Source organism: Burkholderia crassaminum (assembly GCF_964265005.1).
Classification (GTDB): domain Bacteria; phylum Pseudomonadota; class Gammaproteobacteria; order Burkholderiales; family Burkholderiaceae; genus Burkholderia.
In genome coordinates this window covers 626,820-741,151 of sequence record NZ_OZ183800.1, presented here as the reverse complement: position 1 = coordinate 741,151, position 114,332 = coordinate 626,820, and the positions used below count along the sequence as shown (strand labels likewise).

Annotated in this window: 105 protein-coding genes and 2 pseudogenes (2 of these 107 cut by a window edge); 33 read left to right on the top strand and 74 right to left on the bottom strand. The window is 64.2% G+C overall.

The genetic code is table 11. From position 1 onward, the window contains the following. Together ACPTTF_RS20435 and ACPTTF_RS20430 are read left to right on the top strand one after the other, a co-directional pair. A protein-coding gene (locus ACPTTF_RS20435; protein ID WP_423369850.1) for a helix-turn-helix domain-containing protein crosses the window boundary here: on the top strand, positions 1-713 show its 3' portion. Its footprint begins 145 nt before the window's first position; only the last 713 of its 858 coding nucleotides appear in the window; its start codon lies off the left edge, out of view; it ends in the stop codon at positions 711-713. Positions 714-757: 44 nt separating this feature from the next. After that, positions 758-1,165: a DUF2000 family protein gene (locus tag ACPTTF_RS20430; RefSeq protein ID WP_423367961.1), complete on the top strand. Its 408-nt coding sequence runs from the start codon at positions 758-760 to the stop codon at positions 1,163-1,165. A gap of 40 nt (positions 1,166-1,205) precedes the next feature. Here the strand turns inward: ACPTTF_RS20430 and ACPTTF_RS20425 are convergent, their stop codons facing one another. Together ACPTTF_RS20425 and ACPTTF_RS20420 are read right to left on the bottom strand one after the other, a co-directional pair. After that, positions 1,206-1,652 carry a DNA-binding protein gene (locus tag ACPTTF_RS20425; protein ID WP_166961610.1) on the bottom strand — a complete coding sequence of 149 codons (447 nt, stop codon included), beginning with the start codon at positions 1,650-1,652 and terminating at the stop codon, positions 1,206-1,208. Next, entirely contained in the window at positions 1,624-2,223 is a 600-nt protein-coding gene (locus ACPTTF_RS20420) for a nucleotidyltransferase domain-containing protein (RefSeq protein ID WP_423367960.1), read from the bottom strand. The genes ACPTTF_RS20425 and ACPTTF_RS20420 overlap by 29 nt, the downstream gene beginning before the upstream one ends. A gap of 93 nt (positions 2,224-2,316) precedes the next feature. Between ACPTTF_RS20420 and ACPTTF_RS20415 the strand changes: the two genes are divergently transcribed. Further along, entirely contained in the window at positions 2,317-2,523 is a 207-nt protein-coding gene (locus ACPTTF_RS20415; RefSeq protein ID WP_423367959.1) for a DUF2000 family protein, read from the top strand. A gap of 27 nt (positions 2,524-2,550) precedes the next feature. Here the strand turns inward: ACPTTF_RS20415 and ACPTTF_RS20410 are convergent, their stop codons facing one another. The 7 genes and pseudogenes from ACPTTF_RS20410 to ACPTTF_RS20380 all read right to left on the bottom strand — a co-directional run bounded on the left by ACPTTF_RS20410 (position 2,551) and on the right by ACPTTF_RS20380 (position 6,145). Continuing rightward, on the bottom strand, positions 2,551-2,901 hold the full coding sequence (locus ACPTTF_RS20410; protein ID WP_059698361.1) for a VOC family protein: 351 nt from the start codon (positions 2,899-2,901) through the stop codon (positions 2,551-2,553). Between the two features lie 65 nt (positions 2,902-2,966). Next, complete coding sequence (locus ACPTTF_RS20405) at positions 2,967-3,890, bottom strand: DMT family transporter (RefSeq protein WP_423367958.1); 924 nt, start codon at positions 3,888-3,890, stop codon at positions 2,967-2,969. Between the two features lie 13 nt (positions 3,891-3,903). After that, positions 3,904-4,365, bottom strand: a pseudogene (locus ACPTTF_RS20400) (2OG-Fe(II) oxygenase); the annotation flags it as partial. Between the two features lie 73 nt (positions 4,366-4,438). Further along, on the bottom strand, positions 4,439-4,615 hold the full coding sequence (locus tag ACPTTF_RS20395; protein WP_423367957.1) for a hypothetical protein: 177 nt from the start codon (positions 4,613-4,615) through the stop codon (positions 4,439-4,441). Positions 4,616-4,726: 111 nt separating this feature from the next. Then, positions 4,727-5,734: an AraC family transcriptional regulator gene (locus ACPTTF_RS20390; protein ID WP_423367956.1), complete on the bottom strand. Its 1,008-nt coding sequence runs from the start codon at positions 5,732-5,734 to the stop codon at positions 4,727-4,729. Positions 5,735-5,750: 16 nt separating this feature from the next. After that, positions 5,751-5,996, bottom strand: a pseudogene (locus ACPTTF_RS20385) (GNAT family N-acetyltransferase); the annotation flags it as partial. Beyond that, the gene (locus ACPTTF_RS20380) at positions 5,903-6,145 is read right to left on the bottom strand and encodes a hypothetical protein (RefSeq protein WP_423367955.1); all 243 of its coding nucleotides are present in this window, start codon (positions 6,143-6,145) and stop codon (positions 5,903-5,905) included. The pseudogene ACPTTF_RS20385 and the gene ACPTTF_RS20380, both read right to left, overlap by 94 nt. Before the next feature lie 132 nt (positions 6,146-6,277). On the opposite strand from ACPTTF_RS20380, the gene ACPTTF_RS20375 reads away from it, so the two are divergent. Further along, positions 6,278-7,132, top strand: coding sequence for a LysR substrate-binding domain-containing protein (locus ACPTTF_RS20375; RefSeq protein ID WP_423367954.1), 855 nt, complete (start codon positions 6,278-6,280; stop codon positions 7,130-7,132). Between the two features lie 81 nt (positions 7,133-7,213). Here ACPTTF_RS20375 and ACPTTF_RS20370 read toward each other — a convergent pair whose 3' ends face one another. From ACPTTF_RS20370 to ACPTTF_RS20345, 6 genes are all read right to left on the bottom strand, one after another. Further along, positions 7,214-7,915, bottom strand: a complete 702-nt coding sequence (locus ACPTTF_RS20370) for an ABC transporter ATP-binding protein (protein WP_423367953.1) — start codon at positions 7,913-7,915, stop codon at positions 7,214-7,216. After that, positions 7,915-8,688, bottom strand: a complete 774-nt coding sequence (gene livG, locus ACPTTF_RS20365; RefSeq protein WP_166961589.1) for a high-affinity branched-chain amino acid ABC transporter ATP-binding protein LivG — start codon at positions 8,686-8,688, stop codon at positions 7,915-7,917. The genes ACPTTF_RS20370 and livG overlap by 1 nt, the downstream gene beginning before the upstream one ends. Further along, positions 8,685-9,956, bottom strand: coding sequence for a high-affinity branched-chain amino acid ABC transporter permease LivM (locus ACPTTF_RS20360; RefSeq protein WP_166961586.1), 1,272 nt, complete (start codon positions 9,954-9,956; stop codon positions 8,685-8,687). Before ACPTTF_RS20360 ends, livG begins: the two co-directional genes overlap by 4 nt. Before the next feature lie 11 nt (positions 9,957-9,967). Continuing rightward, entirely contained in the window at positions 9,968-10,894 is a 927-nt protein-coding gene (livH, locus tag ACPTTF_RS20355; RefSeq protein WP_069748923.1) for a high-affinity branched-chain amino acid ABC transporter permease LivH, read from the bottom strand. A gap of 184 nt (positions 10,895-11,078) precedes the next feature. Next, entirely contained in the window at positions 11,079-12,197 is a 1,119-nt protein-coding gene (locus tag ACPTTF_RS20350; protein WP_166961583.1) for a branched-chain amino acid ABC transporter substrate-binding protein, read from the bottom strand. Between the two features lie 536 nt (positions 12,198-12,733). Beyond that, positions 12,734-12,982 (bottom strand): hypothetical protein, encoded by a 249-nt coding sequence (locus tag ACPTTF_RS20345; protein WP_423367952.1) that lies wholly within the window; start codon positions 12,980-12,982, stop codon positions 12,734-12,736. Between the two features lie 26 nt (positions 12,983-13,008). On the opposite strand from ACPTTF_RS20345, the gene ACPTTF_RS20340 reads away from it, so the two are divergent. Next, complete coding sequence (locus ACPTTF_RS20340; RefSeq protein WP_423367951.1) at positions 13,009-13,632, top strand: hypothetical protein; 624 nt, start codon at positions 13,009-13,011, stop codon at positions 13,630-13,632. Positions 13,633-13,717: 85 nt separating this feature from the next. Here the strand turns inward: ACPTTF_RS20340 and ACPTTF_RS20335 are convergent, their stop codons facing one another. From ACPTTF_RS20335 to ACPTTF_RS20325, 3 genes are all read right to left on the bottom strand, one after another. Beyond that, entirely contained in the window at positions 13,718-13,939 is a 222-nt protein-coding gene (locus ACPTTF_RS20335) for a hypothetical protein (RefSeq protein WP_059525368.1), read from the bottom strand. Positions 13,940-14,561: 622 nt separating this feature from the next. Next, entirely contained in the window at positions 14,562-14,993 is a 432-nt protein-coding gene (locus tag ACPTTF_RS20330) for a hypothetical protein (protein ID WP_423367950.1), read from the bottom strand. Between the two features lie 140 nt (positions 14,994-15,133). Then, complete coding sequence (locus ACPTTF_RS20325) at positions 15,134-15,661, bottom strand: SMI1/KNR4 family protein (protein WP_423367948.1); 528 nt, start codon at positions 15,659-15,661, stop codon at positions 15,134-15,136. Positions 15,662-15,882: 221 nt separating this feature from the next. Here ACPTTF_RS20325 and ACPTTF_RS20320 point away from each other — a divergent pair, with 221 nt between their 5' ends. Next, positions 15,883-16,074: a hypothetical protein gene (locus tag ACPTTF_RS20320; RefSeq protein WP_423367947.1), complete on the top strand. Its 192-nt coding sequence runs from the start codon at positions 15,883-15,885 to the stop codon at positions 16,072-16,074. Between the two features lie 220 nt (positions 16,075-16,294). Here the strand turns inward: ACPTTF_RS20320 and ACPTTF_RS20315 are convergent, their stop codons facing one another. From ACPTTF_RS20315 to ACPTTF_RS20265, 11 genes are all read right to left on the bottom strand, one after another. After that, positions 16,295-16,804 carry an SMI1/KNR4 family protein gene (locus ACPTTF_RS20315; protein WP_423367946.1) on the bottom strand — a complete coding sequence of 170 codons (510 nt, stop codon included), beginning with the start codon at positions 16,802-16,804 and terminating at the stop codon, positions 16,295-16,297. A 244-nt stretch (positions 16,805-17,048) separates the two neighbouring features. Further along, entirely contained in the window at positions 17,049-17,522 is a 474-nt protein-coding gene (gene comJ, locus ACPTTF_RS20310) for a competence protein ComJ (protein WP_423367945.1), read from the bottom strand. 96 nt (positions 17,523-17,618) lie between these two features. Continuing rightward, entirely contained in the window at positions 17,619-17,888 is a 270-nt protein-coding gene (locus ACPTTF_RS20305) for a hypothetical protein (protein WP_423367944.1), read from the bottom strand. 260 nt (positions 17,889-18,148) lie between these two features. Continuing rightward, positions 18,149-18,784 carry a hypothetical protein gene (locus tag ACPTTF_RS20300; RefSeq protein ID WP_423367943.1) on the bottom strand — a complete coding sequence of 212 codons (636 nt, stop codon included), beginning with the start codon at positions 18,782-18,784 and terminating at the stop codon, positions 18,149-18,151. A 7-nt stretch (positions 18,785-18,791) separates the two neighbouring features. Further along, the gene (locus ACPTTF_RS20295) at positions 18,792-23,105 is read right to left on the bottom strand and encodes an RHS repeat-associated core domain-containing protein (RefSeq protein ID WP_423367942.1); all 4,314 of its coding nucleotides are present in this window, start codon (positions 23,103-23,105) and stop codon (positions 18,792-18,794) included. Next, positions 23,102-23,560: a DcrB-related protein gene (locus tag ACPTTF_RS20290; RefSeq protein ID WP_423367940.1), complete on the bottom strand. Its 459-nt coding sequence runs from the start codon at positions 23,558-23,560 to the stop codon at positions 23,102-23,104. The genes ACPTTF_RS20295 and ACPTTF_RS20290 overlap by 4 nt, the downstream gene beginning before the upstream one ends. Positions 23,561-23,577: 17 nt before the next feature. Further along, positions 23,578-25,716, bottom strand: coding sequence for a type VI secretion system Vgr family protein (locus ACPTTF_RS20285; RefSeq protein WP_423367939.1), 2,139 nt, complete (start codon positions 25,714-25,716; stop codon positions 23,578-23,580). A 21-nt stretch (positions 25,717-25,737) separates the two neighbouring features. Beyond that, a complete protein-coding gene (locus ACPTTF_RS20280; RefSeq protein ID WP_423367937.1) occupies positions 25,738-26,202 on the bottom strand; it encodes a hypothetical protein in 465 nt (154 codons plus the stop codon). Between the two features lie 33 nt (positions 26,203-26,235). Next, positions 26,236-26,745, bottom strand: coding sequence for an OmpA family protein (locus ACPTTF_RS20275; RefSeq protein WP_423367936.1), 510 nt, complete (start codon positions 26,743-26,745; stop codon positions 26,236-26,238). 85 nt (positions 26,746-26,830) lie between these two features. Then, the gene (locus ACPTTF_RS20270; RefSeq protein WP_423367934.1) at positions 26,831-28,099 is read right to left on the bottom strand and encodes a diguanylate cyclase domain-containing protein; all 1,269 of its coding nucleotides are present in this window, start codon (positions 28,097-28,099) and stop codon (positions 26,831-26,833) included. Beyond that, positions 28,096-28,809, bottom strand: coding sequence for a YfiR family protein (locus ACPTTF_RS20265; protein WP_423367933.1), 714 nt, complete (start codon positions 28,807-28,809; stop codon positions 28,096-28,098). The genes ACPTTF_RS20270 and ACPTTF_RS20265 overlap by 4 nt, the downstream gene beginning before the upstream one ends. Before the next feature lie 482 nt (positions 28,810-29,291). Between ACPTTF_RS20265 and ACPTTF_RS20260 the strand changes: the two genes are divergently transcribed. After that, positions 29,292-30,695, top strand: coding sequence for a hypothetical protein (locus ACPTTF_RS20260; protein WP_423367932.1), 1,404 nt, complete (start codon positions 29,292-29,294; stop codon positions 30,693-30,695). Positions 30,696-30,837: 142 nt separating this feature from the next. Next, a complete protein-coding gene (locus tag ACPTTF_RS20255) occupies positions 30,838-32,079 on the top strand; it encodes an NAD(P)/FAD-dependent oxidoreductase (RefSeq protein ID WP_423367930.1) in 1,242 nt (413 codons plus the stop codon). 23 nt (positions 32,080-32,102) lie between these two features. Here ACPTTF_RS20255 and ACPTTF_RS20250 read toward each other — a convergent pair whose 3' ends face one another. The 9 genes from ACPTTF_RS20250 to ACPTTF_RS20210 all read right to left on the bottom strand — a co-directional run bounded on the left by ACPTTF_RS20250 (position 32,103) and on the right by ACPTTF_RS20210 (position 41,348). Beyond that, complete coding sequence (locus tag ACPTTF_RS20250) at positions 32,103-32,870, bottom strand: FadR/GntR family transcriptional regulator (RefSeq protein ID WP_423367929.1); 768 nt, start codon at positions 32,868-32,870, stop codon at positions 32,103-32,105. A gap of 68 nt (positions 32,871-32,938) precedes the next feature. Next, a complete protein-coding gene (locus tag ACPTTF_RS20245; RefSeq protein ID WP_423367928.1) occupies positions 32,939-33,829 on the bottom strand; it encodes an amidohydrolase family protein in 891 nt (296 codons plus the stop codon). A gap of 77 nt (positions 33,830-33,906) precedes the next feature. Continuing rightward, on the bottom strand, positions 33,907-34,848 hold the full coding sequence (locus ACPTTF_RS20240) for a substrate-binding domain-containing protein (protein ID WP_166961511.1): 942 nt from the start codon (positions 34,846-34,848) through the stop codon (positions 33,907-33,909). Positions 34,849-34,945: 97 nt separating this feature from the next. Next, positions 34,946-35,983 carry an ABC transporter permease gene (locus ACPTTF_RS20235; RefSeq protein ID WP_423367927.1) on the bottom strand — a complete coding sequence of 346 codons (1,038 nt, stop codon included), beginning with the start codon at positions 35,981-35,983 and terminating at the stop codon, positions 34,946-34,948. A 27-nt stretch (positions 35,984-36,010) separates the two neighbouring features. Next, positions 36,011-37,549: a sugar ABC transporter ATP-binding protein gene (locus tag ACPTTF_RS20230; protein WP_423367925.1), complete on the bottom strand. Its 1,539-nt coding sequence runs from the start codon at positions 37,547-37,549 to the stop codon at positions 36,011-36,013. Between the two features lie 12 nt (positions 37,550-37,561). Then, positions 37,562-38,338 (bottom strand): SDR family oxidoreductase, encoded by a 777-nt coding sequence (locus tag ACPTTF_RS20225; RefSeq protein ID WP_423367924.1) that lies wholly within the window; start codon positions 38,336-38,338, stop codon positions 37,562-37,564. Positions 38,339-38,398: 60 nt separating this feature from the next. Further along, the gene (locus ACPTTF_RS20220) at positions 38,399-39,676 is read right to left on the bottom strand and encodes an L-fuconate dehydratase (RefSeq protein ID WP_423367923.1); all 1,278 of its coding nucleotides are present in this window, start codon (positions 39,674-39,676) and stop codon (positions 38,399-38,401) included. 23 nt (positions 39,677-39,699) lie between these two features. Then, the gene (locus ACPTTF_RS20215; RefSeq protein ID WP_423367922.1) at positions 39,700-40,542 is read right to left on the bottom strand and encodes an ureidoglycolate lyase; all 843 of its coding nucleotides are present in this window, start codon (positions 40,540-40,542) and stop codon (positions 39,700-39,702) included. Between the two features lie 41 nt (positions 40,543-40,583). After that, the gene (locus tag ACPTTF_RS20210) at positions 40,584-41,348 is read right to left on the bottom strand and encodes an SDR family oxidoreductase (protein ID WP_423367921.1); all 765 of its coding nucleotides are present in this window, start codon (positions 41,346-41,348) and stop codon (positions 40,584-40,586) included. A 664-nt stretch (positions 41,349-42,012) separates the two neighbouring features. Here ACPTTF_RS20210 and ACPTTF_RS20205 point away from each other — a divergent pair. The 4 genes from ACPTTF_RS20205 to ACPTTF_RS20190 all read left to right on the top strand — a co-directional run bounded on the left by ACPTTF_RS20205 (position 42,013) and on the right by ACPTTF_RS20190 (position 46,610). Continuing rightward, positions 42,013-42,303: a DUF3331 domain-containing protein gene (locus ACPTTF_RS20205; RefSeq protein ID WP_043180367.1), complete on the top strand. Its 291-nt coding sequence runs from the start codon at positions 42,013-42,015 to the stop codon at positions 42,301-42,303. Between the two features lie 167 nt (positions 42,304-42,470). Then, the gene (locus ACPTTF_RS20200) at positions 42,471-43,457 is read left to right on the top strand and encodes an oxidoreductase (protein ID WP_423367920.1); all 987 of its coding nucleotides are present in this window, start codon (positions 42,471-42,473) and stop codon (positions 43,455-43,457) included. A 214-nt stretch (positions 43,458-43,671) separates the two neighbouring features. After that, entirely contained in the window at positions 43,672-43,971 is a 300-nt protein-coding gene (locus tag ACPTTF_RS20195; RefSeq protein WP_166961487.1) for a DUF4148 domain-containing protein, read from the top strand. Between the two features lie 686 nt (positions 43,972-44,657). Then, positions 44,658-46,610, top strand: a complete 1,953-nt coding sequence (locus ACPTTF_RS20190; protein ID WP_423367919.1) for an acyltransferase family protein — start codon at positions 44,658-44,660, stop codon at positions 46,608-46,610. Positions 46,611-46,669: 59 nt separating this feature from the next. On the opposite strand, the gene ACPTTF_RS20185 is transcribed toward ACPTTF_RS20190, so the two are convergent. The 6 genes from ACPTTF_RS20185 to ACPTTF_RS20160 form a co-directional block, all read right to left on the bottom strand. Further along, entirely contained in the window at positions 46,670-47,851 is a 1,182-nt protein-coding gene (locus tag ACPTTF_RS20185; protein WP_423367918.1) for a TauD/TfdA family dioxygenase, read from the bottom strand. 22 nt (positions 47,852-47,873) lie between these two features. Beyond that, the gene (locus ACPTTF_RS20180) at positions 47,874-48,830 is read right to left on the bottom strand and encodes an alpha/beta hydrolase (RefSeq protein ID WP_423367917.1); all 957 of its coding nucleotides are present in this window, start codon (positions 48,828-48,830) and stop codon (positions 47,874-47,876) included. A gap of 34 nt (positions 48,831-48,864) precedes the next feature. After that, positions 48,865-49,353: a thioesterase family protein gene (locus ACPTTF_RS20175; protein WP_423367916.1), complete on the bottom strand. Its 489-nt coding sequence runs from the start codon at positions 49,351-49,353 to the stop codon at positions 48,865-48,867. 13 nt (positions 49,354-49,366) lie between these two features. After that, entirely contained in the window at positions 49,367-50,332 is a 966-nt protein-coding gene (locus ACPTTF_RS20170; RefSeq protein WP_423367915.1) for an L-carnitine dehydrogenase, read from the bottom strand. An 88-nt stretch (positions 50,333-50,420) separates the two neighbouring features. Then, positions 50,421-51,350 (bottom strand): 3-keto-5-aminohexanoate cleavage protein, encoded by a 930-nt coding sequence (locus tag ACPTTF_RS20165; RefSeq protein WP_059525285.1) that lies wholly within the window; start codon positions 51,348-51,350, stop codon positions 50,421-50,423. A 79-nt stretch (positions 51,351-51,429) separates the two neighbouring features. Beyond that, positions 51,430-52,383 carry a choline ABC transporter substrate-binding protein gene (locus ACPTTF_RS20160; protein ID WP_423367914.1) on the bottom strand — a complete coding sequence of 318 codons (954 nt, stop codon included), beginning with the start codon at positions 52,381-52,383 and terminating at the stop codon, positions 51,430-51,432. Positions 52,384-52,992: 609 nt separating this feature from the next. On the opposite strand from ACPTTF_RS20160, the gene ACPTTF_RS20155 reads away from it, so the two are divergent. Continuing rightward, positions 52,993-54,576, top strand: a complete 1,584-nt coding sequence (locus tag ACPTTF_RS20155) for an isocitrate lyase (protein WP_423367913.1) — start codon at positions 52,993-52,995, stop codon at positions 54,574-54,576. Positions 54,577-54,662: 86 nt separating this feature from the next. Here the strand turns inward: ACPTTF_RS20155 and ACPTTF_RS20150 are convergent, their stop codons facing one another. Then, on the bottom strand, positions 54,663-55,562 hold the full coding sequence (locus ACPTTF_RS20150; RefSeq protein ID WP_423367912.1) for a LysR family transcriptional regulator: 900 nt from the start codon (positions 55,560-55,562) through the stop codon (positions 54,663-54,665). 121 nt (positions 55,563-55,683) lie between these two features. Here ACPTTF_RS20150 and ACPTTF_RS20145 point away from each other — a divergent pair, with 121 nt between their 5' ends. Further along, positions 55,684-56,127 carry a DMT family transporter gene (locus ACPTTF_RS20145; protein WP_423367911.1) on the top strand — a complete coding sequence of 148 codons (444 nt, stop codon included), beginning with the start codon at positions 55,684-55,686 and terminating at the stop codon, positions 56,125-56,127. A 259-nt stretch (positions 56,128-56,386) separates the two neighbouring features. Here the strand turns inward: ACPTTF_RS20145 and ACPTTF_RS20140 are convergent, their stop codons facing one another. The 7 genes from ACPTTF_RS20140 to ACPTTF_RS20110 are packed head-to-tail and all read right to left on the bottom strand — an operon-like array spanning position 56,387 to position 61,883. After that, a complete protein-coding gene (locus ACPTTF_RS20140) occupies positions 56,387-57,892 on the bottom strand; it encodes an aldehyde dehydrogenase family protein (RefSeq protein ID WP_423367910.1) in 1,506 nt (501 codons plus the stop codon). Between the two features lie 33 nt (positions 57,893-57,925). Next, entirely contained in the window at positions 57,926-58,426 is a 501-nt protein-coding gene (locus ACPTTF_RS20135; RefSeq protein ID WP_423367909.1) for a c-type cytochrome, read from the bottom strand. 41 nt (positions 58,427-58,467) lie between these two features. Further along, a complete protein-coding gene (locus tag ACPTTF_RS20130) occupies positions 58,468-58,968 on the bottom strand; it encodes a c-type cytochrome (RefSeq protein ID WP_166961454.1) in 501 nt (166 codons plus the stop codon). Beyond that, positions 58,965-59,501, bottom strand: coding sequence for a methylamine dehydrogenase light chain (locus tag ACPTTF_RS20125; protein WP_423367908.1), 537 nt, complete (start codon positions 59,499-59,501; stop codon positions 58,965-58,967). Before ACPTTF_RS20125 ends, ACPTTF_RS20130 begins: the two co-directional genes overlap by 4 nt. Positions 59,502-59,540: 39 nt before the next feature. Then, positions 59,541-60,167 (bottom strand): methylamine dehydrogenase accessory protein MauD, encoded by a 627-nt coding sequence (gene mauD, locus ACPTTF_RS20120; protein WP_423367907.1) that lies wholly within the window; start codon positions 60,165-60,167, stop codon positions 59,541-59,543. Beyond that, entirely contained in the window at positions 60,164-60,718 is a 555-nt protein-coding gene (locus tag ACPTTF_RS20115; RefSeq protein WP_423367906.1) for a MauE/DoxX family redox-associated membrane protein, read from the bottom strand. The genes mauD and ACPTTF_RS20115 overlap by 4 nt, the downstream gene beginning before the upstream one ends. A gap of 7 nt (positions 60,719-60,725) precedes the next feature. Continuing rightward, positions 60,726-61,883, bottom strand: coding sequence for an amine dehydrogenase large subunit (locus tag ACPTTF_RS20110; RefSeq protein ID WP_423367905.1), 1,158 nt, complete (start codon positions 61,881-61,883; stop codon positions 60,726-60,728). Positions 61,884-62,127: 244 nt separating this feature from the next. Here ACPTTF_RS20110 and ACPTTF_RS20105 point away from each other — a divergent pair, with 244 nt between their 5' ends. The 4 genes from ACPTTF_RS20105 (at position 62,128) to ACPTTF_RS20090 (ending at position 67,720) form a co-directional block, all read left to right on the top strand. Next, positions 62,128-63,090: a helix-turn-helix domain-containing protein gene (locus ACPTTF_RS20105; protein ID WP_166961443.1), complete on the top strand. Its 963-nt coding sequence runs from the start codon at positions 62,128-62,130 to the stop codon at positions 63,088-63,090. Between the two features lie 127 nt (positions 63,091-63,217). Continuing rightward, on the top strand, positions 63,218-64,162 hold the full coding sequence (locus ACPTTF_RS20100; RefSeq protein WP_166962216.1) for a GlxA family transcriptional regulator: 945 nt from the start codon (positions 63,218-63,220) through the stop codon (positions 64,160-64,162). A 512-nt stretch (positions 64,163-64,674) separates the two neighbouring features. Further along, positions 64,675-66,387 (top strand): peptidase, encoded by a 1,713-nt coding sequence (locus ACPTTF_RS20095; RefSeq protein ID WP_423367904.1) that lies wholly within the window; start codon positions 64,675-64,677, stop codon positions 66,385-66,387. A gap of 79 nt (positions 66,388-66,466) precedes the next feature. Then, the gene (locus ACPTTF_RS20090) at positions 66,467-67,720 is read left to right on the top strand and encodes a M20/M25/M40 family metallo-hydrolase (RefSeq protein WP_423367903.1); all 1,254 of its coding nucleotides are present in this window, start codon (positions 66,467-66,469) and stop codon (positions 67,718-67,720) included. A 52-nt stretch (positions 67,721-67,772) separates the two neighbouring features. Here ACPTTF_RS20090 and ACPTTF_RS20085 read toward each other — a convergent pair whose 3' ends face one another. Next, positions 67,773-68,576: a GNAT family N-acetyltransferase gene (locus tag ACPTTF_RS20085; RefSeq protein WP_423391173.1), complete on the bottom strand. Its 804-nt coding sequence runs from the start codon at positions 68,574-68,576 to the stop codon at positions 67,773-67,775. A 20-nt stretch (positions 68,577-68,596) separates the two neighbouring features. On the opposite strand from ACPTTF_RS20085, the gene ACPTTF_RS20080 reads away from it, so the two are divergent. The 4 genes from ACPTTF_RS20080 (at position 68,597) to ACPTTF_RS20065 (ending at position 72,370) form a co-directional block, all read left to right on the top strand. Beyond that, positions 68,597-68,956 (top strand): YbjQ family protein, encoded by a 360-nt coding sequence (locus tag ACPTTF_RS20080; protein WP_423367901.1) that lies wholly within the window; start codon positions 68,597-68,599, stop codon positions 68,954-68,956. A gap of 917 nt (positions 68,957-69,873) precedes the next feature. Further along, positions 69,874-70,683, top strand: coding sequence for a 2OG-Fe(II) oxygenase family protein (locus ACPTTF_RS20075; RefSeq protein WP_423367900.1), 810 nt, complete (start codon positions 69,874-69,876; stop codon positions 70,681-70,683). A 36-nt stretch (positions 70,684-70,719) separates the two neighbouring features. Further along, positions 70,720-71,346 (top strand): DUF47 domain-containing protein, encoded by a 627-nt coding sequence (locus ACPTTF_RS20070; RefSeq protein WP_166961425.1) that lies wholly within the window; start codon positions 70,720-70,722, stop codon positions 71,344-71,346. A gap of 13 nt (positions 71,347-71,359) precedes the next feature. Further along, a complete protein-coding gene (locus ACPTTF_RS20065; RefSeq protein ID WP_423367899.1) occupies positions 71,360-72,370 on the top strand; it encodes an inorganic phosphate transporter in 1,011 nt (336 codons plus the stop codon). 18 nt (positions 72,371-72,388) lie between these two features. Here ACPTTF_RS20065 and cysS read toward each other — a convergent pair whose 3' ends face one another. The 4 genes from cysS to betC form a co-directional block, all read right to left on the bottom strand. Then, complete coding sequence (gene cysS / locus ACPTTF_RS20060; RefSeq protein WP_423367898.1) at positions 72,389-73,801, bottom strand: cysteine--tRNA ligase; 1,413 nt, start codon at positions 73,799-73,801, stop codon at positions 72,389-72,391. 384 nt (positions 73,802-74,185) lie between these two features. Further along, complete coding sequence (locus tag ACPTTF_RS20055) at positions 74,186-75,325, bottom strand: porin (protein WP_423367897.1); 1,140 nt, start codon at positions 75,323-75,325, stop codon at positions 74,186-74,188. 258 nt (positions 75,326-75,583) lie between these two features. Further along, complete coding sequence (gene choX / locus ACPTTF_RS20050) at positions 75,584-76,549, bottom strand: choline ABC transporter substrate-binding protein (protein WP_423367896.1); 966 nt, start codon at positions 76,547-76,549, stop codon at positions 75,584-75,586. Between the two features lie 45 nt (positions 76,550-76,594). Then, positions 76,595-78,130 (bottom strand): choline-sulfatase, encoded by a 1,536-nt coding sequence (betC, locus tag ACPTTF_RS20045; protein WP_423367895.1) that lies wholly within the window; start codon positions 78,128-78,130, stop codon positions 76,595-76,597. Between the two features lie 262 nt (positions 78,131-78,392). Between betC and ACPTTF_RS20040 the strand changes: the two genes are divergently transcribed. Both ACPTTF_RS20040 and purU read left to right on the top strand, forming a co-directional pair. After that, entirely contained in the window at positions 78,393-79,298 is a 906-nt protein-coding gene (locus ACPTTF_RS20040; protein ID WP_166965239.1) for a choline sulfate utilization transcriptional regulator, read from the top strand. Positions 79,299-79,565: 267 nt separating this feature from the next. Beyond that, positions 79,566-80,450 (top strand): formyltetrahydrofolate deformylase, encoded by an 885-nt coding sequence (gene purU, locus ACPTTF_RS20035; protein ID WP_166965241.1) that lies wholly within the window; start codon positions 79,566-79,568, stop codon positions 80,448-80,450. Positions 80,451-80,471: 21 nt separating this feature from the next. Here the strand turns inward: purU and ACPTTF_RS20030 are convergent, their stop codons facing one another. The 13 genes from ACPTTF_RS20030 to ACPTTF_RS19970 form a co-directional block, all read right to left on the bottom strand. Further along, on the bottom strand, positions 80,472-81,464 hold the full coding sequence (locus ACPTTF_RS20030; protein ID WP_423367894.1) for a DMT family transporter: 993 nt from the start codon (positions 81,462-81,464) through the stop codon (positions 80,472-80,474). 166 nt (positions 81,465-81,630) lie between these two features. Then, positions 81,631-82,248, bottom strand: coding sequence for a TetR/AcrR family transcriptional regulator (locus ACPTTF_RS20025; protein ID WP_423367893.1), 618 nt, complete (start codon positions 82,246-82,248; stop codon positions 81,631-81,633). Between the two features lie 207 nt (positions 82,249-82,455). Then, complete coding sequence (locus ACPTTF_RS20020; protein WP_423367892.1) at positions 82,456-84,111, bottom strand: APC family permease; 1,656 nt, start codon at positions 84,109-84,111, stop codon at positions 82,456-82,458. A gap of 225 nt (positions 84,112-84,336) precedes the next feature. Then, the gene (locus ACPTTF_RS20015) at positions 84,337-85,200 is read right to left on the bottom strand and encodes a glycine betaine ABC transporter substrate-binding protein (protein WP_423367891.1); all 864 of its coding nucleotides are present in this window, start codon (positions 85,198-85,200) and stop codon (positions 84,337-84,339) included. Positions 85,201-85,333: 133 nt separating this feature from the next. Beyond that, on the bottom strand, positions 85,334-86,482 hold the full coding sequence (locus ACPTTF_RS20010) for an FAD-binding oxidoreductase (protein ID WP_423367890.1): 1,149 nt from the start codon (positions 86,480-86,482) through the stop codon (positions 85,334-85,336). Positions 86,483-86,529: 47 nt separating this feature from the next. Further along, entirely contained in the window at positions 86,530-87,771 is a 1,242-nt protein-coding gene (locus ACPTTF_RS20005) for an aromatic ring-hydroxylating oxygenase subunit alpha (protein ID WP_166965253.1), read from the bottom strand. Between the two features lie 52 nt (positions 87,772-87,823). Beyond that, entirely contained in the window at positions 87,824-88,609 is a 786-nt protein-coding gene (locus ACPTTF_RS20000) for an electron transfer flavoprotein subunit beta/FixA family protein (RefSeq protein ID WP_423367889.1), read from the bottom strand. Then, complete coding sequence (locus ACPTTF_RS19995; RefSeq protein WP_423367888.1) at positions 88,606-89,775, bottom strand: electron transfer flavoprotein subunit alpha/FixB family protein; 1,170 nt, start codon at positions 89,773-89,775, stop codon at positions 88,606-88,608. The genes ACPTTF_RS20000 and ACPTTF_RS19995 overlap by 4 nt, the downstream gene beginning before the upstream one ends. 4 nt (positions 89,776-89,779) lie before the next feature. Further along, positions 89,780-91,705: a (Fe-S)-binding protein gene (locus ACPTTF_RS19990; RefSeq protein WP_423367887.1), complete on the bottom strand. Its 1,926-nt coding sequence runs from the start codon at positions 91,703-91,705 to the stop codon at positions 89,780-89,782. Between the two features lie 3 nt (positions 91,706-91,708). Beyond that, on the bottom strand, positions 91,709-93,772 hold the full coding sequence (locus ACPTTF_RS19985) for an NADH:flavin oxidoreductase (protein WP_166965261.1): 2,064 nt from the start codon (positions 93,770-93,772) through the stop codon (positions 91,709-91,711). Between the two features lie 68 nt (positions 93,773-93,840). Continuing rightward, the gene (locus ACPTTF_RS19980) at positions 93,841-94,374 is read right to left on the bottom strand and encodes a DUF5943 domain-containing protein (RefSeq protein WP_423367886.1); all 534 of its coding nucleotides are present in this window, start codon (positions 94,372-94,374) and stop codon (positions 93,841-93,843) included. 140 nt (positions 94,375-94,514) lie between these two features. Beyond that, positions 94,515-95,486: a dipeptidase gene (locus ACPTTF_RS19975; RefSeq protein ID WP_175043022.1), complete on the bottom strand. Its 972-nt coding sequence runs from the start codon at positions 95,484-95,486 to the stop codon at positions 94,515-94,517. Between the two features lie 31 nt (positions 95,487-95,517). Beyond that, entirely contained in the window at positions 95,518-96,792 is a 1,275-nt protein-coding gene (locus ACPTTF_RS19970) for a serine hydroxymethyltransferase (RefSeq protein WP_059239231.1), read from the bottom strand. A 445-nt stretch (positions 96,793-97,237) separates the two neighbouring features. On the opposite strand from ACPTTF_RS19970, the gene ACPTTF_RS19965 reads away from it, so the two are divergent. Continuing rightward, positions 97,238-98,263, top strand: a complete 1,026-nt coding sequence (locus ACPTTF_RS19965; RefSeq protein ID WP_423367885.1) for a GlxA family transcriptional regulator — start codon at positions 97,238-97,240, stop codon at positions 98,261-98,263. 57 nt (positions 98,264-98,320) lie between these two features. Here the strand turns inward: ACPTTF_RS19965 and ACPTTF_RS19960 are convergent, their stop codons facing one another. Beyond that, entirely contained in the window at positions 98,321-99,733 is a 1,413-nt protein-coding gene (locus tag ACPTTF_RS19960) for a discoidin domain-containing protein (RefSeq protein ID WP_423367884.1), read from the bottom strand. Between the two features lie 267 nt (positions 99,734-100,000). Between ACPTTF_RS19960 and ACPTTF_RS19955 the strand changes: the two genes are divergently transcribed. Together ACPTTF_RS19955 and ACPTTF_RS19950 are read left to right on the top strand one after the other, a co-directional pair. Continuing rightward, complete coding sequence (locus ACPTTF_RS19955) at positions 100,001-101,422, top strand: PLP-dependent aminotransferase family protein (RefSeq protein ID WP_166965267.1); 1,422 nt, start codon at positions 100,001-100,003, stop codon at positions 101,420-101,422. A 265-nt stretch (positions 101,423-101,687) separates the two neighbouring features. Further along, the gene (locus ACPTTF_RS19950) at positions 101,688-102,461 is read left to right on the top strand and encodes a hypothetical protein (protein ID WP_423367883.1); all 774 of its coding nucleotides are present in this window, start codon (positions 101,688-101,690) and stop codon (positions 102,459-102,461) included. 337 nt (positions 102,462-102,798) lie between these two features. Here the strand turns inward: ACPTTF_RS19950 and fdhA are convergent, their stop codons facing one another. Beyond that, positions 102,799-103,995: a formaldehyde dehydrogenase, glutathione-independent gene (fdhA, locus tag ACPTTF_RS19945; RefSeq protein WP_060323241.1), complete on the bottom strand. Its 1,197-nt coding sequence runs from the start codon at positions 103,993-103,995 to the stop codon at positions 102,799-102,801. 851 nt (positions 103,996-104,846) lie between these two features. Here fdhA and ACPTTF_RS19940 point away from each other — a divergent pair. From ACPTTF_RS19940 to ACPTTF_RS19915, 6 genes are all read left to right on the top strand, one after another. Beyond that, positions 104,847-105,020 (top strand): hypothetical protein, encoded by a 174-nt coding sequence (locus ACPTTF_RS19940; protein WP_423367882.1) that lies wholly within the window; start codon positions 104,847-104,849, stop codon positions 105,018-105,020. Positions 105,021-105,102: 82 nt separating this feature from the next. Then, complete coding sequence (locus ACPTTF_RS19935; protein WP_423367881.1) at positions 105,103-106,446, top strand: radical SAM protein; 1,344 nt, start codon at positions 105,103-105,105, stop codon at positions 106,444-106,446. A 104-nt stretch (positions 106,447-106,550) separates the two neighbouring features. Next, positions 106,551-107,678, top strand: a complete 1,128-nt coding sequence (locus tag ACPTTF_RS19930) for a hypothetical protein (RefSeq protein WP_423367880.1) — start codon at positions 106,551-106,553, stop codon at positions 107,676-107,678. A 25-nt stretch (positions 107,679-107,703) separates the two neighbouring features. Beyond that, positions 107,704-108,969, top strand: a complete 1,266-nt coding sequence (locus ACPTTF_RS19925) for an HlyD family secretion protein (protein WP_423367879.1) — start codon at positions 107,704-107,706, stop codon at positions 108,967-108,969. Between the two features lie 15 nt (positions 108,970-108,984). Continuing rightward, on the top strand, positions 108,985-111,159 hold the full coding sequence (locus ACPTTF_RS19920) for a peptidase domain-containing ABC transporter (protein ID WP_423367878.1): 2,175 nt from the start codon (positions 108,985-108,987) through the stop codon (positions 111,157-111,159). Beyond that, the gene (locus ACPTTF_RS19915; protein ID WP_423367877.1) at positions 111,156-112,598 is read left to right on the top strand and encodes a TolC family protein; all 1,443 of its coding nucleotides are present in this window, start codon (positions 111,156-111,158) and stop codon (positions 112,596-112,598) included. The genes ACPTTF_RS19920 and ACPTTF_RS19915 overlap by 4 nt, the downstream gene beginning before the upstream one ends. A 64-nt stretch (positions 112,599-112,662) precedes the next feature. Here ACPTTF_RS19915 and ACPTTF_RS19910 read toward each other — a convergent pair whose 3' ends face one another. Both ACPTTF_RS19910 and ACPTTF_RS19905 read right to left on the bottom strand, forming a co-directional pair. Beyond that, positions 112,663-113,853, bottom strand: a complete 1,191-nt coding sequence (locus ACPTTF_RS19910; RefSeq protein WP_423367876.1) for an efflux RND transporter periplasmic adaptor subunit — start codon at positions 113,851-113,853, stop codon at positions 112,663-112,665. Then, positions 113,853-114,332, bottom strand: partial view of an efflux transporter outer membrane subunit gene (locus ACPTTF_RS19905; RefSeq protein WP_423367875.1) — the 3' portion only. It continues 1,404 nt past the right edge of the window; 480 of the gene's 1,884 nt are visible here — the last part of the coding sequence; its start codon lies off the right edge, out of view — the gene reads right to left on this strand; the stop codon is at positions 113,853-113,855. Before ACPTTF_RS19905 ends, ACPTTF_RS19910 begins: the two co-directional genes overlap by 1 nt.

The window sequence follows — 114,332 nt, the reverse complement described above, 5'->3', positions numbered from 1 at the left end:
TCACCGAACAGGGCGTGCAGCAATTCCAGTGCCACCGGTCGGTGCATACGAGCGTGCCGGGCCGCGCGATCCTGATCGAGCCGGGCGCGCTGCACGACGGCCACGCGCCCGAAGCCGGCGGCTTCACGTACGGAATGCTGTACCTGCCGCAGGCATGGGTCGAGCGCGCCGCACGCCGGCTGGATCTGCCGGGCCTCGGCGGCGTCGAAGCCGCGTTCGGCCATACGCTCGTCGACGATCGCGGCCTCGTCGACACGATCCGGCACGCGTTCGTCGCGCTCCACGGCAACGAGGGCAAGCTCGCACGCGACCAGGCACTCGACCGCCTGCTGACGCGGCTCGGCGGCGAGTTGCGCGCCCCGCCCGCGACGCACGGCAATGCCGTCGCGCCCGCGATTGCCCGCGCACGCGATCTGCTGCATGCGCGTATGAGCGACGATATCGGCCTCGACGCACTCGTTGATCTCACCGGGATCGACCGGTTCCGGCTGACGCGGCTGTTCCAGCGTGCGTTCGGCACGTCGCCGCACGCGTACCTGGTGCGCTTGCGGCTGCGTGCCGCGCGCCGCCTGCTGGCCGCCGGCCGCACGCCCGCGCAGGTCGCGGCCGACGTCGGCTTCGCCGACCAGAGCCACCTCGGCCGCTGGTTTCGCCGCGCATACCGGATCACGCCAGCCGCATACCGGCAAATGTGCACAAACGTTCCAGACTGATCGCACGCGGGATTCGATCATGTGCGCTTCAACGAGGAGCAAGCATGTTCGATACGAAGGTGGCGCTGATCGTGCGCGACGATCTCGCAGCGTGGCAGAAACTCAACGTGGTCGCGTTTCTCGCGACGGGCGTCGCGGCTGAAGCGCCCGAAGCGCTCGGCGAGCCTTACGAGGATGCGGCGGGGCGCCGCTACGGCCGCATGCTGGGCCAGCCCATGCTGGTGTTCGCATCCGACCTCGACGGCCTGCGGGCCGCGCACCGGCAGGCGCTGTCACGCGAACTCACGATCGTGCCCTACGTGCACGCGATGTTTTCGACCGGGCACGACGCGGCCAACCGTGAAGTGTTTCGCGCCGGCGATGCGGAGAATCTCGACTTCGTCGGGCTCGCGTTACGCGGGCCGAAGAAGGCGGTCGACAAAGCTGTGAAGGGGCTGGCGTTGCATGCGTGACGCACCGGTGTTTCGAGTCGGCGATTCGACACGGTAACGGCTACTGCGCGCCCAACAACTCCGGCTTGTTCGCGCCCATCCACGCCTTTACGTCAATCAGGAGCGCCGCCGCACTATCGAAACACTCCCGAACCGCAGACGCGTGAACCACATCCCCGGAGTAATCGGACAGATTGCGCTGCTTGCGCAGCGCGTCCAGTACGATCATGCGCTCGACCGGCAACCCGATTGTCTGTGGAAGCGTCTGGATCGCCGTCTGGTGGTGCCCCGGCCGACTCGTCAGGGTGCGAAAGCCGTTCGCGTGCAGCGCCAGCATGGCAAGTTGCATGACCGCCTTGTATGCCGCATCAAAGCGGTTTTCGTTGCTCAATGCCGCGATTTGCGCATCCGCCAGATTTCGTTCCGCCGCGGCCAGCAGGCGCGTCACTTGTTCTCGGTCCGGCTGGACCGCATCGAGACTAACGCCGAGCAAGTTCTGCAAGGTCATGGTCGCTACCCATCAAGAAAATCTTGGGTTTTCCAAGCACGTCCCGCAAAAATGCGTCCTGCCCGGCGACGCCATCACGAAACTCGTCCGGCGACAGCACCTTCGGATTGATGTCCCGCCCCAATGTAGCCTGTGCGTCGTAAAGCAGCCGAACCACCGTCGCAAAGCCAACCGAGCCGATCACCATCACGTCGATATCACTGTCCGCCGTCTCGTGGCCGCGCGCGACGGAACCGAACACGAACGCCACACTGATTTCCTCGGCGCAAGGCAACAGCGCTTCGGACAGCACGTCCGCCATACCCGACGTCTTTCGCATGATCGAAGCCAGTTCCTCGTAGATCGGACAACTTCGATTGGCGCGATAGAGCACCTGATTACCTTGCCGATCCCGGCTCAGGATGCCGGCTTCGGCCAGCTTGCTCAGCTCCTTGTGCAGCGTGCCGGGCGTCGTGCCCGTCAAACGGGCGATTTCGCGGACGTGCAACGCCTGATCGGGCCGCAACAAGAGCAGGCCCAGCGCGCGGCGCCGATAGTCGCTAAACAGGGTCGAGGCAATGGATCGTAGCATGATTGGCTACGATTGTAGCTCAATTGGCTACAAGGCATAGTCCGAGTCGCCAACTTTGTATCGATTCGGCCCGATTATCCGGATGTAGCCAATTTGACTACGATCGAAGCAGACTTGGCTACATCCATACTGCGATCAGCACGCAGCCCGCCACGTCAAAGCGCTACCGGGCACGACGCGGCCAACAGCAACGTCTTTCGTACCGGCGATGCGGAGAATCCCGACCTCGTCGGCCCGGCGATGCATGGGCCGAAAAAGGCGGTGGAAAAGGCAGCAAAGGAACTGGCGTTGCATACCTAAACGCCACAGCCGGCCCCGCCTGCCGGATCACCGATGCGCGAGCACGTTGACGAGCTTGCCGAACGGATCGCGCACGTAAAACCGCCGCACGCCCCAAGGCTCGTCGGCCGGGCCGTATTCGACGGGAATCCCGGCGGCATGCACGCGTGCAAGCGCTTCATCGACGTCGTCGACCTCGATCGACAGATCGGGCGTCGGCGTACCCGCCCCGCCCTGGGACGCAAAGCTGATCTGCACGTCCATCTGCTCGGCATTACCGTAGGTCGCGATCCAGCCGTGGTCCATCAACAAGTCGAGGCCGAAGATACGTTGGTAGAAGCGCTTTGCGTCGTCGACTGATCGTGTGTCGATATTGGCGACGATCCGTTTGACTTTCATCGGTTTCCTTCGCAGGTCGGACAGTACCGCGACGCTACACCGGAATCCCGCGCGCAACCAGCGCATCAGCGCCCGGCCGCCTCCATCTCCGCGCGCCGGGCCCGGGTGGCCCGCTCGCCCGGCTTGCTGGCCAGCCACACGCCGATCGCGACGACGACGATGCCGAGATAAGTCGACACCGCGATGCTGTCGCCGAACATCCACGCGGCCCAGGTCAGCGTCACCGGCGGTTCGAGATACACAAGCGTCGCCACGCGTGTCGCGGGCATGCGCTTGAGCAATGCCCACAACGTCAGGTAAGCCATGAAGGTCGAGAACACCGTCAGCCACACGACGGACACCCAGACATTCGGCTGGGTCGGCACGTGCAGGCTGCCGGTGGCGACCCCGCACACTGCGAACAGGATCAGGCTCACGCAGCCCTGTACGAACAGCGGCAGGAACAGCCCGTCCTCGTTGCTGCGCGCGGCCGTCAGCGCGCGGCGCCGCTGATAGATCGTCGCGATCGACAGCCCCAGCGCGGACACCAGCGGCAGCAGGTACATGACGAGCCCGACCGACCCGGCCGGCAGCGCATATTGCCCGCCGATCACGATCCCGACGCCGACAAACCCGACGATGAGCCCGGCCCACTGGCGCGCCCCGCTGCGCTCGCTGCCTTCCAGCGCCGTCATCGCGGCCGTAATGAGCGGCTGCAACGCGGCGACAATCGCGGCGATGCCGGGCGGCAGGCCGTGCTGAATCGCGACGTATACGAAGGCCAGATAGAGAAACTGCGACAGAAAGCCGATCACCGCGTGATAACGGAGCTTCTCCCACGTCAGGCGCCCGAGCTGCCGGTTGAGGACGATCGCCAGGCAGAGCGTGACGAGCAGGAACCGCCAGAACAACAGGTTGAACGCACCGGCCGTCTCCGCGCCGAGCTTGGCGCCGATGAAACCGGAACTCCATGACAACACGAAAACGAGCTGGAGCAGGAATAGCTGCATGGGGCGACGGCTCTCAGAAGGTTGCCGGGGACAGGCGCTGATCTTCCAGATCCTCCGGGCGAATCGGTTCGAGCCCGAGGCGCCGGTACTGCAGTTCGGCGTCGTCCCTGAGCGCACGCTGCAGCGCCAGCCAGTTGACGATCGTGCGCGGGATGCCGTCGTCCGACGCGAGATGCCAGAACCCGTTGTCATCCTCCCGCGTGTACGGGCAATGAAGCGACAGCACCAGCGACATGCGGCGCCCCGACTCGACCGGTTCGACACCATGGAACAGCTTGCTGCCGTAGATGAGCAGCGCGTCGCCCGCGTTGTCCAGATTCGCGGTCTTCACATGCCGGCGTTCGCGATCGTGGCGATCGAACGTCTCCGCAGTCGATTCGTAGAACAGAAAGTTTCCGCCCTCGTAATCGGATCGATCCGACAGCACGATGTTCAGCACGAAACTGGTGCCGTCGGTATGCCACATGCCCAGCTGTTCCTATCGGCGCGTATCTGTCGAAAGATGCCCGCGCATCTCGAACCGCATTGCAGATGCTTGGGTGTGGCTGTCAGCGGCTGAACGACTCCATGAACCCCGAGGCGTTCGCCGCGCAAGAGCGCAGCGTGCCCGAGATTTCCGGGTTTATCGTCGAGATTTGCAGAACGCATCCGCGCCTGACGCGACGCGTCTCCGCAATCAATGCGTGGTCGAAATATGCGGGCGACGGCGAACCGACCTTCGACATGAAGTCGCCGGCCGGACAACGGCAATTGCGCGTAGCGCCGGTGCCGGCAGGCGAGCGCATGCCGGCACCGTACCGTCCGCCCACCGCCCACCGCGTTGAACGCGAGCCGGTTCATTTCGACCAGCGCTTCATCGCCCGGCTGAACGCGGAGGTATTCTTGTACCCCAGTCTCGCGGCTATCTCCTTCACCGTGTATTCCTTTTCCGACAGATATCGCGACGTCAGGTCCTGGCGGACGATATCGTACAAGGCACTGAACGACGTGCCCATTTCCTGAAGCTTTCGCTGCAGGCTCCGCATCGAAATGCCGAGTTTCTGAGACAGTTCCGCGACATCCTGGCACGTGGGGTCCTCATACATCAGGCCGAGCAACCGCCCGATGAGGTCTGAGGGAACCCAGTGCGCCAGTTCGAATTCACGCTTGGAGCACGCTGTTTTCGCCGTTTCGAGTTCGAGTGGATGGGCGAGCGGAAGCGGGATTTCCAGCGTCAATGCACTCAATTCGAGGTAGTTCTCGTCGGCGTCGAACTCGATCGGGCAGTCGAAATATTCCGAGTAAGACTCTGCGTGTGGCGGCTCGGGATAGACAAACCCGATTTTCGAGAAATCGGGATTGCATCCGATCAGGTCGCGTATCTGCCGGCGTACCGCCGTAAATACCATGTCGGTATTGACGACGAGCAGATCGGTGCGATAGGTATAGCCGCCCACCGTGATTCTCGCGGTCTCGCCCGCCGTGGTCACCCGTATCCTGAAATAGCTGATACCGAGCAGCGGGTGCTCGAAGCCCAGGCGCAGCGCGGCGCCCAACGTTGGGCTCACCAGCATCGCGTGGCCACGCAGGCCGTACGACGTCACCGGGATCGCATGGCCGATATGCAGTCCGATCGCGCTGTTGCCGGTCGCCTCGAGCGCATTCGCAAACAGAACCATTTCCTGTGCATGCGTCACCATCGCGCCGGGTCGTTCGATGTCTGACGGAGAAATGCCGGTGCCTTTCAGCAGGACGTCGACCGAAACGCCCATGCGCTTCATCAAGTCGAGCGTGATGAAGATGGTGTGCAGTGGCGCTGGACATTGTGCAGCAGTGCGGCGAATTGCGTCGGCTACCGGCTTCATTCGATCCCTTGGATTTCTAGTTCCCCAGCAAATTCGTAAACACGACCTGACACCCGTACTCGTCCAGATCGCCACGCTTCCAGCCCAGACGCTGGTAAAAGCCATCGGCGCGCGAGCCGGGACCGGTCACGAGCGTGACCTGATTCACGCCCTTGTCCTTCATCCACGTCAGCGCACGGGCAAGCAGCTCGCGGCCGATGCCCGCGCCATGGAAGGGCGGTGCCACGAACAAGGCGGAGATGAATGGCTTTTCAGCGAAAACACCTCGCGCCCTGCGTCCTTCCTCCTCGCGTCATCGTCGCTGCGCTTGAGCGTCGAATATTTTTCGTGATTCTCGACCGTCCATACCGACTCGGCCTTCAACTTTTTGTCCCGCACCAATGCATCTACAACGAAATCATTGATCGACATGAATCATTCCCCGGATAGGTGCGACGCCCGACCGGCTGCCTGCCGTTGTCTGCCTGTTGACCGAGAATATGGGGTGCCCAATAATTCCGTCAATCGACATTACCTGAATCACTGATTCGGAAAAACCAAATCATGCCGCGCACCCTGGACGTCGACCTGCTGCGAACCTTCCACGCCGTCGCGAAGCTCGGCCGCTTCAAGGATGCGGCCGCTCATGTGAATCGCAGCCCGTCGTCGGTCACGGCGCAGATTCAAAAGCTCGAGGAAATGGTCGCGCAGCGCCTGTTTACGCGAAACAACCAGGCCGTCGAACTCACGCAGTTCGGCCACAAGCTGCTGAGCGATACCACCGAGTTTCTGTTGAGCCACGACCGGCTCGTCGAATCGCTGTCGCCGCAGATGCTGACCGGCAAGTTGCGGCTCGGCATCCCCGATTCGTACGCCGCGCACTTCATGGCGGAATTCCTGCCGCGCTTCGCCGCCGATCGGCCGTTGCTCGAACTGACGGTCGAAGCGCGCTCCAGCGAAGAGCTGCAATCGCTGTTCGCCCGCGGCCAACTGGACATCACGATCGCTGTCGTGCCGAAAACGCCGCAGCACGGCGAGCTGCTCAGCAAGACGCATCCGGTATGGGTGGCCGCGCGGACCTTCAAGTTCAATCCCGACGCGCCGCTGCCGATCGCCGTGCAATTGCAGGGCTGCCCGTACCGCGACACCGCGCTGAACGCGCTGAAGAAGGCGAAGATCCCGCACCGGATGCTGCTCGAGAGCGCCAGCTCGCCGGCGGTCGAGGCGTGTATCGCCAACGGCCTCGCGGTCGGCCTCATCGAACACGATCGCGTATCCGGCAACCTGACGAGCCACGTCGCCGGGATCGTGCTGCCCGATCTCCCGCCGCACCTGATCACCATCCTGACCGACGGCAGCAATCGCGCCGCGCTGCATCTGCGCGACGTACTGAAAAGCACATTCAGGATCGGTCTGTGAAGACAAGGCCGGAACCGGCCTTGCATGAGAAAGCGAAGATAAAAACGCCGCCGGCCCGTTGCAGGCCGGCGGCTTTCGGCATCAACCGCCGAGGTACGCCTGCTTGATCCGGTCGTTCGCGAGCAGGTTCGCGCCCGTATCGGCGAGCACCACGCGCCCCGTTTCGAGCACGTAGCCGCGATCGGCCACACCGAGCGCCTTGTTCGCGTTCTGCTCGACCAGGAACACCGTGACGCCTTCTTCGCGGATCGTGCGAATGATGTCGAAGATCTGCGCGATCACGAGCGGCGCGAGGCCGAGCGTCGGCTCGTCGAGCAGCAGCAAACGCGGCTTGCTCATCAGCGCGCGGCCGATCGCCAGCATCTGCTGTTCGCCACCCGACATCGTGCCGGCGCGCTGCGTCGCACGTTCCTTCAGGCGCGGAAACAGCTTGAACACGTGCTCGACGCCTTCGTCGATCTCATGACGGCTCGCGAAAAAGCCGCCCATCTTCAGGTTCTCGAGCACCGTCAGGCTCGGGAACACGCGCCGCCCTTCCGGCGAGATCGCCATCCCCTGCCGCATGATCTGGTGCGTCGACATCGCGGTGATGTCCTTGCCCTCGAACAGCACGCGGCCCGACGAGGCGCGCGGCGTGCCGCACACGGTCATCATCAGCGTCGTCTTGCCGGCGCCGTTGCTGCCGATCAGCGTGACGATCTCGCCCTTGTTCACCTCGATCGACACGCCCGCGAGCGCCTCGACCGCGCCGTAGTGCGTATGGACCTGTTCCAGCTTCAGCATCACTCTTCCCCCAGATACGCCTTGATCACGCGCGGGTCGTTGCGCACCGCTTCCGGCGTGCCGATCACGATCGGCCGGCCATGCTCCATCACGAGGATGCGGTCGGACACGCCCATCACGAGGCTCATGTCGTGTTCGATCAGCAGCACCGATACGCCGAACTCGCGGCGCAGCTTGTCGATCAGGTGCTGCAGCTCGACCTTCTCCTGCGGGTTGAGGCCGGCCGCCGGCTCGTCGAGCATCAGCAGACGCGGCTCGGTGATCATGCAGCGCGCGATTTCCAAACGCCGCTGGTGCCCGTACGACAGCGTGCCCGCCGGCCGGTTGGCGACCGACGTCAGCCCCATCCGGTCGAGCCACACCGCCGCGCGCTCGAGCGCTTCCTGCTCGGCACGGCGATACGCGGGCGTCGAGAAGAGGCCCGGCAGCAACCCCGCCTTCACCTTGCGGTGCTGCGCGACCAGCAGGTTCTCGACGACCGTCAGCGACTTGAACAGGCGGATGTTCTGGAACGTCCGCACGAGGCCCTTCAACGCGATCTTGTGGCTCGGCAGCCCGCCGATCGCGTGGCCGTCGAGCACGACGTCGCCGCCGGTCGGCTTGTAGAAGCCGCCGACGCAGTTGAACACCGTGGTCTTGCCCGCGCCGTTCGGCCCGATGATCGCGAACACTTCATCGCGGCGCACGTCGAAATCGATCCCGTCCACCGCGAGCAACCCGCCGAAGCGCATCTGCAGCCCGGCGACCTTCAACAGTTCTGCATTCGCACTCATTGGGGGAGCTCCACGTGGGGACGGCTCGCGGGCAACAGGCCCTGCGGACGCCACATCATCATCAACACCATCACCAGACCGAAGATCAGCATCCGGTACTCGGCGAAGCCGCGCGCGACTTCCGGCAGCACGGTCAGCAGGATCGCCGCGAGAATCACGCCGAGCTGCGAGCCCATCCCGCCGAGCACGACGATCGCGAGGATCAGCGCCGATTCGATGAAGGTGAACGATTCAGGATTCACGAGGCCCTGGCGCGCCGCGAAGAACGCGCCGCCGATGCCCGCGAACGCCGCGCCGAGCGTGAACGCCGACAGCTTGATGCGCGTCGGGTTCAGGCCCAGCGAACGGCACGCGATCTCGTCGTCGCGCAGCGCTTCCCACGCACGGCCCATCGGCATGCGGATCAGGCGGCTCGTGACGAACAGCGTGAAGCCGACCAGCACGAGCGCGAGCAGGTACAGGAAGATCACCACGTGGTCGCCGCTGTATTCCAGCCCGATCAGCTCGTGGAACGTCTTCGCCCCTTCGACGCTCGCGCTGCGCGCCATCTCGTAGCCGAACACGGTCGGCTTCGGGATGCCCGAGATGCCGTCCGGGCCGCCCGTGAGGCTCGTCAGGTTGTTCGCGAGCAGGCGGATGATTTCGCCGAAGCCGAGCGTGACGATCGCGAGATAGTCGCCGCGCAGCCGCAGCACCGGGAAGCCGAGCAGGAAGCCGAACGTCGCGGCCGCGATCGCGGCGAGCGGCAGGCATTCCCAGAACGACAGCCCGAAGTACTGGTTCAGCATCGCGTACGTATAGCCGCCGACCGCGTAGAACCCGACATAGCCGAGATCCAGCAGCCCCGCGAAACCGACCACGATGTTCAGCCCGAGGCCGAGGATCACGTAGATCAGCGCGAGCGTCGCGATGTCTACCGCGCCGCGCGAGCCGAAGAACGGCCACACGAGCCCGACCGCGAGCAGCACCCATACGATCACGCGCTGCTGCTGCGCGCCCATCGCGGGCATCGCCGGCAGCTTCACCGCCGATTTCGCGCGCACGAGCCACGGCTTGAACAGCTGGAACAGGAACACGGCCGCGACCGCGATCCACACCGGCCGCCAGTGCGGCGTGAGCACGACCTGATAGCCGTCGAGCTGCAGCTGCAGGCCGAGCACGGGGATCGTGAGAATCGCCGTCAGGAACGCGGCGGCCACGGCATTTTTCAGCGCCTGGCCGATCGAAGCGTCGGCGGCCGGGCGGCGAACGGAAATGACTGTACTCATCTGCGTCTCCCTCAAACCTTTTCGATGTCCGACTTGCCGAGCAGGCCGGTCGGGCGGAAGAGCAGGATCAGCACGAGCAGGCCGAACGCGACGACGTCCTTGTACTCGGCCGGCATGTAGCCTGCGGCGAAGGTTTCCGCGAGGCCGAGCAGCACACCGCCGAGCATCGCGCCCGGGATGCTGCCGATCCCGCCGAGCACCGCGGCGGTGAACGCCTTGATGCCCGCGACGAAGCCGATATACGGGTTCAGCTTGCCGATCGTCAGCCCGATCAGCACGCCGCCGACGGCCGCCAGCATCGCGCCGAGCACGAACGTGAACGAGATCACGCGGTTCGTGTCGATGCCGAGCAGGTTCGCCATCTTCATGTCCTCGGCGCATGCGCGGCACGCACGGCCCATCCGCGAATGCCCGATGAACAGCGTGAGCGCGATCATCAGCACGACCGTCACGCAGACGATCATCAGCCGCGAATACGGGATGGTCACGTCGAAGTCGCCGCCGAGATGGATGTCGAACGCGCCGGAGATCAGCACCGGCACGGACACGTCGCGCGCGCCCTGGCCGATCTGCACGTAGTTCTGCAGGAAGATCGACATGCCGATCGCGGAGATCAGCGGCACGAGGCGCGGGCCGCCGCGCAGCGGCCGATACGCGACGCGCTCGACCGCGAAGCCGTACAGCCCGGTGACGATCACCGACACGATCAGCGCGGCGCCGAGCACGAGCGGCAGCGGATAACCGGCGGAGATGCCGATGGCCGTGAGGGTCACGAGGCCCACGTACGCGCCGATCATGTAGATCTCGCCGTGGGCGAAGTTGATCATGCCGATGATGCCGTAGACCATCGAATAGCCGATGGCGATCAACGCATAGATCGCACCCAGCGTCAGGCCGTTGACCAGCTGCTGGGCGAATTGAGGAAAGAAGTCAGTCATGTGCGGGAAGCTCCCGTTGGCGCTGTGTCACGTACCGCGCCGGATCACGGCATTCGGCCGCGCGCAACGCACGGTGTCGTCTCGGGCCGCCTGCCGGCCGCGCACTGGGGACATGCGCGACGCGAATGCACACCCGCCCCGTCCGGGTCTCGGACAGGGCGGATGCGTGGGCGGGTACTCCGTATTACTTGGCGGCGGTCTTCGTCGCGTCCTTGTGCCACGTGTAGACGACGAACTTGAACGCCTTCAGGTCGCCCTGGGCGTCATACGCGACCTTGCCGATCGGCGTGTCGAACGTCGTCTTGTGCATGTACGCGGCGACCTTGGTCGGGTCGGTCGACTTCGCGCCGGCGATCGCGTCGGCGATGATCTTCACCGCGGCGTACGACGGCATCTGGAACGGGCCGTTCGGATCGCGCTTCTTGTCCGCGAATGCCTTCACGAGCGCCGCGTTGGCCGGATCGGCCGAGAAGTCGGCCGGCAGCGTGACGAGCATGCCTTCCGAGGCCGGGCCGGCGATCGCCGTCACGTCCTTGTTGCCCACGCCTTCAGGCCCCATGAACGTGGCCTTCACGCCCTGCTCGCGCGCCTGGCGCAGCAGCAGGCCCATTTCCGGGTGGTAGCCGCCGAAGTAGACGAAATCGACGCCTTGCGACTTCAGCTTCGTGATGATCGCCGAGTAGTCCGAATCGCCGGCGTTGATGCCTTCGAACAGCACGACCGGGATCTTCGCGGCTTCGAGATCCTTCTTCACCGACGACGCGATGCCCTGGCCGTACGACTGCTTGTCGTGCAGCACCGCGACCTTCTTCGGCTTCACGTTGTTGATGATGAAGTGTGCGGCAGCCGGGCCTTGCTGGTCGTCACGGCCGATCGTGCGGAAGATGAAGTGACGCTTCTTGCCTTCCGTCAGCTGCGGCGCGGTGGCCGACGGCGTGACCATCACGATGCCTTCGTTCTCGTAGATGTCGGAGGCCGGGATCGTCGAACCCGAGCACACGTGGCCGATCACGTACTTGATCTTCTGGCTGACGATCTTGTTGGCGACGGCGACGGCCTGCTTCGGTTCGCATGCGTCGTCCATCATTACGACTTCGAACTTGTTGCCGCCCGCACCGCCTGCTGCGTTGACCTGCTCGATCGCGGTCAGCGCGCCGGCCTTCACCATGTCGCCGTATTGGGCGACCGAGCCGCTCATCGGACCAGCGATGGCGATCTTCACGGTTTCCGCTTGCGCGGTAGCGGCGCCGGCGGCGAACAGCACGGCGGCGACGGAAATGGACGTAAGACGGGACAGCGTCATCTGGGAGCTCCTCGATGTTGTTTAGTCATACGGGCAAAGGCGGCATGACTTGCGCAATCGAACAGCACCCGGGGCGAGGACATGGGACACGCCCGAGACACATAGAAGACGGAACTCCGGCGGAATGTTGCGTAGCGGGGCCCGGCTCTTGCAGTCCCCGAAGGGGACGTCTGGTTCGGAAAGACATCGTGATGCGTCTTGCATTGCGCAAGCGTTTCGCCTGCCCCGCTTGCCAAACCGCTTGATCGGAGGGATGGTCCGACAGCCGTTGGCAAGGCAGTCGAAATTATATGGGCGTTTTTAAATCGTCTGTCAAAAATGCCGGTCGACTGAGGGAAAACACGTAGGGATGGTGTGACAGTCGGTAGCAATGACGGCGCAACCTTGGGGGAGCTGGGGTGCTTGCCGGGAGTGCAATCTGGTTGCTATTGGTGGGGGGTTTTTGGTGCTGTGCCTTGTCGGGGTTGGGATTGGGTGATAGGCGATCTTGCGTGGCCTGTGGCGGGTCGGCAAAGGGTCGCATCGCCGCTCTTCAATCAGCTGATGATTGATTTGGTGGGCACCATTGCAGTGCGTTGAGTGGAGTCGCTCAAGCCTTCTGTTCGCCGACGATTTTCGTCACTCGGAAAGGTGATCGTTATTAATATGAAATAATACGGATTCGCCTCTGCAATCCAGCCAGCCTTCCTGTGAGTCGCTTTCGCCGCGCTTCGCAGTCGCTTCAGGGTCAGTTCAACGCCCGCTCGTCGCCCAGCCGCCAGCCAGTGATCTGCCGTTTTTTTCATTGCACATCACCTGATTGGGATCGCTGATGAATCATCCGTTTCGCTTTTCTTCCGCCGCCGCGATCGCGTGCGCGCTTTCTGTTTCCACCGCCGATGCGGCTGGCCGCGATACGCTGACCGATCGGTCGGCTGGCGCCAATGTCTTTCGTTCCGAACGGCGCGCTGCCGTTCGCGATGATGGGCACACGGCACGCTTGAACCGCCGCCGCATGCAGTACGCCGCGCCCGTGGAGCGCAGTCCTTTCGATACGCCGGATACGCGGCCGTTGCGTGTGTCAGGCGATGCGCTTGTGGCACCGCCGCCTTCGTTGGAACACGAACCCGAATTGGTATTGCCCGCGAACCGCGTCGCGCTCGGCGCGGGCGGGAGCGATAGTTTTGGCCGCGCGGTGCCCGGTTATGAGCAACGCGAGCAGAACTGGAATGAGTACCTGCGGGCTAACGGCTCGCGGCCGGCGGGTAGTGGCGGATCGTATGCGGCGCAGCGACCGTACGATGCGCCGCGCGGTCCGCATGGTGCGCCGAATCCGTTCGATCCGTCCGTGCCGCAGCCGGAGACGCGGACGTTCTATGACAATGGAGCGGGCACACATTGTACGGCTACCGGCGGTGCGGGGACGTCGCGGTCGTCCTGCAATATCGCCTGGTGATGTGCTCGGGCGGCCGGCTGAGGCTGCCCTACCCGGCGCGCTGCGCGAGTTCGCGCAGCGCGGCCGCATCTTGCGGCGTTGCCTTTTACAACTGCGTGATGATCAGCCTGCCGGGCTCGATCAGGATCTGTGCCTTGCGGCCCGGTACGAAACACGCATCGGTGACCAGCCACATTCCACCAATCTTCATGTACGGAAAGAACTTTTCCGGCCTGGGTTCCATCCTTTTCGGGGAACCCCACATTTCCTGGATCGTGACGAAACGTTCCGTCTTCGGTGGTCGTGCTTTATGATTCGGCTTAGCCATGGGCAACTCCTGTTCAGTTGGCTGTGGTTAGCGGGTCGTGAGTGTTGGTAGCACTTGCGGCCCGCGCTTGTTTACTGCCGCGATTTTGATAGTTCGGATTCCTCCTTTGTTGGTGGTTCGATGGAAATAAGGCTTCGACATGTGGATCAGGACGTGTGACATATCCATCCGCGCGCGCGATCATCAGCGCGCTGGACATTGCCTATTAGACAGCGTTCGTTGCTTTAGCACACGTTAGCCGTTGGTTATAGGCGCATTGAGGTCAATGCTCACGCCCATTGCGAAAGTTGATGGCGAATGTCGATCTGCCGCAGTTAGCGCTTGATCAGAACTTGACGATTCGAAACAGTTTGAGTGAATCGGGCGAACTGTATGAGTTCATCTCGATACAGATGCGACTGCTACGCACTAACCGAATGCCATCACGCAAGAAATCCTTCCCAGCATCTTCGCAACGCTCGCGCCCGGACTCCTTTGCAGTCAGCCACAGCACTAGGCCGCTACGATTTCGGTCCAATTGATTCATGGAACGCCACCACAGCATTTCTCCCGCCTCAATTCATTCGGATTTCAAGACAATCACACATCGCCGAAATCCTTACCCCCACCAACCTACGCATACTCAAATATCAAAAAACCATTCAATGAATTCATTAAAACCACCCCACTGAGGCCTGAGATCACCATCCTTGAATTTTTTCAAATCATCCCCCAAACCAAGATCCAGAACCTCACCCGTTTCCTTGTTGTAGAAATATCCTCGCCCGCCAGAGAACGAATCCAACGGGATATATGATTCCGGCATCCCAAGAACCTCGCGAGTCATCCTCAATCTGCCATCATAATCAGAATTATTTAAAAACCAGCAGATTTGATATATTTCACCATTTTTTGATATGAATGTCGGCCCATCCTCGACGTGCAAATAAAACTGTGAAAAATCCGATGATATGTCAAGCCCCACCCTTAAAAGAGCATTTCTATAATCCGGCTCAACATCACCAAACCACCAATTCCTATTTTGACAAAAAATAATAATTTCATCTGATAGCATATACGTCTCCCGCACCAGCCTCATGGCATCTCACAGGAAATATTTTCACGCGCCCGACCAGATGGCCTTAAAAATTTGATGCAGCCCGTTCCCTTTACCGCCTGCCCGCATCGCTCAGGTATGTGAGATTCATCATCAAATCACAACTTACGTCGGCGCGGCACGATATTATTTACAAAATCGGAGAACGTTGGTGCGATGTCAATGATTTCATCTACGTTCTCCTCCGACTCCCATAGCACATACTTTACCTCGCCCGTCGCCACATTGATCCAGAAATCATTGTCCCCAGCATCTCCGGCGAATGGAAAATGCCTCCGACAAAAAATATCTCGCGCCGTGGAATACCTAGCCCTCAACTTGCGAACCTTCTCCGCCGAGCGAAGATTAATCTTACGCTCATCGAAATATTTCTCGCCAACATAATAAAAACTCTCAATTTCCACCGAATCCAAATCGTCATCAGCTAGAGCAAAAAACACATCCCGATAGAAATACGCACCGCCATTAAAATATCCGCCGTTGTTTTTTACGTAAAATTCCACAAAGTCATTAATTCCATTAAAATCAACACCGGACAACACCTCCCTCATCAACGCCGTTGATACAGAAGGGCCCCGATCACAAAAATCAAATCCCTCGCAACGAAATAAATCCTCAAGCAACACTGATCACCCCCGACATCCTCTATTCATTTCAAAACTGAAGATCTACTTTAACGGCGTGAGGAATCAAAACCAAAATAGCGGCAAACGCCGTTCCAGTCGCCATCGAAATCGATGGTCGGACAGCTGCCTATCTCCGCCCCTCCTCTCCATGTCATGTGAATTATCGAGTAACGCCCAGACTCTTCAATGTGAGCACATAGAACGTCGTCGTTACCAGTGGCATGAGCTATCACCTTCAGCTTGTACCCATGAAATGGGTGGGCTGGGTGAAGCTCGATTTCAAGTTCCGCCTGCACTCGCGCATGGTCACAATCACATTCCGAGTGGGGATGCGCAAATTCGCACCAATCCTCGGGCAACGTCAAGTCGTCCTGCTTTCCCATAAAGCCAACTCCCAACCAATGCTCAACTGACGGAGACAATGTACGGTACACACAATACGCAATTTCACTTCCTGGCTTCGCGGCGAAGCGCTCGTAGAGTTTCGGCTATCGCCCTGACACGCTGCAAACCCTCTCAGATCGACTTGGCACCCGACTCATAGCACCCTCATTTTGACCATAAATCAAAAAAACAAAACTGATCGAATTCGCCGATTAAATTGATTATGCTTATCATTTCCGCAAAATCCAATCAATCCTCCGGCCACTCATCCGAATCCAAACCAGGATCCCGACTCAACTGGCTCATGAACGATATAAATGAGCTCGCCACCACGGTCTGCAATGCAACGTGATTATCCTTTACACTGAATTCAGGATCAAAAGCATCTGCCGCATAAAAAACAACGCTTCCATCGTCCATGTCGATACAAAAGAAATTTCCACCCGGGTCATGGGCAAATGGAAGCAAATTGGCAGGAATTACTCCCCGGCTGAACATCAGTCTATAGTGGCCAATGAGCAATGAATCCGCCGCCTCGAAAGCCGGAGTATTGTATTTGATTGAATAAAACCCTACCACCTCGAGAGACTCACTTTCACCTTCAATTTTTAATAATGCATTAACAGGACTTCCCCCATTGCGTGCCAGGTACTGCATTCGGAATGCCACCGGCAATGTGCACCCCAAATCCTTTTCCGCATTTTCAAAATCAATAACACTGATATTTTCGGCACAGTTCACAAATTCCTCAATCGCCATCGATCCACTCCTTAAAACGGAATCTGCTGGTTTTATACCATTTATCAACCGCTTCTCCTCAGCAGCGACCCGGTCGCACCGGCATCGAATAGAAGGTGCTTCCCAATCTCCCGGCCCAATCAGGTTCTGAGGTAAACGAGAAGCTCGACTGGTACGCCATCCATTGGCAAATCGAAACGTTCCACAAAATTCCCGAGTCCAGATGTAAGAAAGAGGACTCGAAACTGCACACCGACGAACGGCTTCAGCTGCCGAACTTCCCCGCTATGAGCGGTTTATCTTTCGCGCCACCCCAAATATCATTTCGCAGATACATCGCTTGCCGATGTACCGTTCCTGAAACAAACGTGAATTTGTAGAAAACCTCTTCTCCTTCACAAACCTCGTAATAGACGTCGTAGGCGTTAAGTGGAAGGTCCAACGTAATCTTGAATTTCTCGGTCGCCGAGGCGATTTCGAGTGAACTGCGATCCTCGATACGAAAAGGCGCCACGAAGCATCTTGCGCCCGGATCGTCCATCTCGAACTTGTCCGCCACCTGCAAGTACATCTTTCCACCGAAGGCATCGTCTGGAAGCGGATCAAAAATGAGGTAGTCAGTATGCAGCACCGCCCCCTGATCGACGTTTCCGGCTCCCCATTGACTTAACCCTTCATCGTACGGCCTAGACCGAACCAATATTTGGCTATGGGAAATCAGTAGGTCAACCGACCGCATGCTCGCTCCTTGAGTATTCGATGGATACTCTCTAAAAGTTCCATTTCGAGTTGCATGGAATTTCAACACGCCTTCGTCGCCGCCTTCAAACACAACCTACTGATTGCCGGTGGCAGCATTCCAGGCGCGCTCAAAATCTTCCTGCTTAATTTCGTCTTCTAACGAGATATCAAGCTCACTTCTCGTTCCATCAAAAAGCAAAAATCCTATATCAGGATTCCAATCGTGCACGGATGAAGATGTGCATGCAGCCCCGTTATCAGGATGGCTAATTTGACGCGTCGCCACACCATCGATAAATTCCGTAAAAATCTCTCCGGAGCCGCACGGAAACTCTGTCTTGGAGTGAAAATACTCTTTTTTCATGAGCAACCCGATCCGCTTCTTTTTACGCGGTTTAAATTATCAAGCGGCGCCTTCCCTTCAACCAGGCAAATTCTAAGGTCGGCCTACATGCGACTGACAGGATGAGCACGATTCATTTAGTTTCACTCCACCCAAGGAGATGTCTCAGTGAGTATCTTCAGCACCTTCATCTCGAAATTGCCTACCGGGGGAGCGGGGTGACAAATTACCGCACAAAAACCTCTGTTTTGCCACCCAAGTTGCCTCAATCACCTATCGCATTAAGGTTCCGGGTAAACGGAAATCTTCCTTTGATCACGAATCTCAAAAATCTTCACATCGCTTCCGCCTCCCTCAACCGAAAGTACTCGATCGGGAAAACGGCCCTCCGGCCACTTGACTGTTATTTCAACAATATCTCCGGCAGCGCCATATGAATAGATCGTTTCAGTATACTCAAGATTTCTTTTTTCGATCTGAAACACTTCAGAAACCCTGCCATTTACATAATTCAATCGCACGACGCGAGTTATCTGGGAGTCAGGATTTTCCCTAAATGTATTTCCATAAACGTACCGAGTTGCAGCGTTTTCCGAGTATTCGTAAAAATCATCGGAACGCATCCAATCCTGGTTCCCGGGTGGCCCCCCCAATTTCCCGTACGCAACCATATGTATTACTCGCCCTTGATCATCGTACGAATAACAATACCGTCGGGGACCAGGCTCCGATTTACTTTTCAACATACGTCCAGGCTTCACTCCAAGTATCTCAGTACGATAGGGCTCGAGAGAAAACGGGGCACCAACGCCAGTTCCCCACCCTTCTGATTTAGCACCCTCTTTCGCCTGCTGCAAAAACTTTGAATAAGCTCCATCACTTTCATGCAGCAGCTTAACAAGACCATCCTTATTCATTTCTCACCTATCTTTTCCTGGGGAATGTCTTCCCACCCTCAAGGTCGGTTCTGATTTTATCCAACCCAGCGTGAAAATCGGGAACCGTATTTGCCTTATCTAAATTATCAAAAACGTATTGTTTGTATGCGTTGCTATGAACGCCTTCCCCGGAATGGGCGGTCGATAAATCGCCGGTCAGACGAGAGCTAGTGTTTTTAGGCAACCAAGCGCCATTTTCACCCGCATTAATTGGAATCCCGAGATTATCCATTTTGGTTCGTAACGCTACCATTCTCGGATCAGTCGAGTTCGACATTACGATATGGTGCGCCCGGTAGTCAGCGCTAGGTCTACTTCCGAGATTCTGTGCAAGTTCCTTCGCGTCACTGGAGCACGATAGACCCCATGGATCAATCCAGCTTATTGGGTTCGGTGCGTATTGATAGAGGTTAATGCCTCCCACCAACCTGATCGGATCCGGATTGATGAAGCGCCCGATGTCCGGATCGTAGAACCGGAAAGTGTTGTAGTGCAGCCCAGTCTCGCGATCCAGATACTGCCCTTGGAAACGTAGATTCTGCGGCCGCGGCACATCAGTTCGCACTGGCATCGCCGCTTGCCCACCGCCCCACTCCGGTGTTGGCCACTGCGGTGCCCGCGCGATCCATTCTTCCTGCACCGTGTTGCCCCACACCTTGTAGCGAGCCTGCCAGACCAGTTCGCCATCGGCGTCGGTCAGTTCCTCCGGCAACCCCGATACGTCATTATGGAAATAATAGACAGCGTCCCGCGCATCGGCATCGTTCGCCGCCGGTGCGCGGTGGTCAATGCGTGCGAGTGGCGCATCGCTGTCCGGTTCGTACAGGTAAGTCAGCGCCTCTTCACCATTCCGGTCGTGGTACGTCTCCTGCACGAGCCTCATGCCGTCCCATAGGAAGTCCGTGCTCGCGTAACTGCCATTGAGCTTACGGATTCGGCGACCGAACGCGTCGTATTCGAAATGCGTGGTCGACACTCCGAGACGGTCCTTCGTCACGACTGTCTTCAACTGATGCCAATCGTCGTACTCGAGGGTCAGCTCTTTGGCGGGTCCGTGACCGCTTAGCTTGCGAACAAGCCGCCCGTACGTGTCGTACTCGAAGCGCTTATCCTCGAACATCCTGAGCCTGTTGTGCTCAACATAGCCACCTGGGTGATCGCTCGATACCAGGTTCGCTGCCGCATCCCAGTGGAACACTTCCGACGGCAACCCCGGACCAATCGACTGCTCGATTCGGCCTGTCGGATCGTAGCGATAGCTGATCGTGCCGTAGCGCTGGTCGCGCTTCTGGACAACATCTCCAGCCGCATCGTACCGCCACTGCTTGGCGAGCAGCGCTTCCACCGTGGCACCGCGTTGCGCGGCGAATCGTGTACGGCGGCCGACCGCGTCATACCCAAACCGGCCGGTCAGCCCGCCCTGTGTGCGCAACACCTCGCGATGCAAATCGTCGCGCTCGATGTCGGTGATCGCCGTGTCGCCAACACGGATCTGGTGAACGTGACCCGAACCGTATTGCAACCAGTCGATCGAGCGCTCGCCCGATATTGTCGTACCGACACGGTTGCCGAGTTCGTCGTACGTGTGCGCTAGCCAACCGGTCGGCGTGTATTCCTCGAGCACCTCGCCGCGCGCGCCGTTCTTCAGGTTGACTCGATTCTTCAGCGACAGGCCACTCGCGGTATGTGTATACAGCTCACCGGACGTGATTCGACTCGCCTTGTCGTACAGGTATTCGCAACGTTCGCGCCCGGATGCCTTGGCCGTCAGCCGCCCGAGCGCGTCGCGCTCGTACGTTGTCTGGAGTGTGCCCTCACGCAGCGCAATGCCCAGTCCGCACGTATCGTACCTATATGCGCGGACGCTACCATCCAACCCAGCCTCTTCAACCAGCAGGTCACGACAGTCATAGCGGAAGCGATAGGTCTCCCGATTCTCGTTGGTCAAACTCGCGAGCCGGAACACATCGTCGTAGCCAAATCGCACGACGCGGCCGGCTGCGTCAGTACGTGACAACAACAGTCCACGCGCATTGACCTCGTAGCGCGTGCTGCGCTGGTTCGGGTCAACGACCTCGACGAGACGCCCAGCCGCATCGTAACGGAACATCTGACGGGCATCGTCGGCCCTCACTAGCACCGTGACACGCCCCATCGCATCCGTTTCATAGACGGTGGACTGGCCCATCGCGTCGGTCACGCGCGCAAGCGTACCTCGCGCATCGTATGCAAACCGCGTGACCTTGCCTGAACAATCCGTGTACGAGGTCAACTGCGCACGGCCATTCCATTCGAGAAACTTGTAACCGCCCCGCGCATCGCGGATCGTATGCACCAACCCGCGCTCATCCCGGTAATACTCGGTCGCGAAGCCCGCCGGATCGCGCGTCATCGTCAGATTGCCGCGATCGTCGTAGCGGTAGATCCAGCGCGAATTGGCCGGATCGGTTTCCGCGACAGGCAGATCGTAGTGCCCGTTCCACTCGGTACGCTCAACCTGGCCGAGCGCGTCGATGCGCTGCGTCTGCCGCCCGCGCTCGTCATATTCGAAGCGGGTCGTATTCCCTGCCGGGTCGGTCGTACTGACCAACTGCCGCATCGCGTTCCATTCGAGCTGCCACACGTGGCCTTCAGCATCCGTATGACTCGTCGGCTGCTGATCCTCGTTCCACGTCCACTGCGTCACGCGACCGATCTGGTCGGTAATTGTCACCGTGCGCCTGGCGAGGTCCGCATTGAACGTGTACGCTTCGCCGTCGTTGGTCCAGTGGCGCACGACACGCGCGTTGCGACCAACGCCATCCCACGCATAAAAACACTGCAAGCCGCCGCGCAACGTGTGCTGAACCATCAATCCACGCTCGTACGCAAAGCGCCGCGCGGTGTGGCCGCTGCGGTCCGTAACAGCAACCAGCTCGCCAACATCGTTGTACGCGTAACGCACCAGCGTATCGGGTTGCTCACCGTCCACACCACGGGTCAGCTCGATCGCGGCAATGCGTCGAGCGTGCGATTTATCGTAGACGAGCGTCAGCATGCGACCAGCGCTGTCATGCAGTCGTGCAGGCCGCACAACCTCACCGGCCGCTTCCTGCTCCACCTCGATCCAGTTACCGTTGCGATCCTCGAGACGCCACAGCTTGAGCGCCTCGCTGTCCGCATCGCTACGAGCACGACCGAAATCGCGATACACACCATCGACCGTTTCGACCACATAGTGGCCACCCGCGGTGCAGATCAGGTAAATGCCTTCGGGAACGCTGAAGTGACTCTCACCCGGCGGCACGGCGGGAAACACGATGTCGCGCCCCTGCTCATCCCAATACGTGATCGACGTAACCGCGCCATGCTCACGCGCCACCCGCAGCTCAACGCTGATCGGCACGCTCCATCCCGTCCCGAACAGGCTGTCGGCACGATCATCGAGGCTGCTATAGAAACGTTGCCACACGATCGGCAGCGGCCCGGGCAACGCAAAATCGGTGTCGTCCGTGCCGTCGAGAACCTTGCTGCCGGTAATGACGTTGACCGGATGCCCTGCCGACGGCTTCGCCAGACTACCCAGCCAGGTACCGAACGCACTCGCCGCAAAATTCACCGCAAGACACGGCACCTTGCTCTTCAGAAACTGCCCCCAACTCATCTTCCCGCGCCCGCAAACCGCGAGCGCAATACCGAGCGCCGCCCCCAGCCACCCGAGCCGGGTAGCCGACTTCACGTCCCGCACCCGCTGCGTCCCGCCGCCGATAAAAACGTTATCCGAACCCTCGGCAATCGTCCCGTCGCAAGTCGTCTTGTCCCCGACCCGCGCAGCCGGTTGATCGTTGATATAAACGCTCCCGGACCCATCGGCAATCATCTGCGGCCCGGGATGATCGGTACACGCAACGGTATCGAGATCGCCCGGCTTCGCCGCCCGCGCCGCCGGCTCGTTGTTGACGTAAACGTTCCCCGATCCGCTCGCGATCTTGCCTTTGATCACGGGCGGCACCATCGAATTGGCCAGTGCCTTCGCGCCGTCGTCGATGGCGTCGTTCATGCCGCTAGCTTCCATCAGCGCGCCCGAGCCAACGGCCACGCCAACACCGATCGCGATGACAAGCGGCGTTGCCAACCCGGCTGTGCCGATCTCGAGCAATGCCAGGCCGGCGAACACCAGCCCCTCCATGGCCTCCGCCACCAACATGCCGACGACGGCGCCGCCGACCACCGACCCGACCGTGCCGACAAGCTCACCCAATAACGACGTGTGCTGGATCGGATCTTTGAAGCGAGCGGCCGCGAAGTTCTCCGCGCTCACGACGCGTCACCCGGCCCGAGCAGGGTCGGTCGCGCCGCGCGCGGCTGGAAACTGGCCAGCATGCGGTCGGCGATCGCCTGCTGCTCGTCGGTCAGCGGCGCCGCGCTGGTCAACGTCATCACCAGCACGCGGCCTGCGTCGTCCGACGGAAACATGGTCTGCATCTGATGCCAGAGCCGGCCGTCCCGCTCGTGCGTGGAGTCGATCTGGACGCCCGCGCGCCCGGCGACGGTCACGGGCCGGCGCGCCTTCTCGGTGAGCATCCTGGCATCGCGCGACGCCACATCCCATTCGCGCGCGACGAACGCGTCGAGATTCTCCCCGTCGCGCAACCGCCCGCGGGCGATCACGAGATTGAGGCCGCCGGGGCCGGCGTTCATCACGAGAATGTTGACCGTACGGTCGAGCGCCGCGTCCGGCAGTTCGAAGGTGCCTTCGTGGATTGCGTAGTGCATGGCTGGTTTCGTTCGTATTATTTGTTGAGATCGATGCGCTGGCCGTTGACCATCACGCCGTCGTCGGTCATCAGGATCACGGAGCCCTTGTGCTCGAGGCGAATGCCTTCCGGCGCAAGCGAAATCGAGCTGTCCATCACCTTCAGCAGGATGCCGCGCTCGGCGATGTGCACCTGCGTGCCGCCGCCCCCGTCCTTGGCCGGCGTCATCACCTCGACGGTGGTTGCGGTCGTACTGCGCTTCTCGGAAATCGTCTCGGTCAGGTTGCCCTGCGGAATCTGCTTCTCTTCGCTGCCTGTGGCCACCAGCACGGTACGCATCGGCCCCAGCACCTTGTGCGTCTCGTTGTGCTCGACGACGGTGTTCATGTCCTTCTGCGCGTGCATGAAGAATTCCTGCATGCCGTTCGTGTCGGTCATGCGGATCTCGTTCGACCCCTGCCCCTTGTGCGTCTGGCTCTTGATCCCCATCGTCTGGCCGGCCGCACCGTGATACGGGTTGCCTTGCTCGCCGTTGAACACGCGGCCGACGATCACCGGGTTGTCCGGATCGCCCTGGTTGAACGCGACGAGCACTTCCTGCTTGATCCGCGGAATCGCGGCCGCGCCCCAGCCGTCGCCCGCCCACGGTTGCGACACGCGCACCCACATCGAATCGGATCCGTCCTTCTTGCCGCGCCGGTCCCAAGGAAAGTGCACCTTCACCGCGCTGCCGTTGGTATAGATTTCCTCGCCCTTCGGCCCGACGACGATCGCCGACTGCGTGCCATGAATCACCGGCTTCGGCGTACCGCGCGTCGCGCGATACGGAACCTTCTTCGGCAACAGCGCGAAGCTGTTGCGGTACGGCAGCTTCGCGCTGTGCTGCGTGTAGTCGTTCACCGCCTCGTGACGCACCTGCAGGATCACGTATTCCTGGTTGTTCTCGAGCACCGGGTGATTCGCCACGGTGACGGCGCCCGCCGTGGTCATGCGCCACGCGTAGCCGCCGCCGGTATAGCGGTGGGCCTGCGCCTCCTCGGCCTCCATCGCGAAACGGGCGTAGCGGTTGCCGTCGTCGCCGTGGTCGTACAGCGACTGGTGCTCGAACCGCTCGGTCGCGTCGAGCCGCGCGTGCTTGAGGTTCTGCGGCCCGGCCTCCACCAGCATCAGCGGCGACGACGGGTTCTGGTGGTTGAAGTCGCGGAACGTGACCTTGCCGACGCCAAAGCGCCGGCCTTCGTGCAGCTGGTCGATACCGCTGTCCTCACTCGCCTCGGTGGCCGCGAACGGCACGGTGGCGAGCCCGTCGATCGGGCGGAACAGCAGGTTCGAATCGCCGATCACCAGAAGGTGCTTGTCCTTCTCGTAGCGGTGCGTCCACACGAGCCCCTCCTGCTCCATCAACCGCGCGCAGAAGTTGTAGTAGCTCTCCTGGTACATCACGACATACTCGAGCGGCTTCTGGCTCGTCCGGATATCGAACACGAAGTCGGAAAACCCGTGCTCCTGGAAAATCTCGGTGAGGATGTCCTGCGCGGTCTTGTTCTGGAAGATCCGGCAGTCGGTCGAGCGCGTCAGGAACCAGAACCACGGCACCGCCGTCAGGTGATACTGCGTGACGTTGCCGGGATTGCCGGCCCGGTCGAACGACGCGACGTAGCCGTCGAAGTAACGGTCATTGTCGGCGGCACCCGATGCGACGACGCGCTCGAGCGTCGAGAGGCGCGCCTGCTGGTCGAACCGGATCTTGACCTGCTGGCCGATCAGGTCCTCGGGGCGCAGGTCGTGGCGATGGGACAGCAGGTCGAGGTGGATCTCGGGCAACCGGTTCACGTACTCGTCGACGACGGCAGCGCTGACCAGCAGCACGTCCGGGCCGAGCGGCGTATCGAGCGTCACGTAGCGGTTGAGCTGGGTGAGGCGCGCGGGGTTGGCGGCGCCGTTGATCGCCTCGGCGATCGCGCCGGGCGTCTTGTCCATCAGCGAGAAGCCGGTCTGCGCGAGCTGCATCGCGCGCTGGACGGTGTCGACGTGCCCGGCCAGGCCCGCGAGCGGCCCGAGGCTGCCGGCGACACTCGACGCAACCGGGCCAGCCAGGCCGCCGAGCGCGCTCAAAGAGCCCAGCCCGCCGCCGCCCAAACCATTGGGAATACCCCCGTTCGGAGCGAAACTCATTCTTGTTCCTTGCGTATGATCTCAGGTTCCGTAGGCCGGCGGGCCGGCCCCAAAGCCCCGATAATGTAGGACAAATTCCGACAGCGCGAAAGTCACTCGCAAACGTTTCCATTCGAGCCCTGAAAACCGGGAACCCAGGCTGGCAGCGGGATTCCGGGGCAGGATCGCCCTCGGCAAACAAATGGCGAGGAAGTATTCAAAGAGCCGGCGGAGCGATTTCGTCCGGGCAAGTGACAGCACCGGCTCGAATGCGTCGAACGACACCATCCGGTCGTCGAAGACTGCTTCACCCGGTAATGCGCCACGTCGACATGACAAGGGCATGACGATCGGCTGCTTGCGCCGGGCGAACACCCGGAAGTCCGCGGCACGCGCCGCACCGCCTATGGCGCCGCGGCCGGAAACATCAGATCGGTACGGCAAACGTGTTCCGTTGCGTCTCCTTCCGATTGCATCGATCGGCGCGCGCCCATGCGCGATGCGCATCGGCGCCGGCCGCTGCCCCGCAGAAACGAGACCTCACCGCGGCGACACCACGATCGCCGCCCGCCGGTTCTGCGCGCGGCCCGCCGGTGTCCGGTTGTCACCCACCGGGTCGAGCTTCCCTTTCCCGACGACCGCGATGCGCTTCGCATCCAGCCCGAGATCGACGAGCTCGATCGCTACCACCTCGGCACGCCGCCGCGACAACTCGACGTCGTAGTCGTCCACGCCCTCTTCGTCCGAGTAGCCATAGACCCGCACCCCGTTGATCCCGGCCGAGTAGAGCGTGCGTCCGATCCGCTCGACGATCCGCCGCACATCGGGCTTGAGGTTGTAGCGGTCGAAATCGAACAGGATCGGTCCGGTCGAGCCGAATTCGAAACCCTGTTCGGTTTCCTGGAAACCGGCGGACTTGAGCGCCGTGACCTGCGTCTGCGTCAGCCCGCGATGAAGCGGCGGTGTCTTGCAGCCGCCCAGCAGCAGGCACAGCAGCAGCGCGCTCCAGACGCACGTCCGCCCGATGCCCACAGGAAACGAGTGGTTCATTTCGCATCCCCTTCGAGTGCGCCCGCGCCGGGCGCGCTTGTTGTCATCCGCGGCTGCGGCCTCGCCCGCAGCGCGAAACAATCGATCAAACCGGTCCCGCAACGCTTTCGGCCAGCTGCCACGAGCCTGGCCGGGCGCGCTTGGCCCGGTACATCGCTGCATCCGCCGCGCGCAGCAAACCGCTCGCGTCCGATGCGTGGTCGGGATACAGCGCAACGCCGGCACTCATCATGGTGGCCACCATGCGGCCGTCGGACAGCTCGATCGACGGCGCCATGCCGGACAATATCTCGTCGGCGATCCGGAACACGCTGCCCGCTTCGCGCACCGTCGCCAGCATCACCGCAAATTCGTCACCGCCGAGGCGCGCGACCAGATCGGTCTCGCGCACCTGCGTGCGCAGCCGCGACGCGATGCCGACCAGCACCGCGTCGCCGGCATCGTGGCCGAGACAATCGTTGATCTCCTTGAAGCGGTCGCAGTCCAGATACAGGATCGCGACCCGCTGGCCCGTCCCGTCGGCATCGACGAGCGCACGCGCGAGACGCGACTCGAACTGCACGCGATTGGGCAGCCCCGTGAGCGCATCGTGCGTCGCCTTGTGTTCGAGCGACGCGTTTTCGTCGCGCAGCGTGTTCTGCCAGTCTTCGAATTCGTCGAGCAGCGCGTTGAAGTCGTCACCGAGCTCGTTCAGTTCCGCGATCGCCGCCGGCTCGACGCGCCGTGCGAATACCCGTTCGCGCCGCACCGCATGCGCGACGCCGGCGAGCGCGCGCAACGGCGCGACGATGTTGCGCAGCAGGCGCTTCGAGCTCACATACGCGCCGAACACGCTGACGGCCAGGCAGCCGAGAATGCCGCCGATGCCGCCGAGCAGGAACCCGAAGAACTGGTGTCCGCGGCCGCGCACGACGACCTGCCCGACGACGATGCCGTCGTGCACGACCGGCACCGACACGGGCCCGGGCAGCGCGAGGTCGGCAACGACGCGCTCGAGCCGCGCGATCCCGTTTCCGGCAGGCAGCTGCCACGTCGCGAACGGCTGGCCCTTGCTGTCGGTCACCACGACCTGCGCGACGTCTTCCTCGCTCGCGATCATGCCGATCGCCTCGCTCGCCGCGACGCGATCGCCGAACACGAGCGCCGCCTCGACCGTATAACCGAGCGAGCGGGCCAGCAGGTTCAGGTTGTTGCCCGCATACGCACGCAACGCGATCACGGCGACCACGATCAACGACACGGCGGCCATCGCGACGGCGACGAACGCGAGGCGCAGGTGCGCACGGCGCAGCACGCTTTGCAGCGTGGGGCGCGACATGCGCGAAGGGGGCACGTGGAGCAAGGGCCGCATCATGGTGCCCCCGGCCGTCGCGCGAGATTGAGCACGTTCGGATGCACGCGCACGCCGCTGCGCGCCACCGCGTCGAGATTGATGTCGAACGACACGCGATCGCCATCGACATTGAGACAGAACATGCCGCCCGCGGTGCAGGACGGATCGTGTTCCGCGATCGTCAGGACCGGATGGCCGGCCAGTGCGGTTCTCACGCGCGTTCTCTCGTCGTTGTTCAAGGTCCCGAGATACACGACGTCGCACGCGATGCCGAGCGACGGATCGTCGAAGCGGACACGCTGCACGTCGAGCAGCGTCGAGCCCGCCTGCAGCGTATCGGTCAGGCCGCGCGCGTAGTCGGGCCGGCCCGTGACGCACAGGTGCAGGCGAACGGGCGTGGTCGGCCAGCGCGTGAAGCTGACGATGCCGAGCACGACCTGACGCACGGCGGAGTCGTGTGACGAAACGGCGGAATCGGGAGACGCCGAGGGATCGGCAGGGTTGGCGGCGGCGACGATACGCGTGGTGTCGACGGGATCGTCCGCGTCGGCGGGTACCCCCGCGAGCACGGCCGGCGCCGCACCCAGAACGCAAACGATTGCGAGCAACGCGTGGCGCAGCGAAGCGGTACGGCCGGGCCGGCCCGTCTTCCGCGCGGCAATCGCCGCCGCGCACATTGGCGTCGTTGCCGTCGCAAAACCGGCAGCCGCCGCGCACACTTTCGCATCCATGATGGCAACATCCGCTGGCGTTGCTCCGGCGCTGCCTCCCGCCTCCCTCCGTGCGCGAGCAGGCACCGTATCACGCGCACGATTGCTTCATCTTAGGTAAAAATCCGCGTGATCCACCAGTGGGAAACACCCGCTGGGAAGCGCGAAAAAGCAGGCTGAATCCAGTTTGCTCGCGACGCTGCGTGTGCATCCGATCATCGCCTCCGATTCAGCGTCGATACCGAAGTATTGATCGGCGGATTGGCGCGCCGGTTGCATCGTGGTCTGCCTGGGTAGGATTGGATTGGCCGCAACGGGATCGCAGTCGGCGTGCCGTTGGCAATAGCATCGCAACCACTCGACGCACACGACCGAGCATTCCCTTGAACGCGGACCGTCGCATCCGGTGAAGCGACCACTGCCGAGAAATCCGCTCGCGTAGAATGGCCGGCACCCACGATTCTTCCGACGAAACTGCACGCCATTTCGTCTCGCTGATTCCGATGAACCTGATCGCCAAGATTTTCGGAGCACGGCCACCGTCCACGGCGCCCGCGCATACGGTCTACTTGCCGCAAGGCCAACCGATGCCGCTCGCCGCCGCGCTGCAAATGGTCGCGTCGAGCCGCGACGTCACGCTGCTCGCGCAGGCGATCGGTCATTACTCGGGCTATGTTCGCGAAGCGGGGATCGCCCGCGCGGTCGAGCTTGGCGACAGCGCCCTGCTCGAACCGATTGCCGCACGCATCAACGACTGGGTGCCCGAAGTCCGGCGCGCCGCGACGAACGCACTCGTCACACTGCTCGCGACCGTGCCGCCCGCGTACTTCGCCGCCCTGCTTCCCTCGTTGCGCCAGCTCACGTCGGCCACGCGCGAAGATCACGGCCCATGGCTGCACGCATTCGAACAGCGGCTGGTGCAGGCAGGCGGCGTCGATACGATCGTCGACGCGATGCACGCCCCGGACTTCCGGCTCCGGCGCATCGCCTGCCTCGTCGCATTCGACCATCGGATCCTGCCGGCTGCCGAACTGGTCACGCACGGCCTGACCTCCGGCGACATCGTGCTCGCGCGGCGGGCGGCCACGATGCTCGACGACGTACCGGCAAGCGATCGCCTGCGCTGTATCGATCTCGCGGCCGACTCTCCATTCGGCCCGGTTCGCCACGCGGCGCTCGTTCACATGATCGACGAAGGCATCGACGACGGCACCGAGCAATTCCTGTGGCGGGCAACGCTCGATCCGCAAGGCAGCGTGCGCGCTACTGCGGCCCGGTTGCTCGCCGAACTCGGCCGAGATGTCGCGGACCGCTGCGTTGCGCTGCTCGATGCAGGCACGTTGCCTGCCACTCGGGTTCGCGCGGCGTTGTCGTTGCTCGCCGAACTGCGTGCGCCTGCCGCAATAGCAACGATGGAGCGGTTCTCGACGGATGTCCGCAGCCCCGTCCGCGCGCACGCACTCGTGCTGCTGGCACGGCTGTCGCCATCCATCCGGGACGAGGTTGCCGCACGCGCATTGCTGGACCCCGCCCGCAGGATTCGCAAAACCGCAGTGCGCCTGTGCGAGCAAGGCGCATTCGTCTCGCTCGCGCAGATCGAACAGGTGCTCGAGCGGCACGGCGATCGCCATGCCGCACGTGCGATCTGCTCACGGGATCAGTGGGACAGTCTCGTGTGCATCGTGCTGATTGCCGCGCGCAATGAGCAACCGGACGTTCCGGACGACGCGCTGACGCGCGACGTGCAAACATGGCTGCGCAATCCCGTCGCGATGTGGACGCGCCCCGGCGCAGCACAGCGCGCGATGCTCGACACGCCGGAAGCCACACGCCTGCTGGCGACAGTTGCACGCGATCATCGCGACGAACTGCGCAGCCGGCTTCTGGAACACGGCATCGAGATCTGATGCGTGAACGGCTGGCAACTGACAGCCCGCAACACGCCCCGCGCCGTCGCGAGTATGCTTGCAGTTCGAACGACTTCCCATTCGGGCGAAGCAACAGCCACGATCTCGCGCTGGCCCGGCTAACCGTCACTCACCACCCCAGATGGACTTCGACGTCATCGTTCTCGGCGCCGGCATCGTCGGCGTCTCCGTCGCGCTGCACCTGCAGGATCGCGGCCGCAAGGTCGCCCTCGTCGATCGCGGCGCGCCCGGCGAAGGCACGAGCTTCGGAAACGCAGGGCTGATCGAGCGCTCGTCGGTCGAGCCGTATCCGTTCCCGCGCAGCCCGTTCACGCTGATGCGTTACGCGCTGAACCGCTCGACCGATCTCTACTGGCACAGTGCGTCGCTGCCCGCGTTCGCGCCGTGGCTCGCGCGTTTCTGGTGGGAATCGGCGCCGCTGCGCCACGCGGCGGCTTCGCGCGACATGCTGCCGCTGATCGAGCGCTGCCTCGTCGAACACGACGCGCTGATCGCGCGGGCCGGTGCCGGCGAACTGATTCGCGCGAACGGCTGGCTGGAAGCGTTCCGCACGCCCGCCGCGTTCGAACGCGGCGTGGCCGAGGCCGGGCTCACCGCGCGCCGCCACGGGCTCGGCATCACGCCGCTCGATGCCGCCGCGCTGCTCGCGCACGAACCGAGCCTCGCCCCCGGCTTCTGCGGCGCGCTGCACTGGCTCGATCCGAAAAGCGTCGTCGATCCGGCCGCGCTCGTCAAAGCGTATGCGCATCTGTTCGTGCAAGGCGGCGGCACGCTGCTGACCGGCGACGCCGCGAGCCTCGACGCGCTGTCGCCCGGCTGGCAGGTGAACACACAGGACGGCCCGGCCGCCGCGCCGGCTGTCGTCGTCGCGCTCGGCCCATGGTCCGACACGGTGTTCGGCAAGTTCGGCTACAACATTCCGCTGCGCGAGAAGCGCGGTTATCACATGCACTACGCGCCGTCCGCGCGCGGCGTGCCGTCGGCGCCGATCGTCGATCGCGAATACGGTTACGTGATCGCACCGATGAAGCGCGGGCTGCGGCTGACGACCGGCGTCGAGATCGCGCGCCGCCGCGTGCCGCCGACCGGCGTGCAGCTCGAACGGGCAGAACGCGTCGCGCGCCCCATGTTCGGTTTCGGCGAGCGGCTCGACCCGCAGCCGTGGCTCGGCTTCCGGCCGTGCACACCCGACATGCGCCCGGTGATCGGCCCCGCGCCCGCGCATCGTGGGCTGTGGTTCGCCTTCGGGCACAACCATCACGGGCTGACGCTCGGCCCCGTCACAGGCCGCCTGCTGGCCGAGATGATGACGGGCGAAGCGCCGTTCACCGATCCGGCGCCGTATCGCGCGGATCGCTTCTGACCAGGCAACGCATCAAGGCGCGCTCAGTCGAGCGCGCGGCCGAAGATGCGGATCACTTCGTCGAGATGCTCGGCCATCGCGCGGCGCGCGGCCTCCGGGTCGCGTGCGCGGATCGCATCGAGGATCGCGCGGTGTTCCAGTTCCGAGCGGTGCGGCATGTCGTTCGGCATGTACAGCGACTGCAGCCGCTGGAACATCAGGTCGTACTTGTGCGCGAGCAACTGCTTGATCATCAGCGCATACGCGGCGTTGTCGCTCGCTTCCGCGATGCGGATATGAAACAGCCGGTCGCCCGGATGGGTGAGCGAGCCACTGCGATTGTCTTCCTGGTTGCGCAGGAACGCCGCGTGGATGCCTTCGATCTGCTCGTCCGAGCCGTGCTTCGCGGCAAGCGCCGCGGCTTCCGGCTCGATCAGCCGACGCGCCTGCAACAGCGCGAACGGCGGGATTTCGGTATCGAGATCGAGCGCGATGCCGAGTTCGGGATCGATCTCGATGACCGTGAACGGCGTGGCCTTTTCTGCAAGGACAGGCGTGGGTTCGGGTGCGGCGGCCGTTTCGGGGTGGCGCACCTTCACGCCGTCGCCGACGCGCACGCTGACGAGCCCGCTCACTTCGAGCGCGATCAGCGCCTCGCGCACCGACGTGCGCGACACGCCGAACCGTTCGGCGAGTTCACGCTCGGGCGGCAGATAGCTGCCCGGCGGAAAATCGCCGGACTCGATCATCGCACTGAGCTTGTCGGCGATCTGCTGGTACAGGCGGCGGTTCTGGATCGGCTGGATGGACATACGTTGATGCTGGTAATCGGTTGCATTGCGGACGGCCCGGCGAAACGCACGGGCCGTTCGCGCCTATTTTATATGCCGCGCTTCACGTCGCCCGGCACCGCATAACACCGCGCGGCCGTGCCGCCCCACAGCGCGTTGCGCTCGGCCGCCGACAGCCGCGATTCGGCCCAGCGCTCGACGATCGATGCGACTTCGTCATATGACGCGGCCAGCAGGCACACGGGCCAGTCCGATCCGAACATCAGCCGCTGCGGGCCGAACGCGTCGAGCGCCGCGTCGAGACACTGCTCGATATGCCGGACGTCCTTCCCGCGCAGGCCGCGCTTCCAGTCCGCCTCGGTCACGAGCCCCGACAGCTTGCACGCAACATGCGCCAGCGCGCCCAGCTCGTGCAACGCGGCGCGCCAGCGCGCGAGCGCCGATTCGTCGCGCTCGAATTCGGCCAGCGCGGGCTTGCCGACGTGATCGAGCACGAGCCAGTGCGCGTCGTGCCGTGCGCAGAACGCCTGCACGTCCGGCAACTGGCGCTCGAACACGAGCACGTCATACACGTAACCGTTCGCCTGCAGCCACGCGACGCCGCGGTTGAAGCCGGGATCGGCGACGAACGCGCCGGCGTCGGCCTCGTCCTGCACCTGGTGACGAAAGCCGCGCAGCTTCGGGCTGCGCCATTCGGCGACCCGCTCGGCGAGCTGCGGCGCACCGAGATCCTCCCAGCCGACCACCGCCGCGATGTGCGCATCGTCACGGGCAAGATCGAGCAGGAACGCAGTCTCGTCGCGCCCGGCGCGCGCCTGCACCGCGATCGATGCGCCGAGCGCCTGCGCATGCATCAGCGGCCACAACGCGTCGGGCAGGTAGTCGCGCGCGAGCACGTCCATGCCGGCGCCGATCCACGGATAGTCGGCCGCGCGATAACGCCAGAAGTGCTGATGGGAATCGATACGCACTGCGCCCATGGTGTCCTCGTGTTCCGCTTCCGCCAACCGCCCGCGCCGCCGCACACGCCGCGCGCAGCGGCGCTGCGCCACGGCGGTCAGTCGTACAACACGGCCGCGATCTTCGGATCGTCGATATTGGTCTTGTCGTACCAATAGAAACCGGTATCGATGACCTTCGGCAGCTTCTCGCCCTTGATCGCCTTCACGGCCGCCTCGACCGTCTTGTAGCCGATGCCGATCGGGTTCTGCGTGATCGCGCCGGCCATCAGCCCGCTGCGGATCGCGTCCTTCTGCTGCTTGCCCGAATCGTAGCCGACGATCACGACCTTGCGCTTCATTTCTCTCACGCCGTTGACCACGCCGATCGCCGAGCCTTCGTTGGTGCCGAACAGCCCCTTGAGCTTCGGATACGCCTGCAGGATCGACTTCGTCACCTCTGTCGACTTCAGCTGATCGCCTTCGCCGTACTGCACGGTCACGACCTGCACCTTCGGGTGCGCCGCTTTCATCCGTTCGAGAAAACCGTCGCGGCGGTCGATGCCGGTGCGGCTCGTCTGGTCGTGCGCAACCACGGCCACTTCACCTTCGTCGCCGATCAGCGCAGCGAGCTTGTCGGCGGCGAGCGATGCGGCCGCCTTGTTGTTGGTCGCGGCCGTCGTCACCGGGATGTCGCTGTCGACGCCCGAGTCGAACGCGATCACGGGGATCTTCTCGGCCTGCGCCTTCTTCAGCAGCGGCAGCGCGGCCTTGCTGTCGAGCGCCGCGAAGCCGAGCGCGGCCGGCTTCTTCGCGATCGCGGCGGACAGCATGTCGATCTGCTTGTCGACCATCGCCTCGGTTTCGGGGCCTTCGAACGTCACCTTCACCTTGTAGTCCTTCGCGGCCTGCATCGCGCCCGATTTCACGGCCTGCCAGAACTGATGCTGGAAGCCCTTCGAGATCAGCGGGATATAGGTTTCCTGCGCGTGCGCGCCGGCCGTGACGCCGACGGCGAACGTCAGCCCGACAATCGCGTTCAACACCTTGCTCCTGATCACTTCGCGTCTCCTTTTTTCGTATCGACTAAAACGACTGGAACGTCTGGAACGCCGGCCGGAACCGGCGGTGAAGCACATGCGTACGCGGATACCCGCGTCAGCGGCGCCGCCGGCGCAGGATGTCGACGTAGACGGCCAGGATGATGATCACGCCCGTCACGACCGTCTGCCATTCCTGCGCGACCGACATGATGCGCAGGCCGTTCGTCAGCACGCTCATGATGAACGCGCCGATGATGGTGCCGACGATGCTTCCCGCGCCGCCCGACAGCGACGTGCCTCCGATCACGACGGCCGCGATCGCATCGAGCTCGTAGCCCTGCCCGAGCGCGGGCTGCGCGGAATTCAGCCGCGATGCGATCAGCAGCCCGGCGATCCCGCACACCGCGCCGCTGAACGTATAGACCGCGATCTTCCACGCGTCGACGTTCACGCCGGACAGCCGCAGCGCTTCCTCGTTGCTGCCGAGCGCGAACGTGTAGCGGCCGAAGATCGTGCGGTTCAGCACGATCGACGCACCGATCGCGACGAGGAACAGGATCAGCACCGCGTTCGGGATCGGCAGCGCGGGAATCAGGTTGCCGATCAGCGAATCCTGCGCGATCGACGTGAAGCCCGGCGTGTCGTTGAAGTAGATCGGCCGCGTGCCCGAGATCACGAGCGACAGCCCCTTGAGCAGCATCATCATGCCGAGCGTCGCGATGAACGGCGGCACCTTCATCTTTGCGATCACGAAGCCCGACACGCAGCCCGACAGCGCGCCGAAGCACAGCGCGGCCAGGATCCCGAGCGGCAGCGGCATCCCCCATTTCGTGAGCACGACGCCGGCCATCACCGCGCAGAACGTCATCAGCGTGCCGACCGACAGGTCGATGCCCGACGTGATGATCACGTACGTACACGCGACCGCCAGCACGCCGTTCACGGCGGTGGCCTGCAGGATCGTGACGAGGTTGTCGACTTCGAGGAAGTTCGGCGACGCGATGCTGAAGAACACGATCAGCAGCACGAGGCTCGCGAACGCGAGCAGCTTCTGCCGCGCGGCCGGGTTGAAGAAGCGCGACTTCAGGCTCGACGCGCCGGCCGGCGTATCGCCGGAAGCGAGGGGCGGAACGGGATGCGTATCGTTGGACATGATCGGATCAGCGTCTGTATCGGGAAATCAGGACAACACGGTCGACTCGCGCTGCGTCGCGAGCTGCATGATCTTTTCCTGCGTGGCGTCGGCCGCGCGCAATTCGCCGGTGACGCGCCCTTCGCACATCACGAGAATCCGGTGGCTCATGCGCAGCACTTCGGGCAGTTCCGACGAGATCATCACGATCGCCTTGCCGTCGGCCGCGAGCGCATCGAGCAGCTTGTAGATCTCGCTTTTCGCGCCGACGTCGATGCCGCGCGTCGGCTCGTCGAAGAACAGGATGTCGCAGTCGCGCAGCAACCACTTCGCGATCACGATCTTCTGCTGGTTGCCGCCCGACAAGAGGCGCGCCGGCTGCGCAACCGACGGCGTGCGGATCGCGAGCTGCCGCACGTAGCCCTGCGCGGTGTCGCGCATCGCGCGCGCATCGAGGAACACGCCGCGCCGAATGAAGCGGCGCATGCTCGACAGTGCGATGTTGTTCTGCACATCCATCCCGACCGCGAGCCCGAAGTGCTTGCGATCCTCGGACAGGTAGCCGATGCCGTGCTTCACCGCGTCGGCCGGCGTGCGGATCGTCACGGTCCTGCCATGCACGCGGATCTCGCCCGCATCGACCGGGTCCGCGCCGAACACCGCGCGCGCGACCTCGGTGCGTCCCGCGCCCATCAGCCCCGCGAAGCCGAGTATCTCGCCGCGCCGCAGCGTGAAGCCGACATCGCGGATCGCGCGGCCGCGCGACAGCCCGCGCACTTCGAGCGCGACGTCGTTCGCGGACGTATCGGGCGGCGTGCGGGATTCCGTCGCGAGCTGGCGGCCGACCATCATCGAAATGATCGTATCCATCGACGTGCCGGCCATCGGCACGGTCGCGACGTACTTGCCGTCGCGCATCACGGTCACGCGATCGGCGATCTGGCGCAGCTCGTCCATCTTGTGCGAGATGTAGACGATGCCGACGCCATGCTTGCGCAGGTCGCCGATGATGCGGAACAGCTCGGCGATCTCCGCGTTGTTGAGCGCGGCGGTCGGCTCATCCATGATCAGCACGCGCGAGTCGAACGACAGCGCCTTCGCGATCTCGACCATCTGCTGCTTCGCGACCGTGAGCCGGCCGACCGGCGTGCGCGGGTCGAGATCGAGCCGCATCCGCGCGAAGATCGCGGCCGCGTCGCGATTGAGTGTCTCTTCGTCGACGAACACGCCGAAGCGGCCCCGCGGCTCGCGGCCGATGAAGATGTTCTGCGCGACACTCAGGTGGTTCATCAGGTTCAGCTCCTGATGGATGATGCCGATCCCGAGCGCCTGCGCGGCGCGCGGATCGGCGATCTCCACCGCGCGGCCGTCCATCCGGATTTCGCCGTCGTCGCGCGGGTAGACGCCAGCCAGGATCTTCATCAGCGTCGACTTGCCGGCGCCGTTTTCGCCCATCAGCGCATGCACTTCGCCAGCACGCAGGTCGAAACGGCAATCGTCGAGCGCCTGCACGCCCGGAAAGCGCTTGCCGATGCCGGTCATTGCAATCAGCGGCGGCGCGGCATTCAGGTTCGGTTCCGGTTGCATGAATCGCTGCCCTTAGCTGATCGCACGGTCGAGATGCGTATAGCCGCCGTCGACGAACAGCCACTGACCCGTCGTATGCGACGCGCGTGCCGACAGCAGGAAGACGGCCGTGTCGGCAATTTCGTCGGCCGTCGTGAAGCGCTTGCCGAGCGGCACCTTGTCGGCGATCGCGGCGAGCCTCGTAGCGGGATCGTCGAAGCTGTCGAGCCATTTCCGGTAAAGCGGCGTCATGACCTCTGCGGGAATCACCGCATTCACACGCACGCCGTCGTCGCGCAACGCGACGGCCCATTCGCGCGTCAATGCGAGCTGCGCGCCCTTCGATGCGCAATAGCCGCTCGTGTTGCCCTGCCCGGTCACGGCCGTCTTCGACGAGACGTTGACGATCGCGCCGCGCGTCGCCTTCAGGTGCGGCACGCAGTAGTGCGCCATCACGTAGTAGTGGATCAGGTTGCGTTCGAGCGACGCGACGAACGCATCGCGACCGGCATCGAGCCCGATGCTGTCGTTGACGCCCGCGTTGTTGACGAGGCCGTCGAGACGACCGAAGCGCGCGACGGTCTGCGCAACCGCATCGCGGCACTGTGCATCGTCCTGCAACTCGACGGACACGCACGTGGCCTGCGACTGTTTCTGCACGAGTGCGCGCCAGAATGCATCGTCGGGCGCGTGGCGCGCGAACACCACCGGAATCGCGCCTTCTTCGGCCAGCCGCATCGAGATCGCGGCACCGATGCCCGATGCGCCGCCGGTCACGATCACGACCTTGTGTTGCAGATTCAAATCCACTTCGCGTCTCCGTCGTTCATGTTGTCGGCGCGCACGCCGCGCGTCGCGCGCGGCCGTGCTTCAGCCTCGGAACCGGTATTGCTCCAGCGATTCGGGCTTCATCTCGATCGAGAAGCCGGGCGCCGTCGGCGGCATGTACGCCGCGCCGCGCACGACGCACGGTTCGACGAAATGCTCGTGCAGGTGATCGACGTATTCGGTCACGCGCCCTTCCATCGTGCCGGAAATGCAGACGTAATCGATCATCGACAAATGCTGCACGTACTCGCACAACCCGACGCCGCCCGCATGCGGGCATACGGGCAGCCCGTACTTCGCGGCCATCAGCATCACCGCGAGAATCTCGTTCACGCCGCCGAGGCGGCACGCATCGATCTGCACGACGTCGATCGCGCCGCGCGCGATGAACTGCTTGAACAGTACGCGGTTCTGGCACATCTCGCCGGTCGCGACCTGCACGGGCGCGATCGCGTCGCGGATCTTGCGATGCCCTTCGACATCGTCGGGGCTCGTCGGCTCCTCGATGAACCACGGCCGCGCGAACGCCAGCTCGCGCACCCAGTCGATCGCCTCGTCCACTTCCCACACCTGGTTCGCGTCGATCATCAGCTTGCGGTCCGGGCCGATCACTTCGCGCGCGATCGTCACGCGACGGATATCGTCTTCCAGGTTCGCGCCGACTTTCAGCTTCACGTGCTCGAACCCGGCTTCGACGGCCTCGCGGCACAGCCGCCGCAGCTTGTCGTCGCTGTAGCCGAGCCAGCCGGCCGACGTCGTATAGCACGGGTAGCCGTCGCGCTCCAGCGTCGCGATCCGTTCGGCCTTGCCGGGCGCCTGCCGGCGCAGCAGGTCGAGCGCTTCGTCCGGGCTCAGGCAGTCGGTCAGGTAGCGGAAGTCGATCGCGCGCACCAGTTCTTCGGGGCTCAGGTCGGCAACGAGCCGCCATAACGGCTTGCGTTCGGCTTTCGCCCACAGATCCCATACCGCGTTGACGACGGCCCCCGTCGCCAGATGAATCGCCCCCTTGTCGGGGCCGATCCAGCGCAGCTGGCTGTCCGACGTCACGTGCCGCCAGAAGCGGCCCATGTCCGCGCGAATCCAGTCGAGGTCGAGGCCGACGACGAGGTGACGCATCGCGTCGATCGCCGCGCAGCAGATCTCGTTGCCGCGCCCGATGGTGAACGTGAGCCCGTGACCTTCGAGCCCGTCGCGGTCGGTTTCGAGCACGACGTACGCGGCCGAATAATCGGGGTCCGGGTTCATCGCATCGGAGCCGTCGAGCTGGCGTGAGGTCGGGAAGCGCACGTCGAGGACGCGCATCGATCGAATGATAGGCATGACGAATCGTCCGCGAAAGGAAATCAGGCCTGCACGGTGCGCTGGCGTTGCTCGCCGAGTCCGTCGATGCCGAGCGTGATCACCTGCCCGGCGCGCAGATAGACAGGCGGCTTCTGCCCGAGGCCGACACCCGGCGGCGTGCCGGTCGAGATCACGTCGCCCGGCTGCAGGCTCATGAAACGGCTCAGGTAGCTGATCAGGTGCGGCACACGGAACACCATCGTCGCGGTCGTGCCGTTCTGGTAGCGATGGCCGTCGACGTCGAGCCACAGCCGCAGCGCATGCGGATCGGGCACTTCATCGGCCGTCACGAGCCACGGGCCGAGCGGCCCGAACGTGTCGTTGCCCTTGCCCTTGTCCCACGTGCCGCCGCGTTCGAGCTGGAATTCCCGCTCCGACACGTCGTTCACGACGCAGTAGCCCGCCACGTGCGACAGCGCATCGGCTTCCGCGATATAACGACCGCCCTGGCCGATCACCACGCCGAGCTCGACCTCCCAGTCGGTCTTCTCCGAGCCGCGCGGAATCTCGACGTCGTCGTTCGGCCCCGAGATCGCGCTCGTCCACTTGCCGAACACGACGGGCTCCTTCGGCACGTCCATCCCCGATTCGGCCGCGTGGTCGGAATAGTTGAGCCCGATGCAGATGAACTTGCCGACGCGGCCGACGCACGCGCCGAGCCGCGGCGAGCCTTCGACCAGCGGCAGCGACGACGGTGGAATGTCGCGCAACCGCGCGAGCGAGGCTGGTGCCAGCACATCGCCGGCGATATCGGCGATCACGCCCGACAGGTCGCGAATGTGGCCCTGCGCATCGAGCAGGCCCGGCTTTTCATGGTGCTTGTCGCCAAATCTCAGCAGTTTCATGTCGTCTTGAACGGAAACGGAAAGTGGAGGGAAAGGCGCGGTCAGTTTGACCAGCCGCCGTCGATGAGGTGGATCGCGCCGGTCGTGAACGACGCTTCGTCGGACGCGAGGTACAGCGCGAGCGCGGCCACTTCGTCCGCGCTGCCGATGCGGCCGATCGGCTGGCGCGCGACGAACGCCTGGCGCACCTCGTCGGTCGACACGTGGCGCATGCGCGCCTGGTCCTCGATCCGCTGCTCCAGCGACGGCGATTCGATCGTGCCCGGGCAGATCGCGTTGCAGCGAATGCCGCGCTCGACGAAATCGGCGGCCACCGCCTTGGTCAGGCCGATCACGGCCGCCTTGGTCGTGCCGTAAACGAAGCGGTTCGGCACGCCCTTCACGCTCGATGCGGCCGACGCCATGTTGATGATCGACGCGCCGCCCGCCTCGAGCATCGCGGGCAGCAGCGCGCGAATCAGCCGGTACATCGACGTGACGTTCAGGTTCAGCGAGAACGCCCATGCTTCATCGTCGCAATCGAGGATCGAACCGTGGTGGACATAACCCGCGCAGTTGAACAGCACGTCGAACGCGCGCCCGTTCGCGGCTAGCGCCGCGACGTCCTGCGCATCGGTGACGTCGAGCCGCCGCGTGGCCAGCCGGCTACCCGCGCGTTCGGCGTCAGCCTCGAGCCGCACGAGCGCGGTTTCGTTGATGTCGGTCGCCAGCACGTCGGCGCCCTCGCTCGCGAACCGCAGCGCGGTCGCGCGGCCGATGCCCTGCCCGGCCGCCGTCACCAGCGCGCGTTTGCCCTGCAATCTCATGAGCACGTCTCCCGAAAAAGCCGGCCACCCGTCGGCCGATTGGCACAAAGGACCAAAGGTCCAACCAATCATAGGAAGTGATTTCTCGTTTGTCACGAAATCGGGATTCAGTATTTACCCGGGCAGGGAAATCGGGCTGGCGGAGAAAATTCCGGTGCTCGATGGGCGCTGGACGCATGCCCGCGGTCCGCGCAAACCCAATACTGGCGGGCCTCCCGGCCGGTTTGGTGCATTCGCCCGACGCGGCTTCCACGCCAAACTGACGAAAAAGTCATGTTCGCGTCAGGGTCTCAACGGGATGGGCGCGCCATCATGGCGTCGCCGGACCGCGCTTTTCAACCATCGCCTCCCCGCCCGCGTTCGATCCCTGCGGGCACCTCCGTCCCCCGGCGATGGGCTCCGTGACTGGGCGAGCAGACACGGCGCGCGGGCCGATTTCCCGCCCCGGACTTCGTGTCCGGGGCGTTTTTGTCTGTGGATTCCAAGAAAGTAAGCATGGATTGTTTCTAAATCGGCAAAAGGTAATTTGAGCCAGACAGGATGTTTTTTCCGGTCACAGACGCTTACATTTAGCGCACCACTCATGGAAACCGCTACGGATTCGCCATCGGGTAGTGACATCCACTGCCACGGCCGAACCGCACGAGCTTTAGGAAACGGCAAAATGAAGGCCTCCAAATCCCTGCCTGCGCTCGATCCCGCCGACGTCCACGTCGAAATCCTCGAACGTTCCGATACGCTGCTCGTCGTCCGCTGGGTCGAACCCGGTCGCTGTCACTACGGTGAGCAGCGCTGGCGCCGCCGCTTCGCGCAACGCACCGGCACCTGCGCGCTGTCGCGCCAGGTCATCCAGCGCGGCGACGAAGTGTTCCGCCCGGCCGAACGCCCCGCGCCCGCGAACGCGGCCGCGATGATCTCCGCCGCCGAAGTGCTCGCGCTGGCCGGCGGCAGGTAAATCCTGCCGGCCACACGTCACGGCACGCGGCGCCACACGCTGCGCCGGCCCTAGAAGCGCCGGTCTAATTCCCCCGCTTGTCTGCCGCGCCCGCGCACACTATCGTTACACCACTCAATGTAATGATTACGTGCCGCGGCCGGTCGGTCGCGCCGATGGAGGCAGACATGCACGCATGGAGCGCGCGCCACGTCCCGGCGCAGGGTGGCAAGGTCGCGGTTGTGACCGGCGCCAACAGCGGGCTCGGCTGGCAGCTCGCGGAAACGCTGGCTGCGAAAGGCGCGACGGTCGTGATGGGCTGCCGCGACGCGGCCCGCGCCGCGCAGGCGGCCGACGCGATTCGCCGGCTCCACCCCGATGCCCGCGTCGAAGTCGACGCGCTCGACCTCGCCGATCTCGCGTCGATCGCACGCTTCGCGGCCGATGTGGCCGAACGCCATGGCCGCGTCGACATCCTCTGCAACAACGCCGGCGTGATGTTCCTGCCGCTGCGCCATACGCACGACGGCTTCGAGATGCAGTTCGGCACCAACCACCTCGGCCATTTCGCGCTGACCGGCCAACTGCTGCCCGCGCTGCGCGCCGCGCGGCGTGCGCGGGTCGTGACGATGTCGAGCGGCTTCAACCGCGGCGGCCGGATCCGCGTCGACGACCTGCGCGCCGAGCACCGCTACAACCGTTATCTCGCCTATTGCGACAGCAAGCTCGCGAACCTCGTGTTCGCGATCGAACTGCAGCGCCGTTTCGAGCGCGCGGCGTTCGCCGGGATCAGCGTGGCCGCGCACCCGGGCTACGCGGCGACCAACCTGCAGTTCGCCGGCCCGGCGATGGACAGCTCGCCCGCCCGTGCCGCGCTGATGCGCGCCGCGAACCGTTATCTCGCGCAGCCGGCCGATCAGGGGGCGCTGCCCGCGATTCATGCGGCGACCGCGCCGGATCTCGCAGGCGGCGCGTATATCGGGCCGTCAGGCTGGTTCGAATCGCGCGGGCTGCCGGCGCCCGCGAGCGTGCCACGGGCGGCCCGCGACGTGGCATCGGCAGCGTTGCTGTGGGAGGCATCGGAAGCCGCGACGGGCGTGCGCTTCCTCAGCTCGGGCGCGCCGGCCGGACGCACGCCGGGCCGGCCGTTCGACACGGCGGCCGAGGTGCGCTGAAACGCGTGTCGCCCTCCGCAATATTCTTCATGCTTGTTGCATTAACCGACAAGAAAGCCGGTTGAAAGCCAAAGTCGACGCGCTACTGTTACCGCCCAGGAAACAATCTATCGTCAAAATCAGCGTTTACCCTGAACCTTCCGATGACTAAGATTTGATCAATCGCTTAAGACATGGTGTCGAGAGCGAACTCAATAAAACACCGGAGGTCATCATGAAATCGCTTATTTCCGCAGTCGTTGCCGCTGCCGCCCTGTCCGCTTCGTTTGGCGCATTCGCCCAAAGCACCGTGACCCGCGCACAAGTGAAGAACGAACTGGTTCAGCTCGAAAAGGCCGGCTACAAGCCGGGCCTGTCGAGCCCGTACTACCCGAACGACATCCAGAGCGCCGAAGCGCGTGTTCATGGTGCCGACACCAGCGGCTACGGCGCGCAACCGGCTCCGCTCGTCCACTCGGGCGCCCCGGCTGCAGCGTCGTCGAACGCTCGCGACTCGATCTTCTTCGGCCAATAAGCCGATGCGCCCTCGGCGGGCGCCGCGCGTCGCGCGATGAAGAAACATCAGGACGAGCCCCTTTGCGGGCTCGTCCTTTTTTATGAAACCCATACCTCCGCCGCCCGGCAGCGGGTGGCTTCGCCCGGGCGCTGTGCGTCCGGGCGCTTTTTCGTCCACGTGACCGAGCGGTGCGCACGAAGGCGGCAACAACGCCGAAGCGAATCCAGGTCACCCTGCCCCCGGCCGCAACCGAAGACTGTCCAACGACGTACCCCGCGTCTGTATTGCCCCCGTCTCGTCAACCACGGATGTCGCTTCGTCGGGAGACAGGTCGGCTCGCACGGCACCTGACAGCAATCAAATCGACGTGTTGAGTTTCGCCTGCGCTCCCGGATCGCCCGGGGACAAGCAGTTGGAACCGATAAAAAAACAAGCGCTGCTGCCCGCCGAGCCCTCTCGCCAGCCAACACACAACGTACGGCAATTTTCCGCTCAAGTTTTCGGCGCTGCTGCCGATAGGTAGTGAGTCATTTCTGCGGCTTATGTCGACTGGGAGATCGCGTTCAATCAAGTGATCGTCGACTTCGCGGGGTGAAACCGCAGGATTTGGATACGACGGGGTGCATCGCCGAAGAGCGAGCGAATTTCGACAAGTCCGACTTTCCCGTGCCAGGGCAGATCGGATCAAAACAACAACGACCAATATGGATTTGTTACGGGGTGGCGTCGGCAGCGAACCGACGCCAGAGACGCATTACGCGTCCAAAAGCAATTCGCTTGCGCGGAACGGAGGGGCCGGCTATCGCCCCGACATCGACGGGCTTCGCGCGGTTTCCGTTCTCGCCGTTCTCCTGTTCCACGCATTTCCCGCGCTGTTACCTGGCGGATTCGTCGGCGTCGACGTGTTCTTCGTCATATCGGGCTACGTCATCACGAAACACGCGTTGCGCGAGATCGATGCCGGCACATTCCGTTTTTCCGGGTTCTACGCGCGAAGGATTCGGCGCATCTTCCCCGCACTGCTGCTCGTTCTCGTTGGGCTGTACGCATTCGGCTGGCAGACAATGCTGCCGGAAGAGTTCGCGCAACTCGGCAAGCACATCGCCGGCGGAGCCACTTCCGTCGCGAATTTGGTCCTTTGGCGCGAGGCCGGTTATTTCGACGTGTCCGCCGAGCAGAAACCGCTCCTTCATCTGTGGTCGCTCGGTGTCGAGGAGCAGTTCTATCTCGTATGGCCGATTCTGCTGGTCGCAGCGTGGCGCCTGAGATCGTCACCCTTCTGGCCGATTGCGATCGTTGGCCTCGGCTCGTTCCTGATGAGCGTGCTCACGCTGCCGCACGATCCGGTCGGCGCATTCTATTCGCCGCTGACGCGTGCGTGGGAGCCCATGCTCGGGGCATTCCTCGCCGTCAGGCACCACGTTGCCGGCGAACGGATGCCGTCGGCCGGCTCGGCCAACGCGAAAGCCGGCGTCGGCATCGCCTTGCTCGCCGCGTCCTTCGTCTTCGTCGATCAATCCCTGCCATTTCCAGGCTGGCTGGCGCTGGGCCCGACCGTTGCAGCGTACCTGTTGATCGATGCCGGTTCCGGCGCGCCGTTCGCGCAGAGGACACTCGGCAGCCGGCCGCTGGTGATGATCGGCCTCATCAGCTATCCGCTCTACTTGTTTCACTGGCCATTACTGTCGGCGCTCCGGATCTCAAGCAGCGGCACCGCGCCTGCGTCGTGGCGTGCATTGGCGTTGCTGGCCTGCTTCCCGCTGGCGTTTCTGACGTATCGGTACATCGAGACACCGATCAGAACATCGCGCCGCCCGAGCGTGATTGTCGCGACGCTGATCGTCCTGATGGCGGGATGCGCGTTTGCGGGCTACAACGACTATTCGCGAGGCGGACTGGAGTTCCGCATGTCGCGGATGGTCGGCGCCTTTGCCGATGGCGTCGATTTTGACCGAGATCGGATCTGGCGTCGCGGCCAATGCTATCTCGAGGGTGACGATCGAGGATTCAGCCCGACTTGCGTGGATGGCGGATCAGGGCCGGTCGTCATGCTTTGGGGCGACTCGCGTGCTGCGGCGCTGTCTCCGGGGCTCCGCAGCGCGAGCGCCGAGCGGGGCATTCGATTTGCGCAATTGAGTACGTCGGGCTGTCCGCCGCTGGTCGGGCGCGGCGATCGGCGATGCGTGGAATCGAACGCCCGCGCGCTGGAGCTTGTGCATACGGTAAAGCCGGCGACCGTTCTGCTGACGGCGAACTGGAGTACCGACCGGCTGCAGGCACTTCCCGCTACGATCAACGCCTTGCGGGCCGCCGGCATCAAGCGGATCGTGCTGATCGGCCAGGTCGCCACGTGGCAAAGCTCGCTGCCCAAGTTGTACTGGCTTTACTGGCGGGAGCATCACGAGACGCTGCCGTCGCGAACGAGCTTCGGGCTCGATCCGGCGTCGCAACGCTACGATCGAGAAGGCGCGGCAGTCGCGAAGCAACTCGGAATCGAGTATGTCTCGGCTTTCGATGCGATGTGTGATGCACGCGGATGCATCACGCGAAGCGGCAGCGGCCGAGGCAGCATCGTCACGTTCGACGACTCGCACCTGACACCGGCGGGTGCCGTTGCAGTGTCCGGCCGCATCGCGCCGGACGTGTTCGGGAAATAGGTATCGTCACGCAGTTTACCGATACCTGTCGGGAGCCGCGTGCCGGCGGAACATGACGGCTACCTCACCGAGCGCGACAACACCCGCCACCGCGACAGCAATTCGTCGCGATCGACGTAGCAGCCCTGCAGGTGCCGGCGGCCGGTAGACGGATCGAATTCGGTGCGTGCATGCAGCACGCGCCGGTTGTCGAACGCCCACATGTCGCCCGCCCGCAGCCGGCGCTGCACACGAAGGCGCGGCTCGCGCGCAAGCGTGAGGAACCGCCGGTACGCACGATAGACGGCCGCGACCGAGCCGGCCGGTGCATCGAGCGGCCCGCGCAGAAAGTTCGCGACACGCACCTCGGTAACATTGCCGCGCGCATCGAGCCCGATCACCGGCGCCGAGCAGCGGTAGTCGCTGTTCGCACTCTTGTTCCAGAACTCGAACGGCGTCGACGCGAGTTGTTCAAAATCGGCCGGGTGCTCGCGCCGCAGCGCATCCGCCAGCGCGAAGCCGTCGAGGAATACGCTGTCGCCGCCGGTCGCGTCGTTCGCGAGGCAGTGCAGGAACTGCACGCCCGGCTGCAACTCGCGGGTCGGAAGATCGGTATGCGGCGGCAGGTTCAGCGACGTATACGCATTACTGTCCGGGCGCGGCTTCGATTCGACGTCGAACAGCACGCCGAAATTGCTCTCGCGGATCAGGCCGATGCGCCGCGCGATCTCGTCGACGCTGCCGCGCTCGGTCGGTACGCCTTCGACGAGCGTCAGCCCCGTGCGCTGCAACGCAGCGAGCCACGCGAACAATGCGCCGTCGTCCTCCATCACGTCGCGCCACGCGAATACGCCGATCGCCGTTGCATCGTCGCCGGCCCATACGTGCCGCCCGTGCGCGGCCAGACGCTCAGCGCGCGACGCGTCGTCGTATGCATGCGCGCGCAACCAGCCCGGCGACCACGCGCTGCGATGTCCGTCGTTCCACTCGACATGCAGCGCGCCGTCGGCGTCGACGTGCGCCGTGCGCGCGGCGAGATCCTCGCGCGCATCGGCGATCTCGAACACCTGTTCACGCGTGACGGCATGCACGCATGCGGAGCACGCGCAGTTGTCGCGCAGCCAGTCGAAATGAAACGGCGATCGTCGCGTGTCGCTCCACTCGACGTCCACCGCTCCATTGCCGATCGTCGCCGCCGCGATGGCCACGTCGGCCGAAAACGTCCGCCAGTCCTCGATACGGTGTTGCACTGCTGCCTGCATCGTTGCCTCCCGGAAACGCCCGCTACGCGTGTGGTGCGAGCAGAAACCCGCCGACCGTCCGGTGCATCCGCGCCGCCTGCGGGCTCGTTCCGAGCGCGCGCCAGCAGCCGTGCACCAGCCCCTCTCCCATCCAGTAGTGCGCGGCTCCGCCGGCCGCGCGAATCCGTTCGACGTACACGCGCGCATCGTCGCGCAGCGGATCGTGTTCCGCGCCGATCGCGAGGACGGGCGGCAGGCCGTCGAAACGCGCAGCCGCAAGCGGCACCGACGCACGCAACAGCGGATTGCCGTCTCCCAGCGCTTCGGACAAGCCACCGTCCCAGTACAGTGCGCGATAGCGATGGACGTCGTCGAGCGTCAGCATCGGCGCGTGCGCTTCCGTTTCGCGCGCGGGCGATTGCGGTTCGAACCCGAGCATCGGATAGACAAGCGCGATGCCGTCGACACCGCCTTCGCCCGCATCGCGCAACGCGGTGGCCACGGCCGCCGCGAGCATGCCGCCCGCGCTGTCGCCCGCGAGCGTCAGCGGATGCACGCACGGCCCGAACGGCCAGCGCGCATCGCGCGCGGCGCGCGTGACGGCCAGGCAATCTTCAAGCGCGGCCGGCGCACGATGCTCGGGCGCCAGCCGGTAGTCCGCCGCGATCACGTCGAGCCCCGTATCGGCCGCCAGTTGCGCGGTGATCAGCGCATGACTGTCGAGCGAGCCGACGACGAAGCCGCCGCCATGAAAGAACAGCACCGTGCCGCGCGGCGTACCCTGCGCGGACGTGTAGCGCCGCAGCGCGATCGCGCGGCCGTCGGGCGCATGCCAGACGGCGTCCTGCCGCACGATGCCGGGCGGCAGCGTGGCCGGCGTCCACTCGGCCGCGAAGCGGTCGTAGAGGCGGCGTTGCTCGGCGGGCGAGCGTGCAGCCGCGTCGGCCGGATACCACGCGTCGACGGCTGCGACGAATGCCACGATTTCCGGTTCGAGCATCGTGTGCGCTCCGTGGTTTGAAGGTTCGCGCCTGCTAGCGACGCGGCGGCAGGCCGATCACGCGGCCCGCATACGCAGGCGCCGCACAATCGCGCTGCAATGCATGCAACCCGGCCACGCGTGCGGCGACGTCATCGTCGAACGGCGCCGATTTCGCGCCGTCGCGCGTATCGACGTGCAGCAGCATCTGCTCGCTCGCCGATACCGCATCGTCATGCCCGTCGGCGAACAGCTCGAGATACAGGTGCAGCCGCTTCGCGTCATGCGCCAGCACGCGCGCGTCGACACGCACCTGCGTGCCTTCCTTGATCTCGTGCAGATAGTTCACATGCGCTTCGAGCGTGTAGACCGAGCGGCCCCGCTCGCGACGCGCGGCGTCGTCGAGGCCGATGCGATCCAGCAGCGCATCGGTCGCGAAGCTGAAGATCAGCAGGTAGAACGCATCGCGCAAGTGGCCGTTGTAGTCGACCCATTCGGGCCGCACCACGTCGCGGTATATCGTCAGCGGGGTATCGCCGGTCATCGCCTTCAGTCCTTTAGTCCTCGAATCGCATCCCGTGCCGCGCCTTCACCGCGGCGATCGACTTCAGCACCTCGGTGATGCACTCGTCGCGATAGCGCTCGAGTTCCTTGATGCTGCGCGTGCCCTGCTGTTCGGTCGTGCCTTCGACGACGCTGTCGATCAATGCATCGGTCAACGTGGGCGCGACCAGCTTCGTCCACGGCAGTTCGAGTGCAGGGCCGAACTGCTGCATGAAGTGTCGCATGCCCGCGTCGCCACCGGCCAGCGTGTAGGTCAGGAACGTGCCCATGAACGACCAGCGGATGCCCGCGCCGAAGCGGATCGCATCGTCGATCTCACCGGTCGTCGCGACGCCTTCGTTGACGAGGTGCAGCGCCTCGCGCCACAACGCTTCGAGCAGGCGATCGGCGATGAAGCCCGGCACCTCCTTTCGCACGTGCAGCGGCCGCATGCCGAGCTTGCGATAGATCTCCATCGCGCCTTCGACCGCTTCCGGCGACGTGCGCGCGCCGCCGAGCACCTCGACGAGCGGCAGCAGGTAGACGGGATTGAACGGATGACCGACCACGCAGCGCTCCGGATGCGTCGCGCGTGCATAGAAGTCGGTCGGCAGCAGCCCGGAAGTCGACGACGCGATGATCGCGTCGGGTTTCGCCGCGCGGCTGATCTGCTCGTGCAGTTCGAGCTTCAGCGCCTCGCGCTCGGGCGCGCTTTCCTGGATGAAATCGGCATCGGCGACGCACGCTTCGATCGTCGCCACGAATCGCAGCCGCGCGGGATCGGCGCCCGGCGCGAGGCCGACGCGTTCGAGCGCGGGCCACGCGTTCGCGACGTTCGCGCGCAGTCGCACTTCCGCGCCCGGCGCGGGGTCCCATACGACCACGTCGAGACCGTGCGCGAGCGCGCGGGAAATCCATCCGCTGCCGATCACGCCGGTGCCGATGGCGGCGAACGTCTTGATGTCGGTCTTCACAGCCATGTCAACGCATCCTTCAATTCAGGGGAAATCGATGGGCGGCGACGCCTGTGCGTGCCGCCCCGTCATATCGGTCGGTCAGTGCAACCGCTCACGCGAACTCGGCAACCGCACGGCGTTCGAGCGGACGCTCGCCACGTGCGGGCAAGCCGAGCTTGCGTCGGCCTTCGGCCGGCGTCAGCACGCGGCCGCCGAGCCGTTCGACGATCTCTCTCGCGCGCTCGACGAGCGTGCCGTTGGTCGCGTGCACGCCGCGATCGAGCCAGATGTTGTCTTCGAGGCCGACGCGCACGTGGCCGCCGAGCAGCATCGCCTGCGCGACCATCGGCATCTGCATGCGGCCGATCCCGAAGCCGGCCCAGTGCGCACCCGGCGGCAGGTTGTCGACCATCGCCTTCATCGTGCCCGTATCGGCCGGTGCGCCCCACGGAATGCCGAGGCACAGCTGGAACAGCGGCGGATCGTCGAGCAACCCTTCCTTCAGCAGCTGCTTCGCGAACCACAGATGGCCCGTGTCGAAGATTTCCAGCTCCGGCTTCACGCCGAGTTCCTGGATACGCTTCGCGCCGGCACGCAACTGCGCGGGCGTCGACACGTAGATGTAGTCGCCGTCGCCGAAATTCAGCGTGCCGCAGTCGAGCGTACAGATTTCAGGCAGCAGTTCCTCGACGTGCGCGAGGCGCGTGAGGCCGCCGACCAGGTCGGTGCCTTTGCCGAAACGCATCGGGTCCTCGCCCGGGCCGATCTCGAGATCGCCGCCCATGCCGGCCGTCAGGTTGATGATCACGTCGACGTCGGCCGAGCGGATGCGGTCGACCACTTCGCGGTACAGGTTCGGGTCGCGGCTGCCGCGCCCCGTCTGCGGATCGCGCACGTGGCAGTGTGCAACCGTCGCGCCGGCCTTCGCGGCCTCGATCGCGGCGGCCGCGATCTCCTTCGGCGTGACCGGAATCGCCGGATGCTTGCCGACCGTATCGCCCGCGCCGGTGACGGCGCAGGTGATGATGACTTCATGGTTCATGCTGGTTGCCTCGCTTGAATCAGGTTGTGTCGCAATGCGGATGTTTCGTCGGGGCGCGCCGCGTGTGGCGCGCAAGCCGTCACAGGCCGAGATACGCCTTCACGGCCGGCAGCCCGTCCTTGCCGTCGAACGTCTTGACGCCCGCGAGCCACGGATCGAGCACTTGCGGGTTCTTCTTCAGGTACGCCTTCGCGGCGTCGGCCGGCTTCGTCTTGTTCATCACCGACTGCATCAGCTGGTTCTCGAGCTGGGTCGAGAAGCGCAGGTTCGTGACGAGCTTGCCCGCGTTCGGGCAGCGCACGATGAAGTCGGGCGCGGTCAGCGTGTAGACGCGCGCTTCGCCGTAATTCGGCCCGAACGACGCGTCGCCGCCGGACAGGTAGTTCATGCTCAGCTGGATGTTCATCGGATGCGGTTCCCAGCCGAGGAACACGACCCACTTCTTCTCGCGGACCGCGCGCTCGACCGTCACCAGCATCCCGGCCTCGCTCGATTCGACGAGCTTGAAGCCGCCGAGCCCGTACTGGTTCGTGTCGATCATCTTCTGGATCGTCGCGTTCGCGCTGCTGCCCGGCTCGATCCCGTAGATCTTGCCGTCGAGTTCCGCGCGGTGCTTCGCGATGTCCTCGAAGGTCTTCAGGCCGGCCTGGTATTCGTAGCTCGGCACCGCGAGCGTCGCCTTCGCGCCCGACAGGTTCGGCGTTTCGACGACGTTGATCGACTTGCTGTCGAGGAACGGCTGGAGCTGCTTTTGCTGCACGGGCCACCAGTAGCCGAGCGACACGTCGAGCTGCTTGCTCTTCAGGCCGGCGAACGAGATCGGCACCGACGCGATCGTCGTGGTCGGCTTGTAGCCGAGCGCCTCGAACACGGTCGACGCGAGCGCCGTGGTCGACGTGATGTCGGTCCAGCCGATATCCGCGAAACGCACGGTGCGGCAGGTCGCGGCATCCGTTTCGGCCAATGCCGCATGCGTGAACGCGCCGGTCGCCAGCACGGCCGCGGCAAGCGCGGCGATCTTCGTCGACTTCATGGTTCGGTTCCTCCCGGGGGGACTCGCGGCAGCCGGTGCGCGGGGTGTGCCCGGCCTGCATCGTGGGAGTAAAAGTAACGAGCCATATTGGCCGCGAGAAGACCGGCGGCGACCTGTTCTTGACTATTTGCGACTATGAGTGGAAACCACTAGGTTTCTTGAGAGGCTTGTTGGGCGGGGTTCTTGCGCGTATTCCGGGCGAATTCGGCTTGTCCGCATGCGGCGCGATTCTGTGGAGTCTGCCGGGACGAAGCGGAGCGCCGGTGCGGCTTCGGGCCCGGGGCGCTCGCACCGCACCGACGAACGGGTGTCATGGGCACGTGTGAAGCTGGCCGTGCCTCCAGCAGCCGAAAGAGCGTTTCGTATTGCGGAATCTACGTCGAACTCCCGCGCCGTCGCGTTTTCGCCGCTTGAAAACTTGTTTTGCATCGCAAAAACAGCAACGTAACTCATTGAAAAACAAGAAAAAATAATGTCTTATGTCTTATATAAGACATCGACAAAAGCCCGACGGGCGGCGTTACTATTTGTCCATGCCGTTCGCTGCGACAGACGTAGCGGGCACGCTCAACCAGTTACTCAAACGCGCTTTGCTCCCAGGAGATTGACATGGCCCAGTATCAAGACGACATCAAGGCAGTTGCCGGTTTGAAGGAAAACCACGGCAGCGCGTGGAATGCGATCAGCCCCGAGTACGCCGCCCGCATGCGTGCCCAGAACAAGTTCAAGACGGGCCTGGACATCGCCAAGTACACCGCCAGGATCATGCGTGCCGACATGGCCGCCTACGACGCCGACCCGTCCAAGTACACGCAGTCGCTGGGTTGCTGGCACGGCTTCATCGGCCAGCAGAAGATGATCTCGATCAAGAAGCACTTCAACAGCACCGAACGCCGCTACCTGTACCTGTCCGGCTGGATGGTCGCCGCGCTGCGCTCCGAGTTCGGCCCGCTGCCGGACCAGTCGATGCACGAAAAGACCTCGGTCAGCGCGCTGATTCGCGAGCTGTACACGTTCCTGCGCCAGGCCGACGCCCGTGAACTGGGCGGCCTGTTCCGCGAGCTCGATGCCGCCAAGGACGCTGCTGCGAAGGCAGCGATCCAGGACAAGATCGACAACCACGTCACGCACGTCGTGCCGATCATCGCCGACATCGACGCCGGCTTCGGCAACGCGGAAGCGACGTACCTGCTGGCCAAGCAGTTCATCGAAGCGGGCGCATGCTGTATCCAGATCGAAAACCAGGTGTCCGACGAGAAGCAGTGCGGCCACCAGGACGGCAAGGTCACCGTGCCGCACGAGGACTTCCTGGCCAAGATCCGCGCGATCCGCTACGCGTTCCTGGAACTGGGCGTGGACGACGGCATCATCGTCGCCCGTACCGACTCGCTGGGCGCCGGCCTGACCAAGCAGATCGCCGTGACGGCGACGCCGGGCGACCTGGGCGACCAGTACAACGCGTTCCTCGATTGCGAAGAACTGTCGGCCGACCAGCTGGGCAACGGTGACGTGGTGATCAAGCGCGACGGCAAGCTGCTGCGTCCGAAGCGCCTGCCGAGCAACCTGTTCCAGTTCCGCGCCGGCACGGGCGAAGCGCGCTGCGTGCTCGACTGCATCACGTCGCTGCAAAACGGCGCCGACCTGCTGTGGATCGAAACCGAAAAACCGCATATCGCGCAGATCGGCGGCATGGTCAGCGAGATCCGCAAGGTCATCCCGAACGCGAAGCTGGTGTACAACAACAGCCCGTCGTTCAACTGGACGCTGAACTTCCGTCAGCAGGCGTACGACGCGCTGAAGGCAGCAGGCAAGGACGTGTCGGCATACGACCGTGCGCAGCTGATGAGCGTGGAATACGACGAGACGGAACTGGCCGCGCTGGCCGACGAGAAGATCCGCACGTTCCAGGCTGATGCATCGCGCGAAGCAGGTATCTTCCACCACCTGATCACGCTGCCGACGTACCACACCGCCGCACTGTCGACCGACAACCTGGCCAAGGAATACTTCGGCGACCAGGGCATGCTGGGCTACGTGGCCGGCGTGCAGCGCAAGGAAATCCGTCAGGGCATCGCCTGCGTGAAGCACCAGAACATGTCCGGCTCGGACATCGGCGACGACCACAAGGAATACTTCAGCGGCGACGCAGCGCTGAAGGCGGCAGGCAAGGACAACACGATGAACCAGTTCTGATCATCGTCATACCCGAAGCACGACGCCAACCCGTTTCGACGGGTTGGCGTTTTTTTTATCCGGCGGGATGACTCGCGCGGTGCCTGTCAGGCATTGTCCCGTGCGCTTCCCGCTGCGATCACCCGCACGAACGCGTCCGCCAGCACCGTCGGCTCGATCGGCAACACCAGCGCGCAAACCGATTTTGCGTCTTCATCCGAAATCGGCACGAAGACGACCCCGTCGATACCGAGGCTCGCCATCCGTTCCGGCACGATCGCAATACCCTGCCCGGCCGCGACGAGATTCAGCATCGACGTCTTCGGCGACACGATCCGGGCGGTAGCGGGCACGAATCCCCGCTTCAGGCAAAGATCGATCACGACGCGCGCCAGCCCGCCCCGCTCCCGATGCACGGCCGATACGAACGGCTCGTGCCGCAGCCGCGAGATCGCCGTACGCCTGGCGGGCGCCAGCGGATGATCGGCCGGCACCGCCACGCACAAACGCTCGGCCGCGAGCTCGACGAAGCGAACGCGCGGATCGCGGCGCAGCACCGGCACACGAACGATCCCGATATCGGCGTTGCCGTTCGCGATCTCCAGGACCTGATCCTCGGACGAGGCGCGGTCGAGATCGATCCGCGCGCCCGGACACGCGCTCATGAAGCGCTCGAGCACCGGCATCAGGCTGCCGACGGGAACGGTACTCGAATGCAGGAGCCGCAATACGCCCGCTTCACCGCGCGACAACCGTGCGCCCTCCTCGGCCGCAGCGGTCAGGGTCGCCGGAATCGACGCCACGCGATCGCGATAGATCGCGCCGGCCGGCGTGAGCCGCACGCCCCTCGGCTCCCGGTCGAACAGCAGGAACCCCAGCTCGTCTTCCAGTTGACCGATCTGCCGGCTGAGCGCCGACTGCGCGACGTGGAGCGCGCTCGCGGCCGGCGTGAAGCCGCCGAGATCGGCCACGGTCAGGAAATACTGGATTTGCCTCAGGGATGGCATGCTGAAACGAGATGGATACGCGCCAGATTTGATATTTGCGTTATACCGTCGCGCTTCCCAGAATGGAAGCCTGCCGTGCCGGAACCGCCGTCACGGCAACCTCGCCGGAGCATCCCTCTTCGTGACTACTCTCCTGTCGTATCTGCTCACCGTCGCCGCCGGCATCAGCGTGGCGTTGCAACAGGTGCTCAACGCCAACCTCCGTGCGCAACTCGGCTCGCCGTGGTGGGCCGGGTCGGTCAGCTACCTCGTCGGCCTGGCCGCGATGCTCGCCGTCGCGCTGCTAGCCCCGCATCCGCGCCTGAGCGGCAATGTCGCCAGCGTCGGGTCGTGGTTCAGCTGGACCGGCGGGTTCTTCGGCGCGGTGTTCATCGCCATCGCGATCCTGATGGTGCCGCGACTGGGTGCCGCGACGACGCTCGCGCTGATCGTCGTCGGGCAGATGACCGGTGCGCTCGTGTTCGACCACTTCGGTGTGCTCGGCATCCAGCAACATTCGGCCAGCCCGATCCGCATGGCCGGTGCGGCGTGCCTCATTCTCGGGGTGGTGCTGGTTCGCGCGTGATGCGTTCGTAGTGTTTGCGGCGGCCGCGCGTGCGATCTGAGGTTGTGCGCCATCGCCAGTTGCCGACGGCCGGCCTTGCGCACCGCCCGGCGCCGCATCGAGCGGAGGATGCAGGTCGGGCACGCCGACGCTGAACGAGAACGGCGCGTGGTTGCAGCTCGCCGTCAGCGCTCAGCCGCGTTGCCTCGCCCCGAATGTGCCGACCCGCGGCATGCGTGCGCGGCCGACGTAGCGGCAACGCACGCACCCGCCGCCACGCTCATGCGTAGTTCATCATCACCGACTTGCTTTCCGTGTACTGGTCGATCACCGCGCGACCGAGTTCGCGACCGAAACCCGACTGCTTCATCCCGCCAAACGGCATCGCGTTGTCGAGCAGCGAGTGGCAGTTGACCCACACCGTGCCGGCCGCGATACGCGGGATCAGCTTGTGAATCGCGGCAAGGTCGTTCGACCAGATGCTCGCGCCGAGGCCGTACGGCGTGTCGTTGGCGAGCTGCACGGCCGTGTCGACGTCGTCGAACGGCATCGCGACGAGCACCGGCCCGAAGATCTCCTCACGCACGACGCGCATCGCCTGCGTCGTATCGACCAACACGGTAGGCTCGACGAAGAAACCGGGGCCGTCGATCGCGCGGCCGCCAGCGGCAGCGCGCGCCCCCTCTCCGAACCCCGAGTCGATATAGCCGCACACGCGCTCGCGCTGCTTTGCCGACACGAGCGGGCCGATCTGCGTCGACGGGTCCATCCCCGGGCCGATCTTCAGGCCCGCGGCGATCTTCGCGACGCGCTCGATCACGTCGTCGAATACCTTCGCGTGGATGTACGCGCGCGACCCGGCCGTGCACACCTGCCCCTGGTTGAAGAAGATCGCGTTCGCCACACCCAGTGCGGCCTTGTCGGGATCGACGTCGGGCAGCACGATCACCGGCGACTTGCCGCCGAGCTCGAGCGACATCCGCGTCATGTTGTCGAGCGCCGCGTGGCCGATCGTCTTGCCCGTCTGCGTCGAGCCCGTGAACGCGATCTTGTCGATGCGCGGGTCGCGAGACAGCGCGGCGCCGGCCGTGTGACCGTAGCCGGTGACGATATTGACGACGCCGTCCGGGAAACCGGCCGCCTGGATCAGTTCGCCCAGTCGCAACGCACTCAGCGGCGTATCTTCCGCGGGTTTCAACACCACGGTGCACCCCGTGGCCAGCGCGGGCGCAAGCTTCCAGGCCGCCATCAGCAGCGGGAAATTCCACGGAATGATCGCGCCGACCACGCCGACGGGCTCCTTGCGCGTGTAGGTGAAGATCTCGCTGTCCGGCATGTATGGCATGCCCGCTTCGATCACGCTGCCTTCGATCTTCGTCGCCCAGCCGGCCATGTAGCGGAAGCACTGCGCTGCCATCGCGACATCGAGCCCCTGCGCCACCATCACGGGCTTGCCGTTGTCGAGCGATTCGATTTCGGCCAGCTCGCGTGCATTCGCTTCGATCAGGTCGGCGAGGGCGAGCAGCAGACGCTCGCGGTCGGTGGTCTTCGCGGTGCGCCATGGCCCCGCGTCGAATGCGCGCCGCGCGGCGGCAACGGCCTGCTGCACGTCGTGCTCGGCCGCTTCGGGCACACGCGCGAGCACGGTGCCGTCGGCCGGATTCACGACGTCGAGTTGGCGGCCCGACGCGGCGTCGCTCCACTCGGCGCCGATCAGCATCTTCTTCGGCTTCGCGAGAAACGCGCGCGTTGCGTCGAGCAACGGAAAGGTTTCGTTCGTCTCCATGTCCACGTTTCCTTGGTTCGTTGAATGAGTCGATCAGTAGCGATCCGTGACGCCGTCGATCCCGCGCGCCTGCAACGCGCGGACCAGCCCGGCGCGCACGGTCGCGACGTCGGCAAAAGCAGGACGGCGGTGCGCGGCGACTTCGGCGGCCGTATAAGGCTTGAAGTCGCGCGGCAGCGCATCGCGGTTCATCGTCGTGAGTACCCAGTTGAGCACGTCGGCCAGATCCTGGTCAGACAGCGCCGAGTTCGACGCACCGGGCACGCGCATCACGTACTCGCGCCCGGCTGGCAGATGCGTGAAATAGCCGAGCGAATTCGCGAGCGGCGGCACCTTGCCGGGAATGCCGCCGCCCGTCGCCGTGTGGCAGCCCATGCAGTTGAGCACCCAGTGCTGCCGCGCGAGCGACGCGTCGGCCGTGCCTTCGGCATGCGCGGGCGTCGCAGCCACGCACGCCGCCGCGCCCGCCGCCAGCAACAGCGACGACAGGCGGCGCGACAGGCCGCCGAGCCAGGACGACGACGCGCACCGCATGCCCCGCGCGGACGCGCAGGCGCGGGTCGCGCAGGCCCCGTTCACAGGCCGAGCCCCTTGATCACCACCGCGCGTTGTGCATGCACGGCCGTGCCGTCCATCTCCTTCGCGCGCGCCGCGCGGATATCGGCCGCCGTGAACGGCTTCGCATCGCCGTGCTGCGCGTTGAGATCGAACACGACGTAGTTGAGCACGTGCGCGATGTCGTCGTCGCTCGCGCTCGCGAATGACGGCATCTTGAAGTTATAACTCTTGTCGTGCACCGTGATCTCGCCGAACATCCCGTGCAGCAGCGTCGCGACCAGTTGCGCACGCCCCGGCTCGGCCGCCGCGTACTTGCCCGGATACTCGGTCAGCGGCGGCGCGAGGCCGTCCTGCCCTTTTCCGCCCGCCTGGTGGCACACCGCGCACTGCGCGTCGAACAGGCTCTTGCCGGCCGGGTAATGCACGGCTTCCTGCGCGCCGGCGGCGCCCGCCAGCGCGAAGGCTGCCACGGCCGTCATGCACGCGATTCCAATCCTTCCTGCCTGCTTCACTTTCATTGCTTCGCTGCTCCCAACAGAACCGAAACCGAACAGTGGTAATTCGAATTGCCGTTCGCCATGCACCAGTTGATGTCGTTGTTCAACGACAGCTTGTACAACGGCTTCTCGCGCTCGTTGCGGTTGCAGAAGCACTTGCCGCATGACGTCTTGCCGCAGCAATCGTTGTACGACACGATGTAGTCCGAACCGTCGTGTGGATTGCGGCAGGTGCCGATCCACGTGATCGGCGAAGGCGTGGTGCCCGGCGGGCAACTGCTCGACGTGCCGCCGCAGCAACTGCACAGCCAGCCATCGATCGCACAGTATTTCCAGTAGTCGCAGCTCATCGGGTCGTCGCTCGCCCCCGAGGTGGCGGCACCGGATGCGCCCGATGCCGCATCGGCCGCATAGGCGGTGCGATCGACGGGCAGCAGCGGCAGCATCGCCGATCCCACCAGCACCTTGCCGAGCTTCGCCATCGCGCTGCGCCGCGAACTGTGCTGCGCGACGCCGCGCGCCGACCGCTCGAACCATGAATCAAACAGGCCCATGTCGTTGTTCTCCCTTGACGTTGAAAGACGGTCGGCCGGTCATGCGTGCTGCGCGTGCGCATCGTGGCTGTGATCGCCGTGCACGAACTGCTGCAGCGATGCGACGCCGCGCTCCTTCGCTTCGAACAGGCTCTCGAGATGCTCGCGCGTATTGACGAGCCCCTTCGCACGCACCGTGCCGGTTTCGTCGAGCAGCACCGCGTACGGCAGCTTGCCGATCTGGTACGCGAGGCCGAGCTCCTGCGACAGCACGTACGGGAAGCGCCCGAGGTCGTGCTTGCGCGCGAAGCGCGTGTGTTCGTCGATATCGCCGTCGCTCGCGAGCACGATGTTCACCGGCGTCGCTTCGCTCGCCTGCAGCGAAGGCAGCAGCGGCAGCAGCTTCTTGCAGACGGGGCACGTCGGCGACAGGAAGAACAGCAGCGTCGCCTTGCCCGATGCATCGATGCCGCCGACCTTCACCTGCGAGCCGCGAATGTCGGTCAGTTCGAACGCCGGCGCGATCGCGCCGACCGCCGGCCCCTTGTCGATCATCAGCGCGCCGGCCGGCATGATGCGTTCGTACAGGATGCCGATCTGGCGCACCAGCGCGAGGCAGATCGCGCCGAGCGCGAGGACGGCCACCCACAGCAGGGCGGTGGAAACGGTGAGAGCGGTTTGCATCATGAATTCCTCAGGTGGGAAAGGCGCGGTACGTTGGCGAGCAGCACGTCGACGGTGAGCAGCGCGCAGACGATCAGCAGCACGGAGAAGAACAGCGTCAGGTAGTCGAACCACACGACGGCACGCGTGCCCGGCTCGACGAGTGCGGTCGCGGCCAGCACGGCGAGCAGCAGCGCGCGACCGACGTGCAGCCAGCCGATGCCGCGCGGTGCGTCCGTGCGCGCCGCCGCGAAGCCGGAACAACCGCAGTCGATGTCGGTGTGGCCGCGCAGGAGATTGATCGCAATCGCGGCGGCGAAGGCCATGAGCAACGCGATCAGGCCGATCGCGCCGGCCGTGCGCGTATCGGGAAACAGCAGTGCCGCAGCGCCGACGGCTTCCGCGAGCGGAATCGCGAACGCGACGGGCGCGGTCAGCGCGTCGGGCAGCAGCCGGTAGCCGGCGAGCGCCTGGCCGAACGCGGCGGGGCGGCGCATCTTCGCGAAGGCGCCGAGCAGCACGACGACGGCAGCGCCGGCCTGCGCACTGGTGGCAAGTACGGGATCGAGCGTCATCGCGGCCTCACGGGTTGACGAGCAGCGACGACGTATTGCCGATCTGCTTCTCGACGTTCTGCAGCTTGCCCGTGCGCGCATCCATCACGACGAGGTCGGACGTCGCCGTCAGCCCGTAGAACAGCGGCTTGTCGTCCTCGCTGACCTGGATCGACACGAGCGGATCGACCTTCTGCTGCGCGAGATCCCAGCGCGCGACACGCTGCTTCGATTTCAGGTCGAACACCCACACCTGCGTGCCGGGATCCTTGTGCGAGCCGTCGCCGCCCTTGTGCATCAGCACGTAGTAGCGGTTCTGCCGTGCCTGCACGGCTGTCTGCTGCATGCCGCCCGGGCGCCAGCCTTCGGCGCGCTCGGCGTCCGACAGCAGCGGCCACGACTTGCCGAACACGGGCTTGTCGCCGCTGAAATCCGCGCCGCGCACGTTGCCGCCGTACGTCGTGAACAGATAGTCGCCCTTGTAGCGCGACGCGTTCACGAACGCCGGATCCTTGTCGACGTCGATGAACGCATCCGACATCACGCGCTTCGTTTCCTTGCCGTTCGCATCGAGCGTGACCGTCAGCGCCTTGCCGCTTTCGCACAGTGCCGTGAAGCGGTCATTGCCCGACGGATACGCGAGCACGCAGGCCGCCGTGTCGATCTCCGACAGCACCTTCTTCGAGACCGCGTCGATCACCGTGACCGATGCGGCCGGCGTGATGTTCGCGACGTACAGCCGCTTGCCGTCCGCGCTGAACGCGGTGTTGTACGGCGACGGCACGTGCTGCGCATGCTTCGCCGGAATCGCGATTTCGCCGGCATGATCGAGTGTCGTGTTGTCGGTCATCTCGACGACGTCGGTGCGCGTGCCGTGCGAGCCGCGCGAGAAGTACGTCGTCGCGACGAAGCTCGTCTTGTGGTCCGGCGAAATCGCGAGGCCCGGGCCGAAGCCGCCGTCGATCTGGCCGAGCAGCTTCCTCGCATCGGCGTCGTACACGTAGATGCGTCCGTCGGTCATCGACGGCATCGAGATGTCGACGATATAGACCTCGTGCGGATGCCACGGCGGCATCTTCTGCACGACCAGTTCCTCCGGCTTTTCCGTCGCGTTCGCGCTGCCGACCCATGCCGCCGCGAACGCCAGCGTCGCCGCGAGCACCGCGGTTCGTCGCCTTGTCCTCATGTCGCCTCCAGTTGGGGATTCACGTAATGTGGGGCGACTGTAGTTCGACAATAAATCCGGTCAGCACCCGGACCGGCACCGCGTGCGTGCCGATTCGGGATATTGGAAAACCGCCTGAAAGGCGCGTCGCCCAGAGGCTTCCGACCCTCTGACAAATGCGCCCGGAATAGCGCTCCCCCTTATTGCGCCGACCGCGCGGTCGGTTTAATCTTGCGCGGTCCTGATCGACACACCTGGAGGCGCTGTGTTCGTGTTTCACGAGAGGTTCGACAACGCGGACCGGCATGCCGAGGCGCTGCGCGGCTGGAACCAGCGCTACGACCAGATCGGCTCCGGCACGTATCGCAGCGCGGTCAAGCATGCGGTGCTGGACGGCGTGCAGCTGTTCCAGGAAGCCGCCAACGTCCGGATCATCCAGCGCGGAAAATTGCCGCACGACCATACGGTGTTCGGCATGCCGCTCACCGGCTCGGGTGCATTCGCATTCGGTGGTGCGCGCATCGAACGCGGCACGATGGTGATCGCGCGCGGCGGCGCCCCGTTCGAGCTGCATTCGCCCGACGACATGTCGCTGATCGGTGTCGTCGCCAATGGCGAACTGATGCAGCAGGTCGAGGATGCGGCCGATGTCCACCTCGACGAAGCCACGTTGCGGCGCGGTGTCGTCGACATGCCCACCGCCGTGCTGATGCGCGCGAGCTTGCAGATCGCCACGCAACTCGAACGTGTCCTGTCGGCACCCGATCCATTCCACGACGCTCGCGCGCAGCGCGAACTGCGCGGCGAGATCGGCAACGTGCTCGTCGATCTCCTCACGTACCGGATTCCCGAACCGTCGAACCGTCTCACGCACGCCTGCCGCGCCGACATCGTGCGCCGCGTGCACGACTACGTGATCGGCCATCCCGAAGCACCGGTCGACGTGCTGAGCCTGTGCGCACAATTACGCGTGAGCCGGCGCACGATGCAGAACAGTTTCCAGTCGGTCGTACAGACCAGCCCGCTGCATTACGTGCGCTCGCTGCGCCTGTCGCAAGTGCGGCGGATGCTGCTCGATACGCGGCACGCCGACCTGCCGATCAGCGACGCGGCCGCGCGCTGGGGCTTCATCCATCTCGGGCATTTCGCGAACGCCTACAAGGCGCAATTCGGCGAGTTGCCGTCGACCACCGCGCGCCGTTCCGCGCGCGGCGCAAAAACGCGCTGAAGCCGCGCAAAACCCGCGATAATCTCCCGCTGACCGTTCGGCGCGCGCGAGCCGGCCGCGGCACATGCCCGTGCGCGCGACGCCCCGTGCGACGCGCGACGACCACCGGATTCCATCCCCTGCCCCGATGCCCGAGGATTTCCACTTCCTGCTGCTGCCCGGCTTCTCCGCGCTCGGCTTCATGTCCGCGGTCGAACCGCTGCGCGTCGCGAACCGCTTTCGCACGGAGCTCTATCGCTGGCACGTGATCAGCGCCGACGGCGCGCCCGTCGCCGCGAGCAACGGCATTCCGGTCGCCGCCGAAGCCGCGTGCGCGGATGTCGACAAGGTCGACACGGTGTTCGTCGTCGCCGGCTTCGATCCGCTCGTGTGCTACACGCGCGCGATCGGCGACTGGCTGCGTCGCCAGCACCGTCATGGTGCAACGCTCGGCGGCATCGACACGGGCAGCTTCGTGCTCGCGGAAGCCGGGCTGTTCGACGCGTCGCAGCCGCTCACGCTGCACTGGGAAGCGCTTGCCGCGTTCCGTGAACGCTATCCCGGCCTGAACGCGACGCAGGAGCTGTTCGAGATCGACGACCGGCGCATCACGTGTGCGGGCGGCACCGCGTCGATCGACATGATGCTCGACCTGATCGGACGGCGGCACGGCGCCGATCTCGCGGCGGCAATCTCCGAGCAGTTCGTCGTCAGCCGGATCCGGCAGCGCTCGGACAGCCAGCGGCTCGAGATCGCCGCGCGCTACGGCGTGCACAACCGCAAGCTGATCCAGGTGATCGGCACGATGCAGCGGCACATGGAAAACCCGCTCGGCTCCGATGCGCTCGCGCAGGAAGTCTCGATCACGCGGCGCCAGCTCGAACGGCTGTTCAGCGCGACGCTGAACGACACGCCGACGCATTTCTACCTGAACCTGCGGCTCGATCGGGCGCGTGAACTGCTGCAGCAGACCGACATGAGCATCACGTCAGTATGCGTCGCATGCGGGTTCGAATCGCCGTCGCATTTCTCGCGCACGTATCGCGCGCGATTCGGTCTCAGCCCGCGCAGCGACCGGCGCGCGACGCGCTGATCATCGCGGTTTACACGCACAATACGACGCGGTATTACGCGTTCCGGCAGCGGTTCCCACCGTTCGCTGAACAATGCCGACGATTAATCGACGAACCGAAGCGGTCATCGAAAATAAATTGGAATGTCGTTGAAAATATTCTGTAACATACCTCGAAATTAGATAGGCAGCCTAACGAGATGCACACGTCGGCTCGACGCATGTCTGGCCACGCAGGCTGCCAACCGATATCGATTCGATCCGAGGGGTATGACATGACGATGCTCGATTCGCCGTCGCCGCACCTGCCTGCCGTTCGCTTCTTCGCGCGCTCCTCCCCCTGCTTTTCACCCTGCTTCTCCCCCTCTATTCCCGCCTGTTTCTTTTCGACCTGACATTTAGGGTTCCTTAGTCAGTCGACACCCCCAACACCGCTTCGCCGCACCGGCTCCATCGAGCCGGCGCGCGGGCCGTGTCGTGCCTGCACGCCACGAGCGCGCGGGCGTGTCCAACCGTTGAGATGAGGATCACGTATGCAGACATCACGCAAAGCACTACCGCTCGCCCTGGGTCTCGCGCTCGGTTTCGGCATCGTCGGCGGCACCGCGGCCGATACGAAAGTCTCGAATCCGCAAGCAACGAGCCTGCGCGAAAGCCTGACACGCGGCGTCGCGCCGCCGGCCGCCAAGGCCGATACGGCCGCCGGGCAATTCCGCGCGGACGGCGTCGCCGTCACGCTGTACAACCCCGCGTATCGCGCGAAGAAGGCCGCCACCACGCCCGCCGCCAGCGCGCGCGACTTCGTCGCGTCGCAGGCCACGCAGCTCGGGCTCGACGCGAGCGCACTCGCAAGCCTCGTCGTCACGTCGGAGCGCAGCGACGCCGACTTCACCGTCGTGCGCCTGCAGCAGCAGGCGGCCGGATTGCCTGTGTACGGCAGCGATATCGCGGTGACGGTCGCGAAGGACGGCCGCATCCTGTACGTCGCGAGCAACACGATCAACGGCGTGGTCGCGAAGTCGAGCAAGGCGCAGGCCGTCGACCAGCAGCAGGCACTCGACCGTGCGCGCGCGTATCTCGGCGTGAGCGGCTTCACGAACCTGGATGCGCAGCTCGTCGCGTTCGTCGACAAGACCGGCACGCATGCCGCGTGGAAAGTGCGCGGCCGCCCGAACGACGGCCCGAAAGGCGACTGGGAACTGCTGATCGACTCGGGCAGCGGCGAAGTGCTGCGCGCCGAGGACAAGGCGTTCTACGCGACCGACGGCACGGGCTTCGTATTCCGGCCCGACCCGCTGTCGCCGACCAAAAGCAGCTACGGCAGCACGGGCTACAAGGACAACAACGACGCCGATTCGTCGCAACTGACCGCCGCGCGCGTGCGCGTGACGCTGAAGGATCTCGCGCAGTCGGGCGGGCGTTATTCGCTGTCGGGCCCGTATGCGGTATGCGTCGATTTCGATGCGCCGCTCGACAAGGCGTGCCCCGTGCAGTCGACGCCCGCGTTCGAGTTCACGCGCGGCAACCTGTATTTCGAGGCCGTGAACGCGTACTACCACATCGACACGTTCCTGCGTTACGTGAACCAGACGCTCGGCATCAAGGCGCTGCCGTACCAGTACACCGGCGGCGTGCAGTACGACCCGCACGGCGAATCGGGCGACGACAACTCGTCGTACTCGTCGAGCAGCGGCCGGCTGACCTTCGGACAAGGCGGCGTCGACGACGCGGAGGATGCGGACGTCGTGATCCACGAGCTCGGCCACGGCATCCACGACTGGGTGACGAACGGCGGCCTGTCTCAGCAGGAAGGGTTGTCGGAAGGCACCGGCGACTATCTCGCCGCCGCGTACAGCCGTGACTTCAACCAGTGGAGCCCGTCGGATGCGCAGTACCACTGGGTCTACAACTGGGATGGCCACAACGAGTTCTGGGGCGGCCGCGTGACCAACTGGAACGTCGGGCGCACCTATGCGCAGGCACGCGGCGCGGAGATCCATACGGCCGGCCAGTACTGGGCCTCGTGCAACCTCGTCGCGCGCGACGCGATCGGTGCGCAGGCGATGGACAAGGCGTTCCTGAAGGGCTTGTCGATGACCAACAGCTCGACCAACCAGAAGGCCGCCGCACAGGCCGTGCTGACGGCCGCGTCCGCGCTCGGCTACAGCAACGCGCAGCTCACCGCGATCGGCAATGCGTACAACCAGAGTTGCACGTACGGCGTGACCGTACCGAAGAAGTCGTAATTCCGCAGCAGGCGGGGGCGTACCGCACGACCTGCGGCACGCCCTCTTCCTCGACATCGCCATCCTCACGAGATCGAACATGCCTACTCTGACACTCACCCGCCTGAGCGCCGCGCTGGGCGGCATGCTGCTGACCGCCGCTGCACACGCGACGCCGGTGTGGATCACACTCGGCGACGCGGCGTTCCGCCAGTTGCAGCGGATCGACGCAAGCGCCACCGCGCAATACAGTACGACGCTCGACGCCGGCAAGACGGCCGATGGCGCCTCGCGCCGCGAAACCGTCCACGTCGTCGAGATCGACGATTCACGGCTCGGCGAGCTGGCCCACGCCGTCCACCATACGCGCGGCCACGGGCCCGGCTATGTCGTGCACGACTCGTTCGACGAAGCGCGCCAGACACTGCAACCGTTGCCGCCGACGCTCGCGAAGCAGGCCGCCGCTTCCACGTACAAGGTCTCGAACGCGCCGCAGATCGGCACGTGGATCCAGCAACTGCAGGCCAGCAACATCGTCGGCACGATCACGTCGCTGTCCGGCTTCACGAATCGCTACTACACGACGTCGCACGGCGTCGCCGCGTCGGACTGGCTCGCGTTGCAATGGAAGCAGCTGGCGGGTTCGCGCGCCGACATAACCGTCGAGCAGTTTGCGCACACGGGCTTTCCGCAGAAATCCGTGATCCTGACGATCCGCGGCAGCGATCCGGCGGCGGGCACCATCGTGCTGGGCGGCCACCTCGATTCGACGGTCGGCCGCACGACGGAGAACACGCGCTCGCCCGGCGCGGACGACGACGCATCGGGTATCGCGAGCCTCACCGAAGCGCTGCGCGTGCTGCTGGCGAACAATTACCGGCCGAAGCGGACGATCAAGTTCGTCGGGTATGCGGCCGAGGAAGCCGGCCTGCTCGGCTCGAAAGCGATCGCGAAGCAGTTCCGTGCGCAGAATGCGAACGTGGTCGGCGTGCTGCAGCTCGACATGACGAACTACAAGGGCGATCCGAAGGACATCTACCTGATCACCGACTACACGAACGCGTCGCAGAACACCTACCTGACGAATCTGGCGAAGACCTACCTGCCGGAACTCGCGATCGGCACGTCGCAATGCGGGTATGCGTGCTCGGATCACGCATCCTGGAATGCGCAAGGGTATCCGGCGTCGTTCCCGTTCGAGGCCGGCCAGAACGACAGTCCGTATATCCATACCGTGAACGACACGCTGGAGAATTCGGATCGCCAGGCGAATCATGCGTTGAAGTTCGGCAAGCTGGCGCTGGCCTACGCGGTCGATCTCGGCGGCAACGGCGGGACGGCGGCGAAGCCCTGACGGCGTACGGCCGGGAAGGCGGCGGCAAGGGCTGCCTTCCCGGCCGCCTCGATCAGACGATCTCGTCCAGCGTCCCGTAAAGGCGCATGCCCACCGCCCGCGCGACCGCCGCGGAAGCCGGATTGTCGAGCTGGCACCGGTACTGCGGCACCAGCCCCTCGCGGCAGGCCGCCATACTCATCGCGCGCACGACGCCACGCGCGTGGCCGGCGCCTCTGGCTTCTGGCAGCGTCAGCACCCCCATGTCGGCCAGGCACGAATCCCACCACGCGTACACGCTGCCCGCGCAGACCAGACGATCCTGCTCGAATGCGCCGAAGACGCGCCAATGGTCCAGCTCGACGCTGGCCGTATCGAAATCCTCGGCCGGCATCGCAGCGGCGAATGCGTCGAATGCCGGTCGATCCGCCGGGCTCAGCGCCCTGACCGTCGCGGGAATCGCGTGATTCGGCAGATCGGCCAGCGCCGGCGCGGAATAGTAAAAAAGATTGTCCGCGCCGCACAGGTCGCCACCGGAAGCCGACAGGCGATCGATGAACGCGCCCATCGTCCACGCACCCGCTTCGTCCAGCCGCAACGCGCGCGCAACCTTCTCCTGCACGACGATCCGGCTTCTTCCGTCGGTCGGCACGAGGATCATGCCGTGCTCGTCGCCCAGCGCGGAACTGACGGCGATCTGCAGATCGTCGCCGTCGTAAATGCACCGGTCGCCCGAAAACTTCTGATGCCAGAACTCGCTGATACATTCGTTAAACAATACCCACCTCTCGATTGTGTGACCGGCAGCATCGCAAAGCCGCGCGACGCTCAGCGCCGACTGCTTGCACGCGTCCGGATAGAATCGTCGTTCGACCACTCCGCTATCTACGTTCCGCCATGACCGATACCCCCCGCTCCCTCGACGACCTGTCGCCCGTTCGCGTCACGACAGCTTTCGACCTGCCCGGCCACACGACCGTCCGCTCGCTCGGCGTCGCGCAAGGCATCATCGTGCGCTCGCGCTCGATCGTCGGCTCGTTCGGCGCATCGCTGCAGACGATCTTCGGCGGCAACATCACGCTCTATACATCGCTGTGCGAAAAAGCCCGCCAGCAAGCCTTCGACAAGATGCTCGCCGATGCGCGCAAGCTCGGCGCGAATGCGATCGTCGCGATGCGCTACGACTCGACCGAGATCGGTTCGGGTGTGACCGAAGTCATTTGCTACGGCACGGCGGTCATCGTCAAACCGGCATGATGCCCGATGCCGGCAAGCCGCGTGGAGCCGTTCCGCCCACTGTCCCGGAATGGTTCCCGCACGGCGCCGGCAGCACCGGGGCGCACCCGCCCGACATGCCGGCGAACCCGCGCGATACGCGTGCGAAGTTTTCGATTGACGCGCCGCGCGGTTCCCTCTTAACATCGCACTCGTTTTCATTCATGGAGGCTTCTGTGCCTACCGATGCGAGTTGTAGTTGGTCCTGTACCAACCTGACTGCCGCCTGAGGAAGCTTCGCAGAGCCTTGTCTTCTGCCGCATCCCGGGATAGCAGGATGCGGTGTCTTTCAGGATCGGCGTACCGTCGATCCGAAGTTCCCGTACTCGACAATTCAGTGGCCGCTCGACACCCGGGCGGCGTCCGTACGTGACCCGCGTCGCGTGCGTGTGTCCGGCCGCATGCCCGCGCGTGTGCAGCCCGTGTGCACGCACGTGCCGTTCAAATAGACAGGAGTTCGAATGGACGACGACAGTAGCCGATTAAGCTGCGCCGGCGCGCGTTCGCACGCCATGCCGGCGAATACCCGAATCCCAGCCTCTTATCAGCCGATCGCGCCCGACGCGGCGCGGCGGGAAGCGCTCGTCCGTCGTTGACGTCATGACGCTCCCGCCGTGTGCAGTCCGGCGCCTGGAGCACCCATGACACGACTCGACATTTCCATTCGGCCGCACCGGCCATACAGGCTCGTCCACGACAGCCGCAAGGACGCTCCCCCGCGTCGCCACTGCACACATCATTTGCGTCGAGCCGCCGCGGCTGCGTCACGCGCTGCGCGGTGACGCCACCTGGATCGCGCACACCGCGCCCCGCCTTCTCATGCGCCGGCAACGCGGCAATGCCCGCCGTTCGGCACCACGCCATGACCGATGTACCGGGAGAACACCATGCAAAACCTCATGAAACTCCATGCCAGCCGACTGATCCGCGACAGCTACGTCTACTTCAAGATGCCGTACGCACTGCTCACGCATTTCGACCGGCTCGCGGCCGCCTATGACCAGCTCGATCGCAAGCAAAAGCACGCGTTCTCGTTTCCGGACCAGACCGACGGCTTCCTGCCATTCGGGCTCGAATACTCGCATACGCCCGAGCAGCCGGATCTGTGCGACCGCTTCTGCTACTGGGTCGCACGGCGCGATGCGCATCACGGCTTCCCGCTGGCCAGGTCCACGTTCTATCGCGAGATGGCAGCCTACGAAGCCTGCATCAACGCAATCGCGCAGGACCTGCTCGATGCGGTATGCGACAACCTCGGCGGCTCGCCGCAGCCGCCGGTCCGGCACAGCTCCTACCTGCAGTTCTGCGCGTACGAGCCGCATCACGACAGCCACGACCGCGCGTACCTGCAGGATCCGCACGAAGACGGCCACCTGCTGTCGTTCATCCGGCCGAGCGCACCCGGCCTGGTCCTGCTGCCCGACGCGTCGCCGATTTCCGCGCGGCCGCGGCCCGACGAAATGATCGTGCTGGCCGGCTCGCTCCTCGAGGCGCTCACCGACGGCGAAGTGGCGGCGATGCAGCACGCCATCGAACGCCCGCGCACGCGCGCACGGCGCACGTCCCTGATGTACTTCGTCAATCCCGACCTGTCGGCCGGGCACGCCAGCACGATCGTCAACCGGCGGCCGCTCGACTTGCGCTCGCTTGCCCAGCGCCGGCACGTCGCGTTCGGCAACCGCACGCTGTGCGGCCCGTGCGCAGCCTGACCCGGCTCATCCCGCCCACCTTTTCCCGGAGAATCCATGCTTGGACGCTTCCTCCCCGTCGAAACCCGGTTTTTCGACCTCTTCGATACGCATGCGCAGCACATCGTCCTGGCCGCGTGCGAGCTTCAGATGCTCCTCGACAATCTCGACGATGCCGAGCTGGCCATGGCCAACGTCCAGACCACCGAACGAACCGGCGACAAGCTCGCGCACGAGGCGATCGACCTGCTGCACAAGACTTTCATCACGCCGCTCGATCGCGACGAAATCCACAAGCTGATCACGACGATGGACGACATCCTCGACCTGATGGAGGACGTCGTGACCACCGTCGTGGTCTACGGCCTGAAGTCGGTAACCGGGGAGGCCAGCGAACTCGCAGACATCGTCGTGCAGTCGGCGCTGCAGACGCAAATCGCGGTCAACCGGCTGTCCGACATGAAGCAGTCCTTGCAGATCCTCGAGGCATGCGAAGAGATCGACGCGCTCGAAACCCGCGCCGACCGCGTGCTGCGATCGGCGATATCGAAACTCTTTCGCGACGACATCGACGTGAAGACGCTCATCAAGCTGAAGGGCGTCTACGACCTGCTCGAACGCATTACCGACAAGTTCGAGGATGTCGCGAACATCATCGAAGGCATCGTGCTGGAAAACGCCTGAGCGAATCAACAAGATGCATTCGATACAACTCGCCCTCTGGATGGTCGCGACGCTGGTACTCGTCGCGCTCGTATTCGATTTCATGAACGGCTTTCACGACGCGGCGAACTCGATCGCCACCGTCGTGTCCACCGGGGTGCTGAAGCCCCAGCAAGCCGTGGTGTTCGCGGCGGCGTTCAACGTCATCGCGTATTTCATCTTCCACCTGAAAGTCGCGCAAACCGTCGGTAAAGGCACGATCGATCCCGAGATCGTCGACCACTACGTCGTGTTCGGCGCGCTGGTCGGTGCGATCGGCTGGAACGTGATCACGTGGTACTACGGGATTCCGTCGAGCTCGTCGCATGCGCTGATCGGCGGCCTCGTCGGCGCAGCGCTCGCCAAGTCGGGCTGGGGTTCGCTGAACATCGACGGGCTGCTGAAGACCGTCGCGTTCATCTTCATTTCGCCGCTGCTCGGCTTCATCCTCGGTTCGCTGTTCATGCTCGGCGTGTCATGGCTGTATTTCCGCACCGCGCCCAGCAAGGTCGACCGGCGCTTCCGCCGGCTGCAACTGCTGTCGGCCGGGCTGTACAGCCTCGGCCACGGCGGCAACGACGCGCAGAAGACGATCGGCATCATCTGGATGCTGCTGATCGCGTCGGGCTATGCGTCGGCGACCGCCGATGCGCCGCCGGCGTGGGTGATCGGCGCGTGCTACCTGTCGATGGGCCTCGGCACGCTGTTCGGCGGCTGGCGCATCGTGCGCACGATGGGCCAGAAGATCACGAAGCTCAAGCCGGTCGGTGGTTTCTGTGCGGAAACCGGCGGCGCGATGACGCTGTTCCTCGCGTCGTTCCTCGGCATTCCGGTGTCGACCACGCACACGATCACCGGCGCGATCGTCGGCGTCGGCGCGACGCAGAAGCTGTCGGCCGTGCGCTGGGGCGTGGCCGGCAACATCGTGTGGGCGTGGGTGCTCACGCTGCCGGCGGCCGCGCTGTTCGCCGCCGGTGGATGGTGGCTCGGGCACCGGATCTTCTGACGCAGGCGGCCATGGACTTCACCGCGGCGGGACGCCCGCTTCGGTCGAGTCGATGGCGATGCCGAACACGCGTTGACCTTCCGGGGTGTCCTCGACTCGCCAGCCCTCGACGCTCAACGCTTCCCGAATCCGGTCGGCTTGCGCCCAGTCCCTGGCCGCCCTCGCGCGCTCGCGATCGCCGAGCAACATGCGAACGTGTTCCGGAATGTCGAACGCAACCGGCCTCCATTCGCGCAAACCGAGGCCGAGCACCGCGTCGAAGCTGTCCACGGTCGCTTTCAGCGTCGCGGGTGGCAGGTCGCTCCGGACCAGATCCCAGAGCACCGCGAGCGCCCTGGGCAGATTCAGGTCCTCGTTCACTTCGGCGTCGAAACGCGCGGCGAACTCCGTATCGACGCGCCCTCCGTCCGGCCAGCCGGCATAGAGATGCCGAAGCCGATTCAGCGCGGTGTGTGCCGCATCGAGCGACGCCCACGTGAAATGCAGCTTGCTCCGGTAATGGGCCGTCAGGCACAGATAACGGTACGCGAGCGGATCGACATTCCGGCTCTGCAAGGTCTGCAGACGAACGAAATCGCCGCTCGACTTCGACATCTTCGTATCGGCGTCGAGCGTCAGAAAGTGCCCGTGCATCCAGTAATTCGCGAGCTGCGTGCCGTGGGCCGCGCGAGTCTGCGCGATCTCGTTGCTGTGATGCACGGCGATATGATCCTCGCCGCCGCAATGGATATCGAATAACGTCCCGAGATACTTCGCCGACATCGCCGAGCATTCGATATGCCAGCCCGGAAAGCCGCGACCCCACGGGCTGTCCCATTCCATCTGCCGCTTGACGCCGGCCGGGCTGAACTTCCACAACGCAAAATCCGTAATGTTCCGCTTCTCGCCCAGCGCAACCCGCTTGCCCGCCTGCAACCCTGCGCGGTCGAGCCGCGCGAGATAACCGTAGTCGTCCTGCCGACTGGTGTCGAAGTAGAGGCCATCGTCCGTCCGATACACGTAGCCGGCCCGGTCGAGCGTATCGATGAACGCGATCTGCTCGGCGATGTGATCCGTCGCGCGGCACCAGACCGTCGGCTCGAGCAGGCGAAGCGCGCGCCAGTCCCGGACGAACGCCTCGGTGTAGCGCCGGGCAATGGCCCACGCCGATTCGCCGGTCCGGCGGCTGCCCTTTTCCATCTTGTCTTCGCCTTCGTCCGCATCCGAAGTCAGGTGGCCGACATCGGTGATATTGACGACGTGCCGGACCTCGTATCCGTTGCGCACCAGTACGCGACGCAGGAGATCCTCGAACACGTAGGTTCTCAGGTTGCCGATGTGGGCATCGTCGTAGACCGTCGGGCCGCAGCAGTACAGGCCGACCTGTCCGGCATGGATTGGCGTGAACGGGCGCACGGTACGCGACCAGGTGTCATACAGCGCAAGCGGCATCGAGTTTCTCCGTCCCGAAGGTGTCGGCCCAAAAACAAAAAGGCCGCCTGTTTTGCATCACAGGCGGCCGGAAGGCGATTGCTTGAATGTTTAGCGAGTTCGCTAGACGCAAATTCCCCCTGGCACGTTCTGACAACATGCACGGAGCAGCGAGGAGAGGGAATTAGCGCGATCAAGCATGGGGACGATGCTAGCGTCTATAGACGGCAATGGTCAATACCATTGCATTGCCGTTGCCGGCGATGGCCCCGGGGCGGTGGCCAGGCGGTCGGCACCGACAGGATGCATTTCATGCCCGTTCACACCCGTCAAAAAAAAGCGCGAACCTCGGTTCGCGCCAAAGAGAGACCTCGCTGAAGACGTCACAACCCCACACCACCCCGCTCAGAACGAATGCCGCATCCCGATCCGCACGTCGGCCTGCGTCTGCGTCGTCGACGGCGTGAAGCTGTAGCCGATCACCGCATCCACACCTTGCGACGCGCGCAGGTAATCGCCGGAGACGTACACGTCGGTGCGCTTCGACAGCATGTAATGCAGGCCCGCCGTGCCCTGGTTCCAGTGATGGCCTTCGAAGCGCGTGTGCTGGTAGCCGGCAATCAGGCTCAACGCCGGCGTGAACTGGTACGAGCCGCCGCCTTCATAGACCTGCATGTGCGACGACTGGCCGAAGCCCTTGATCGTCGTGTACGAGAAGTTGCCGTCGAGCGTCAGCTTGCCGATCGTGTAGCTCGTGCCGATGCCGAACGTGCCCTGGCTGTCGACATCCATCGGCGTGTTCGCGAACAGGTCGGTGCGTGCGCCGGTCGCCGGATCGACGGTCACCGTCTGCTGGCCGAGGAACGTGTGCGTGCCGATCATCGCGTACGGGTCGAACGCATAGATGCCGTTCGGGTTGTTCAGGCGCGTGTACGCGGCGCCGATCGAGAAGTCGCCCTTCGTGAAGCTCGCGCCCGCGCTCCATGCGCTGTTGCGGTGGAAGTTGCCGGCGACGTTGCCGAACGAGTACATCGCGCCGAACTTGAAGCCGCTGAGATCGTTCGACAGGAACTTCACCGAGTTCGGCAGGCGATCGCCGTTGAAGCGGTCGAAGTCGCCCTGGTGGATCGCGTAGCCGCTGCCCCACGCGGAGATGTTGTAGATCGACACGAGTTCGTTCGTGATGTCGAGCTGGTTGCCGAACGACAGCGTGCCCCAGTCGTTCTGCAGGCCGACGTACGCCTGCCGGCCGAACTCGGAACCGCCGAAGCCGAGTTGCCCGGTACCTAGCCGGAAGCCGCTCTCGAGCGTGAACACGGCCTTCAGGCCGCCGCCGAGGTCTTCCGTGCCCTTGAGGCCGAAGCGGTTTCCGTACGCGACGCCGTCGTCGAACTTGACGACGTGCGAGCCGCCCGTGTTGTTCACGTACGTGATGCCCGCGTCGAGAATCCCGTACAGCGTCACGCTGCTCTGCGCATGCCCGATGGCGGGAATGCAGGCCGCGCATGCAAGCGCGGCGGCTACGGCAACTTTCGTGTGCTTCATTGTCGACCACCCTCCCTGAACCGTTCGATGGAAAGAATCTCGTCCCGGCGCGTGCCGCGATACGCCGGTGGATTCGAATTCGGTACGCCCGCTGGCTTCGGCATTTCGTTTTCCGCAATAACGCAGCCATTGGCGAAAAATACAAACCCATATTTCGGGTCACCCGTCTGAAGGCGACACCAAATGGTCACGATGCGACCGGTCGGGAAAACACGTAGACGGGCGGCGCGGTAAATCCGGCCGCCCGGAGGGAGGGAATCAGCGACCGTCGAGGGCCGCGCGCACGGCCGGCAGGCCCGGTGCGCCGGCTGTCGTCGTCACGCCGTCCAGCCAGCCGGCAACCAGCGCCGGGTCGGCTTTCAGCGCATGCTGAGCCGCGAGCGCGGGCGATGTCTTGTGGTCGAGCATGTCGGCGATCATCCGGTTCTCGACGTCGACGGAAAACGTCATCTGCCGGAACAGCCGCGCCAGGTTCGCGCACTGGCCGGCGAACCCGGCGCGCGTGACCGTATTGACCGTTGCGCCGCCGTAGTTCGGCCCGAAATACGCATCGCCGCCCGACAGGTAGGTCAGGTGAAACTTCGTGTTCATCAGATGCGGCTCCCATGCAAGGAACACGATCCAGCGTTTGTCGCGCACCGCGCGCTCCACCTGCGTGAGCATGCCCGTCTCGCTCGATTCGACGAGCGACCAGTTCGCGGCCCCAAGCGCATGGTCGGACAGCATCCGCTTGATGTTCTGGTTCGCGGGCGCGCCGGGCTCGATCCCGTAGATCTTGCCGCCGAAGCGGTCCGCGTAGCGCGCGAGATCGGCGAACGTATGCACGCCGGCGGCCGCCACGTAGTCGGGCACCGCGAGCGTAAACTTCGCGCCGCTCAGGTTCGCGTGCAACACGTCGATCGACTTCTCGTCGACGAACGGCTTCACGAGCGGCGCCTGCGCGGGCATCCAGTTGCCGAGGAACACGTCGACCTGCCCCTTCTTGAGCCCCTGGTACGTGATCGGCACCGACAGGTTCGCCACGTCCTGCCGGTAGCCGAGCGCCTTCAGCACGACGCCCGCCATCGCGTTCGTCGCATCGATGTCGGTCCAGCCGGGCGCCGCCATCTTCACGTCGCCGCACGTCTGCGGGTCGGCTGCGTGCGCGGCCTGCGTCGTCATCACGCACGCGGCCGCGGCAAGCGCCGCGCCGATCCGGATTGCTGCATTGCATCGCCGTTCCATCTTCCGCTTCCTCCGTCGTTCGTCAGTGATCGCGATACGGGACGCTCAGCGCCCGACGCGCGGAAAGCGCGCCATCGCCTCGAGCGTGTCGAGTTCGATGTGATTGCGCATGTAGCGCTGGCTCGCGTCGGTGAACGGCTGCCAGTCCCACGCGTGGATGCGGCCCTGCGTCGTCGCCGCGTAATGGAAGCGCCGGCGCCGCTGGCTCGCGCGCACCTGCCGGTCCAGTTCGGGCAGGTTCCAGCGCTGCGCGGCTTGCGCGCGGAACGCGGCGAGCACGTCGGCGGCTTCCGGCGTGCCGGCGAGGTTCGTGAGTTCGCGCGGATCGTCGGCGAGGTGGTAGAGCTGGTCGGGGTCAAGCGGGCAATGCACGTACTTCCAGTCGCCGCGGCGGATCATCACGACCGGCGCGACCGCACCTTCCGCGAGGTATTCGCCGAGCGCGACGTCGTGCGCCGGCGTGCCGTGCAGGTGCGGCACGAGGCTTGCGCCATCGACAGGGTCGGGCCAGCCGCCGGCGGGCGCAGCGCCGGCCAGATCGACGAGCGTCGGCAGCAGGTCGAGGTGCGACACCGGCCCGCGCACGCGCGCGGCGCCGAAGCGGCCCGGCGCATGCACGATCAGCGGCACGCGGCAGCCACCTTCGAAGAACGTCATCTTGTACCAGAGCCCGCGTTCACCGAGCATGTCGCCGTGGTCGGACGTGACGATCACGATCGTGTCGTCGGCGAATCCGCATTGTTCGAGCGCGGCCAGCACGCTGCCGAACTGCGTGTCGACGTAGGACGTCGCGCCGTAGTACGCATGGCGCGCGGCGCGGATCTGGGCGTCGGTGGGCGGCGTGCGGTCGTTCTCGCAGACGAAGCGCAGCCGCTGCGAATGCGGGTCGCTTTCCGCCGCATCGAGCCGCACGGCGGGCATGTCGATCTCTTCGTCGCGGTACAGATCCCAGTATTCGCGCGTGATCGCATACGGGTCGTGCGGATGGGTCAGCGACACGACCATGCAGAACGGCCGCACATCGTGCCCGGCCGCACGCTCGCGCGCGACATCGTACAGCTTCTGCTTCGCGGCGAACGTGACCTCGTCGTCGAAATCGAGCTGGTTCGTGCGCACGCACGGGCCCGCGTCGAGCACCGAACTCATGTTGTGATACCAGCTCGGCCGCTCGGCCGGGCTGTCCCAGTCGGGCACCCAGCCGAAATCGGCCGGATAGATGTCGGTCGTGAGCCGCTCCTCGAAGCCGTGCAACTGGTCGGGCCCGCAGAAATGCATCTTGCCGGACAGCATCGTCCGGTAGCCGCCTGCGCGCAGGTAGTGTGCGAACGTCAGCGTTTGCGCCGGCAATTCGGCGGCGTTATCGTAGGCGCCGATCCCCGACGGCAGCTTGCCGGTCAGCAGCGAGAAACGCGACGGCGCGCACAGCGGGCTCGCACAGTAAGCGGCGTCGAACACCACGCCTTGCGCGGCGAGACGGTCCAGCGTCGGCGTGCGCGCCACGCGATTGCCGTAGGCCGGCAGCGCGAACGGCGTGAGCTGGTCGGCCATCAGGATCAGGATGTTGGGTGTCGGGTTCGTCATCGGCTGTCGTGGGAAAAACGGTGTTCGAATGGAACGGCGCGCCGCTCGTGCGGCGAGACGTCCGGCATGACGGAAGCGGCTCGACGAAAGTGCCGCGCGGGCTAGAATCGCGGGATGCGTTGCGTGCCACCCGTGGAGCGGGATGTGAAGCGGGCTGTGAAACGGCCTGTGAAGCACGCACGCCGCACCGTCCGATGCACTATCGCCCGCCCGAATTCGCGCGGGTAGGCGTCCGGCCCTTATGGGGCCATTAGAGAGACTTATGTCGAAATCCGAACCGTTACCGTCGATGCAGGCGCTGCGCGCGTTCGAATCGGCCGCCCGGCTCGCGAGCTTCACGGCCGCTGCGCGCGAGCTCGGCTCCACCCAGCCGGCCGTGAGCCAGCAGGTGTTCCAGCTCGAGGCCGAACTGGGCGTGCCGCTGTTCGAGCGCAGCCCGCGCGGCGTCACGCTGACGGCCGACGGCCAGTGCCTGTACGAAGCCGTGCGGGTGAGCCTCGACACGCTGCGCGGCGCCACCGCGACACTGCGGGCGCGCCGCGAGCACGGGGCGCTCACGATCGTCACCGACTTCGGCTTCGCGACCTACTGGCTGATGCCGCGCCTGGCCGGGCTGAAGCGCGTGATGCCGGATGTCGACGTGCGCGTCGTCACGTCACAGGATTACGACGCGCAGCGCGACCACGGCGACATCGCGATCCTGTTCGGCGACGGCCACTGGCCGTCGTGCACCGCCGCGCGGCTCTTTCCGGAATCGGTCACGCCCGTGTGCTCGCCCGCGTTCCGCGACGCGCACCCGCACGTCGCACGCGCCGACCACCTGCTCGCGTTGCCGTTGCTGCACGTGCAGCCGACGCGCCCCGAACGCTGGCTGTCGTGGTCCGGCTGGTTCGACGCGCACGGCCTCGATACGGCAGCCGCCGCGCGCGGCGTGACCTTCAACAGCTACGCGCTCGTGATCCATGCGGCGCTGCTCGGCGAAGGTGTCGCGCTCGGCTGGGCGCCGCTCGTCGACGAACTCGTCGCGTCCGGGCAGCTCGTGAAGCTCGTCGACGCGCCGGTCGTCACGTCGCGCGGCTACTTCCTGGTACGGCCGCCGCAGCGGCCCGAGCCGGACGCGACCCACGTGTTCCGGCGCTGGCTGCTCGACGCGTGCGCGCCGGCCTGAACGGCCGGCCGTCCGGCCGTCCGGCGGGCGGCTACCCGTCTGACGCCCGCTGGGCCGGCCGCGCCCGCCCCGCCTGGCGCCTCCCCTGAGCCGCCTGACGCCCCGCTGCCGCCCGGCCGCGTTGGCGCGCCGATACCAGCCACACGGCGCGTTGGTTCTATCCGCCCCAAAATCGTCCTGATTTACTTGAGCCTCCCGCTACCCGCGTAGCGTGGCGCCCCGTCGCGCCGCCGCGCGGGTTGCGTTCCATGACATCCGAGGAACCTCATGACCGCCGACTCACGCCCCGATCAATTCGTCCTGACGCTGTCGTGCCCGAGCGCGGCCGGCCAGGTCGCCGCCGTCGTCGGCTTTCTCGAGCGCCATCGCTGCTATGTCGATGCGCTGAACGTGTTCGACGACGATCTCAGCAACCACTTCTTCGTGCGCTGCGTGTTTCATCCGACGGATGAAACGCTGCAGATCGACGCACTGCGCCAGGAATTCGCGCCGATCGCGGCCGCGCTCGGCGGTGGCGAAGGCGACACGCAATGGGCGATTCACGACGTGAACGCACGGCCGAAGGTGCTGATCATGGTGTCGAAGCTCGAGCACTGCCTCGCGGACCTGCTGTTCCGCTGGCGGATGGGCGAGCTGAAGATGGACATCGTCGGCATCGTGTCGAACCATCCCGACTTCGAGCCGCTGGCCGCGCAGCACGGGCTGCCGTTCCGCCACTTCCCGATCACGGCCGATACGAAGGCGCAGCAGGAAGCGCAGTGGCTCGACTTCTTCGAGTCGAGCGGCGCCGAGCTCGTGATCCTCGCGCGCTACATGCAGGTGCTGTCGCAGGAAACCAGCGCGAAGCTCGCGAACCGCGCGATCAACATCCATCATTCGTTCCTGCCCGGCTTCAAGGGCGCGAAGCCGTATCACCAGGCGCATGCGCGCGGCGTGAAGCTGATCGGCGCGACCGCGCACTTCGTCACCGACGATCTCGACGAAGGCCCGATCATCGAGCAGGTCGTCGAGCGCGTCGATCATGCGCTGCGCCCCGAGCAGTTGCTCGCGGTGGGGCGTGACGTCGAAAGCATCACGCTCGCGCGTGCCGTGAAGGCGTTCATCGAGCGCAGGGTGTTCCTGAACGGCGACCGGACGGTGGTGTTTTCGTAAGCGGGCGGGCTTTGCCGCCCGTCACGCGGAAGCCGACGGCACGCGCGCATGCGGCATGCCGATTCGTCGTGCCCGGCGTCGCAGATAGAGGTTGTTGAGGATCAGCGCCACGCCCGTCAGCGCGGCGCCCAGGATCTGCGCGCGGTTGGGCACCACGCCCGTGACCGCGGATACGATGAATGCCGTGATGGGCACGATGTCCATGAACAGCACGCCGTTCATCGGCCCCAGGTTCCGGTTGCCCGTCATCCACAGCAGGATCGCGCCGAAGCCGGCCACCGGCCCCATGTACGCGAGATGCGGCAGCACTGCGTGCACCGCGGCGAGTGACGGTGCCGCGATCCGGTGCGTGACGATCAGCACCAGGTTGACCGCGACGATCGTGGTCAATCCGAGCCACGTCGTGAAGGTCGTGTATTTCAGTGCGGACCATTTCGTAAACCGCGCTGCGCCGAACGTATAGACGACCCAGCACAGTGCGCCGACGACAATCAGCGCATTGGCCGCGTAATGCTGCGGTTCGTGCAGTGCCGCGATCACATCGCCGCGCGTGATGACGAGCGCGACGCCGGTAAAGGACAGCACGACGAACAGCACCGACACCGGCGCCGGCGCGACGCGCCGCACCAGCGCGTTGAGCAGCAGCCCCATCATCGGCTGCGTCGCCATCATGATCGACGCGGTCAGCGCGCCCTCGTCGCCGGCCAGCTGCTGCCCCAGGAACACGAACGAACCGAATCCGCAGAAGCCGATCGATCCGAGCAGCCAGGCGAGCGCCACGGGCTCACCGGCCGAACGGAACGCACCGGGCCCTTCGACGATCCGCAGCAACGCGAGGAAGCCCATGCCGGCGATCAGATAGCGCAGCGACGTGAACGTGAAGGGATCGATGTACCGCAATGCATCGGTCATCACCGGAAACATCGCGCCCATCAGGATCGTCGCGGTCACACATGCGACGACGCCTTTCCCGTACGCGTTCGCGGCGGGCGTTGCGAGTGTTGTGTCATTCATGACTGATCATTCCCAAATTAATTGAAAAATGATGCCGGTGCGGCTGCGCGCAGCGGCAGTGTCGTATCAACATCCTTATCGTTCTTGCCTGCCCTTCACGGTCTCAATGCGGGCACCCGGCATACCTCACATTTGAAACCGATCATTCTCAAAATAGTCAAAAAAATCAGGTCAGCGCCCGCATCGCGATATCGACGATCGAGGCCAGCTCCGACTCCGATGCACGCGACTTGCCCAACACCCGCATGCCCTGGATCAGGCACAGCAGGAACCGGCCCACTTCCTCCGGATCGAGATTCCGGTCGAAATCGCCCGACTGCTGGCCGCGTGCGACGGCCAGGCTGAATTGCGTACCGATGCGCAGCAGGGTCGACTCGATGTACGGGCGCAGCACGTCGTCGCCGGGCAGGAGTTCGACCGCCGAATTCGTGATGAAGCAGCCGCGTCGTTCCGACAGCCGCACTCCGATTTCCGTGTAGTACAGGAGCGCCTCCCTGAGTGCCTGCCGTGGCGGCAGATCCGCCGCGAGACGCTCCTTGAGCCGTGCAATCGCACCTTCCGCATAACGGTCGAACGCGGCGACCAGCAACCCGTGCTTGTCGCCGAAGGTGCGGTACAGGCTGCCGCGAAAAACGCCGGTGGCTTCGCACAACGCGTCGATCGACGTCGCGTGATACCCCTGCTCCCAGAACACGCGTGCTGCCGCGTCGATCACCTCGTCGGTGTCGAATTCGCGTGGACGGCCCCTGTCGCGGGCGCCGGAAGATGTCGAGGTCGGGCTCATGGAGACGGATATTAGAACTGATCGTTCTCAAAATCAAGTGACCACGCTCACGGTCCTGCGCCGCCCACACCGGCAATGGTGCCGGCCCTGAACGACAAAAAACCCGACCGGTTGCAAGCCGGTCGGGCTTCGTTGCTTGCCGCAAGCTCGATCGCGACGCCCGTGTGCGGTTTCCGGGCGGCGCGCACCGTTACACGGCCTGACGCGTCACTTCCCCCACGCAAAGTAATACGACAGCCAGATCGTCAGCCCCGCGCCAACCAGTGCCGCATAAGGCATCAGGTTCAGCCACATCCCGCGCTTCGGCACTTCGAGCTCCATGTCGCGCTGCATCTGCGCGGGGAACCGGCCGCGATCCTGCCAGTAGTGGCGGAACAGGAACACCGGCACGATCAGCAGCATCGCGATCAGCCCGTTGCGCAGCGTGCCTTCGCCCTGCAGATTCGCACCCGCGCCCACATAGACGAGGTTCGCGTAGCCGCAGATCGAGCCGGCGACGAGCAACCACGTCGGACAGCGGAACGGCCGATCCCAGTTGCCGCGATCCATCCGGTGGATCCAGCCCGACTGAAGATTCAGGAATACGAACAGCATGTAGCAGACGTTCGAAATCGACAGCACCGTCATGTAGTCCGACATCATCAGCAACACGAGGTTGAAGCCGAGATCGGTCCACATCGCGCGCGTGGGCGAGCCGTGCTCGTTCACGTGCGACAGGTACTTCGGCAGCCAGCCGTCGACGGAAGCCTGGTACAGCGTGCGCGACGAGCCCATCATCGACGTCATCACGATCAGCAGGATCGACAGCATCAGCATCACGACGACCGCGTTCGCGACCCACGCGCCGCCGCCGACGATCTTCGCCATCGCGGCCGCGACGCCGGTGCCGTCGCCGATCGACGGATCGAGCATCGCCTGCGTGCCGAGCGCGCCCTGGAACGCCATCGGCACGAGCGTCATCACGACGAGGCACAACGCGCCCGACCAGAAGATCGCCTTGGCGGTATCGCGACGCGGATCGCGGAATTCACGCGTGTAGCAGACGGCCGTCTCGAAGCCGTACGACGCCCAGCCGGCCATGAACATCGCGCCAAGGGCCATCGTGACGCCCTGCCCGTTCCACGTACCGAACGTCGCGGCCGTGAGATTGCCGTGCGCGTCGTGACCGAGCGGCAGCAGCGGGAGCAGGTTCGACATCGGTACGTCGCCCGTGACGAACGGCACGATGCCGACGATCAGCAGCGGCGTGAGCGACGCGATGCCGAGAATGCGCTGCGTGCGCGCAGCCTTCGATGCACCGCTGTGTTGAAGCTTGAACGTGATGAGAAGCAGGATCGTCGCGATGATGAACGTCGCATTGATCCGCAGGGACAGACCCGGCTTGATGAACCCGAGATCCGCAATCTTGAGCTGCCACTGCAGCACCGCCGCATTGGCGGGAAAGAGACTCGTGAGCGCATAGCTCGCCGCGAGGCCGCAGCCGAGCGCGAGCATCGGCGACCACGCGAGCCAGTTGCACCACACGGAAACCGGGGCGATCAGCTTGCTGTAACGGACCCAGCCGATCGCGCCATACACGGACGCGCCGCCCGATTTATGGGGAAATAGTCCCGATATTTCCGCATAAGTCGCGCTTTGAATCAGCCCCATCGTGATCGCGGCGATCCAGATCGCCCACGCGGGCTGGCCGATCGTCGCGCATACGCCGCCGATCGTGAACAGCACGCCTGCCGGCACGCCGCTCGTTACCCAAAAAGCGTCTTTCCAAGTCAGGCCACGATGCAGCGTGTGGCCCGTCGAATCATGTGAGATGGTTGCCTCAACATCACTGGTGCTGTTCGCACGCAGTCCTGCCTGACTCATCCAATTCCTCCTCTCGAGCAGAGTTAGCGCTTCAGCGCTTACTCTGGTCCGATGCAAAGCAGATGACTCCGCACAAGGGCGCTAGTGTAACAACTTACGCACTTTTCTGCAGAATCAAAAAAATAATTCCGGGATACGACCGCATCGCAGTACGATTATTTCGTTATCCTGCCGATCAATCCCGGACTGTCTCTTCGTCTTTTTATTGCGGCGAATCGTCGCGGCTTACTGCGCGCCTTCCGTCCACGAATTCACGCGGTCCGCATGCGCCGCAATCCATGCATCGGCGGCCGCTTCCGGCTTCGAGCCGTTCTGGATCGCCAGCATCACGCTGTCGATTTCACCCGGCTTCCACTGGAATTTCTTCAGGAACGCGACGACCGGTTTGGCCTTCGTTTCGAGCCCCGGATTCACGACACTGTCGACGTGCTCCGCGCCGCCGAACACCTTCTTCGGATCCTCGAGGAAGCGCAGCTTCCACTTCGCGAACATCCAGTGCGGCGCCCAGCCGGTCACGATCACCGGCTTGTTCGCATTGACCGAACGCGACAACTCGGCCGTCATCGCGCTGCCCGAACTCGGCATCAGCGTATAGCTCAGGCCATAGCTCTTGATCGCGTCGTCAGTCTTGCGCATCACGCCCGCGCCTGCGTCGATACCGACGATCCGGCCGCCGAAATTACCCTTCTCCGCGTTCAGATCGTCGATGCTCTTCGCCTTCACGTACGCGGGGACGATCAGGCCGATCTTTGCATCGGGGAAGTTTGCGCCGAGGTCGACAACCTTGGCCTTGTATTCATCCCAGTAGGAGCCGTGCGTGACCGGCAGCCACGCGGACAGCGTCGCGTCGAGATCGCCGCGCGCCACGCCTTGCCACATGATCCCGGCCGCGACCGGCACGAGCTGAACCTGGTAACCGAGCTTCTTCTCGATCACGCGCGCTGCAACGTTCGACGTCGCCACGCTGTCGTCCCAGCCTTCGACGTAACCGATCTTCAGCGTGGGCTTCGTATCGGCGAGCGCCGATGCGCTGAGCGCCACCATTGCCGACAGCGCGCCGGTCCACAACAGTTTTCCGAACAGCTTCATGGTCGATCTCCTTGATGTGCGCCTGCGCGCGTTGTCTCTCTAGGTTCTTCAACCACAAATCCGCGGTATCGTTGTTTTCCGACGGATGCTTGTCCGGGCGCGACGCACCCGGACAGCCGATGGCGAGTGTCGACTACTTGTCGATCACGAGATCCGACAGCGGCTTGCTGCAGCACAGCAGCACCATCCCCTGGTCGATCTCGCGCTGGCGGATACCGCCGTTGTGCTTCATTTCAACTTGCCCCGACACGAGCTTCACCTTGCAGGTGCCGCACATGCCCTGCGTGCACGAGGCCGGCAGCCGCACGCCGGACTGGCGCGCAGCATCCAGCACGTGCTGCTCCGAGCCGCACGAAATCTCGCGATTGCTCTTTGCGAAGCTGACCGTGAACTGTTTCGTCGCCGCGTCGCCGCCTTCAGCCGGCGGTGCGAGATCGGCGAGCAGCTCGTCGCTCGCGGTTTGCGCGAGCGTTTCGAACGAGAAGCTCTCCTCGTGATACTGCTTGCGATCGAAACCGGCTTCGTCGAGCAGGTCGCGCACGGCCTTCATGTACGGCGCGGGGCCGCACGTAAAGATCTCGCGCTCCATGAAATCCGGTGCGATCAGCTTCAGCAGCGGCAGCGTCAGGAAGCCCGTGACGCCCGGCCAGTTCGTGCGCGCGCCCAGGCGCTCGACGACGAACGACGTGCGGAAATTCGTGTGATTCGACGCGATCAGGTCGAGCTCGCGCGCGAAGATGATGTCGTCCGGCGTGCGCGCGCTGTGCACGAACAGGATGTCGCGATCCTCCGCGAGGTCATGGTGCGCGCGGCTCATCGACATCAGCGGCGTGACGCCGGAGCCCGCAGACAGGAACAGGTACTTGCGCGCCGGATGCCGTGCGCACGTGAATTCGCCGGCCGGGCCGAGCACGCGCACCGCTGCGCCCGGCTGCAGGTTGTCGTGCAGCCAGTTCGACACCTTGCCGCCCGGCACGCGCTTCACCGTGATCGACACCGTGTGCGGCCGCGCCGGCGACGACGAGATCGTGTAGCAGCGGTTGATCGTTTCGCCGTCGATGTCGAGCTCGAGCGTGAGGAACTGCCCGGGTTCGAACGAGAACGAGCGGCCCTGCGGCGAACGGAAGAAGAAACTCTTCACGTCGTGCGTTTCCTGCCGCACGTGGCAGCACACCAGCGTTTCCTCGACGTCGCTCGTCCAGCGCTCGGGAAGGGCGTTCCAGAACGCCGGGCGTGTGACCCGGCTGTCCGTCGGCTCGAAGTTGGCCGCATCTCGCATCATGTCTGACTCCGCTTGTACGCTGCTAAGTGCTATTACGCTGCTAAGTACTACTCGCCGGTTTTTTCAGCGAGCCGGCCGATGTACCAGGCCGAGAATTTTTCAACGAGACCTTCCGTGAACGGCGAATACGGGCCCGGCTCGTACGCGCTGCTGGTCGCGCCGCGCTGCGAGAATTCGACGAGCGCGCGATCCTGGTCGTTGGTCGCATTCCACACGGCCGTGAGGTTCTTCACGTCGTAGTCGATGCCTTCCTTCGCGTCCTTGTGCACGAGCCACTTCGTGCGCACGAGCGTCTTGCCGGCCGACAGCGGGATCACCGAGAACGTCACGATGTGATCGCTCATGAAGTGGTGCCACGAGTTCGGCTGCGTCCAGAACGACAGCCCGCCGAGGTCGGCCTTGTCGAAGCCGCCGAGCAGCTTCTTCGATGCGACCTTCGCATCGAGCGTCTGCGATTCGCCGTGACGATCGAGCGGCAGGCGCTGCGTGCGGAAACCCGTCACGTCGAGCAGCTTCTCGATCTCTTCGGACGGCAGGCCCATTTCGGCCCACTCCTTCCCGCGGCGCACACACGTTTCAGCGAACGCATCCATGCCTTCGGCATTCGCGTCGGAACGCTGGTAGCCGAAGCCGTATTCGTACAGCGAGATGGTGAGCTCCGGATGGTTCGCGACGCAGTGATAGCACTCGCGGTTGTTCTCCATCGTGAGCTTCCAGTTGCCTTCCTCGATGATGTCGATCTGCGCGGCGATCTTCGTGTTCGGCAGGTCGTGCGGCAGCAGGTACGGCTCCATCTCGGCGCGCAGCTGCGCGAAATCGACCGGCGGCTCATCGGCGAGGCAGATGAAGATCAGGCCCGCGAGGTTCTCGACGTGGACCGACTTCAGGCTGTGCTTGCAACGGTCGAACTTCTCGCCCATGTGCTCGGCGAACATCAGCTGGCCCGTCAGGTTGTAGGTCCAGCTGTGGTACGGGCACACGATGTTGCCGACCGAGCCTTTGTCCTCGTTGCACAGGCGCGCGCCGCGGTGACGGCACACGTTGTGGAACGCGCGGATCGCCATGTCGTCGTCGCGCACGATCAGGATCGAATCGCTCCCCAGTTCCACGGTCACGTAGTCGCCCGGCTCGGGAATGTCCGGCTCGACCGCCACCTGGATCCAGTGCTGGCGGAAAATCGCCTCCATGTCGAGCGCGAAGATGTCCTCGCTCGTGTAGAACGGCGCTTCGAGGCTGTGCCCTTCCTTGCGCCGCTCGATCAATGCACGAATGTCTGCCGATACTTTCATCGTTTGCTCCGGATTCCTTGCATCCCTGGGTTCTTGCCGACAGGCATCAAAATCAGTAGTCGATGAGCTGATGCTCGCGCAAATACGCGAGGATCACTTGTGCTTTTTCGACCGAACTCCCTTCATTTACGACGTTGCCGCCACGGCTCTCGGTCGTCGTCGCGGACAGCATCCGGGCATGCCCGGAGCGCTTCTCGGCGGCGACCAGCTTTACGGGTTTACGCTCGACCGGACCGACCGTCCACGCGGCCGCGTCGGCGTCCGTGCCGGGCGCGGCGAGCGCAGGCCGGATCGCGCCGGCACGCAGCCGCGCATACGCGTAGCGCGGCTCGGCATTGGCGAGCGGATGGACGGCGATGACGGCCGGCAGCGCGGCATCGACGCGCCGCCGCAGCCCTTTCGGCAAAAATTGCCGGACCGCCGCACGGCCGCCTTCGACCGTCACGTCGACCGCCGAGCCGACCAGCGGATAGCCGAGCGTCGCGGCGATGCGATACGGCAGCATGCCGGTGTCGTACGCACCCTCGGCGCGTGTGCCGGTCAGCACGAGGTCGTAGTCTTCGACGCGCGCGGCGAGCGCATGCACGGCATCGTCGTCGTCGCGGCAGGCCAGCACCTCGACTTCCCGTGCGCCGAGCGCGAGATATTCGGCAAGCGCCGCGTTCGCGGGATCGCCCGCATGGATCACGTCGAGCTTCGCGCGATGCTGCTCGGCGAGCTGACGGCCGGTTTCGAGCGCGGCCGCGTCGTTGCGGCTATAGCGCGCGACGCCGCTGACCGGATGACGGCCGACGGACACGAGCACCGCGATGCGTTGCAAGGGGCGGGGGGCGTTCATGCGGCGACTCCTTCCGGTTCACGGGTGCCGACCGCGGCCGGCGATTCGCCACGCGCGGCGCGCGCGGCCTGCACCTGTTCGATCAGCGCGGCGATCGTCGCCTGCGCATCGCCCACCACCGTCAGGTTCGCGCGCTTCGCGATCGGCGCGCTGCCGTCGAGGTTCACCGCGATCACGTGTCGGCAGTCCTTGATCCCCTGCAGGTGCTGCACCGCGCCCGAGATGCCGAACGCGATGTACACGCTTGCCTCGACCGTCTTGCCGGTCGCACCCACCTGCTTGTCGCGCGTGAAGTGACCGTTGTCGACCGCAACGCGGCTCGCGCCGATCGCCGCGCCGAACGTGCCGGCCAGCCGCTCGAACGCGCCGATGTCCGACACGCCGTTGCCGGCCGACACGATGAAATCGGCTTCCTCGAGCGCGACCTGCGCCGCATCGATTTCGTCGAGACCGAGATCGCGGTACGGCTGCGCGGCGTCATGGGCCGGGCGGATGAAGTCGGCGGCGAGACGCTCGCCCGCGCCGACGAACGGCAGTTTCGCGTCGACCGCGTTCTGCGCGAGCAGGATCACGTCGGGCAGCGCACGGGTGGCAAACGCGCGACCGGCCTGCGCATACGCACCGACGTGCTTCGCGTCGATCTCGACGACGTGGGCCGCGACGCTTGCACCGGCGGCGGCCGCGTACCGCCGGCCGAGATCGCCGTCGCCCGTCGCGTTGTCGGGCACGAACACGTGTTTCGGCGCGAGCGCGGCCACACAGGCCTGCAATGCTTGCAGTTCGCTTTCGGGATCGAACGTGCGGCGATCGAAGCCGGTCAACTCGAGCAGCTTGTCGACGCCGAGTTCGGCCACGTCGTCCTTCAGTTCGCCGAACGCGAGCAGCGCGACTTCGGTCTGCGCGTCGGCGAGCAACGCGGCGGCGGCGATCGCCTGCCGCGAATGATCGTCGAGCGCGCCGCGCTCACTGTGCGCAACCACCAGCATCACGTGCTTCGGGTCCTGTACCGCACGGCGCGGCTTCGCGGCCGCGGCACCATGACCGTGCGCCGGCCCGTGCGCGGCATTCGCATCGGCGCTGCCTTCCTCGCCGAGCGTGATGCGCTTCAGGCCCGCAGCCGTGATGATGAACGGCCGGCGCGGATCGATTCGTTTGATCGTGTTCATCGATTCACTCCAGCGAGGCGGCAACGAGTTCGGCCACGTCGAGCACGTCGGGGCGCGGGCCCACGACGCCTTCGAGCATCGCCGTGCAGTTCGGGCAGGCAACCGCGACTACGTCCGCGCCGATCGTGCGTGCGTCGGCAATGCGGATGTCGGGAATGCGCTGCTTGCCGGGGATATCGGTCAGCGGCGCACCGCCGCCACCGCCGCAGCAGCGGCCGCGCATGCCGTTGCGCTCCATCTCGACGACCTGGATGCCGATCGTCTTCAGCAGCTTGCGCGGCGCTTCCGTCTCGCCGTTGTAGCGGCCGAGGTAGCACGGATCGTGGTACGTCGTGCGCTTCTCTTGCAGCGCCTCGATGGCCTTCGGCGCGATCTTGCCGCTGTCGGCCAGTTCGGCGAGGAACGTTGTGTGATGCTTGACCGTCACACGCAGCCCGAGCGCACGATATTCGTTGCGCAGGCTGTGCATCACGTGCGGGTCGGCCGTCACGATCTGCTTGTACGACAGCGTGCCGAGCGTGCCGATCAGGCGCTTCGCCATCTGCTGGAACGTCGCTTCGTCGCCGAGCCGGCGTGCGACGTCGCCCGTATCGGTTTCGGTCGAGCCGAGCACCGCGTAGTCGACGCCCGCCTTGTTCAGCACCTTCACGAACGCGCGCAGCGTGCGCTGATAGCGCATGTCGAACGCACCCTCACCTGCGACGAACAGCACGTCGACCGGCTTGCCCGGCTGTGCAACGGGCGCGCTCAGGTCGACCGACCAGTCGTAGCGCGCGGCCGTGTCGTAGCCGCCCATCGTGCCCGTCTCGCGCAGGTTCGCGAGCACTTCCTGGCCCTTGCCCGGCACCGTGCCATGGACGAGCGTGCGGTTGCGGCGCATGTCGACGATCGCGTCGACGTGCTCGATCAGCATCGGGCATTCCTGCACGCACGCGCGGCAGGTCGTGCACGACCACAGCGTCTGCTCTTCGATCAGGCCCGACACGATCGGGCCGTTCGGCTCGCCGCGATGCTGGCCGACCGCGAGGCCCGGCGACGGGCTTCCCGCGTATGCCGCATCGGTGCCGCCGGCCATGCCGACGACGAGATCCTGGATCAGCTTCTTCGGGTTCAGCGGCTGGCCCGACGCGAACGCGGGGCACGCAGCTTCGCACTTGCCGCACTGCACGCAGGCGTCAAAACTCAGCAACTGGTTCCAGCGGAATTCGACCGGCGTCTCGACGCCGTACTCCTGGTGCTCGATGTCCGGCAGCTTCAGCGCGGTCGGCGGCGTGGCCGTGCCGTTGCCCGTGAACGACTCACGGGTGGCCGCGAAACGCTCCTGGCGCGGGTGGAAGGCCAGGTGCAGCAGCCCGGCGATCGCGTGCTTCATCGGGCCGCCCTTCGCGGCGCCGACCGTCATCGTGAATGCACCGACACCGATCAGCAGCGCGCAGAGCACCGCGAACGCGCCCGACATCGCACCGGTCGGCACCAGCATGAACAGCACGAGGCCGAGCGCGAACGAGCCGAGCAGCCAGGGCAGCGTATTCCACGGGCCCTTCGACAACCGTGCAGGCACGTCCTTCGCCGCGCGCCGACGCCACACGAACACCGCGCCGACCAGCATCGCGAGCGCCGCGAGGAAAATCAGCTTGTCGAGCCACGGCGAGTAGATCGCGAGGCCGTAGTTGATGAACACCAGCGCAAGCGCGCCGATCGCGCCGCCGGCCGTCGCGACGTGAGTCTTCGCGATGTACGGATCGCGGGCGACCACGTGGTGCAGGTCGACGAAATAACGCTTCGGGATCGCGAACAGGTTCGCGACGCCGAACGAGCCGGGCGCCGTGGCGCGGCCGAGCCGCCAGTAGGACGAGCGCTTCGCGACCGCGAATGCGAGCCCCGCCACCGACAGCCACAACAGGGCGGTAATGAGGAAGGACGGATTCATCTTTTAGAAATCCTTCACGAGACGCAGCGAGTCGTAGATCGCACCGTGGACGTTGTGCATCGAGATGCAGTCGCCGACACGGAACAGCAGGAAACGGCCGTTGCCGAGTTCTTCCGACAGGCACGGCTGCGGCTCGGCCGCGAACAGCGTGTGCGGATCGATCTGGCCGCGGTTCACCGATTCCGGCTTGAGCTTCCAGTACAGTTCATCGTTAGGCGAAGAACCGTTCTCGATCACCACCTGGTCGACCGCGCGCTCTTCCAGTTCTTCCGTGTACTCGTTGCGCAGCACGGCAATCATCTTGCCGTCCTCCTGATAGACGCGATCGAGCATCGTGTTCGGCGTCGGGATCACGCCGAACGCGTACAGGCGGCGATAGAAGATCGGGAACGTCGTGCCGCCGCAATCGTCGGCGACCTTCACGTCCGGCGTGACGACCTCGACCTTCGAGCCGCGGCTCGCCATGAAGTCGGCCACGCCCGCGCCCGCGTGCGTGCTCACGCCGTCGAACAGCAGCACGTTCTGCTTCGGCTCGACCTTGCCGGTCAGGATGTCCCACGAGCTCACGGCGAGCCCGTCGGCCACGCCCCAGCCCGGCACCTGCCACGTGAAGCTCGACCCGCCCGTCGCGAGCACGACGATGTCCGGCTTCTCGGCCATGATCATCTTCTCGTCGGCGGCCACGCCGAGACGGCGGTCGACGCCCAGGCGCTTCGTTTCCATGTCGAACCAGCGGATGATCCCCGACATCTGTTCGCGCTGCGGCGCCTTCGCGGCGATCATCACCTGCCCGCCCACTTCCGCGTTCTTCTCGAACAGCACGACGTCGTGGCCGCGCAGCTTCGCGACGCGCGCCGCTTCAAGCCCCGCCGGGCCCGCGCCGACCACCACGACCTTGCGCTTCGGGCCGCGCGACTTCTCGATGATGTGCGGCATCGTCGCTTCGCGTGAGGTGGCCGCGTTCTGGATGCACAGCACGTCGAGGCCGTTGTACTGGCGGTCGATGCAGTAGTTCGCGCCGACGCACTGCTTGATTTCGTCTTCGCGGCCGTCGCGGATCTTGATCACCATGTGCGGATCGGCAATCTGCGCGCGCGTCATGCCGACCAGGTCGATCATGCCGGTGGCGAGCAGGCGCTCGGCCTGGCCCGCATCGCGGATGCTCTGCGCATGCATCACCGGAATCTTCACGACCGACTTGATGCCGGCCGCGAGGTGCACGAACGGCTCCGGCGGCAGCGCCATCGGCGGCATGCAGTTGGCGATCGTGTTGTGCGTGTCGCCACCCGAGCCGACCACGCTCAGGTAGTCGATCAGGCCCGTCTCCGACATCGCCTGTGCGATTTCCTTCAGCGCTTCGTGATCGAGGCCGTCCTCGTGGAATTCGTCGCCGCACATGCGCAGGCCGACGCAGAAATCCTTGCCCACCGCCTCGCGCACGGCCGTCAGCACCTCGATGCCGAAGCGCAGGCGGTTCTCCAGGCTGCCGCCCCACTCGTCGGTGCGGTGGTTCGAACGCTTGCTCCAGAACTGGTCGATCAGGTGCTGGTGAGCGGCCGAGATCTCGATGCCGTCCATGCCCGCTGCCTTCACGCGCTTCGCGGCCGCCGCGAAATCGCCGATGATGCGGCGGATTTCCTCGATCTCGATGATCTTCGCGTTGCCGCGGTGCACGGGTTCGCGCACGCCCGACGGCGACATCAGGTGCGGCCAGTGCTCGCCGTGGAACGACGAGCGGCGGCCCATGTGCGTCGCCTGGATCATGATCTTCGCGCCGTGCTTGTGCATCGTGTCGGCGAGGCGCGTGAGCGGATCGATGATCTTGTCGGTCGACAGGTTCACCGATTTCCACCAGCCCTGCGGGCTGTCGATCGACACCGGGCTCGACCCGCCGCAGATCGCGAGGCCCACGCCGCCCTTCGCCTTTTCTTCGTAGTAGCGGATATAGCGGTCGCCCGGCAGGCCGCCCGGCTCGGCATACACCTCCGCATGCGCGGTGCTGACGATCCGGTTGCGCAGCGTCAGCTGGTTCAGCTGCATGGGTTTGAACAGGTGGGGATAACGCATCGCTGGCGACCTCTGGCGTTCGAATGTCTCGTGTTGCGGGTGTTGTTCTGTTGCGGTGAATCAGTGCGTCAGTGCGCGATCGGCGACACTTCGAAGACGCAGTGGTCGTGATGTTCGGCCGCGCACTGCACTTCCTTCGATTGCGAACGCGGTGCGCCCTTGCCTTCCGGCGTCGTGTCGTTGACCCAGTCCATCGCGCCGGCGAACCAGCCCGCGAACATGTAGCAGAGCTTGCCTTCCTTGCCCGGCTGCTGGAGCACGAACGACGAGTGGCGCAGCTCGATCTTCGCGCGCGCGCTGGCCGGATCGGCCTCGATGATCGAGAACAGGCCCCAGCCGCGCTGCGACAGGCGCTTCAGGTAATGCTCGAACACGGCCATGCCGGTCAGGCCGTGCAGCTTGGCTTCCTTGTCGCACCAGTGGTAAGCGGACTTGTAGCCGGCCTTGTAGAGGATCTCGGCATACGCGTCGACGCCGAGCGCTTCCTCGACCGCAACGTGGTTGTTCGTGAAGAAATGACGCGGCACGTACAGCATCGGCAGCGCGTCGGTAGTCCAGACGCCGGTATCGGGATCGACGTTGATCGGCAGTTGCGGTTGCATCGTGGTGACTCCGTGAGGAAATTGGCCGCGCGGCTCAGTGCGCAGGCGCGACATCGTCCGCGCGCCCACGCGGCTTGCGCGGGCACGTCCCGATTTCTTTTAATGTTGAATCGCTGGCGGTGGTTCGGCGTTCGCGGCGCTTATGCGCCCCACACGTCCTTGAACACGCGCACCCAGTTCTCGCCCATGATCTTGCGGATACGCGACTCCTTCCAGCCGTGGCGTTCCATCGCCGCGGTCAGGTTCGGGAATTCGCCGATCGTGCGGATACCGTCCGGGTTGATCACCTTGCCGAAGTTCGTCAGCTGGCGATAGCGACCCTTGTCATGCGTCAGCATGTCGAAGAATTCCTTCGCGTAATCCTGCGTGAAATCCGTGCCGATGCCGACCGCGTCTTCGCCGATCAGGTTCACGACGTAGTCGATCGCCTCGATGTAGTCGTCGATGTTCGCCTCGATCCCGCGCTTCAGGAACGGCGCGAACATCGTCACGCCGACGAAGCCGCCCGCATCGGCGATCTCCTTCAACTGTTCGTCGCTCTTGTTGCGCGGATGCTCCTTCAGGCCCGACGGCAGGCAGTGCGAATAGCACACCGGCTTCTTCGAGAACGCGATCGCTTCCGACGACGTGTTGCCGCCCACGTGCGACAGGTCAACCATGATGCCGACGCGGTTCATCTCGGTGATCACTTCGCGGCCGAAGTCCGACAGGCCGCCGTCCCGCTCGTAGCAACCGGTGCCGACCAGGTTCTGCGTGTTGTAGCAGAGCTGCACGACGCGCACGCCCATGTCGGCGAACGCTTCGATGTAGCCGATGTTGTCCTCGAACGCATGCGCGTTCTGGAAGCCGAGGATCACGCCGGTCTTGTCTTCCTGCTTCGCGCGGAAGATGTCTTCCGTCGTGCGCACCAGCGTCAGCAGCTCGCTGTTGTCGCGGATCTTCTTCTTCATCACGCCGATGTTGTCGACGGTCTTCGTGAAGTTCTCCCAGACCGACACCGTGCAGTTCGCGGCCGTGATGCCGCCACGGCGCATGTCTTCGAACACCGGCTTCTCGAACTTCGAGATGTTCAGCCCGTCGATGATGATGCTGTCTTGATGCAGCGTGCTCATGTGTTGCTCCAGTATTGTCGGGTCGGTCGGATCAGTAGATCGGGAAGCGTTCGCACAACGCGAAGATCTCGCGGCGCACGCGCTGTTCGGTCGCGTGGTCGCCTTCCGGGTTTGCGCGCAGCGCGTCGAACACTTCCAGGATCAGGCGACCCACTTCGCGGAACTCCGCGACGCCGAAGCCGCGCGTCGTGCCGGCCGGCGTGCCGAGGCGGATGCCCGACGTGACGGTCGGCTTCTCGGTGTCGAACGGAATGCCGTTCTTGTTGCAGGTGATGCCGGCGCGTTCCAGCGCCTGCTCGACCGGCGCGCCCTTCAGGCCCTTCGGGCGCAGGTCGACCAGCAGCAGGTGGTTGTCGGTGCCGCCCGTGACGAGATCGACGCCGCCCGCCTTCAGCACTTCGCCGAGCGCCTGCGCGTTCGCGAGCACGTTGTCGATGTAGGTCTTGAAGTCCGCATGCAGCACTTCGCCGAACGCGACGGCCTTGCCGGCGATCACGTGCATCAGCGGGCCACCCTGCAGGCCGGGGAACACGGCCGAGTTGATCTTCTTCGCGATGTCTTCGTCGTTGGTCAGCACGAAGCCGCCGCGTGGGCCGCGCAGCGTCTTGTGGGTTGTCGACGTGACGACGTGCGCATGCTCGACCGGGTTCGCATGGCGGCCCGCGGCGATCACGCCGGCGATGTGGGCCATGTCGACCATCAGCTTTGCGCCGACGCTGTCGGCGATCGCGCGGAAGCGCGCGAAGTCGAGCGCGCGCGGGTACGCCGAGAAGCCGGCGATGATCAGGTTCGGCTTGTGCTCGTGCGCGAGTGCTTCGACCTGGTCGTAGTCGATCCGCATCGTGTCGCGGTTCACGCCGTACTGCACCGCGTTGAACCACTTGCCCGACAGCGCCGGCTTCGCGCCGTGCGTCAGGTGGCCACCGGCGTCCAGCGACATGCCGAGCACCGTGTCGCCCGGCTTGGCCAGCGCGAGCATGACCGAGCCGTTCGCCTGCGCGCCCGAGTGCGGCTGCACGTTTGCATAGCCGGCGTTGAAGATCTGCTTCACACGCTCGATCGCCAGCGCCTCGACTTCGTCCGCGAACTCGCAGCCGCCGTAGTAGCGCTTGCCGGGATAGCCTTCCGCGTACTTGTTGGTCAGCACCGAGCCCTGCGCCTCGAGCACGGCACGCGACACGATGTTTTCCGACGCGATCAGCTCGACCTGCGACTGCTGACGCTCGAGTTCCTTCAGGATGGCGCTGCGCACCGGCGCGTCGCGCTCGGCAAGGGGCTGCGAGAAGAAAGGCTGGGTGTTCGACATAGTGCGTCCGTGACGAGGAATAAGGGGCTGAAACCGAAGCTCAAGGCCCGCCCTGCCTGGGTTTCCCGCTCGTCCCGTACAAGGCTGCCGACGGCTCTATTCTTGTCGTTCGGATTTTCGGCGGATTGATGAATTTAGACGCGTTCTTTGCCTTTTCCGACATCGGCGTCCGTTTTATACAAGTGACCGGTCGTGCTTTTTCGGATGACCAAGCAAAACCGTGCGGACCGTTCACCTATGGATACGCACACGGGCAGTGCGTTTGCCGCCCGTTCGGAGTGCGGCGCCTCCCGGATACGGTGCAGTGCAACATCGGCCTTACACCCAGACAACGTATGGAGCTAGGGTTTAGCCGTATGGCACGCTTGTTGCGCTGGCTCACACAATACCGCAGCCCGATCCGTGCCCCGGGCCTATAGCTATTAGAGATTCCAGGAAGCTCCCCATGTCGCCCGACCGCACAGCGTCGCTGTCCCACTTCGCGTTCATGCCGTTACCGAATTTCACGATGATCGCGTTCACCAATGCGATCGAGGTGCTTCGGATGGCGAACTACCTGAGCGGCCAGCCGCTCTACCGCTGGTCGGTCATCAGCCCGGACGGCGGCCCGGTCACCGCGAGCAACGGCCTGACGGTCGACACGGGCCCGGCCGAATGCGTGGGGCAGCCCGACATCGTGTTCGTGTGCGGCGGCGTCGACGTGCAGCGCGCGACCACGCCCGCCCATCTTTCGACACTGCGCCGCTTTGCGCGCGCGGGCATCCCGCTCGGCAGCCTGTGCACGGGCACCTATGCGCTCGCGAAGTCGGGCCTGCTCGCGGGCTACGCGTGCGCGATCCACTGGGAGAACATGTCGGCGCTGAAGGAAGAGTTTCCGGATACGCGCTTCCTGAAGGAACTGTTCGTGATCGATCGCGACCGCATCACGTGCACGGGCGGCGTCGCGCCGCTCGACATGATGCTGAACCTGATCGCCGCGCGCGTGGGCACGGCGCGCGTCACGCAGATCGCCGAGCAGTTCATCGTCGAACACGTGCGCGACACGAGCGCGCAGCAACGCATGCCGCTCGTCGCGCGCCTCGGCTCGGCGAACAAGTCGCTGTTCGAAGTGATTTCGCTGATGGAGAACAACATCGAGGAGCCGCTGTCGCGCGAAGAGCTCGCACGGCTCGCGAACATGTCGCAGCGGCAACTGCAGCGCCTGTTCCGCGAACACCTCGGCATGACGCCGACGCACTACTACCTGACGCTGCGGCTGCGCCGTGCGCGCGAACTGCTGCTGCAGACCGACATGTCGATCATGCACATCACGATGGCGTGCGGATTCCAGTCGGCTTGCCATTTCAGCAAGAGCTATCGCGACGCGTTCGGCGTCGCGCCGACAAGGGAGCGACGCAAGCAGGTCGCGCCGCTTGCGCAGGGGGCAGCGAGCGCCAGCCCCGCCTTCCCGTCCCATGTGCTGCACGCGTAGGCGTCACCGCGATTGACGCATGAAAAAACGGCCTTGAAGGCCGTTTTTTCTTTGCGCTTACGATCCCCACACCTGCATTTCGTAGAGCGAGTAACCCCACTGCGTCGCGCGCTGCGTGCCGAACATCCGCACGTAACGACCGCTGCCGTTGAGATTCGGCAGCGTGACGTGGGTATATGAAACGCCGTTGCTCGTCGAATAGATCGTCGTCCAGTTGACGTTGTCGTTCGACGTCTGGATCTGATAAACGAGCGCGCCCGCATCCCAGTACAGATCGACGTGATCGATGTGCTTCACCGCGCCGAGATCCACGGAGATCCATTGCGAACCGACCCCAGCGCCTTCCGGCGAATCCCAGCGCGTGCCCGTGGTGTTGCCGTCGAACGCCTTGTCGGGCGTGAACGATGCGTTGTAGCTCGCCGACGCGGCAGCCGGATGCCCCTGCGACAGCAGCACCGGCTGCGCGGCGGCCGGGCCGCCGTAATAGCTCGACCCGAGCTTGGCCTTCGTCGTGTCTGCATTCACGCCGAACTGCGACAGGCTCCAGCGCTGGCCGGTCGTCACGTCACCGACGTAGAGCTGATAGCCGCCCGCCGTCGTCGACGAGAAGAACGCGTAGTTCGTGCCGCTCACCGGCGCCGGGTCCGAGTTGTTGCTGATGCAGTCGTTGATCGCCAGCTGATTCGGCGTCGAGGCCGGGTCCGCCGTCTTCGTATAGATCTGGTCGAGCTGGCTCGTGTCCTTCCAGCGCGCGTAGAACACCATGCCGTCCGCGCGCACGATCGGGTAATACGTCTGCAGGCCGGCCGGATTGTCGAACACGGCGGTCGCGCCCGTCGCGAGCGTGCGCTTCATCAACCCCATGTTCGCGCCGGTGCCCGTCGCGTAGTACACGGCGCTCGAATCGGGCGCGAGGAACGGCATCGAGTACTCGGCACCGGCCGGCGCGTTCGTCAGGCTCACGACCGACGTGAACACCGGGCCCGCGCTCGTGTACGACAGCGTCGCCTGCTTGACGTCACCGTTCTGCTTGAACACGAGCGTCTTGCCGTCCGCGCTGAATTTCGGATCCTCGTTGCGCGTGGCGCCCGTGCTGTTGGTCAGGTTGACGGGCGGCGTGCCGGCGCCGAGCTGCAGCATGAACACGTTCCATGCGCCGTTGCTGATGCCCATGAACGCGAGCCACTTGCCATCGGGGCTGAACACGCCGTTCATCGGATCGGTGATGCCCCACGTGCTCTTGCTCAGTTGCGTCAGCGTATGGGCCGAGAAGTCGTAGAGGAACAACTGGCTCGTGCCGTCGCCGTACTTCACGTAGCTGTGATAGACGAGCTTGCCGGTCAGTGCGGCGGGAAACGTCGCGTTGGGCTGGGCGGCGGGATTGCTGATGCAGGCGGCCGTTGCAATGCCGCTCGACAGGTTGAGGGCGATGCCGGCCACAAGGCCGACGACGAGAGTCTTCGAATTCACGCTGAATGCTTCCGGGTAAGGTTGGGACGCCGCAGAAAAGGTCCCGCGCAGGGCGCGCAGGCCACGGATCCGCCGTCGGGCAGCGTCGATTCCGTATCGGTCGGACATCGGGAACGAGGATTGCCCGAGAGAATGCCCGCTCGTCAGACGAAAGAAAAGAATCAGAGCCCGGCAAAAACATGCGGATCAGCAATTGGGGGCGCGCTTGCACGCGACGGGTGCCGTGCTACTCTTTTTCGGCAAGGCCCCGATCCACCGGAGGCTGGCATGAAGCGATACGCGGTGCTCGCACGAACGATCGCCGACGCGATCCGGCGCGGCGACCTCGCGGCCGGTACGCGCATCCCCACCGTGCGCGCGGCATGTCGCGCGTATGGCGTGAGCCCGTCCACCGTATTTCGCGCGTACTACGCGCTCGAAGGCGAGGGTCTGATCGTCGCGCGGGCGCGCTCCGGTTATTTCGTTGCGAACCTCGAAGACAAGCACGTGCGCTTCGGCCACGAACCGCCACGCAAGCCGGCCACCGCGCCGACCGGCAACGACGGTGCGCTGTTCCGCCTGCTCGACTCCCTCAAATGCGAGGACATCGTTCCGCTCGGCTCGGCCTTCGCCAGTTATTCGCTGTTCCCGATGAGCAGCCTGTGGCGCGCGATGGCATCGGCGGCCCGCAACATGGATCGCACGGCGCTGCTGTCCGGCTTGCCGCCGGGCCACGAGGCGCTACGCCGCCAGATCGCGCTGCGCTACCTGAAGGCAGGCGCGGCGTTGCCGATGGACGAGATCGTCATCACGACCGGCGCGCTCGAAGCGCTGACGCTCAGCCTGCAGGCACTGACCCGCCCGGGCGATATCGTCGCGATCGAACGACCGGCGTTCCACGCGGTGCTGGAGGCCGTGCAGCGCCTGCACCTGAAGGCCGTCGAGATTCCGGTCGACCCGCGCACCGGCCTCGATCTCGACGCGCTCGAGACAGCGCTCGACACGCATCCGGTGCGGGCGTGCTGGTTCATGACGTCGTTCCACAACCCGACCGGCGCGACGCTGACCGACGAGCGCAAGCGCGCGCTGATCGACCTGCTCGCGGCACGCGGCGTGCCGCTGATCGAGGATGACGTCTATGGCGAACTGCATTTCGGGACGGTACCCACGCGGCCGGCCAAACTGTATGACGACAGCGGGCTCGTCCTGCATTGCGGTTCGTTCTCGAAATGCCTCGCGCCCGGATTCCGGATCGGCTGGGTCGCGGCCGGGCGCTACGTCCGGCAGGTCAGTCAGGCAAAAGGCGCGAGCGCGCCGGCGGCCGACGTGCCCGCGCAGATGGCGATTTCGAACTACCTGCGCGACGGCACGTACGACCGCTTCCTGCGCAAGCTGCGCCGCAACCTCGCCGCGCACCAGGCGCAGATGCTGGCGGCCGTGCGCGCGTATTTTCCGGACGGCACCGAAGTGTTCGCGCCACGCGGCGGGTATTTCCTGTGGATCGAACTGCCGCCGCGCGTCGATGCGATGCACCTGTTCGGCGATGCGATGGAAAGCGGCGTCAGCATCGCGCCGGGGCCGATCTTTTCCGCGACTGGGGGATTCCGCCGCTATCTTCGGCTCAATTACGGCCGGCCGTGGACGCCGGCCGTCGAACACGCGATGCAGACCATCGGGACGCTCGCGGCCCGGCAGCGGCAGGACGGTTAGCGCGGAACGTGCGAATCGCGATGGTCTGTTTGCGCCTTGCGTTTCACACGCCGGCGACCAAGAATGAAGCGGAAGGTCAGCGCGGACGAACGTGTTCCGCCCACCCGACGTCACGGAGAACCCCATGAGCACCGCATGCGCACGACCGTCGACGACGCACGCTCCGGCAGATTCCGGCATGGGCCGATCGGTTGCCTTGCAGGAAAGCGCCATGTCGACCGGCGAACGTTCGCGTCGTTGACGGCCCCCCGCCCCGTTTCCAGCGATGCGAGTCCTGCCCAACCGGACGATCCGCGCGCGCGATGACTGGCGCGCGATCTTGAGCGCACGAGCCGACGCGCGGCGCACTGCCGGTTGCCGCTGCAGGGAATGCGGCTTCGTCGCCTTCCGCGCGCTCGAGCACTGCCCCGTTTGCGGCCAGCGGAACTGGCCGTTCGATCCGGTTCGCCTTGCATCGGACGACACGCATGCCACGCATGCGGCGCCATCCTTTCACACGTGGTCGTCACGCATCGCGCGGACGCTTCGCAACGCGGCGTTCCGGCGGCCGCGCGCATCGAGCGCACCGATCCTGAGCATCCTGACGCTCGTGCTGCTGGTCGGCGGCTACGTGACGGTCGACCGGACGTGCAAGGCCGATCCGGTTTGTCGCGGTTCGGATGTATCGGGCGCGACGGCGAGTGATGCCGGCCCATACGCGTCGAACGATCCCGTGCTGCCGGTCTTGCCGGCGCCCGCCTATCCGTTTCATTCGACTGACGAAACACAGGTGGCGGCCGCGCGACCGGGCAGCCCGGATGTCGGCGAATCCGCCGGACGGACGGCGGTCGCGCGGGCCACGCCGGCCATGCGTGCACCCGACCGGTCGCATGCCACCACCGCGGTTCGCGTGGCGGAGTGGAAAGGCAGTCGCAGTACCGCCGCGCATCGCGCCCGCGCCTTCCACCGTGTGAGCGCGCACACCGCACACACCGCACATGCGCGACGTACCACCACCGCCGGCAATACGGAAATCGCGCAGCTCTATCGCGGCCACTGAGCGCGCATGCGCAGTCCGTGCATACGCGTCTGTCGCTTCATTTTTTTAAACCTCATGCTGCCGCAACGCGCCACTTCGACAAACGTGTGCAACGTTGCGAGGGGATGTGACTTGGCCATCCGTGGATTCGCCGTCGGGCGGCGGCGGTGGGGTCGGGAACTGGCGATGAAATCGCAGCAATTCCGTGCGGCCGGGATCGAGGAGCGTCGGCGTCCCGGCCCGTGCGGTACGTGCGCGTGGCCGGCTCTTCCCCGTGCCTCCACAGCAAAAAACGGGCGGCCCGTTTCCGGCACCGCCCGTTTCGCACGACGCGCTGCGCGCGTCGAACGCTAGCGCATTACGCCGCCAGCAACCCGTGCGGGTCGATGACGAATTTGCGCGGCGCGCCGCCGTCGAACTTCTTGTAGCCTTCCGGCGCCTGGTCGAGCGAAATCACTTCGACGTTGACGATCTTCGCGATCGGCAGCCGGTCGAACAGGATCGCCTGCATCAGGTTGCGGTTGTACTTCAGCACCGGCGTCTGCCCCGTGAAGAACGAGTGCGACTTCGCCCAGCCGAGGCCGAAGCGGATGCTCAGGCTGCCGTGCTGCGCGGCCTTGTCCTTCGCGCCCGGATCGTCCGTCACGTACAGGCCCGGGATGCCGATCGCGCCGGCCGGCCGCGTGATTTCCATCAGCGAGTTCAGCACCGTCGCGGGCGCCTCTTCCGAGTGGCCCGACGAACCGTGGCCGTGCGCTTCGAAGCCGACGCAGTCGACCGCGCAGTCGATCTCGGGCACGCCGAGAATCTGCTCGATCTGCTCGCCGAGCGATGCGTCCTTCGACAGGTCGACCGTCTCGAAGCCCATCGCCTTCGCGTGCGCGAGGCGTTCCGCGTTCATGTCGCCGACGATCGTCACGGCTGCGCCGAGCAGGCGTGCGGATGCGGCCGCCGCCATCCCGACCGGGCCCGCGCCAGCGATATAGACCGTCGAACCCGGCTTCACGCCCGCGCTCACCGCGCCGTGATAGCCGGTCGGCAGGATGTCGGACAGGCAGGTCAGATCGCGGATCTTCGCCATCGCCTGATCGCGGTCGGGGAATTTCAGCAGGTTGAAATCGGCATACGGCACGAGCACGTACTCGGCCTGGCCGCCGATCCAGCCGCCCATGTCGACGTAGCCGTACGCGCCGCCGGCACGCGACGGGTTCACGTTCAGGCACACGCCCGTGTGCGTGTCCTTGCACATCGCGCAGCGGCCGCAAGCGACGTTGAACGGCACCGACACGAGATCGCCGAGTTTCAGCGTCTCGACGTCGCGGCCGATCTCGACCACCTCGCCCGTGATCTCGTGACCGAGCACGAGGCCGACCGGCGCGGTCGTGCGGCCGCGCACCATGTGCTGGTCGGAACCGCAGATGTTCGTGCTGACCACTTTCAGGATCACACCGTGGCCGATCGCGCGGCCGCTTGGATCGACCATCTTCGGATAATCGATTTTCTGGACTTCGACCTGGCCCGGCCCAAGATAGACGACACCTCGATTGCTGCTCATCGTATTGTCTCCATGTCTCGTTGGATGGCGCGGCGGCGCGCCGGCTAATGCGGCGCACGCGCAACGTGCTGTTCGAGAGTAGTCCGGGAGGCAGGGGCGCCGATGTCTCAAACGCGACACGCGTTTGAACGGCGCCGACATCGATGGCGGGAATGGAGAGTCGCGGCGGGATGGCGGCAAAGCACGACGGCGCGGCCCGGCGGCTTTGGGAGGCTACCGTCGCTCGTAGGCTCGGGTTTCGGCCAACCGTCACGGTCGGCCGCCTGTAGGGCGATGCGGTCCAGTTCCGGTATGCGAGCGTGAATTGCGCGACCACCTCCACCGCAGCCGGCTCCCGCCGAGCGCGGTTGCTATCCGCATCGGCGTGATCGCCCACATGACGGAACTCGGACGTCCACAATTCATTCGCCCTACCCAATGTCGCGAACATGGCGACTACCACGTCATTACATTGAGTTTATGCAACAACGCAGCCCAGAATTACAACTTAAAATTCAATACAAGTCAGAAAAATCGAAGAATACCTTGAATAAGATTCCACTCCACACACAGCACGATCAAGCCGACTGACATCCAATCAGAAGCCACACCAGCCCACGCCGCCAATCTAATTTAGAGATTATTTTATCTCATATATTTCCGTGATTTTTTACCCAATACTTCTTGACCTCAATAATATTGAAATGATAATGTAAGAAACCGTCTGATAAGTGGCACTGCGATCAAAATTGCATGTCGCTTTATCAGACGGTAACCAAGTCGGGCGGTGAAAATCCTCGTTCTTGACCTAAGCAGTGGATTAATTCCGCCTGAAGTCATATGTATTTTTTGCATAGATATAAGGAAATCCAATGGATCTGCATGCTTTCAAACAAGAAATGATGGCTGGCGCTCAGCAAGTAGAGCGCGTAGCTCCTGCCGAGCTTGATTCCGAATTGCTTGCACTGGTTGGGGGTGGCGCCGCATCGCAACCCAACTCCCGCGGCTGGTTTGTCAACGCCACTTGGTCGAAATCGTGGCGATGATCGATATTCCGTTATCTCATTAGGGTAATGTCTTGAGCGATACGCCATCAAGGCGTATCGCCATCAATCGTGGCTGCACCACATGGCACTGATATATTCGACGATAGCGATGTTATTTATTTCACCGTCGATAAACATCCACCTCACATCATTGCCGATACGAAAGTTTGCACCATGCAGCGACGCACCCTTTGAATATCAAATCATAGCGAAGTTCGCGCTTTTAAAAATCAGCAAAGAGATGAAAGAACCGAAAAAAATAAACAGGCTCGAAGTAATACTAAAAATTACGGAACGATGCAACATCGATTGCACTTATTGCTACTACTTTAACGGCAACAATCATGACTATACAAGCCAACCCGCTTACCTAGACATCAACACAGCAAAATCCGTTGCGACTTATTTACGTGATGCAGTCCGCGCGTACTCGGTCGACGAAATACAAATCGATCTACATGGCGGCGAACCACTTTTGATGAAAAAGTCGCGAATGTGCGACATACTGGAAATATTCAGAAACAGCATTTCAGATCCAGCCGATCTAAGGATCAGCATTCAAACAAATGCAACATTGCTAGATGAAGAATGGATTTCTATCTTCGTCAAATACAATGTCTCCGTAGGCGTCAGTTTAGACGGCCCTCCGCAGGAGAACGATCTTCACCGAGTCGACAAAAATGGAAATGGCACTCACTCCGCGGTTGCCAAATCAATCGCAATGTTGATAGAAAAAAACAAAACACATGAGGGAATATTTGCCGGAGTCATTTGCGTGGTAAATCCAGATTTTGACGGACGCAAGATATATCGGCACTTTGTCGACGACCTGGGGGTTGAAAGAATCCATTTCCTGAAATCGAATCAAACCCGGGATGCAGCCGACACCAGACTGACAGACGGAACCGGTCAATTTTTGATGGGCGCACTGAATGAATGGATAAACGACAGCAGCCGAAATATCTACGTAAGGCAGTTTACCGATCCACTCAAGCGCATTTGCGCCCCTGATTCGTCGAAATCGCTCCCGTACCGATTTGTTGCCATGACGGTCAGAGCAAACGGCGAGATCGCGATCGACGATGATTTTCGCAATACCCTGCCGTCGCTTTTCAAGCTTGGATTGAGTGTTTCCAATAGCACACTGGCAGATTTCATCAACCATCCCAAAGTGGCAGATTTTCATCGAGCCTGCGATGAAGTACCGTCATTTTGCTCGCAGTGCGGGGCCAAGGGAATCTGTCAAAGCGGAGCCGGCCTTGGAGAATCCGTTCTCCATAGATACAGTTTCATCAATAAATTTCGCAATGCAAGTTTGTTTTGCAAAAACCACCAGGCCGTCATCATTGGGCTGGGGAAGTTCGCGCTCTCGCACGGCGTGCCATGGGAGACAATCGAGAAAAACATGACTGGGCATCAAATTTAAAACGTACTACCAAACCTCCCGGATTCACTCACTATCGGATCCCAACGGGTCCCAATATCACTATTTCGCTCTCATCCCGCTAACCTCAAGCATATGGTGACGACATGATACCCAATCATCTTGGCGGTATAGTAATAAAGACACTTTTAGCGATCCTGCTCGCATTACCAATATTCTCTCATGCCGAATATATTGAGAACAAAAATCACCAAACCTCGACCAATTCAATAATCAATTTTACGATTCCGACAAATGGACCTTCTGCATTCCCATTCACCGGGCGCGAAATAATAACACCCAACAAAAACAAGATTCGCTATTACTCGTCCGACATATCGCAACAGGAAAAGCCGTTAGTCATTTTTCTACCGGGCAGCGGATGCAAAGGCGCCTTTTCCGCAATACCCGATGAGGGGCACTCCATGGGGCCAGAGGCATTTGCCCTGCAGTTCAGAGAAAAATCCCGATTGGTTGTCGTTGAGAATCCGGGAATCGAGGAGCGCTTTTCTCCCGAAACGGACTCTGCGTGCTCATCGACATTCAAGAAAATGTCCAATATGCAATCCCGTCTGGATTCACTGAAAACCGTAATTGATGATATTCGGAATCGCGGCTGGATTAATCACCAACCGTTCATGATAGTCGCCGGCTCCGAGGGAGTATCCATCGCATCACGCCTGGCAAAATCAACGGATGAAGTTTCCCATCTTTTGTTGTTTTCCGGATTTGGAATTGGACAAACATTGGCGACGATTCATGCCGCACTAACTGGCTGGGGAAATTGGAGTTTCGTGCCGGAAACCGGATCAAGTGGTCACCTTGATCGTTTACAGTCCACGTTGACGGGTTGGGAGCATGTCCATCGACGTCTAGAGAAGGAATCGGACAGGACCATTGCAGGATACGACGAAACCTATTGGCAAACGATCGGTAAGGCATCGCCCGCAGAAGATGTACTCGAATCCAAGGCGCAACTTTACCTGGTTCAAGGCGGGCGCGACCAAAGCGCATCTGCAATTGACTATGAGGCCGGAATTGCCCACCTCGTGGCACATGATCGTCCTTTTGTCACTGAATACATTTCGTGCGGCGACCATTTTTTGGCGTGCCCGGGCGACCAAGGCGAGCCCAAAAATCTTCAGGGAATCATTGAGCGTGGTATGGAATGGTTCCTGACCGCACGAGTGGAAAACACTTTCGCGGCGGCGTTTAACCCGTCACGGTCAAAGTAGTGTGTTAACCGACGTGGCAAGCGATATGAAGCGGTCACCGTTTCGGCCAGAGGCTCTCGCGGCACAGCGCGGATCGACACTCGGGAAAATCGTCCTTGTGCGTCCCGTTTCGTTTACCGTACTCGCGCTCACTATGGCTTTCATGGCAATCGGTGTGGCACTACTGTTTACGTTTGGCAGCTACACCCGTCGCACAACGGTCGAAGGCGTAATCGTACCCAGTACAGGCCTCGTCAAGGTGTATGCACAACGTCCGGGCCTCGTACTCCGCAAGGCTGTGGCCGAGGGCCAGCATATGACGCGCGGGACGGTTCTCTATACCGTCTCTGCGGATCTACAGAGCGCTGCCGCAGGCCATACGCAGGCGGCACTCGTCGAACAAGCGCACCAACGCCACAATTTACTGCAGGAGGAAATCGACAAGATCCGCTCGCTCCAGCAGGACGAGCGCGATACCTTGCAAGCGAAGATCTCCAGCCTGCGTGCGGAAGTCGCACGTCTCGACGCGCAGCTCGCGACCCAGCGTGAACGCGCGTCGATTGCGGCCGACGGCGTGGCCCGCTATCGTCGTTTGCTGGCCCAGGACTATATCTCGACTGATCAATTGCAACAGCGACAGGCCGACATGCTCGACCAGCAGTCGAAACTTCTCGGCTTGCAGCGTGAACGTACTAACGTGATTCAAGCGCTCAAGGAAACCGCCAACGATCTCGCTGGTCTCGCATTCAAACAACAGAATCAAATCTCGCAGATCAACCGCAGTGTGATCGACGTCAGGCAGTCGATGATCGAGAGCGAGGCTCGACGTGAATTTTTTGTTACCGCGCCAGAAACCGGCATCGCGACCGCCGTGATTGCAGAAGCCGGCCAAACAATCGATACCGCAAGTCCGGTTGCAAGCATCGTACCGGACGGCGCCCATTGGCAAGTCCACCTGTTCGTGCCAAGCGCAGCCATCGGCTTCGTACATGTTGGCGACCCGGTACGGATTCGCTATCGGGCCTATCCGTATCAGAAATTCGGTCAGTACCGCGCGCGCGTGTCGTCAATCGCACGCACCGCACTATCAGTTGGGGAACTGTCGACAAGCGGCATACAGGCTATCGACGGTCGCGGCGGCGGCGCGTTTTACCGCGTAACTGCCGCCCTCGACGTGCAGACCGTAGCCGTATACGGCAAGCCGCAACCGCTACAAGCCGGTATGGCGCTTCAAGCTGACATTTTGCAGGAGCGCCGACGTTTGTACGAATGGGTTCTCGAGCCGCTCTATAGCGTCACCGGCAAACTCTGATTCCGCTGTCTACCCATGTCCATTCTCGACCGTCTCTCGCTTGATATCGGCCGCAAATTGCCGATGCTGCTGCAAACCGAAGCGACCGAATGCGGGCTCGCGTGCCTCGCGATGATCGCCGGATACCACGGCCATCACGTAGATGTCGCGACACTGCGCAGTCGCTTTCCAATATCGCTCAAAGGAACCGATCTCTCCGGCGTGGTAAACATCGCGCATCAACTTGATCTCGGCACCCGTGCACTAAAACTCGATCTCGACCAGCTCGACCAATTGGGCGTGCCCTGCATTCTGCACTGGGACTTCAACCATTTCGTCGTGTTGAAAGGAGTGAATGGCCGGACCGCGGTGATCCACGATCCCGCACAAGGCATCCGAAAGCTTCCGCTCGACGTAGTGTCGCGTTCGTTCACCGGCGTCGCGCTGGAGCTGTGGCCGACAAGTTGTTTCGAGCCGCGTAAAGCAGCGCCCGCGATCAAGCTGCGCACGCTACTTGGGCCTGTGACGGGTATCTCGCGCTCGCTTGGTCAGATACTGATACTCGCGCTCGCACTCGAAGTATTCGCACTGTTGCACCCGTTCTTCCTGCAGTGGGTCATCGACGAGGTAATTGTCAGCTCAGACCGGGACCTGCTCACCGTCCTCGCGCTCGGGTTCGGCATGTTGGTGTTGATGCAGCAGGTGACGAGTGCAATGCGCGCGTGGATACTGATGTATTTCGGCACGACACTCAACGTACAGTGGCGCGCAAACATGTTCACACATCTGCTAAGCCTGCCTGTACGTTACTTCGAACGGCGCCATCTCGGCGACGTCATGTCCAGATTCGGCTCGATCGACACGATTCAGCAGACTCTCACCACATCGTTCCTGAGCGCGGTGATCGACGGCTTGATGACAATCGTCACGCTCGCGATGATGTTCGTCTACAGCCCGACGCTCAGCCTCGTCGCGCTTGCCACGATGGCCTTGTACGCGCTACTGCGCTGGCTCTCGTATCGCCCGCTGCGTCACGCGACTGAAGAGCAGATTGTGCGGGCCGCCAAACAGGAAAGTCATTTTCTCGAGACCGTACGCGGCGTAAAGACAATCAAGTTGTTCAACCGACAGAACGAGCGCCGTGCAAGCTGGCTGTCACTACTCGTCGAACAAGTCAACGCCGGTCTCCATATACAGAAGCTGCAATTGTTATACCAACAACTCAACGGGCTCTTGTTCGGCATTGAGGGCATTCTTATCATCTGGCTCGGAGCCCGGATGGTAATGGACGGTCAGTTTACAGTCGGTGTGCTGATGGCGTTCAACGCATACAAGGGCCAGTTCGATAGTCGCGTCGCAAGCCTGATCGACAAATACGTCGAAGTCAGGATGCTTCAATTGCAGGGCGAGCGGCTGGCGGACATTGTGTTCGAGCAGCGGGAACCCGATGTAATTCCGCGTCACGTGCCGGGCGAAACCGACACATTGCCGGCCAGCATCGAATTCGACGCGATCGGCTTCCGTTATGCCGATGGCGAACCGGCCGTGCTCGACGGCGTGTCGCTCGCGATCGCAGCGGGACAATCGGTCGCGCTCGTCGGTGCATCCGGCTGCGGCAAGACGACGCTCGTCAATGTGCTGCTCGGGGTGCTCAAACCGACGACCGGAAAGGTATGGATCGGCGGCATTGACGTCGACAGGATCGGTATTGACCGGCTACGTGCACTGGTTGGTACCGTATTGCAGGATGACGTACTTTTCGCCGGCTCGATCGCCGATAACATCAGCTTCTTCGATCCGTACTCAAACGCACAGTGGATCGCAGAGTGTGCACAGCTCGCTGCCGTACATCAGGACATTATCGCTATGCCGATGGGCTATGACACATTGGTCGGCGACATGGGCACCGTTCTGTCGGGCGGGCAAAAACAACGGGTGCTGCTCGCGCGCGCGCTCTACAAGCGGCCGAAGATCCTCGTGCTCGACGAGGCCACGAGCCATCTCGACCTGGAGCGCGAGCGGCAGGTCAACTCGGCAGTGGACGCCCTGCGGATGACCCGAATTATCGTCGCACATCGGCCTGAGACGATTGCGTCGGCCGAGCGTGTCGTGATGTTGAAGAACGGACGAATCGTGCTCGATCGTCCAGCAACCGTTTTTTCAGATCCGATCGCCCATTCGCCTGACTTCGCGGAACAGGTACGCGGATGAAATACGGCCTACTGTTCGCAGCATCGGTCGCAGCGCTTGTTGGTCATCTTCGCGCCGACGCTCAAGTACTCGATGTGTTCGGGACACTCGGTGAAGTGTCGAAAACGCCCGCGTCGCCGTTCCTTCACGGTATATCGTGCCGCGCCCTGCCAACCGAGCGCCCACTCGAACTCGAGGACGCAATAATCCAGGCGATCTGTGCAAACCCGCGTGTGCACCATGCGTGGAGCGAAGTCAGGGATCGTGCAGCCGCGCTCGGCGTAGTCGACGCCGCCTACCTGCCCACTCTGAATGCGACGGCGGGTATCGAGCGCGACATTTTATCCACCACCCACGACTACAGTGCGATCGGCTCGGACACGATCAACCGGTCACAGAGCACGACTGGCAAGTATGGAATGTTGAATCTGAGTTGGGTACTGTTCGATTTCGGCAAGCGTAGCGCGACACATCGGCAAGTGCGCGCGTTGCTGACCGCAGCCAATGCAACGCAAAACAACATCCTGCAAACCGTGCTCCTCAACACGGCACAGGCATTCTATTCGTTGCACGACATGCAGGCGTCACTCGCTGCCGCACAGCGCAGCGAGTCAGTCGCGGGCGAAGTCCTATCGGAAGCGAGTTCGAAGCACACGGCTGGCGCTGGCACCCTGGCTGACGAACTACAGGCACGAACGAGCTATCGTCGTGCGATGCTCGATCGCGTCAGCGCGGAAGGTGACGTGCATATGGCAGCGGGGCGACTCGCCGTCGCGATGGGACTGGACGCGAATACCGCAATACAAATCGCGTCGCTGGAGCGCGATCCGGATATGCATGCCGAGATCGCTACCGGCATCGATCAATTGATCAACGAAGCAAAGCAGTTCCAACCCAAGCTCGGCGCCGCCATTGCGATGCTTGATGCCGCCCGTGCAAATATCGACGCGACCCGAGCGCTGAGCCGCCCCACCATCTCGTTGGTCGCGAGCCTGACACAAAACAACTGGTCATATCAACAGCAACCGCAGTCGATCCCTGTAACACGCAGCCGTAGCAGCATGATTGGAGTGCAGCTAACGATTCCACTGTTTGAAGGCTTTGCATCTGGCTATCGCACCGCGCAAGCACAAGCGCAGGCCGATGCTCGGGAAGCGGCACTACGCGACGTCGAGCTCGAAGTGTCGCTTGACGTGTGGCAGAGCTATCACAGCGTGCAGACCAGCGCAGCCAATCTCGTCAACTCGCGGGACTTGCTCGACGACGCAGAGCGAGCGCTCGATATCGCGCGAGGCCGCTACAGGGAGGGCGTCGGAACATTCACCGAATTGCTGAATGCACAGGTGGCACTCGCCGATGCGCAAAGGCAGAGGGTGGTTGCCGCATCAAAATGGCGAACTGCTCGCGTGAAGCTCGCGGCGAGCCTTGGCAGGCTGGGAGTGGGGCATAAAGATCCTTAGCGATTCCGATCCTCACCGACAATTGCGTCGAGCGCGCCGGTCGATCGCACCGCTCGGTCGCTTATTATCCGCCCTGATTCTCGCGAATGATCGCGGCGACAGCGCTTTCCGCCTCACTCGCTACCCCGTCGTGCACGCGCGTGCTGACGGCCGGCGTCGGCGGCTCGCTGTCTAGCGCGTGGCCGTTGCGGTCGTGCGTGTCGACCGTTGCACGCATCGACAGCCCGACGCGCAGCGGATGCGCGGCGAGATCGCGCGGCTCGAGCGCGATCACGACCGGCACGCGCTGCACGACCTTGATCCAGTTGCCGGCCGCGTTCTGCGACGGCAGCATCGAGAACGCGCTGCCCGTGCCCGCCGAGAAGCCCTGCACGCGGCCGCGATAGGTCACGCGCGAACCGTAGAGATCCGACACGACCTCGACCGGCTGCCCGATGCGCATGTGGCGGATCTGCCCTTCCTTGAAATTCGCCTCGATCCACAGCTGGTTGAGCTGCACGATCGACATCAGCGGCACGCCGGGCCCGACCTGCTGGCCGACCTGTACCGAACGCTGCCCGATCGTGCCGTCGACGGGGGCGACGATCGTGGTGCGCTTCAGGTTGCGGTACGCGAGCTTGAACTGCGCGGCGGCCTGCACGACGGCCGGGCTTTCGTCGACGGGCAGCTTGCTGCCGAGCGCGCGCGCCGCGTCGAGCTGCGCCTGCGCGGCCGCGAGATTCGCCTGCGCACCGGCGACCGCCGCCCGTGCCCGCGCGAGTTCCTCGGGTGCGACGATCTCCACCGATGCGCCCGAGCGCGCGGCAAACGCGCGCTGTGCGAGCGACAGGTCGGCGCGCCGCGCGTTCACGGCCTCGACGTACATCGTGTTCGAGATCTTCGCGTTCGCGAACTGCCGCACGGCCTGCGCGAGCTGCGCCTTCGCCTGCGCGAACGCGACGGACGCCTCGGTGTCGTCGAGCTTCACGAGCGTCTGGCCGGCGCGCACGGCCTGCGTATCGGCGACCACGACGTCGGTCACCGATCCCGGGATCTGCGCGGCGACCTGGACGATGCTGCCGGCAACGTACGCGTCGTCGGTGTCTTCGTAATAGCGATCGCTCAGCAGCCAGTATGCGATCCAGGCCAGCGCGGCCACCAGCACGACCGCGAAAAACACGATGAAGCGCTTGCGGCGCGTCGCGCGGCGCGCGTCGAGTGCCGGGTCGTTCAGTGCGGCCGGCGGCGCGGCGGTATGAAGGTTGTCGTGGTGCATCAGTCGCTTTGCGTAACGATCAGACGATCGTGCTGGAACAGGGGGATCGGCGGCATGACCGACGCGCCCGGCGCCGGGTTCGCCGCCGCCGTGCGCGCGGCAACGGGGGTGCCGCGAAGCGTCGCGCCAACGGCCGGCGTGCGTGCCATGTCGTCGCGTCGTGCGGCCCCCGCATTCGATGCGGCGACGACCTGCGGGACGGCTGCGCTTTGCGCACGCGCATCGGTAGAGGCTCCCGCCGCCGATCGGCTCGCGGTCGCGGCGGCGGGCGGTATGGTCGATGTGGTCGTGACGACCGCAGCCGCCACGGCGGGCGCCGAGGGTGCGGCGCTCGAAGCGCCTCGCTTCGCCGCCCCGCTACGCGGCCGATGCACGGCCGGCGCCTGCGCGACCGTCGCGCCCGCATCGAACCCGCCGCCCAACGCGCCGATCAGCCCGACACGCAGCGTGCGCTGCCGGCCGAGCAACGCGATCATCTG

Bases quoted from the DNA above. Each gene is read 5' to 3' on its own strand.
- ACPTTF_RS20275 (WP_423367936.1), bottom strand. From the start codon at position 26,745: ATGAACCACTCGTTTCCTGTGGGCATCGGGCGGACGTGCGTCTGGAGC.
- ACPTTF_RS20300 (WP_423367943.1), bottom strand. From the start codon at position 18,784: ATGAATAAGGATGGTCTTGTTAAGCTGCTGCATGAAAGTGATGGAGCT.
- ACPTTF_RS20170 (WP_423367915.1), bottom strand. From the start codon at position 50,332: ATGGCTGTGAAGACCGACATCAAGACGTTCGCCGCCATCGGCACCGGC.
- ACPTTF_RS20335 (WP_059525368.1), bottom strand. From the start codon at position 13,939: ATGGCTAAGCCGAATCATAAAGCACGACCACCGAAGACGGAACGTTTC.
- ACPTTF_RS20375 (WP_423367954.1), top strand. From the start codon at position 6,278: ATGCCGCGCACCCTGGACGTCGACCTGCTGCGAACCTTCCACGCCGTC.
- ACPTTF_RS20265 (WP_423367933.1), bottom strand. From the start codon at position 28,809: ATGGATGCGAAAGTGTGCGCGGCGGCTGCCGGTTTTGCGACGGCAACG.
- ACPTTF_RS20230 (WP_423367925.1), bottom strand. From the start codon at position 37,549: ATGCAACCGGAACCGAACCTGAATGCCGCGCCGCCGCTGATTGCAATG.
- ACPTTF_RS20425 (WP_166961610.1), bottom strand. From the start codon at position 1,652: ATGACCTTGCAGAACTTGCTCGGCGTTAGTCTCGATGCGGTCCAGCCG.
- ACPTTF_RS19920 (WP_423367878.1), top strand. From the start codon at position 108,985: ATGTCCATTCTCGACCGTCTCTCGCTTGATATCGGCCGCAAATTGCCG.
- livG (WP_166961589.1), bottom strand. From the start codon at position 8,688: ATGAGTGCGAATGCAGAACTGTTGAAGGTCGCCGGGCTGCAGATGCGC.
- ACPTTF_RS20380 (WP_423367955.1), bottom strand. From the start codon at position 6,145: ATGTCGATCAATGATTTCGTTGTAGATGCATTGGTGCGGGACAAAAAG.
- ACPTTF_RS20175 (WP_423367916.1), bottom strand. From the start codon at position 49,353: ATGACCGGCGATACCCCGCTGACGATATACCGCGACGTGGTGCGGCCC.
- ACPTTF_RS20350 (WP_166961583.1), bottom strand. From the start codon at position 12,197: ATGACGCTGTCCCGTCTTACGTCCATTTCCGTCGCCGCCGTGCTGTTC.
- ACPTTF_RS20070 (WP_166961425.1), top strand. From the start codon at position 70,720: ATGCTTGGACGCTTCCTCCCCGTCGAAACCCGGTTTTTCGACCTCTTC.
- betC (WP_423367895.1), bottom strand. From the start codon at position 78,130: ATGACGAACCCGACACCCAACATCCTGATCCTGATGGCCGACCAGCTC.
- ACPTTF_RS20200 (WP_423367920.1), top strand. From the start codon at position 42,471: ATGCACGCATGGAGCGCGCGCCACGTCCCGGCGCAGGGTGGCAAGGTC.
- ACPTTF_RS20000 (WP_423367889.1), bottom strand. From the start codon at position 88,609: ATGAACGCCCCCCGCCCCTTGCAACGCATCGCGGTGCTCGTGTCCGTC.
- ACPTTF_RS20260 (WP_423367932.1), top strand. From the start codon at position 29,292: ATGAACCTGATCGCCAAGATTTTCGGAGCACGGCCACCGTCCACGGCG.
- ACPTTF_RS20090 (WP_423367903.1), top strand. From the start codon at position 66,467: ATGCCTACTCTGACACTCACCCGCCTGAGCGCCGCGCTGGGCGGCATG.
- ACPTTF_RS20285 (WP_423367939.1), bottom strand. From the start codon at position 25,716: ATGAGTTTCGCTCCGAACGGGGGTATTCCCAATGGTTTGGGCGGCGGC.
- ACPTTF_RS20210 (WP_423367921.1), bottom strand. From the start codon at position 41,348: ATGAGATTGCAGGGCAAACGCGCGCTGGTGACGGCGGCCGGGCAGGGC.
- livH (WP_069748923.1), bottom strand. From the start codon at position 10,894: ATGACTGACTTCTTTCCTCAATTCGCCCAGCAGCTGGTCAACGGCCTG.
- ACPTTF_RS19985 (WP_166965261.1), bottom strand. From the start codon at position 93,772: ATGCGTTATCCCCACCTGTTCAAACCCATGCAGCTGAACCAGCTGACG.
- ACPTTF_RS20405 (WP_423367958.1), bottom strand. From the start codon at position 3,890: ATGCAGCTATTCCTGCTCCAGCTCGTTTTCGTGTTGTCATGGAGTTCC.
- ACPTTF_RS19970 (WP_059239231.1), bottom strand. From the start codon at position 96,792: ATGTCGAACACCCAGCCTTTCTTCTCGCAGCCCCTTGCCGAGCGCGAC.
- choX (WP_423367896.1), bottom strand. From the start codon at position 76,549: ATGGAACGGCGATGCAATGCAGCAATCCGGATCGGCGCGGCGCTTGCC.
- ACPTTF_RS20115 (WP_423367906.1), bottom strand. From the start codon at position 60,718: ATGACGCTCGATCCCGTACTTGCCACCAGTGCGCAGGCCGGCGCTGCC.
- ACPTTF_RS20185 (WP_423367918.1), bottom strand. From the start codon at position 47,851: ATGCAGGCAGCAGTGCAACACCGTATCGAGGACTGGCGGACGTTTTCG.
- purU (WP_166965241.1), top strand. From the start codon at position 79,566: ATGACCGCCGACTCACGCCCCGATCAATTCGTCCTGACGCTGTCGTGC.
- ACPTTF_RS20360 (WP_166961586.1), bottom strand. From the start codon at position 9,956: ATGAGTACAGTCATTTCCGTTCGCCGCCCGGCCGCCGACGCTTCGATC.
- cysS (WP_423367898.1), bottom strand. From the start codon at position 73,801: ATGCCGCTTGCGCTGTATGACACCTGGTCGCGTACCGTGCGCCCGTTC.
- ACPTTF_RS20140 (WP_423367910.1), bottom strand. From the start codon at position 57,892: ATGGAGACGAACGAAACCTTTCCGTTGCTCGACGCAACGCGCGCGTTT.
- ACPTTF_RS20205 (WP_043180367.1), top strand. From the start codon at position 42,013: ATGAAGGCCTCCAAATCCCTGCCTGCGCTCGATCCCGCCGACGTCCAC.
- ACPTTF_RS20255 (WP_423367930.1), top strand. From the start codon at position 30,838: ATGGACTTCGACGTCATCGTTCTCGGCGCCGGCATCGTCGGCGTCTCC.
- ACPTTF_RS20135 (WP_423367909.1), bottom strand. From the start codon at position 58,426: ATGCGGTGCGCGTCGTCGTCCTGGCTCGGCGGCCTGTCGCGCCGCCTG.
- ACPTTF_RS20245 (WP_423367928.1), bottom strand. From the start codon at position 33,829: ATGGGCGCAGTGCGTATCGATTCCCATCAGCACTTCTGGCGTTATCGC.
- ACPTTF_RS20015 (WP_423367891.1), bottom strand. From the start codon at position 85,200: ATGAAGCTGTTCGGAAAACTGTTGTGGACCGGCGCGCTGTCGGCAATG.
- ACPTTF_RS20095 (WP_423367904.1), top strand. From the start codon at position 64,675: ATGCAGACATCACGCAAAGCACTACCGCTCGCCCTGGGTCTCGCGCTC.
- ACPTTF_RS20100 (WP_166962216.1), top strand. From the start codon at position 63,218: ATGCCCGAGGATTTCCACTTCCTGCTGCTGCCCGGCTTCTCCGCGCTC.
- ACPTTF_RS19990 (WP_423367887.1), bottom strand. From the start codon at position 91,705: ATGAATCCGTCCTTCCTCATTACCGCCCTGTTGTGGCTGTCGGTGGCG.
- ACPTTF_RS20320 (WP_423367947.1), top strand. From the start codon at position 15,883: ATGAGCTATCACCTTCAGCTTGTACCCATGAAATGGGTGGGCTGGGTG.
- ACPTTF_RS20195 (WP_166961487.1), top strand. From the start codon at position 43,672: ATGAAATCGCTTATTTCCGCAGTCGTTGCCGCTGCCGCCCTGTCCGCT.
- ACPTTF_RS20125 (WP_423367908.1), bottom strand. From the start codon at position 59,501: ATGGGCCTGTTTGATTCATGGTTCGAGCGGTCGGCGCGCGGCGTCGCG.
- ACPTTF_RS20410 (WP_059698361.1), bottom strand. From the start codon at position 2,901: ATGAAAGTCAAACGGATCGTCGCCAATATCGACACACGATCAGTCGAC.
- ACPTTF_RS20080 (WP_423367901.1), top strand. From the start codon at position 68,597: ATGACCGATACCCCCCGCTCCCTCGACGACCTGTCGCCCGTTCGCGTC.
- ACPTTF_RS20190 (WP_423367919.1), top strand. From the start codon at position 44,658: ATGGATTTGTTACGGGGTGGCGTCGGCAGCGAACCGACGCCAGAGACG.
- ACPTTF_RS20430 (WP_423367961.1), top strand. From the start codon at position 758: ATGTTCGATACGAAGGTGGCGCTGATCGTGCGCGACGATCTCGCAGCG.
- ACPTTF_RS20180 (WP_423367917.1), bottom strand. From the start codon at position 48,830: ATGCTCGAACCGGAAATCGTGGCATTCGTCGCAGCCGTCGACGCGTGG.
- ACPTTF_RS19930 (WP_423367880.1), top strand. From the start codon at position 106,551: ATGATACCCAATCATCTTGGCGGTATAGTAATAAAGACACTTTTAGCG.
- ACPTTF_RS20390 (WP_423367956.1), bottom strand. From the start codon at position 5,734: ATGAAGCCGGTAGCCGACGCAATTCGCCGCACTGCTGCACAATGTCCA.
- ACPTTF_RS19955 (WP_166965267.1), top strand. From the start codon at position 100,001: ATGAAGCGATACGCGGTGCTCGCACGAACGATCGCCGACGCGATCCGG.
- ACPTTF_RS20305 (WP_423367944.1), bottom strand. From the start codon at position 17,888: ATGAAAAAAGAGTATTTTCACTCCAAGACAGAGTTTCCGTGCGGCTCC.
- ACPTTF_RS20110 (WP_423367905.1), bottom strand. From the start codon at position 61,883: ATGAGGACAAGGCGACGAACCGCGGTGCTCGCGGCGACGCTGGCGTTC.
- ACPTTF_RS20150 (WP_423367912.1), bottom strand. From the start codon at position 55,562: ATGCCATCCCTGAGGCAAATCCAGTATTTCCTGACCGTGGCCGATCTC.
- ACPTTF_RS19965 (WP_423367885.1), top strand. From the start codon at position 97,238: ATGTCGCCCGACCGCACAGCGTCGCTGTCCCACTTCGCGTTCATGCCG.
- mauD (WP_423367907.1), bottom strand. From the start codon at position 60,167: ATGATGCAAACCGCTCTCACCGTTTCCACCGCCCTGCTGTGGGTGGCC.
- ACPTTF_RS20420 (WP_423367960.1), bottom strand. From the start codon at position 2,223: ATGCTACGATCCATTGCCTCGACCCTGTTTAGCGACTATCGGCGCCGC.
- ACPTTF_RS20235 (WP_423367927.1), bottom strand. From the start codon at position 35,983: ATGTCCAACGATACGCATCCCGTTCCGCCCCTCGCTTCCGGCGATACG.
- ACPTTF_RS20065 (WP_423367899.1), top strand. From the start codon at position 71,360: ATGCATTCGATACAACTCGCCCTCTGGATGGTCGCGACGCTGGTACTC.
- ACPTTF_RS20155 (WP_423367913.1), top strand. From the start codon at position 52,993: ATGGCCCAGTATCAAGACGACATCAAGGCAGTTGCCGGTTTGAAGGAA.
- ACPTTF_RS20370 (WP_423367953.1), bottom strand. From the start codon at position 7,915: ATGCTGAAGCTGGAACAGGTCCATACGCACTACGGCGCGGTCGAGGCG.
- ACPTTF_RS20330 (WP_423367950.1), bottom strand. From the start codon at position 14,993: ATGCTATCAGATGAAATTATTATTTTTTGTCAAAATAGGAATTGGTGG.
- ACPTTF_RS20340 (WP_423367951.1), top strand. From the start codon at position 13,009: ATGAATCATCCGTTTCGCTTTTCTTCCGCCGCCGCGATCGCGTGCGCG.
- ACPTTF_RS20030 (WP_423367894.1), bottom strand. From the start codon at position 81,464: ATGAATGACACAACACTCGCAACGCCCGCCGCGAACGCGTACGGGAAA.
- ACPTTF_RS20270 (WP_423367934.1), bottom strand. From the start codon at position 28,099: ATGATGCGGCCCTTGCTCCACGTGCCCCCTTCGCGCATGTCGCGCCCC.
- ACPTTF_RS19975 (WP_175043022.1), bottom strand. From the start codon at position 95,486: ATGAGCACGCTGCATCAAGACAGCATCATCATCGACGGGCTGAACATC.
- ACPTTF_RS20345 (WP_423367952.1), bottom strand. From the start codon at position 12,982: ATGAAAAAAACGGCAGATCACTGGCTGGCGGCTGGGCGACGAGCGGGC.
- ACPTTF_RS19980 (WP_423367886.1), bottom strand. From the start codon at position 94,374: ATGCAACCGCAACTGCCGATCAACGTCGATCCCGATACCGGCGTCTGG.
- ACPTTF_RS20250 (WP_423367929.1), bottom strand. From the start codon at position 32,870: ATGTCCATCCAGCCGATCCAGAACCGCCGCCTGTACCAGCAGATCGCC.
- ACPTTF_RS20040 (WP_166965239.1), top strand. From the start codon at position 78,393: ATGTCGAAATCCGAACCGTTACCGTCGATGCAGGCGCTGCGCGCGTTC.
- ACPTTF_RS20280 (WP_423367937.1), bottom strand. From the start codon at position 26,202: ATGCGCATCGCGCATGGGCGCGCGCCGATCGATGCAATCGGAAGGAGA.
- ACPTTF_RS20395 (WP_423367957.1), bottom strand. From the start codon at position 4,615: ATGTCGAAGGTCGGTTCGCCGTCGCCCGCATATTTCGACCACGCATTG.
- ACPTTF_RS20160 (WP_423367914.1), bottom strand. From the start codon at position 52,383: ATGAAGTCGACGAAGATCGCCGCGCTTGCCGCGGCCGTGCTGGCGACC.
- ACPTTF_RS19910 (WP_423367876.1), bottom strand. From the start codon at position 113,853: ATGCACCACGACAACCTTCATACCGCCGCGCCGCCGGCCGCACTGAAC.
- ACPTTF_RS20290 (WP_423367940.1), bottom strand. From the start codon at position 23,560: ATGCACTACGCAATCCACGAAGGCACCTTCGAACTGCCGGACGCGGCG.
- fdhA (WP_060323241.1), bottom strand. From the start codon at position 103,995: ATGAGCAGCAATCGAGGTGTCGTCTATCTTGGGCCGGGCCAGGTCGAA.
- ACPTTF_RS19935 (WP_423367881.1), top strand. From the start codon at position 105,103: ATGGCACTGATATATTCGACGATAGCGATGTTATTTATTTCACCGTCG.
- ACPTTF_RS20220 (WP_423367923.1), bottom strand. From the start codon at position 39,676: ATGCCTATCATTCGATCGATGCGCGTCCTCGACGTGCGCTTCCCGACC.
- ACPTTF_RS19925 (WP_423367879.1), top strand. From the start codon at position 107,704: ATGAAGCGGTCACCGTTTCGGCCAGAGGCTCTCGCGGCACAGCGCGGA.
- ACPTTF_RS20075 (WP_423367900.1), top strand. From the start codon at position 69,874: ATGAAACTCCATGCCAGCCGACTGATCCGCGACAGCTACGTCTACTTC.
- ACPTTF_RS19940 (WP_423367882.1), top strand. From the start codon at position 104,847: ATGGATCTGCATGCTTTCAAACAAGAAATGATGGCTGGCGCTCAGCAA.
- ACPTTF_RS20010 (WP_423367890.1), bottom strand. From the start codon at position 86,482: ATGATGCGAGATGCGGCCAACTTCGAGCCGACGGACAGCCGGGTCACA.
- ACPTTF_RS20005 (WP_166965253.1), bottom strand. From the start codon at position 87,771: ATGAAAGTATCGGCAGACATTCGTGCATTGATCGAGCGGCGCAAGGAA.
- ACPTTF_RS19950 (WP_423367883.1), top strand. From the start codon at position 101,688: ATGCGAGTCCTGCCCAACCGGACGATCCGCGCGCGCGATGACTGGCGC.
- ACPTTF_RS20315 (WP_423367946.1), bottom strand. From the start codon at position 16,804: ATGGCGATTGAGGAATTTGTGAACTGTGCCGAAAATATCAGTGTTATT.
- ACPTTF_RS20020 (WP_423367892.1), bottom strand. From the start codon at position 84,111: ATGAGTCAGGCAGGACTGCGTGCGAACAGCACCAGTGATGTTGAGGCA.
- ACPTTF_RS20215 (WP_423367922.1), bottom strand. From the start codon at position 40,542: ATGAAACTGCTGAGATTTGGCGACAAGCACCATGAAAAGCCGGGCCTG.
- ACPTTF_RS20025 (WP_423367893.1), bottom strand. From the start codon at position 82,248: ATGAGCCCGACCTCGACATCTTCCGGCGCCCGCGACAGGGGCCGTCCA.
- ACPTTF_RS20165 (WP_059525285.1), bottom strand. From the start codon at position 51,350: ATGAACCATGAAGTCATCATCACCTGCGCCGTCACCGGCGCGGGCGAT.
- ACPTTF_RS20055 (WP_423367897.1), bottom strand. From the start codon at position 75,325: ATGAAGCACACGAAAGTTGCCGTAGCCGCCGCGCTTGCATGCGCGGCC.
- ACPTTF_RS20130 (WP_166961454.1), bottom strand. From the start codon at position 58,968: ATGAAAGTGAAGCAGGCAGGAAGGATTGGAATCGCGTGCATGACGGCC.
- ACPTTF_RS19915 (WP_423367877.1), top strand. From the start codon at position 111,156: ATGAAATACGGCCTACTGTTCGCAGCATCGGTCGCAGCGCTTGTTGGT.
- comJ (WP_423367945.1), bottom strand. From the start codon at position 17,522: ATGCGGTCGGTTGACCTACTGATTTCCCATAGCCAAATATTGGTTCGG.
- ACPTTF_RS19995 (WP_423367888.1), bottom strand. From the start codon at position 89,775: ATGAACACGATCAAACGAATCGATCCGCGCCGGCCGTTCATCATCACG.